Origin of the sequence: Nitratidesulfovibrio sp. D1, from assembly GCF_051133415.1 — a bacterium.
Classification (GTDB): domain Bacteria; phylum Desulfobacterota; class Desulfovibrionia; order Desulfovibrionales; family Desulfovibrionaceae; genus Cupidesulfovibrio.
The window spans coordinates 464,877-578,811 of sequence record NZ_JBPGNZ010000003.1 but is presented as its reverse complement, the minus strand read 5'-3'; the positions used below and the strand labels follow the sequence as shown (position 1 = coordinate 578,811).

At 69.1% G+C, this 113,935-nt stretch carries 97 protein-coding genes, 1 tRNA gene and 1 pseudogene (1 of these 99 running past the window's edge); 43 read left to right on the top strand and 56 right to left on the bottom strand.

Features of this window, described 5'->3' with window-relative positions; all coding sequences use genetic code 11:
- Together ACR4XJ_RS08105 and ACR4XJ_RS08100 are read left to right on the top strand one after the other, a co-directional pair.
- On the top strand, positions 1–351 hold the final stretch of the coding sequence (locus tag ACR4XJ_RS08105) for a DUF438 domain-containing protein (protein WP_434754747.1). It extends 1,248 nt beyond the left edge of the window; only the last 351 of its 1,599 coding nucleotides appear in the window; its start codon lies off the left edge, out of view; its stop codon occupies positions 349–351.
- Positions 352–529: 178 nt separating this feature from the next.
- Positions 530–2,551: a methyl-accepting chemotaxis protein gene (locus ACR4XJ_RS08100; protein ID WP_434754746.1), complete on the top strand. Its 2,022-nt coding sequence runs from the start codon at positions 530–532 to the stop codon at positions 2,549–2,551.
- Between the two features lie 64 nt (positions 2,552–2,615).
- Here the strand turns inward: ACR4XJ_RS08100 and ACR4XJ_RS08095 are convergent, their stop codons facing one another.
- The 13 genes from ACR4XJ_RS08095 to ACR4XJ_RS08035 all read right to left on the bottom strand — a co-directional run bounded on the left by ACR4XJ_RS08095 (position 2,616) and on the right by ACR4XJ_RS08035 (position 13,748).
- Positions 2,616–2,891, bottom strand: a complete 276-nt coding sequence (locus ACR4XJ_RS08095; protein WP_434754745.1) for a hypothetical protein — start codon at positions 2,889–2,891, stop codon at positions 2,616–2,618.
- Complete coding sequence (locus tag ACR4XJ_RS08090) at positions 2,891–4,828, bottom strand: tail fiber protein (RefSeq protein ID WP_434754744.1); 1,938 nt, start codon at positions 4,826–4,828, stop codon at positions 2,891–2,893. The genes ACR4XJ_RS08095 and ACR4XJ_RS08090 overlap by 1 nt, the downstream gene beginning before the upstream one ends.
- 73 nt (positions 4,829–4,901) lie before the next feature.
- Positions 4,902–5,414, bottom strand: coding sequence for a virion core protein, T7 gp14 family (locus tag ACR4XJ_RS08085; RefSeq protein WP_434754743.1), 513 nt, complete (start codon positions 5,412–5,414; stop codon positions 4,902–4,904).
- 2 nt (positions 5,415–5,416) lie between these two features.
- Positions 5,417–6,028 (bottom strand): hypothetical protein, encoded by a 612-nt coding sequence (locus ACR4XJ_RS08080; RefSeq protein ID WP_434754742.1) that lies wholly within the window; start codon positions 6,026–6,028, stop codon positions 5,417–5,419.
- Complete coding sequence (locus tag ACR4XJ_RS08075; protein ID WP_434754741.1) at positions 6,025–8,103, bottom strand: hypothetical protein; 2,079 nt, start codon at positions 8,101–8,103, stop codon at positions 6,025–6,027. Before ACR4XJ_RS08075 ends, ACR4XJ_RS08080 begins: the two co-directional genes overlap by 4 nt.
- Before the next feature lie 3 nt (positions 8,104–8,106).
- A complete protein-coding gene (locus ACR4XJ_RS08070) occupies positions 8,107–8,697 on the bottom strand; it encodes a hypothetical protein (protein ID WP_434754740.1) in 591 nt (196 codons plus the stop codon).
- Positions 8,694–9,158 (bottom strand): hypothetical protein, encoded by a 465-nt coding sequence (locus ACR4XJ_RS08065; RefSeq protein WP_434754739.1) that lies wholly within the window; start codon positions 9,156–9,158, stop codon positions 8,694–8,696. The genes ACR4XJ_RS08070 and ACR4XJ_RS08065 overlap by 4 nt, the downstream gene beginning before the upstream one ends.
- Before the next feature lie 74 nt (positions 9,159–9,232).
- On the bottom strand, positions 9,233–9,631 hold the full coding sequence (locus ACR4XJ_RS08060) for a hypothetical protein (RefSeq protein WP_434754738.1): 399 nt from the start codon (positions 9,629–9,631) through the stop codon (positions 9,233–9,235).
- A gap of 76 nt (positions 9,632–9,707) precedes the next feature.
- On the bottom strand, positions 9,708–10,622 hold the full coding sequence (locus ACR4XJ_RS08055) for a major capsid protein (RefSeq protein ID WP_434754737.1): 915 nt from the start codon (positions 10,620–10,622) through the stop codon (positions 9,708–9,710).
- A gap of 19 nt (positions 10,623–10,641) precedes the next feature.
- Complete coding sequence (locus ACR4XJ_RS08050) at positions 10,642–11,280, bottom strand: hypothetical protein (protein WP_434754736.1); 639 nt, start codon at positions 11,278–11,280, stop codon at positions 10,642–10,644.
- A gap of 65 nt (positions 11,281–11,345) precedes the next feature.
- Complete coding sequence (locus ACR4XJ_RS08045; RefSeq protein WP_434754735.1) at positions 11,346–11,831, bottom strand: hypothetical protein; 486 nt, start codon at positions 11,829–11,831, stop codon at positions 11,346–11,348.
- Positions 11,828–13,510: a portal protein gene (locus ACR4XJ_RS08040; protein WP_434754734.1), complete on the bottom strand. Its 1,683-nt coding sequence runs from the start codon at positions 13,508–13,510 to the stop codon at positions 11,828–11,830. The genes ACR4XJ_RS08045 and ACR4XJ_RS08040 overlap by 4 nt, the downstream gene beginning before the upstream one ends.
- Positions 13,511–13,520: 10 nt before the next feature.
- Complete coding sequence (locus ACR4XJ_RS08035) at positions 13,521–13,748, bottom strand: hypothetical protein (RefSeq protein WP_333506748.1); 228 nt, start codon at positions 13,746–13,748, stop codon at positions 13,521–13,523.
- Between the two features lie 545 nt (positions 13,749–14,293).
- On the opposite strand from ACR4XJ_RS08035, the gene ACR4XJ_RS08030 reads away from it, so the two are divergent.
- From ACR4XJ_RS08030 to ACR4XJ_RS08000, 7 genes are all read left to right on the top strand, one after another.
- A complete protein-coding gene (locus ACR4XJ_RS08030; RefSeq protein ID WP_434754733.1) occupies positions 14,294–15,133 on the top strand; it encodes a hypothetical protein in 840 nt (279 codons plus the stop codon).
- Positions 15,134–15,216: 83 nt separating this feature from the next.
- Complete coding sequence (locus tag ACR4XJ_RS08025) at positions 15,217–16,566, top strand: alpha/beta hydrolase family protein (protein ID WP_434754732.1); 1,350 nt, start codon at positions 15,217–15,219, stop codon at positions 16,564–16,566.
- A gap of 400 nt (positions 16,567–16,966) precedes the next feature.
- The gene (locus ACR4XJ_RS08020; protein WP_434754731.1) at positions 16,967–17,899 is read left to right on the top strand and encodes a hypothetical protein; all 933 of its coding nucleotides are present in this window, start codon (positions 16,967–16,969) and stop codon (positions 17,897–17,899) included.
- Positions 17,900–18,198: 299 nt separating this feature from the next.
- Positions 18,199–18,735, top strand: coding sequence for a hypothetical protein (locus ACR4XJ_RS08015; protein WP_434754730.1), 537 nt, complete (start codon positions 18,199–18,201; stop codon positions 18,733–18,735).
- A complete protein-coding gene (locus tag ACR4XJ_RS08010) occupies positions 18,732–19,073 on the top strand; it encodes a hypothetical protein (RefSeq protein ID WP_434754729.1) in 342 nt (113 codons plus the stop codon). Before ACR4XJ_RS08015 ends, ACR4XJ_RS08010 begins: the two co-directional genes overlap by 4 nt.
- The gene (locus ACR4XJ_RS08005; RefSeq protein ID WP_434754728.1) at positions 19,070–19,882 is read left to right on the top strand and encodes a terminase small subunit; all 813 of its coding nucleotides are present in this window, start codon (positions 19,070–19,072) and stop codon (positions 19,880–19,882) included. The genes ACR4XJ_RS08010 and ACR4XJ_RS08005 overlap by 4 nt, the downstream gene beginning before the upstream one ends.
- 308 nt (positions 19,883–20,190) lie before the next feature.
- A complete protein-coding gene (locus ACR4XJ_RS08000) occupies positions 20,191–20,394 on the top strand; it encodes a hypothetical protein (RefSeq protein ID WP_434754727.1) in 204 nt (67 codons plus the stop codon).
- 130 nt (positions 20,395–20,524) lie between these two features.
- Here ACR4XJ_RS08000 and ACR4XJ_RS07995 read toward each other — a convergent pair whose 3' ends face one another.
- The 5 genes from ACR4XJ_RS07995 to ACR4XJ_RS07975 form a co-directional block, all read right to left on the bottom strand.
- On the bottom strand, positions 20,525–20,884 hold the full coding sequence (locus tag ACR4XJ_RS07995) for a hypothetical protein (protein WP_434754726.1): 360 nt from the start codon (positions 20,882–20,884) through the stop codon (positions 20,525–20,527).
- A gap of 324 nt (positions 20,885–21,208) precedes the next feature.
- Complete coding sequence (locus ACR4XJ_RS07990) at positions 21,209–21,871, bottom strand: tetratricopeptide repeat protein (RefSeq protein WP_434754725.1); 663 nt, start codon at positions 21,869–21,871, stop codon at positions 21,209–21,211.
- Positions 21,872–22,092: 221 nt separating this feature from the next.
- Positions 22,093–22,818 (bottom strand): OmpA/MotB family protein, encoded by a 726-nt coding sequence (locus tag ACR4XJ_RS07985; protein WP_434754724.1) that lies wholly within the window; start codon positions 22,816–22,818, stop codon positions 22,093–22,095.
- Positions 22,819–22,885: 67 nt separating this feature from the next.
- On the bottom strand, positions 22,886–23,731 hold the full coding sequence (gene motA / locus ACR4XJ_RS07980; RefSeq protein WP_333506759.1) for a flagellar motor stator protein MotA: 846 nt from the start codon (positions 23,729–23,731) through the stop codon (positions 22,886–22,888).
- A 9-nt stretch (positions 23,732–23,740) separates the two neighbouring features.
- Positions 23,741–24,349, bottom strand: coding sequence for a hypothetical protein (locus ACR4XJ_RS07975; protein ID WP_434754723.1), 609 nt, complete (start codon positions 24,347–24,349; stop codon positions 23,741–23,743).
- 327 nt (positions 24,350–24,676) lie between these two features.
- On the opposite strand from ACR4XJ_RS07975, the gene ACR4XJ_RS07970 reads away from it, so the two are divergent.
- From ACR4XJ_RS07970 to ACR4XJ_RS07955, 4 genes are all read left to right on the top strand, one after another.
- Positions 24,677–25,255 carry a hypothetical protein gene (locus ACR4XJ_RS07970; protein ID WP_434754722.1) on the top strand — a complete coding sequence of 193 codons (579 nt, stop codon included), beginning with the start codon at positions 24,677–24,679 and terminating at the stop codon, positions 25,253–25,255.
- Positions 25,256–25,512: 257 nt separating this feature from the next.
- The gene (locus tag ACR4XJ_RS07965) at positions 25,513–27,987 is read left to right on the top strand and encodes an ATP-binding protein (RefSeq protein ID WP_434754721.1); all 2,475 of its coding nucleotides are present in this window, start codon (positions 25,513–25,515) and stop codon (positions 27,985–27,987) included.
- Positions 27,984–30,500, top strand: coding sequence for an ATP-binding protein (locus ACR4XJ_RS07960; RefSeq protein ID WP_434754720.1), 2,517 nt, complete (start codon positions 27,984–27,986; stop codon positions 30,498–30,500). The genes ACR4XJ_RS07965 and ACR4XJ_RS07960 overlap by 4 nt, the downstream gene beginning before the upstream one ends.
- Positions 30,501–30,697: 197 nt before the next feature.
- Positions 30,698–31,561, top strand: a complete 864-nt coding sequence (locus ACR4XJ_RS07955) for a hypothetical protein (RefSeq protein WP_434754719.1) — start codon at positions 30,698–30,700, stop codon at positions 31,559–31,561.
- Between the two features lie 122 nt (positions 31,562–31,683).
- On the opposite strand, the gene ACR4XJ_RS07950 is transcribed toward ACR4XJ_RS07955, so the two are convergent.
- The 4 genes from ACR4XJ_RS07950 to ACR4XJ_RS07935 form a co-directional block, all read right to left on the bottom strand.
- Entirely contained in the window at positions 31,684–31,980 is a 297-nt protein-coding gene (locus tag ACR4XJ_RS07950; RefSeq protein WP_434754718.1) for a hypothetical protein, read from the bottom strand.
- A 206-nt stretch (positions 31,981–32,186) separates the two neighbouring features.
- Positions 32,187–32,666, bottom strand: coding sequence for a single-stranded DNA-binding protein (locus ACR4XJ_RS07945; protein WP_434754717.1), 480 nt, complete (start codon positions 32,664–32,666; stop codon positions 32,187–32,189).
- Between the two features lie 163 nt (positions 32,667–32,829).
- Positions 32,830–33,261: a hypothetical protein gene (locus ACR4XJ_RS07940; RefSeq protein WP_333506768.1), complete on the bottom strand. Its 432-nt coding sequence runs from the start codon at positions 33,259–33,261 to the stop codon at positions 32,830–32,832.
- Positions 33,252–33,482: a hypothetical protein gene (locus ACR4XJ_RS07935; RefSeq protein WP_434754716.1), complete on the bottom strand. Its 231-nt coding sequence runs from the start codon at positions 33,480–33,482 to the stop codon at positions 33,252–33,254. Before ACR4XJ_RS07935 ends, ACR4XJ_RS07940 begins: the two co-directional genes overlap by 10 nt.
- 363 nt (positions 33,483–33,845) lie before the next feature.
- Here ACR4XJ_RS07935 and ACR4XJ_RS07930 point away from each other — a divergent pair, with 363 nt between their 5' ends.
- The 5 genes from ACR4XJ_RS07930 (at position 33,846) to ACR4XJ_RS07910 (ending at position 42,375) form a co-directional block, all read left to right on the top strand.
- A complete protein-coding gene (locus tag ACR4XJ_RS07930) occupies positions 33,846–34,610 on the top strand; it encodes a S24 family peptidase (RefSeq protein ID WP_434754715.1) in 765 nt (254 codons plus the stop codon).
- 122 nt (positions 34,611–34,732) lie between these two features.
- Complete coding sequence (locus ACR4XJ_RS07925) at positions 34,733–35,038, top strand: hypothetical protein (RefSeq protein ID WP_434754714.1); 306 nt, start codon at positions 34,733–34,735, stop codon at positions 35,036–35,038.
- Positions 35,039–35,242: 204 nt separating this feature from the next.
- Complete coding sequence (locus ACR4XJ_RS07920) at positions 35,243–39,619, top strand: response regulator (protein ID WP_434754713.1); 4,377 nt, start codon at positions 35,243–35,245, stop codon at positions 39,617–39,619.
- Between the two features lie 99 nt (positions 39,620–39,718).
- The gene (locus tag ACR4XJ_RS07915; protein WP_434754712.1) at positions 39,719–40,891 is read left to right on the top strand and encodes a response regulator; all 1,173 of its coding nucleotides are present in this window, start codon (positions 39,719–39,721) and stop codon (positions 40,889–40,891) included.
- 164 nt (positions 40,892–41,055) lie between these two features.
- A complete protein-coding gene (locus ACR4XJ_RS07910) occupies positions 41,056–42,375 on the top strand; it encodes a glycosyltransferase family 4 protein (RefSeq protein ID WP_434754711.1) in 1,320 nt (439 codons plus the stop codon).
- Between the two features lie 254 nt (positions 42,376–42,629).
- Here the strand turns inward: ACR4XJ_RS07910 and ACR4XJ_RS07905 are convergent, their stop codons facing one another.
- From ACR4XJ_RS07905 to ACR4XJ_RS07875, 7 genes are all read right to left on the bottom strand, one after another.
- Positions 42,630–44,189 carry a DHA2 family efflux MFS transporter permease subunit gene (locus ACR4XJ_RS07905; RefSeq protein WP_434754710.1) on the bottom strand — a complete coding sequence of 520 codons (1,560 nt, stop codon included), beginning with the start codon at positions 44,187–44,189 and terminating at the stop codon, positions 42,630–42,632.
- Positions 44,190–44,207: 18 nt separating this feature from the next.
- Positions 44,208–45,515 (bottom strand): HlyD family efflux transporter periplasmic adaptor subunit, encoded by a 1,308-nt coding sequence (locus ACR4XJ_RS07900; RefSeq protein ID WP_434754709.1) that lies wholly within the window; start codon positions 45,513–45,515, stop codon positions 44,208–44,210.
- 238 nt (positions 45,516–45,753) lie between these two features.
- Positions 45,754–46,845, bottom strand: a complete 1,092-nt coding sequence (locus ACR4XJ_RS07895) for a substrate-binding periplasmic protein (RefSeq protein ID WP_434754708.1) — start codon at positions 46,843–46,845, stop codon at positions 45,754–45,756.
- Positions 46,846–46,928: 83 nt separating this feature from the next.
- Positions 46,929–48,914: a cache domain-containing protein gene (locus ACR4XJ_RS07890; RefSeq protein WP_434754707.1), complete on the bottom strand. Its 1,986-nt coding sequence runs from the start codon at positions 48,912–48,914 to the stop codon at positions 46,929–46,931.
- Between the two features lie 214 nt (positions 48,915–49,128).
- Positions 49,129–49,674, bottom strand: a complete 546-nt coding sequence (locus ACR4XJ_RS07885) for a tetratricopeptide repeat protein (protein WP_434754706.1) — start codon at positions 49,672–49,674, stop codon at positions 49,129–49,131.
- Between the two features lie 23 nt (positions 49,675–49,697).
- Positions 49,698–50,402: a C39 family peptidase gene (locus ACR4XJ_RS07880; protein WP_434754705.1), complete on the bottom strand. Its 705-nt coding sequence runs from the start codon at positions 50,400–50,402 to the stop codon at positions 49,698–49,700.
- Positions 50,403–50,476: 74 nt separating this feature from the next.
- Positions 50,477–50,875, bottom strand: a complete 399-nt coding sequence (locus ACR4XJ_RS07875; protein ID WP_434754704.1) for a PA2779 family protein — start codon at positions 50,873–50,875, stop codon at positions 50,477–50,479.
- A gap of 505 nt (positions 50,876–51,380) precedes the next feature.
- Here ACR4XJ_RS07875 and ACR4XJ_RS07870 point away from each other — a divergent pair.
- The gene (locus ACR4XJ_RS07870; protein ID WP_434754703.1) at positions 51,381–53,060 is read left to right on the top strand and encodes a hypothetical protein; all 1,680 of its coding nucleotides are present in this window, start codon (positions 51,381–51,383) and stop codon (positions 53,058–53,060) included.
- Positions 53,061–53,115: 55 nt separating this feature from the next.
- Positions 53,116–53,748, top strand: a complete 633-nt coding sequence (locus tag ACR4XJ_RS07865; protein WP_434754702.1) for a hypothetical protein — start codon at positions 53,116–53,118, stop codon at positions 53,746–53,748.
- Positions 53,749–53,848: 100 nt separating this feature from the next.
- On the opposite strand, the gene ACR4XJ_RS07860 is transcribed toward ACR4XJ_RS07865, so the two are convergent.
- Positions 53,849–54,631, bottom strand: coding sequence for a DUF3298 domain-containing protein (locus tag ACR4XJ_RS07860; protein ID WP_434754701.1), 783 nt, complete (start codon positions 54,629–54,631; stop codon positions 53,849–53,851).
- Positions 54,632–54,726: 95 nt separating this feature from the next.
- On the bottom strand, positions 54,727–55,953 hold the full coding sequence (locus tag ACR4XJ_RS07855; protein WP_434754700.1) for a sodium:calcium antiporter: 1,227 nt from the start codon (positions 55,951–55,953) through the stop codon (positions 54,727–54,729).
- A gap of 347 nt (positions 55,954–56,300) precedes the next feature.
- On the opposite strand from ACR4XJ_RS07855, the gene ACR4XJ_RS07850 reads away from it, so the two are divergent.
- The 4 genes from ACR4XJ_RS07850 to ACR4XJ_RS07835 all read left to right on the top strand — a co-directional run bounded on the left by ACR4XJ_RS07850 (position 56,301) and on the right by ACR4XJ_RS07835 (position 58,942).
- Positions 56,301–56,609 carry a TIGR03905 family TSCPD domain-containing protein gene (locus tag ACR4XJ_RS07850; RefSeq protein WP_333506786.1) on the top strand — a complete coding sequence of 103 codons (309 nt, stop codon included), beginning with the start codon at positions 56,301–56,303 and terminating at the stop codon, positions 56,607–56,609.
- 136 nt (positions 56,610–56,745) lie between these two features.
- Positions 56,746–57,066: a DsrE family protein gene (locus ACR4XJ_RS07845; RefSeq protein ID WP_333506788.1), complete on the top strand. Its 321-nt coding sequence runs from the start codon at positions 56,746–56,748 to the stop codon at positions 57,064–57,066.
- 174 nt (positions 57,067–57,240) lie between these two features.
- A complete protein-coding gene (locus tag ACR4XJ_RS07840) occupies positions 57,241–58,086 on the top strand; it encodes a hypothetical protein (RefSeq protein WP_434754699.1) in 846 nt (281 codons plus the stop codon).
- A gap of 61 nt (positions 58,087–58,147) precedes the next feature.
- Positions 58,148–58,942 carry a hypothetical protein gene (locus ACR4XJ_RS07835; protein WP_434754698.1) on the top strand — a complete coding sequence of 265 codons (795 nt, stop codon included), beginning with the start codon at positions 58,148–58,150 and terminating at the stop codon, positions 58,940–58,942.
- 4 nt (positions 58,943–58,946) lie between these two features.
- On the opposite strand, the gene ACR4XJ_RS07830 is transcribed toward ACR4XJ_RS07835, so the two are convergent.
- The gene (locus tag ACR4XJ_RS07830) at positions 58,947–61,031 is read right to left on the bottom strand and encodes a methyl-accepting chemotaxis protein (protein ID WP_434754697.1); all 2,085 of its coding nucleotides are present in this window, start codon (positions 61,029–61,031) and stop codon (positions 58,947–58,949) included.
- Between ACR4XJ_RS07830 and ACR4XJ_RS07825 the strand changes: the two genes are divergently transcribed.
- A complete protein-coding gene (locus ACR4XJ_RS07825; protein WP_434754696.1) occupies positions 61,030–61,152 on the top strand; it encodes a hypothetical protein in 123 nt (40 codons plus the stop codon). The genes ACR4XJ_RS07830 and ACR4XJ_RS07825 overlap by 2 nt on opposite strands.
- 155 nt (positions 61,153–61,307) lie before the next feature.
- Here ACR4XJ_RS07825 and ACR4XJ_RS07820 read toward each other — a convergent pair whose 3' ends face one another.
- Complete coding sequence (locus ACR4XJ_RS07820; protein WP_434754695.1) at positions 61,308–61,724, bottom strand: PaaI family thioesterase; 417 nt, start codon at positions 61,722–61,724, stop codon at positions 61,308–61,310.
- Between the two features lie 199 nt (positions 61,725–61,923).
- Between ACR4XJ_RS07820 and ACR4XJ_RS07815 the strand changes: the two genes are divergently transcribed.
- The 3 genes from ACR4XJ_RS07815 (at position 61,924) to ACR4XJ_RS07805 (ending at position 67,875) form a co-directional block, all read left to right on the top strand.
- Entirely contained in the window at positions 61,924–62,400 is a 477-nt protein-coding gene (locus ACR4XJ_RS07815) for a hypothetical protein (RefSeq protein WP_434754694.1), read from the top strand.
- A gap of 131 nt (positions 62,401–62,531) precedes the next feature.
- On the top strand, positions 62,532–64,535 hold the full coding sequence (gene htpG / locus ACR4XJ_RS07810; RefSeq protein WP_434754693.1) for a molecular chaperone HtpG: 2,004 nt from the start codon (positions 62,532–62,534) through the stop codon (positions 64,533–64,535).
- 598 nt (positions 64,536–65,133) lie between these two features.
- Positions 65,134–67,875, top strand: coding sequence for a methyl-accepting chemotaxis protein (locus tag ACR4XJ_RS07805; protein WP_434754692.1), 2,742 nt, complete (start codon positions 65,134–65,136; stop codon positions 67,873–67,875).
- Between the two features lie 169 nt (positions 67,876–68,044).
- Here the strand turns inward: ACR4XJ_RS07805 and ACR4XJ_RS07800 are convergent, their stop codons facing one another.
- From ACR4XJ_RS07800 to ACR4XJ_RS07790, 3 genes are all read right to left on the bottom strand, one after another.
- On the bottom strand, positions 68,045–70,237 hold the full coding sequence (locus tag ACR4XJ_RS07800; protein ID WP_434754691.1) for a cation:proton antiporter domain-containing protein: 2,193 nt from the start codon (positions 70,235–70,237) through the stop codon (positions 68,045–68,047).
- Positions 70,238–70,533: 296 nt separating this feature from the next.
- Positions 70,534–71,085: a hypothetical protein gene (locus tag ACR4XJ_RS07795; protein ID WP_434754690.1), complete on the bottom strand. Its 552-nt coding sequence runs from the start codon at positions 71,083–71,085 to the stop codon at positions 70,534–70,536.
- A 926-nt stretch (positions 71,086–72,011) separates the two neighbouring features.
- The gene (locus ACR4XJ_RS07790) at positions 72,012–72,593 is read right to left on the bottom strand and encodes a hypothetical protein (RefSeq protein WP_434754689.1); all 582 of its coding nucleotides are present in this window, start codon (positions 72,591–72,593) and stop codon (positions 72,012–72,014) included.
- A 1,371-nt stretch (positions 72,594–73,964) separates the two neighbouring features.
- Here ACR4XJ_RS07790 and ACR4XJ_RS07785 point away from each other — a divergent pair.
- Positions 73,965–75,305 (top strand): D-alanyl-D-alanine carboxypeptidase family protein, encoded by a 1,341-nt coding sequence (locus ACR4XJ_RS07785; protein ID WP_434754688.1) that lies wholly within the window; start codon positions 73,965–73,967, stop codon positions 75,303–75,305.
- A 391-nt stretch (positions 75,306–75,696) separates the two neighbouring features.
- On the opposite strand, the gene queD is transcribed toward ACR4XJ_RS07785, so the two are convergent.
- The 3 genes from queD to queC form a co-directional block, all read right to left on the bottom strand.
- Positions 75,697–76,065, bottom strand: a complete 369-nt coding sequence (queD, locus tag ACR4XJ_RS07780; protein WP_333505366.1) for a 6-carboxytetrahydropterin synthase QueD — start codon at positions 76,063–76,065, stop codon at positions 75,697–75,699.
- 79 nt (positions 76,066–76,144) lie between these two features.
- Positions 76,145–76,804 carry a 7-carboxy-7-deazaguanine synthase gene (gene queE, locus ACR4XJ_RS07775; protein WP_434754687.1) on the bottom strand — a complete coding sequence of 220 codons (660 nt, stop codon included), beginning with the start codon at positions 76,802–76,804 and terminating at the stop codon, positions 76,145–76,147.
- Complete coding sequence (queC, locus tag ACR4XJ_RS07770; RefSeq protein ID WP_434754686.1) at positions 76,804–77,523, bottom strand: 7-cyano-7-deazaguanine synthase QueC; 720 nt, start codon at positions 77,521–77,523, stop codon at positions 76,804–76,806. Before queC ends, queE begins: the two co-directional genes overlap by 1 nt.
- A gap of 393 nt (positions 77,524–77,916) precedes the next feature.
- Here queC and ACR4XJ_RS07765 point away from each other — a divergent pair, with 393 nt between their 5' ends.
- Entirely contained in the window at positions 77,917–79,095 is a 1,179-nt protein-coding gene (locus ACR4XJ_RS07765; RefSeq protein WP_434754685.1) for an FAD-dependent oxidoreductase, read from the top strand.
- 4 nt (positions 79,096–79,099) lie between these two features.
- A complete protein-coding gene (locus tag ACR4XJ_RS07760) occupies positions 79,100–79,975 on the top strand; it encodes a 2Fe-2S iron-sulfur cluster-binding protein (protein ID WP_434754684.1) in 876 nt (291 codons plus the stop codon).
- 64 nt (positions 79,976–80,039) lie between these two features.
- Here the strand turns inward: ACR4XJ_RS07760 and ACR4XJ_RS07755 are convergent, their stop codons facing one another.
- Complete coding sequence (locus ACR4XJ_RS07755; RefSeq protein ID WP_434754683.1) at positions 80,040–80,735, bottom strand: LuxR C-terminal-related transcriptional regulator; 696 nt, start codon at positions 80,733–80,735, stop codon at positions 80,040–80,042.
- A gap of 413 nt (positions 80,736–81,148) precedes the next feature.
- Here ACR4XJ_RS07755 and ACR4XJ_RS07750 point away from each other — a divergent pair, with 413 nt between their 5' ends.
- The 3 genes from ACR4XJ_RS07750 to ACR4XJ_RS07740 all read left to right on the top strand — a co-directional run bounded on the left by ACR4XJ_RS07750 (position 81,149) and on the right by ACR4XJ_RS07740 (position 84,298).
- The gene (locus tag ACR4XJ_RS07750) at positions 81,149–81,415 is read left to right on the top strand and encodes a phage regulatory CII family protein (protein WP_434754682.1); all 267 of its coding nucleotides are present in this window, start codon (positions 81,149–81,151) and stop codon (positions 81,413–81,415) included.
- A gap of 215 nt (positions 81,416–81,630) precedes the next feature.
- Positions 81,631–83,133 (top strand): response regulator, encoded by a 1,503-nt coding sequence (locus ACR4XJ_RS07745; RefSeq protein ID WP_434754681.1) that lies wholly within the window; start codon positions 81,631–81,633, stop codon positions 83,131–83,133.
- 67 nt (positions 83,134–83,200) lie between these two features.
- Positions 83,201–84,298 (top strand): pseudouridine synthase family protein, encoded by a 1,098-nt coding sequence (locus ACR4XJ_RS07740; RefSeq protein WP_434754680.1) that lies wholly within the window; start codon positions 83,201–83,203, stop codon positions 84,296–84,298.
- A gap of 55 nt (positions 84,299–84,353) precedes the next feature.
- Here the strand turns inward: ACR4XJ_RS07740 and ACR4XJ_RS07735 are convergent, their stop codons facing one another.
- The 10 genes from ACR4XJ_RS07735 to ACR4XJ_RS07690 all read right to left on the bottom strand — a co-directional run bounded on the left by ACR4XJ_RS07735 (position 84,354) and on the right by ACR4XJ_RS07690 (position 96,232).
- A complete protein-coding gene (locus ACR4XJ_RS07735) occupies positions 84,354–85,055 on the bottom strand; it encodes a DUF2062 domain-containing protein (RefSeq protein WP_434754679.1) in 702 nt (233 codons plus the stop codon).
- Between the two features lie 122 nt (positions 85,056–85,177).
- Positions 85,178–86,893, bottom strand: a complete 1,716-nt coding sequence (gene recJ / locus ACR4XJ_RS07730) for a single-stranded-DNA-specific exonuclease RecJ (protein ID WP_434754678.1) — start codon at positions 86,891–86,893, stop codon at positions 85,178–85,180.
- Positions 86,894–87,148: 255 nt separating this feature from the next.
- Positions 87,149–88,177, bottom strand: coding sequence for an HDOD domain-containing protein (locus ACR4XJ_RS07725; protein WP_434754677.1), 1,029 nt, complete (start codon positions 88,175–88,177; stop codon positions 87,149–87,151).
- A complete protein-coding gene (locus ACR4XJ_RS07720; protein WP_434754676.1) occupies positions 88,174–89,082 on the bottom strand; it encodes a tetratricopeptide repeat protein in 909 nt (302 codons plus the stop codon). Before ACR4XJ_RS07720 ends, ACR4XJ_RS07725 begins: the two co-directional genes overlap by 4 nt.
- A 199-nt stretch (positions 89,083–89,281) precedes the next feature.
- Positions 89,282–90,055, bottom strand: coding sequence for an orotidine-5'-phosphate decarboxylase (gene pyrF, locus ACR4XJ_RS07715; RefSeq protein WP_434754675.1), 774 nt, complete (start codon positions 90,053–90,055; stop codon positions 89,282–89,284).
- Entirely contained in the window at positions 90,055–90,708 is a 654-nt protein-coding gene (gene gmk, locus ACR4XJ_RS07710) for a guanylate kinase (protein WP_434754674.1), read from the bottom strand. Before gmk ends, pyrF begins: the two co-directional genes overlap by 1 nt.
- The gene (locus ACR4XJ_RS07705) at positions 90,708–90,974 is read right to left on the bottom strand and encodes a DUF370 domain-containing protein (RefSeq protein WP_333505381.1); all 267 of its coding nucleotides are present in this window, start codon (positions 90,972–90,974) and stop codon (positions 90,708–90,710) included. The genes gmk and ACR4XJ_RS07705 overlap by 1 nt, the downstream gene beginning before the upstream one ends.
- Positions 90,975–91,075: 101 nt before the next feature.
- Positions 91,076–91,957, bottom strand: a complete 882-nt coding sequence (locus tag ACR4XJ_RS07700; protein ID WP_434754673.1) for a YicC/YloC family endoribonuclease — start codon at positions 91,955–91,957, stop codon at positions 91,076–91,078.
- A gap of 221 nt (positions 91,958–92,178) precedes the next feature.
- Entirely contained in the window at positions 92,179–95,346 is a 3,168-nt protein-coding gene (locus ACR4XJ_RS07695; protein WP_434754672.1) for a PAS domain-containing protein, read from the bottom strand.
- A 244-nt stretch (positions 95,347–95,590) separates the two neighbouring features.
- Positions 95,591–96,232: a DedA family protein gene (locus ACR4XJ_RS07690; RefSeq protein ID WP_434754764.1), complete on the bottom strand. Its 642-nt coding sequence runs from the start codon at positions 96,230–96,232 to the stop codon at positions 95,591–95,593.
- A gap of 473 nt (positions 96,233–96,705) precedes the next feature.
- On the opposite strand from ACR4XJ_RS07690, the gene ACR4XJ_RS07685 reads away from it, so the two are divergent.
- The 5 genes from ACR4XJ_RS07685 (at position 96,706) to ACR4XJ_RS07665 (ending at position 102,948) form a co-directional block, all read left to right on the top strand.
- Positions 96,706–97,152 carry a flavodoxin gene (locus tag ACR4XJ_RS07685; RefSeq protein ID WP_333505385.1) on the top strand — a complete coding sequence of 149 codons (447 nt, stop codon included), beginning with the start codon at positions 96,706–96,708 and terminating at the stop codon, positions 97,150–97,152.
- 194 nt (positions 97,153–97,346) lie between these two features.
- Entirely contained in the window at positions 97,347–97,553 is a 207-nt protein-coding gene (locus ACR4XJ_RS07680) for a hypothetical protein (RefSeq protein ID WP_434754671.1), read from the top strand.
- A 492-nt stretch (positions 97,554–98,045) separates the two neighbouring features.
- Positions 98,046–98,573, top strand: coding sequence for a hypothetical protein (locus tag ACR4XJ_RS07675; RefSeq protein ID WP_434754670.1), 528 nt, complete (start codon positions 98,046–98,048; stop codon positions 98,571–98,573).
- A gap of 854 nt (positions 98,574–99,427) precedes the next feature.
- Positions 99,428–100,984 (top strand): L-lactate permease, encoded by a 1,557-nt coding sequence (locus ACR4XJ_RS07670; RefSeq protein WP_434754669.1) that lies wholly within the window; start codon positions 99,428–99,430, stop codon positions 100,982–100,984.
- A 143-nt stretch (positions 100,985–101,127) separates the two neighbouring features.
- A complete protein-coding gene (locus ACR4XJ_RS07665; RefSeq protein WP_434754668.1) occupies positions 101,128–102,948 on the top strand; it encodes a potassium channel family protein in 1,821 nt (606 codons plus the stop codon).
- Between the two features lie 139 nt (positions 102,949–103,087).
- Here ACR4XJ_RS07665 and ACR4XJ_RS07660 read toward each other — a convergent pair whose 3' ends face one another.
- The gene (locus tag ACR4XJ_RS07660) at positions 103,088–104,539 is read right to left on the bottom strand and encodes a cytochrome c peroxidase (protein ID WP_434754667.1); all 1,452 of its coding nucleotides are present in this window, start codon (positions 104,537–104,539) and stop codon (positions 103,088–103,090) included.
- A gap of 1,338 nt (positions 104,540–105,877) precedes the next feature.
- Here ACR4XJ_RS07660 and ACR4XJ_RS07655 point away from each other — a divergent pair.
- The gene (locus tag ACR4XJ_RS07655) at positions 105,878–106,564 is read left to right on the top strand and encodes a recombinase family protein (protein ID WP_434754666.1); all 687 of its coding nucleotides are present in this window, start codon (positions 105,878–105,880) and stop codon (positions 106,562–106,564) included.
- Between the two features lie 251 nt (positions 106,565–106,815).
- Here the strand turns inward: ACR4XJ_RS07655 and ACR4XJ_RS07650 are convergent, their stop codons facing one another.
- Positions 106,816–107,148 carry a hypothetical protein gene (locus tag ACR4XJ_RS07650; protein ID WP_434754665.1) on the bottom strand — a complete coding sequence of 111 codons (333 nt, stop codon included), beginning with the start codon at positions 107,146–107,148 and terminating at the stop codon, positions 106,816–106,818.
- Between the two features lie 238 nt (positions 107,149–107,386).
- Between ACR4XJ_RS07650 and ACR4XJ_RS07645 the strand changes: the two genes are divergently transcribed.
- Positions 107,387–107,626, top strand: coding sequence for a BRO-N domain-containing protein (locus tag ACR4XJ_RS07645; RefSeq protein ID WP_434754664.1), 240 nt, complete (start codon positions 107,387–107,389; stop codon positions 107,624–107,626).
- A gap of 481 nt (positions 107,627–108,107) precedes the next feature.
- Here ACR4XJ_RS07645 and ACR4XJ_RS07640 read toward each other — a convergent pair whose 3' ends face one another.
- The 4 genes and pseudogenes from ACR4XJ_RS07640 to ACR4XJ_RS07625 all read right to left on the bottom strand — a co-directional run bounded on the left by ACR4XJ_RS07640 (position 108,108) and on the right by ACR4XJ_RS07625 (position 110,947).
- On the bottom strand, positions 108,108–108,881 hold the full coding sequence (locus tag ACR4XJ_RS07640) for a ParB N-terminal domain-containing protein (protein ID WP_434754663.1): 774 nt from the start codon (positions 108,879–108,881) through the stop codon (positions 108,108–108,110).
- Between the two features lie 5 nt (positions 108,882–108,886).
- Positions 108,887–110,530 carry a site-specific integrase gene (locus tag ACR4XJ_RS07635; protein ID WP_434754765.1) on the bottom strand — a complete coding sequence of 548 codons (1,644 nt, stop codon included), beginning with the start codon at positions 110,528–110,530 and terminating at the stop codon, positions 108,887–108,889.
- 48 nt (positions 110,531–110,578) lie between these two features.
- Positions 110,579–110,761: pseudogene (locus ACR4XJ_RS07630) on the bottom strand (DUF6538 domain-containing protein); the annotation flags it as partial.
- Positions 110,762–110,860: 99 nt separating this feature from the next.
- Positions 110,861–110,947: transfer RNA gene (locus ACR4XJ_RS07625), tRNA-Leu, on the bottom strand.
- A gap of 288 nt (positions 110,948–111,235) precedes the next feature.
- Between ACR4XJ_RS07625 and ACR4XJ_RS07620 the strand changes: the two genes are divergently transcribed.
- Both ACR4XJ_RS07620 and ACR4XJ_RS07615 read left to right on the top strand, forming a co-directional pair.
- A complete protein-coding gene (locus ACR4XJ_RS07620) occupies positions 111,236–112,369 on the top strand; it encodes a DUF1786 domain-containing protein (protein WP_434754662.1) in 1,134 nt (377 codons plus the stop codon).
- A 135-nt stretch (positions 112,370–112,504) separates the two neighbouring features.
- Entirely contained in the window at positions 112,505–113,809 is a 1,305-nt protein-coding gene (locus ACR4XJ_RS07615) for a phenylacetate--CoA ligase (RefSeq protein WP_434754661.1), read from the top strand.
- Positions 113,810–113,935: the final 126 nt, after the last annotated feature.

The window sequence follows — 113,935 nt, the reverse complement described above, 5'->3', positions numbered from 1 at the left end:
CGCAGCCTGCCGGTGGACCTCAGCTTCGTGGATGCCGACGACCGGGTGGCCTACTATTCCGACGTGCCGCACCGCATCTTTCCGCGCAGCGCGGCGGTGATCGGGCGCAACGTAAGCAACTGCCATCCGCCCAAGTCGGTGCACATGGTCGAGGAAATCCTGGCCCGGTTCAAGAGCGGCGAGCGGGATTCGGCCGAATTCTGGATCGAACTGGGCGGGCGGTTCCTGCACATCCGCTACTTCGCGGTGCGCGACACCGACGGAACCTACCTCGGCTGCCTGGAGGTATCGCAGGACGTCACGGACATCCGCGCCCTGACCGGGCAGCGCCGCCTGCTGGAATGGAGCTGAGCGGCGCGTCCCGTATCCGAAAGCCCGGCGGCCTCCGCCGGGCTTTTTCATTTTCCCGTACGAACCCTTGCGATTCACATAAAGTTATGTCCTAGTCGACCGAACAAGTCCCGTATGACCACGCGGCGCACCGCCGCCAACCATTCGTCAACATGCAGTCTTCCGGGGGGCACACTCGATGACCATACGCCAGAAACTCATCTACGGCCTTGGCGCGCTCACCCTGCTCAACCTGGTCATGGGCGTGGCCATGGTGCTGGCCCTCGGCAACATCAACACGCTGGTGGACGAACTGGTCTCCAAGCACGTGGAACTGGAGGAGACCGTGTACGCCATGCAACACGACGTGAGTCAGTTGCGCCGCTACGAAAAGGACGCCCTGCTCAACATCGCCAATGCGGAACGGCTGCGCGGCTACCTGCCCCGCCACGAAAAGGCCGCCGCGGACCTTGCCGCCCACACCGACGACGCCGAACGCAAGCTGCGCGCCATGCCGGAACTGGCCGACCTGCTGCGCCAGGTGGCCGCCATCCGCTCGCTGAGCGGGCCGTATCTTTCCGCCTTCTCCGGCCTGACCCGCGAGGCCCCGGCCGCCGGGCTCTCCGCCGAACAGGCCAACATCCGCTTCGACGCCGGGCGCGAACAGGCCCGCAAGCTGGAACAGGCCATCGACGAACTGACCAGGGCCACCACCGCGGCCACCCGCGAGCACGCGGAAGAAACCAACGACACCGGAACCATGCTGCGCACCGGCGCCGCCGTGGCCTTTGCCGTGGCCGTGCTGATGGGCGGCCTGCTGGCCGTGGGCCTGTACCGCACCATCCAGGCCCCGCTGGCGGCCCTGACCGACTTCGGCAGGCGCATCGCCGACGGCGACTTCGAGCACAGGACGTCGTTCCGCTTCACGGCGGAAATGGCCCAGCTGCACGAAACCATCACCCACATGGTGGACGCCATCCGCGAGCGGGTGGCCTACAACCGGGCCATCATCAACCGCGTGCCCGACCCCATCATCGTCACCGGCCCGCGCCGCAACATCCGCGCCCTGAACAGCGCGGCGTGCACCCTGCTGGGCCACGCCGAGGACGACCTGATCGGCAAGCCGCTGGGCAACTACCAGGGGGCCGAAATCTACGGCACCGAGCCTCCCATCGACCGCCTGGCCCGCACCAACGAGGCCGAGACGCAACTGGACTTCACCCGCCAGCTGGGCGGCGAGACGCGCCACTTCCATTCCCGCGCGGCCACGGTGCGCAAGCCCGACGGCACGCTGGTGGGGTACATGGAAATCCGGCAGGACATCACCGGCGTGAAGCGCGGCGAACTGGAGGCGCGGGAACGCAGCGAGCGCATCGCCGGGGTGGCCCGCGACGCCGACGCCATCGCCACCACCGTGGCCGAGGCGGCGGACCAGCTTTCCGACCGGGTGGGCGAGGCCGCGCGCGGCGCCGACAGGCAGTTGCAGCGCAGCACCGAATCGGCCACGGCCATGGACGAAATGGCCGCCACCGTGCGCGAGGTGGCCCGCAACGCCTCGGACACCAACAGGACCACCTCGGAAATGGCCGAGCGCGCCCGATCGGGCGCGGACATCGTGGAAAAGGTGGTTTCGGCCATCGAGGGATTGGGCAGCCATTCGCGCGAACTGCGCAGCGAAATGGAAAAGCTGGGCACCCAGGCCAGCGACATCGGCAACGTGCTGGGGGTCATCAGCGACATCGCCGACCAGACCAACCTGCTGGCCCTGAACGCGGCCATCGAGGCGGCCCGCGCCGGTGACGCCGGGCGCGGCTTCGCCGTCGTGGCCGACGAGGTGCGCAAGCTGGCCGAAAAGACCATGAACGCCACCCGCGAGGTGGAAACCGCCATCGGGGCCATCCAGCTTTCTGCCCGGCGCAGCGCCGAGGCCACGGACGTTGCCGTGCGCGGCGTGACCGACAGCCAGACCCTGGCCAACGAGGCGGGCGGCATGCTGCGGGAGATCGTGCAGGCGGTGCAGCAGGCCTCGGACCAGGTGAACTCCATCGCCACCGCCGCCGAGGAGCAGGCCGCCACCGGTGACGAGTTGAACCGCATCATCGCCGAGGTGAACGAAATCTCCGGCGCCACGGCCATGCGCATGTCCGAGGCGGAAACCGCCATCGCCGAGCTTTCGGCCCAGGCCGCCGCCCTGCGGCGGCTGATGGACGCCATGAAGTGACGCACAAAGGCCCCCGGCACACGCCGGGGGCCTTTCCGTTGCGGTGGCACGGCGGCCCCGCGCTTTACAGTCCCAGCACGTCCAGCACGGCCAGCCGCAAATCCTCCACGCTTGCGGCGCGGATGACGGCATCGGCCTGGGCGTAGCTGATCCCGTTCAGGTCCAGCGGTTCCGGCTGCGGCGGCTCGGGCGTCATCCGCCACGTGCCGTCCGGCTGCAATACCGCGCCCGGCGCGGGGCGTTCCTCGTCCACGGGCACCGCCCCGGCGGGCAGGACGTGTTCCAGCCCTGCCGCCACGGCGTACAGTTCCGACGTTCCGACAATGCCATAGTGTCGCATCAGAAGGCCCTCCTGCAGCGCATGCGCGAGTATGTCGTCGTGTAGGCCAGAGGGCTGCCGGCGACGTTCCACCAGAAACGATTGTTGGCGAAGGTCCGGAAAAGGATGACGTCGCCCGCGTGCGCCTGCCCGTAACACCCCACATCCTCGGAACTGGTCCGCGTGGTGCCCGTGGTGATCCACCTCCCGGCGGTGGCGTCGTGGATCTCCACCGCCGGAAAATCCGCCAGCGGAACCCCGAGCGGATTGTGGTGCGTGTACTGTGCCGCAGAGGCCAGATATCCGCCATTGTTGATGGGTATCACGGCCTCCACGCCGTGGTGGAACGGCACCGCCGCCGTCACCGCGCCGCCGCCCACCACGGCCTTGCCCACGTAGACACGCTGCGTCTGCGCGCCTTCGGCGCGGCGCATGATGTTCTCCGCCGGGCTGTACCAGTCGCCCACGCCAACGCGTCGCGCGTTGGCGTATTCGGGGGCATCGGCCGTACCGCCCAGCGCCAGCGCTCCGGTATCCGGATTACGGTCCACGTACAGCCAGTACGTCGCCGCCGCGCCCGGCAGGGTGACGGCAAGGTTGTCCGTGAGTTCCGACGCGACGCTGGTGCCGCCGTTGCCGAAGCACACCCCGAAGGGATTGGCCGGGTCGGCCAGCAGGGTCACCGTGAGCCCGGAGAACGACAGGAAGTCCGGCAGGGCCAGGTCGTGGAACGGCGCGGCCAGTGGCGCGCCCATGCGGCAGCGCAGGATGGTCTGGGGCTGCTTGGCCTCGGCCCCGGACACTTCGATGGCGTTCAGGCGGGCCAGCACGCCGGACAGGCCCACCGGCGCGGCGGCCATGGGCGCGTGGTACGCCTTGATGCACGGCACCACGGCCACGTTGCGGGGGCGGGTTTCGGTCCCGCCAGTGCTTCCAGTAACGCCACCGATAGCGGAATGTTGTACGGTATTGAGGCCGCTCCACCTTATGTTGGTGTTCGTGTTGGACGAGCCTGCTGTAATCGGGTACGGGCCAATAGTGTGCGAGTGAGAACCTAAGAGTGCGCTTTGCGCGCTGCCCGGCACGCGCCCGGCGTCCACGCCGCGCCCGAGGTCCGCCCCGCGCCGGAACTCGCCGCGCAGGTCGGGCAGGATGGCGGAAAGGGCCAGCGGATCGCCGGTCAGGTAGGCCACCAGGTCCGGGTACGCCTCGCGCGTCACGGTCTGCCCGGCGCAGGTCAGGAAGCCTGCGGGCACGGTGTGCACCGGAAAGTCCAGGATGGCCCCGATGGGCACGAAGGCGGCGGAGGCAACCACGTCCTCACGCGCCGAGGCCACGGCCTGCGCCGTCTCGTCGCGGGCTGCCTCGGCCTGGGCACGGGCCGTTTCCGCTCCGCTCCGGGCGGCTTCCGCCCCGTCACGGGCCGCCTCCGCCCGTCCGGCCCCGGCGTCGGCGTCCGCCGCCCGGCTCCCGGCGTTCAGGGCCGCCACCTCGGCACGGCCCACGTTGACGGTGATGCCCGCCAGCAGGGCGTCGGTGCGGGTGGTCTGGTCGGTCAGCGGCACCTTGACGCAGCGGCCCACCTCCTCGCGCAGCTGCTGGGCCATCAGGGTCAGCCGGTCGAAGCCGCGCTCCAGCATTTCCGCGTCCAGCACGCCGGTGTTGCGCAGGTCCATCTCCTGCGTGAAGGGCTGGTCCAGCCACAGCGTCAGCTGTTCGCCCGCGCCCACCATGCCGGGCGCGCCCGGCGTCCCCGGTATGGTGGTCACGCTGCCCCCGCCTCCGGGCAGCGCGGCGGCCGTGTAGTCCGTGCCGTAGGCCAGCACCCTGTCGCCGCCGGTGCCGCTCACCACGGCCCGCACGTCCTCGGGCCGCAGGAACGGAAAGGTCACCGGCCAGTCCGTCTGCACGCCGTCTCCGGCGTAATGCTCGACGGTGTTCGTCGATACGATGGTCATTGCCGTCTCCTTCGCTTGGACGCCGCCCGCGTTTCCACGGCGCGCCCGTCACATGCCTTGGGGGGCCTTCCGGTCATGCCAGCAGAACGCCGCGCGCGCCCTGCAAGGTGTTGCCGATGATCATGCCGCTGCGCCACCCCTGGCGCACCTGCGTCCACGGGTCGTTGGCCATGTCCAGCAGCAGCGAGGCGCGGCTGTCCGCCCCGGCGGCCTGGTACTCCAGGGCGCGCTGCCGCCGCTCCGACTGCCGCCGCACGTCCAGCACGTCCGCCTCGGCGGCGGTGGACTGGTCCTGCAACACGTCCAGGGCGCTGCCCGAGCCCGCATCCATGCCCGACGCCGCCAGCAGCGAGCGCACGCTGGCCTGCTGCGAACGCGCCTGGCGCTGCAACGCCCGTTCGGTGCGCTCGGCGTCGCGCTGCGTCTCCTCGATCTGGTAGCGGGCCTGCAACGCCGTGTTGCGTTGGGTGGTCGCCTGGTATTCCTGCTGGGCCTTGGCCGCGCGGGAATCCTGGTTCATGTCCATCAGGGTGTAACCGCCCTGCAGAATGGCCGCAGCCGCCAGGGCCTGAACGAGTCCGCACATGGTCATCCTCCTGTGTTGGTCGGTTGTTCCGGCGCGAAGCTGGCCGCAAGAAAAACGCCGGAGGTGAAAGGGTGAAACAGCGCGCCTCCGTGCCCCAGGGGCATGGCGCGCGCGGCCACGGAGAATCCGCACCGCGCCAGCCAGCGCGCCGTGGCCGGACGTTGCGCCAGGGCCGGGGCGTGGACCATGTTCAGCAGCCGGGGCCAGACGGCGCGCATGCGCGCGGCGAACAGCGGTCCCAGCCGGGCCAGCGCCCGGCCTTCCGCATCCAGCGCCGGGGTGCCGAACAGCCACGGCGCAGCCGTGCCCGGCATGCCGGGGAATGGCCGCGCGCCGAACAGGGCCACGCAGCGTCCGCCGCGCAGCACCGCCCAGCGCAGGGGCGACAGGGCGAAGGCCCGCGCCGCCTCGGCCACGGCCCCGCGCGGGCCAAGGGCATCCAATTCCGCCCGGTCGCGCGGGCGCAGGCGGGGCAGCACTTCATGCAGGTGTTCGCGGCGCGCCGGGACCACGCGCAGCCGGGCGGGCCCGTCCGCGCCGCGCCGGACGAACCCCGTGCGCAGGGGCGGCGGGCATGGGGATGCCCCCGTGGTGGAGGTCGGACGCGCGCTCATGCCTCGCCCACCTCCACCTCGCTAATCACCGCCAGCACCGTCAGCGGCAGGGGGTCGTCCTGCCGGACGTGCAGGCCGCCCTGGGTGCCCAGGCGGGCGTCCAGGGTCACCTCGCGGTCGCCGTCGAAGAGCGGCAGCGCCTGCCCCGGCGGGTCCTGCGCGGTGCGGAACAGCACTTCGCGCAGGTGGTCCGCGTCTGGCCCGGCCTTGAACCCGGTCGAACGGTACAGCCGCACCCGCGCCCGGCCCACCCGGCGCACCCGGCCCTGGGTGGGGCCGTCGCCCGCCACGAACTCCTGCGTCATCGGCGCAAGGTCGCTGGCATACGGCAGCCCGGCGTGGATCACCGAGGCCGGGCGGTCCAGTTCGATGCGTCCGCCGGTCACGGTGCGCGGCGGGTGCACCCAGCCGTCGGCCAGGATGGACACCTCGCGCCCCTCCAGATGTTCCAGCCCGCCCAGCACGGCCACGGGCGGCCCCTGGTACGACAGGCCAGAGTCCACAAAGAACGCCGCCGCCGGGGTGTCCGCCTCGAAGGCCGGGTCCAGCCGTTCGATGTACCGCCGCTGCGCGCCGTCCACATCGCGGCGCACCACCAGCCACAGTTCGTCACCCCCGGCGGGGTCGGACGGCGGTCCGGGCACCACGCACAGCGCTTCCACCGCGCCGCCGGTCTCGTGGCGGTGCCAGCCCGCCACCTGATGCTCGGCGATGAGGGTGAGCCCGGCCATGGAGCCGTCGTCCATGGCGCACCACACCACCGAATGGGGCGACTGCTGGTAGGCCCAGTCCACGATGTTGCGGCCGCGCAGCATGTGCTCGGCCAGAATGGTCTGGTCCGCGCCGGAATAGCCGTCCACGTCGAGACTGTAGCGGAAATCGCGCACGGCCCGGCCGCCGCGCTGCACGGCCAGCACCCCGTCTCCCACGGCCAGGGGCGGCAGTTCGGCCGAGCCGCGCGCCGACTGGAACTCCAGCAGGCAGGACAGGGGCGAGAACGGCTCTCTGCCCTGCCCGGAAAGGGTCCATTCGCCGCCGCCGGTACCCACCAGCAGCTTGCGGGCGGGCATCATCCAGCGCACGGCGCTGACCGTTTCCGAGGCGATGGTCACGGTGACCGCGTCGTCGGTCTGGAGCGGGCGCGAGACGTCCATGTTCTCGTAGCAGCCTGTGCGGCTGGCCCAGATGGTCTGCGGGTGGCTGCGCGACCCCGCGAAGCACAGCCGCTGCTGCCAGAACTGCACCGACGAGGGGTAGTCGTCCTCGCCTTCGAAGGGGTTGCGGTGCTCGGGCGGCCCTTCGGCGAAGTCGGGCGTGCGGCCGGTGTCGGCATAGGTCTCGCCCGTGGAGGCGGTGCCCAGCAGCCCGTACACGGAGGCCCCGCCCCCGGCCTTGTAGACGCGGTATTCGCTGGCCCCCTCCACCGCGTTCCAGGCCAGGTTCACGGGGGATCCGTCCGCCGGAGTCCCGGCGGCGACGCTCAGTTCCGCCGTGGGCAGGCTTTCCTCGCCGGTGTCCACGGACACGGCGGTGACCACGTAGCGGTGCTGGCGCGACCCGGACGGCGCGCCCGTGGAGCGCAGCCCCGTGGGCGTGGCCACGCGCGGGCCGAAGTCCACCGTCACCAGCCGCCAGTCGGCGTGGCCGTGGCGTTCCAGCTTGCGCGGGGCGGCATGGGGCGTGACCAGGTAGAGCACGTCGGCCGACTGGCACCAGCGCAGCGTGGGCAGGTGTTCCGCCGCGTAGGGGGTCTGCGCCTCCAGGGGCGCGCCCCCTTCGGCCAGCACCAGCCCGCCGCGCCACCACACCCGCAGCCGTTCCGGCGCGAATTCCAGCACGTAGGCCTGTTCCTCGTTGAACACGAAGGGGATGAGCCGGGGCGGCGCGGTTTCGTCGGCGCACGGCCCCATGAAGCGCAGCCCCGGCCGCCGGAAGGCAGGGCCGTGCGGGTGCAGCAGCATGTTGCGCAGCACGCGGCAGCCGCTGGAGTAGCGGGCCTGGTCGCCCCGCGCGGCCATGAGGGGCGACAGTTCGCCCGCGTTGAAGCTGTTCTGGATCAGGGTGGTGCGGGCCATGGGCTACCTCGCCGTCAGCCAGGGGTTGATCTCAACGGGGTCGGACGCGCCCTCGGCGGCGTCGGCCACGCGGGCCGCCTCCAGGGCGTCCCCGAAGCGCTGGAGCATGGACTGCTCCAGGCGCGAACTGTTCATCAGCGGCACGGCCAGCGCGGTGGCCAGACGGCGGGCCAGCGCTTCCACGAACAGCGCCGGGAAACGCGCCGGGTCGGTGACGCGCACGGTCAGCACCGCCTCGGCCGGGGCCGCGTCGGTGTACAGGGTGCGCGCCTCCACCACCTCGAAAGGCTGGTTGCCGCGCAGGCGGCGCACCCGCAGGCAGTCGCCCGGCAGCCGGTAGGCCCAGGCGAAGCCGAAGGGCGGCACCGCCGCCAGCGGGGCCAGCGAGGTGTAGCGGGTGGCGAAGTTCCAGTGGTGGTGTTCCAGCAGTTCGTCGCGCGCCTCGGCGTAGTAGCGGGAGCACAGGTCCGCCTCGCGCGAGGGCTGGTCCAGGGCCACGATCTCGGGCGCGCCCAGGTAGCGCAGGGCCTTGTTGCAGATGGACACCTCGCTGGTCTGGACGGCGCTGCCCGTGAAGCCGGTGGCGGCGCTCATGACCGCCCCCTGCCGCGCGGGCGGCCGCCCCTGTTCCCGGCGGCTACGGCGACTCCGGTGACTCCGGTGACTCCCGTATCTTGGGCCGCCACGCGCTGCCGCTCGCGCAGGCGGCGGGCCGTGGCCCGGCGCATGGCGGCGCTGGGCGGCACGGCGGGGTCTGCCGGTTCCGCCGCTTCGGCCGATGCGGTCGGTTCCCCCGAGCCGGGAGTTCCGGCCTCGCCGCCCTGCCCTTCGGCCGCGCGCAGCATGCGCCGCAGGGTGGCCTCGTCGGTGGACGGGTCGAAGGCCACCCCCAGCAGGGCCAGCCGGGCGCGCAGGGCCGCCAGGCGGAAGCGGCGCACCTCGTCCCGCGTGGGCGGCGCGGGCGGGGCGGCATCGCCCGCCCCGCCGGGTGCGCAATCCACGGGTTCCTCGCTGCCGCCGTGCGCCTTGCCTATGTCATGCCTGTCGTCGTTCATGGGGCACCTCCGTGCCGTGGCCCCCGCCCGCCGGCAATGCGCGGGCGGGCGGGGGGTTGCGGTCAGCGGCCGCGCTAGCGCGGCAGGTAGTCGAAGACGACGTCCACGGTGCCGGAGGCCCCGGCGTCGTCGGTGCCGATCACCACGCGCACGTGGCGGCGGCAGTCGGAGGGCAGGGGCAGGCGGCCCAGCACTTCGCCCCCGGCCCAGGTGCGCCCGCCGGGGGCGCTGCGCCGGAACGACACCGGCAGCGCGGCGAAGGCGACGCCATCGTCGCTGTCCTCCAGCATCAGGGTAAGACTCTTGCCGTCGCCCAGGGTGACCGGCGTGGCGGCCACGGCGGCCACCTCGGCCGCGCCCATCATCGAGCCCGCGCGCTGCGGGCCGCCGTTGCCCACGGCCTGGGCGTTCTTGGGCAGGGTCTGGCCCTTGGCCAGGTGTTCGCCGTGAATGCGCAGCATGTGTCCGTACATGCGTCTCTCCTTGTTCATCGGCACCGCCGGGCGGTGTCCGTCATGATGTTGCGTGAAAAGGCGCGGCCCCGCGCCGCTACAGGGCAAGCACCTGTTCGGTGCCGTCCTTGAAGTTGTAGGAAGTGACGATCTCGATGCCGTTCCAGTGGGTGATCTGGCGGTCCATGTCCTTGCCGCCGGGCACGATCTGCAACGCACCGGCCTTGTAGCGGTACAGCAGGTTGCGGGCGCGCTCGTGCATGAACAGGTAGGTGGAGCCGGAGGTGGCGCGCACCTGGGCCAGCATGTCGTCGATCATGGCTTCGGTGGGCACGTGGTCGCGGCTCACGTTGACGATGGCCGCCACGCTGTGGGGGTTGGCGATCTGGATGCCCAGGTACGACTTCAGCCGCAGGCCGAAGACCAGCACGCCCTGGTACTGCCCGCTGGTGGCCTTGTAGAGGTCGCCGCCGTTGATGGGCTGCACGTCCAGCACGGTGCCCTGCTTGAAGCATTCCGGGCTGTACAGGCCGCAGGTCTCGCCTTCCACGAAGCGCACGGCCAGCATGGAGTAGCAGCCGCCCGCCGTGGCCCCGGCGTCGGTGACCTTGCCGTGGTCCAGGGCGAAGGCGCGGAAGTTGTCGTAGATGATGCGCTGTTCGGCCGACATGCCCGAGCGGCGCAGCACCTTGGGCATCTTCTTGGAGAAGTACTTCTCCTTGCCGCCGAACATGCGGGCGGTGTCCTCGGGCACCTCGATCTCGCCGCCCAGGATGGACAGGTCCACCTTGCGCAGGTTGCTGGTCACCTCCACCGAGGGCAGCGGGGCGTTCATGTCCACCCAGCCCGCGCCCTGCACCTCTTCCACGTCCTCGTACATGTTCCACAGGCCGTGGCTGGCCTCTTCGAAGGGAACGATGCCCAGGATGGGGGCCTCCTCGGTCAGCCCGTCCACCTGCTGCGGCTGCGTGGATGCCTGCTCGTTGCTCAGATCCTTCAGCGTCTTGCCCATGCCGGATGCCTCCTGGCGGTTAACGTTTGGCGAACACGACGGTCCGCAGGAAATCCTCGGTGCTCATGGCCTCGCCGCGCGCGCCCGCCGGGCCGGAACCCGCGCCCAGCGAATCCTCGCCCATGCGGTCGCCCACCAGGGCCATCAGTTCGGCGAAGGTGGGGTGGTTGCCCAGCCCGGCGCGCACCAGCGGGGCCAGCCGCCCCTCCATGCGCGCGTCCAGGCTGCGCACGGCGCGGCGGGCGGCGTCGATGCGCTCGTCGTAGCGGCCCTTCCACAGGGTGCGCAGGCCCGCCTCGCAGCCGTCGGCGGCCAGGCCGCCCGCCGCCTCGTGCTCGGCCACGTAGAAGTCCACGGCGGCGCGGGCCTGTTCGGGGGTCAACCCCTGCGCGGCGCACAGCGCGCGGAAGCGGTCCGCCGCCTCCGTGTCCACGGTGAGGTGGTCCGGCAGGTCGAAGACGTAGTCGGCGGCGGCGCGGGCAGCGCCGGGGGGGCCGGACGGGGCGTCCGGCGGGTTGGGGATGGCGGGGACGGCGGCATCGGGCGCGCCCACATCGCCCGCCGGATGGGAAGGCGCGGCAAGGCCCGTGCCGGGGGCCGTACTGCCCGTGCTGTGAGCCGTACCGGCGGATGCCGCCGGGGCCAGTGTCTGTTCCATGGTGTCCTCCGTTGCAGGGTTGAAGGCGTGAGAGTTGAAGGCGTGTTTCTCCGGCGCAGACGGGGTCAGCCCCGCCGTCCGCCGGGGTTCAGTTGTTCCCCGGCCCAGCGCCGCGCCCCTTCCAGTTGGATGCGCAGCAGGCTGGCCGGGTCGGCCATGGCGATTTCCGCCGTGCGGTCGCGGGCGTAGTCGTAGAGGGCAGCGGCCCCGTGGATGGCGGGCTCGGGCCGGGACAGGCGGTCGTTGGCGCAGGCGGCGTCCAGCCAGTGGCGCAGCACGCGCACCCCGGCCCCGCCCTCGGCGTGCAGCACCGCCGCCAGATCGTCGAGGTAGGCGGCAAGCCGGGTGCGCTCCTCGCGCCGGGCTCGGCGGGCCTCTTCCACCTCGGGGCCGAGCAGGTCGGTGAGCAGCCCGTCCAGCCCTTCGGCGTCCAGCGCCAGCAGGTCGGCCAGTCCTTTGTCGGGATGCAGCGTGCCGTCGGCGTGGGGCGCGAAGCCCGTCGTGTCAGAACGGATGGCGTCCGAATGGATGAAGGCATCGGAACGGCTCATGGGCGCGCCTCCGTGGCCCGGTCGCCGTCCGCCTCGCCGCCCGCAGCATCCACCCCGGCAACCCCATCCGCGCCCAGCGCCCTGGCCAGCGCGCCCACGGCGTCCGCCGCCCCGCGCGCCACCGCCGCACCCTGCGCCGTCTGTCCGGCCTCGCGCGCCGCGCGCAACCGCAGCACCTCGGCGTCGGATCGCACCACCTTGGCGGGCACCCCGCCGATGGCGGCCAGCTCGTCCACGGCCTGCTCGAAGTCCACCTTGTCCAGCACGCCGGGCGCGGTGGCCGACAGGGCCGTGACCTCGGCCGCAAACTGGCGGATGGACTGCGCCGCGCCCATCCGCTGGGCCTGGGCCAGCGCCGAGACGTATTCCACGCGCATCTCCAGCCCTTCCAGTTCCGGCGGGTTGGGCGGCAGCGCCCCGGCCCGGCGCAGGATGCCGTAGGTGCGCGTCAGCAGCGGATCAAGCAGTTCCGTCTGGTGCCGCTCGATGACCGGGCCGAGCATGAGCAACTTTTCCTGCCCGCGCTCGGCCACCTCCGCCGCCGTGACGTTGGAGCGGCCGTCTGCCGTGAACATCAGGAACAGGTCGTTGAAGAACCCCTCGCGCACGGCCTTGCGCACGTCGTCGATCTTGCGCGTCACCGCCGCGATGTCCGGGTTGATCTGGTAGAGCGGGGCCACGGCCTCGGGCTGGCCCGGCGCCACGTAGTTCTGCGCGCCGGGAATCAGGTTGAGCCGTTGCTTGAAGCCGGTGGGCACGCGCATGGGCGGGTTGACCACCTTGTGGATGGCCAGCAGCTGGCTGCGGGCCATTTCCTGCAACATCTTCACGTCGGGCAGCACGTCCATGCCGGGCGAGCGGCCGTACACGTCGCCGCCGGTGACGTCCCAACGCGCGGTAAGGTGCGGGAACTCCTCGAAGCCGCCCTCGTGCAGCAGGTCGCCCGCCGCGCCGTCCGCCTCGAACACCAGCGACTCGAAGGGCATGTGCAGGTTGCCGTCGCGGCCGGGGGTGCGCACGGCGCGGGGCCGCACCAGGTGCACCACCTCCACGTGGCGGTTGGGGTCCTTGCGCAGCATGCGCCGCGTGCCGGTGGACAGCCGCGCCTCGCCGTAGCGTTCCGCCAGTTGGCGCACGGTCATCAGCATGCGGCGGGCCACGGTGTCCACGCGGCCCGCCGCGTCGCAGGCCCAGGCGAATTCGCCGCAGGTCAGCGCGGCGAACCGGGTCAGCCGTTCCGGGTCCACCTCCTGGTACAGGTCGGCGGAGCCGAAGGCGGCCAGTTCGGTGTAGAGCGCGTGCGACGCCTGGTAGAAGTTGCTGCGGGCCAGCGCCCAGTACAGGCGCTGCTCCACCGCATCCAGCCAGCGGCGCGCCGGGCCGGATTCCGCGTCGGCCCCGTCGGCCAGGCGCAGGCGGAACCACGGCCGCGCGGGCGAGGTGAGCCCGCCCTGCATGCCCGCCGCCAGGATGCGCACGGCGCGGGTGGCCGTGGCGTCGATGACCCGGCCGCCGCGCGTGTCGTCAGCCGGGGCGCGCAGCGGATCGCGCCCGTGCATGCGCCCGCGCCGGGGCAGGACGTAGGCGGCGATGTCGCGCCACGCCTCGTCCCAGGGCGAGCGCTGCCGCTCCAGAAAGTCCACCGCCTCGCGGGCGTCGCGCAGTCGTTGGCTGGTCATGCCCGCCTCCTCACAGTCCCAGCAGCGTCTTGCGCTGCGTCTCGGGCGTGCCGGGCACGCCCAGCGCCCCGGTCAGGATGGTTCCCTGCCTGCCCCGCGCACGCAGCGCGGCGCGGCGGGCGTCCTCGCGCGCGTCCTCCACGGCCTTGGCCTCCTGCTCGGCCACCTCGTCGGCGGCCGGGGGGGCCGGCGGGGCCGGGGGCTCGGGGGCCTTGTACGATTTGCCGCCACCACCCATGGCATTGTCTCCTTAGCTGGGGTGCGCGGACGTCTCGCGGGGCCGGACCACCCGGCCGCCACGGCCGCGCCGCGTGAGCAGGTGGTACACCCCGGTTTTCGGGCGGATGCGGCCGGAAGGGGGTTGGAAGGGGGCCGGAGCGGTGTACGAAGCATGCGCGCGCATGACGCGAAAAACGCGCGGCGGCCTTGGCGGATGGCAAAAGACGGGCAAGGGGAAGGAAAAGACGGCGGCGGACCGGTGCGGAGCGCCACGGCGAAAGGGGAGCGGGTGGAGGGTGTGCGGCGGAATGCTTCCGGCGGGTTAAGAAGAACCGGAAGAATACCGATATAGTTCATGCCGGAGCGGTTCCGGCCGTACGCGGCGTCACGCGCCACCGGAACACCGGGCGGACGTGGCCCACGGTAGGGGGAGGCACGGCCGGGAAGCACGCGCCATGCGGGTTGCCGCGCCCTGGTAGGGGGCTTTCCTACCTTGGCCGCGCTTCACCAATCCTGTTAGCTGTATTCGGTTCCCGTAGACATTCGCGCACTTCCGAGGCTGGAATGCCCATCCGCCACGTGGCCCTGGCCGCGCTTTTCGCCGTTCTCGCGCTGTCTGCGCTCTCCGTCCCGGCCATGGGCGCCGGTTCGCGGTACGAGCAGGCGGGCGAACACTACGACGTGTCCATCAGCTACCCGGTGCTGCGCCACCCCGCCGTGGACGCCGACATCGGGCGCATCGTCTGGAAGCTCACCGACGCCTTCCGCCGCATGGCCGGGCACGGCCTGCTCCCGCAGTCCGCCGCCGGTCACCGGAACGCTTCCTCCTCCGCGTCCGGCGGCAGCCCTCAGGCAGAGGCGGACATCTACGCCCCGGCCCGGCGCGACTGGCTTACCGCCACCCATCGCATTTCCCGCCCGTCCGCCAACGCCGTGTCGGTGATCTTCGAGGTGCAGACCGGCTTGTGGGGGCAGGATGGAGCCGCCGTGTCCTGCGACCTGCTGGCCGTGAGCTACGACCTTGCGGCGGGGCGGCGCATCGAACTCGACGACCTGTTCGGCGACGACGACTGCGCCGATGCCGTGCTGGCCGCCCACCTGCGGCAGCGGGAGGCCGCCACGGCCGACGGACAGCCCCCGGCCGACGGCCCGGTGCGTGCGACGCCGCCATCCAGCGGCGCGGAAACGCCGGTCACCTTCTGGCTGACCCCACGGGGGCTGATGCTGCTGGCCGGATCGTGCTGCTGGCAGAACGCCTCCACCGGCGGTTCATCCTGCGTGCCGGGCACCTACACAGTGGATGCGCGCAAGACCCCGGCCGATCCGCCTCCCGCCGTGGAGGTGCCCATCGAACCGCTGCTGCACTGCGCGCCGCACCTCTCCTACTGGGGCAGGGTGCGCTGACGCGGCGCGCGTTCGGTCGCACCGGGCCTTGCCGGGTGGGGACGCATGCGGTATCTCGCACGTGGACATACCGGAGGTCTCCCATGCCGCGCGGCCCCGCGCCCCGTACCCTGCCCCACGCCCGCACCCACGCGCCCGCCGCCGTCCGGAACGAACCCCGGCGCGCCTCCTGGCGCACGTTCCGGCATGCGCTCCGGCACGTGCTTGCCGCGTCGCTGGCCGTGTTCCTGCTGCTGCCCGTCCCGCAAGAGACCCGCGCCGACGAGCCCGCCTCGTACCACCCCGGCTTCCGCACCATGGGCATCTGGATTCCCGAAACCGGCGAACGGCTGGACGTGGCCGTGTGGTACCCCTCGGCCCGCGCCCCGTCCGAGATCCACCTGGGCGACTGGACGCTGGACGTGGCGCGCGGCGGCAAGGAAGTACCCGGCCGCTTCCCGCTGGTGGTCATCTCGCACTGCACGGCCGGTTCGCGCCTGGCCCACCACGACACGGCGGAGGCGCTGGCCCGCGCGGGCTTCGTGGTGGCCGCGCCCACCCACCCCGGCGACAACAGCAACGACACCTCGTCGCTGTTCCTGCCCGAACAGCTCACCGCACGCCCCCGGCACGTCAGCACCACCATCGGCAGGCTGTTGCGCGCCCCGGAAACCGCACCCATGATCGACCCCACCCGCATCGGGGTCATCGGCTTCGGCACCGGCGGAGCCACCGCCCTGCTGCTGGCGGGCGCCCGGCCCGACGGCAGCCGTTACGCGGGCTACTGCGAGCGCACCACCCCCGGCGACCCGTACTGCACCAAGTGGGCCTCCGAACGGCTGTCCCGCCTGCCGGAAGCCCTGCGCCCCCCGCCGCAAGGCGCCGCGGCCGACGCCCCCCCCGCCCTGGAGGACCCCAGGGTGCGCGCCGTGGCCCTGGTGGCGCCGGGTTACGGCATGCTCTTTCCCCGCGCGTCGCTGGCCCGGGTCACCGTTCCCGTGGCCATCCTGAAAGCCGACGACGACGAGGTGAACCGCGCCCCCCTGCACGCCGACGCCCTGCGCGCCGCCCTGCCCCGCCCGCCGGAATTCACCGTGCTGTCCGGCGCCGACCATTACGCGCTCATGGCCGCCTGCCCCCCCAACCTGCAACGCGACCTGCCGGAACTGTGCGGCGGGGTGGACGAGGACACCCGGCAGGCCATTCACCGGATCCTCAATGCCCGGCTGGTGCGCTTCTTCCTGGCCACCCTGGGCGAGGCCGGGCCTCCCCTGCCCGTCCCCGCGCCCGAGCCGGAATCCCAGGTGCAGCAGACGCAGCAGGCGCAACCCGGTGCGGCCCCGGCGGCCAACGCCACCTCGGCCAAAAACAAGTCCAAGGCCGACAAGGACGAGAAGAAAAAGAAGGAAAAGGACGCCAGGCCGCGCAAGCAGGACGGCACCCCGGCGCGCTGAGCCGCCAGGCGCGCCAAGGCCCCGCGCCGTGTTCCGGCCCGGCGGTGCCACGCCCTTCCCTTCCGTCCTCCTTCCACCCGTCCCTTTCCATCTGTCCGGCGGGGCCCCCGGCCTTGGCCAGGGGCCGATTCTCTAGAGTTCCATCATGCAATTAACAGTTTGAAATGATATGAAATATATACACATCGCGCAAGCCCTGGCCGCATGTCGCGCCACCGGCCTTCCTCCCGCATCGGGCATGCCCCGCACACACTTTGCAACACGCTGAAATACCACGCTTAAAAAAATATTTCTGCGTGCCATTCCGCACCCTTGACAGGGGCCGTCCGAATCAATAAAGCCTGCACACGTGGCGATGCGCCATACAACACCATCCTAAGGATTCACGGTAAACACCATCATGCGCGGCGACAACGTTCGGCGTGTACCCTGCCTCCCCATATATTTCCGCAATGTAACCACACTCCGGCTGCTGGCCTCGCTGCTGGCGCTGGTCCTGCTTGCCGTGCCCACCGTCACCGAGGCGGAGCGCGGCGACATGCGCGACACCCTGTCCGGCCACGGCCGGGCCGCGGTGAATGGCGCCGGCGACGCCCGCCGGGTGGCCCTGCGCTCCGCCGAGGCGCAGGCCCAGGCGGACGACGACGGCTGGATCGACATGCCCGGCGGCTCGCGCCCGGCCTACATCGGCATCCACGGCGGCACCGTGCCGGTCAGCCTGCTGGCCACGCGCGGTGGCAGCACCATGGTGGCCATGGTGGGCGAAACCGGCAGCGACTTCCTGTACGTGCTGCGCGGTGGGCGCAACCAGTCCGCCACCAACGACAGCGACCAGTCGGAGGCCGCCGCCGAACTGCTGGCCGCGTCCAGGGCAGCCGACGGCGGGCGCATCTCCACCGTGGCGCTGGACGCCTCGCGCCCGGACCAGATCCCCGGCGCCCGCACCGCCGCCATGCCGGAACCCGGCGCCAACGGCACCGTGCTGTTCGCCTCCACTCCGGAAGGCAGCGTGCCGGTCATCTACGCCTCCGGCCGCTCGTTCGAATCGCTGGACATCGCCCTGGCCGACTGGACCCCCTTCGGCCTGACCGAGGATCACGCGGTCACCGACGGCAAGGGCAAGATCGTGGCCGACAAGAAGAACGCCAAGAAGGCCAAGTCCAAGCAGGTGGCCCGCTCCGCCAAGCCCGAACAGGCCGACAAGGCCCGCGCGGGCAAGGCCAAGTCCGACAAGACCGATGCGGGCAAGGCCGACAAGGCCCCGCGCCTGCCCCGCAACGAAAAGGGTCCCGTGAGCATCCAGGACATCACAGACGCCCTGATCGCGGCCTGATCCTGATCGCGGCCTGCCCCCTCCATCCCCGGCTTTTCCCGACGCCCCCGCCCTGCGGGGGCGTCTTCGTTGGCGCGTACGCCCGCCGCAGGCCGTCCTTCCGCATTCCTCGGGGCCGCATTCCCCGGACCCGCATCCGCCGCGACGAGCATGGCCGCGCACCCTCGGGACGGCCGTGCGCCCCCGTTGCCACCCCGCTGCGGCCCGCCCCGCCCCGGAAGGCGGGTGTATGCACGTCCTCTCGCGCCATGGCGGGCCGGGCATGCCGCCCGGTGGTCCAGGCGCGGAAGGAGCATGGCATGGACTGGAAAGGTATCGGCACCACGGTGGCCCGCGTGGCCCCGCTGCTGGGCGCCGCGCTGGGTGGCCCCGTGGGCGCGGTGGCCGGGGCGGCGGGCGCGCTGCTGGGTTCGGCGCTGGGCGTCTCGCCGGAGCCCGCCGCCGTGGCGGCGGCACTGGGCGACCCGCAGACGCTGGCCACCCTGCGTGAACTGGAAGTGCGGGAACGGGCACGCCTGCTGGACTGGCAGACCGAGCAACTGCGCGCCGAACTGGACAACACCCGCGACGCCCGTTCGCGCGAGGTGGCCCTGGCCCGCGCCGGACACGGCGGGGCCTGGATAACCGGCATGGTGGCCCTGGTGGTGGTGGCGGGGTTCTTCGGCATGCTGCGGGTGGTGCTGGAGCAGCCCTCGGTGAACGAACCGGCCCTGCTGCTGCTCGGCTCGCTGGGCACGGCCTTCGGGGCGGTGGTCAACTACTACCTGGGCTCGTCGCTGGGGTCGTTCCGCAAGGACGAACTCCGGTCCCGACCCGGAGGGAGCGGGACGCGATGAACGGCCCGGACGACGCCGTGACGGGGGGCGGCAACCATGGGGAAAGCTGGCGGCTGGACCGCCGGGTGGGTGTCCAGGCCCTGGCCGCGGCAGCCACGGCCTTTGCCGGGGCGGTGATGCTGGCGGCCACGGTGCAGGCCCGGATGGACGCCATGGAGGCCCGAGCCGCCGCCCTGGACGGCGACGTGCGCGCCGCCCGCGAGACCGCCGTCTGCGTGGCCCGCATGGACGAACGGCTGGCAGCGGTGCAGCGCGCGCTGGAAGAGGTGCGCACCGACCTGCGCCACCTGCGCGCCGAGGCCCGCACGGCCTCCGCCACGGGAAAGGAGGCCCGATGAAGGCCATGGAAACCGGCGAAACGGGCGCCAGGGGGCGGACTTCCGGGGCGGCGGCATCCCGGAGGCGCGATGACGGCACGCCACGGCAAGGGGACGGACGCTCCCCCCGGCTGGGGGTTCGCCAGCGCCGCTTCGTGGAGGAATACCTTGTGGACATGTCGCCCGTACGGGCGGCGGAACGGGCGGGATACGCGCCGGAGCGCGCCGCGCGCACGGCCGCCCGGCTGCTGCGCACCCCCGCCGTGCTGAAAGCGGTGGAGCGGGCCATGGACAGCCGCGCCGCGCGCACCGGCGTGACCCAGGACCTCGTGGTGCACGAACTGGCCGCCGTGGGCTTCACGGTGATGACCGACCTGTGCCAGTGGTCCGACGAGGGGGTGCGGCTGCGCGATTCCACGGAACTGACGCGGGCGCAGGCCGCCGCCGTGGCCGAGGTGCGCGAGGGATCCACCACGCGTGCCGCAAGGCCCGCGCGCGGCGCGCAACAGGACGGACAGCCCGAAGCGCCGGTGCGCGGCGGGGTGCAGGTGAAGCTGCATTCCAAGCTCAAGGCCCTGGAAATGCTGGCCCGCCACCTCGGCATGTTCGGCGCGGCGGCGGGGGCCAAAGGGGATGCGCCCCCCGGAGGCGATGCGCCGCCGGAGCTTCCGGCGGAACTGCGCGCCCGCATCGAGGAGCTATATCCGGGCCACCCCGACACGGCGTGCTGCCGGGAAGCCCCGGACACCCAAGATGCGAAGGACGCCGGGGACGACGAAGACGGCGAGGAGGACGACGACTTCGACGGGGATGCCTGCCGGTACCCGTAGGCAAGCATTCCCCGCCACCCGGCCGCAACGACACGGCGGGCCGTCCCGTTTCCCCACGGGGCGGCCCGCCACGCATCCGGAACCGTTCACGTCCCTGCCGACCCCCTCCGAAACCCACGGTGAAGATTTCCGGAACGGGCAACCCGGCGTGACCATGCGCACCTTTTCCCCCGCGCCTCCGGCGCGCGGTTCCGATCACGGAAAAATAATGGAGGGTTGTCGGCACCGGCCGTACCAAAGGTATAGTCGGCCATGCGTCACCGGCGTTCCGCTGGGTGAATGCCGGGCGCAACCGCAAGGAGCGATCCATGAAGGAACCCATGCCCGACTCGGCGACCTGTACCTTCTGTGGGCGCAGCTTCGATGCGTCCCCCGAGCAGCACGAACGCGAACTGCGTACCCTCAGCCACGACCATTTCTGCCTCGACTGCGCCTGCCATGCCGACCCCGCCCTTCTGGCCGTGGTCGGTGAAGACCGCCTGCTGGACATCATCGAAAACTGGTACGGATAGCGGAACCGCCCGCGGGCCGGAGGCGTGCGGCAAGACCCCGTCCGCGCCGCGCGCGGACGGGGTCTTGCCGCACGCCCGTGGCCCGAATCCGGCCCGTGGGTTGGGGGAAGCGGCCGCCAGCCCTCGCGGATCAGCGGCGGGGTTCCAGACGCAGCCCCACGGGCTCGCCCACGCTGGCCAGCAGACAGGTTATCCGCACCGGCCGGGCCACCCCGTCCGGAGTGGTCAGCACGCCGTCCATGCGCAGGATGGTGGACACGTAGTGCCCGTCCATCATGCCGTCATGGCGTTCCATGGTGGCGCGCCCGTCGTTGATGAAGACCAGGCTGGAGGGCGAACCGTACTGGCTGGCCAGTTCGATCTGGGCATAGGCAAGGCAGACGTCCAGATCCTGCTCCGCAACCTCCGCGCGGGCGGCGGGCAGCGGCGCGCCCCACAGCACGGCGGCCAGCGCCATGCCCAGCAGCGCGCGCGGGGCACCCTTCAGCACGCCGGACGCAAGGCGCGCGAACCCACTGGGGCGGGATGCCCCGTTCCCTGTGCCGGATACGGCCAACGGTCTTGCAGCGGTGTCTCGCATGGCGGGCTCGCGTCGGGGAGGCGGCAACCACGGCCGGGGCTTCCGGCCGGGCCCCCGTTGGCCCCGCGCCGGAATGGACGCCGCCGGTCCCTGCATTCTGCCCGGAGCATGGACCATGATACTGCCCATGACCCGGCATGGCTCCATGCCCTGATGATGGGGCGGCGACGCCTCCGGGTCAACCCGCGCCTTCGGGAAAGGCGGGCCGGTCACGGCCGGAAACGCTGGCCGCCGCTACTTGCAGATGCCTTCGCGCCTGGCCGATTCCATGCCGGTGCAGTCGCCATTGGAGCAGCCCTTGGCGAAGTCGGCGCAGGCGGCGGAAATCTCGTCCTCCGCCAGCTCCACGGCCGCCCGGTAGTTCCACGCCCGGTGCTGCGCGGAATCCAGTTCGATGGACCGGGTCAGGTCCTTGCGCGCGCCCAGCCGGTTGCCCATGCGAAAGGCCACCAGCCCCCGCCAGGCATAATTCTCGGCCGAGGGGTTCTGCCGCACGGCGCGGGTCAGGTCGTCGAACGCTTCATCCCACAGCCCCATGTCGCTGTGGGCCAGCCCCCGCCGGGCAAAGGCCTGCCAGTAGTCGGGCTGCAACTCGATGGCCTTGTTCAGGTACGCCACGGCCTTTTCCGGCTCGGTGCAGGTTTCGCCGCCCTTCCACAGCACATGGGCCATGGCGAAGTACTTCTCCGCCTCGGGGCTGACCTTTCCGGAAACCCCCATGGGGTTGTAAGGCTTCAACGGTTCCTGCGAGGCGCAGCCGGACAGGGCCAGCAGCATCAGGGCCAGCAGCATCAGGGCCAGCAGAACCATCAGCAGCGCCAGCAGCCTTGCCGGGGCGCGCTTGCCCGGCCGGGAAGCTGCCGAAAGGCTGGCGGTGCGAAACAACGTGAACGGCATGTCCGTCTCCTGTATGGGTGCGGGCCGTGCGGCCCGGCGTGGCCGGGTGTTACGGGGTGTCGCGGGGTGTTGCCCGGTGCGGCCTGCCGGGGCAGACCGGAGCCGGCCGGAACCGGCGTCGGAAGCCGCGCCGTCTTCCCCTCGGGCCCCAAAGAGTGCGCGGGACGGGCCACCCGGCCCGTCCCGCGTGCAAGGACGATACATGGGCCAGCGCCGCGCCCCTAGTAGACCACGTTGTACGACATGACCTCCGGCCGGTGGAAATGGAACTCCACGCGCCGGTTCTTGCTGCGGCTTTCGGGGGTGGTGTTGGGTTCCAGGGGGCGCGTGTCGGCGTAGGCGATGCCCCGCAGCCTGGTGGGCTTGATGCCGCCGTGCTCGATGATGTAGCGCACGGCCGCCGCCGCGCGCGCGCCGGAAAGTTCCCAGTTCGAGGGGTACGGGCTGCCCGCGGCCACCTCGCCGCTGTCGCTGTGGCCGCGCACCATCAGGTACAGATTGTACTCGCGCAGGATCTTGACGACCTCGTCCAGCACCTTGCTGCCTTCCGGCACCAGTTCGGCCGAACCGGCCTTGAACATCACGTCGCTGTTCACCCGCAGCAGCACGCCCACGTCGTCGGCGCTGATGCCGCTGGCGTTCTGCGGAATGGCGTCGGCCATCAGCATCTGCTTCAGCTTCTGGGCGATGGCGTAGTGTGACTTTTCGGTTTCCGACACCTTGAAGTCGCGCGTGTCCAGCTTGTCCACCCCCTGCACGAAGGGGTTGTTGGCCACGGGCGAAACGTTGCTCGAATCGAACAATGACCGCTCGGTGGAGAAGTAGCCGGCCAGGGCCTCCTTGGTCTCCGGCGGGGTCATGTTCAGAATCCACATCAGCAGAAAGAAGGCCATCATCGCCGTCACGAAGTCGGCGTAGGCAACTTTCCATGATCCACTGCCAGCCATGGCGTTCCTCCCCGCAGGGCGCGCCGTGCCGGACGGGCGGAATTTCCGCCGCCGGGCGCACGGCGCGTCAGCCCTTCAGCTTTTCTTCCATCTCGATGAACGTAGGCCGGAACGTGTGCGGAATGGCACGGCGGCCGTACTCCACCGCGATGATCGGCGTGGAGCCCCGGATGGCGGCGGCCACCGCCTCCTTGATCACCGCGAAGTACATGTGCTGCTCGTGGTTGGCCTGTTCGATCTTGGCCCCCATGGGCCCGAACACGCCGTAACAGAACAGGATACCGATGAACGTGCCGATCAGCGCCGCGCCGATGTGGTGGCCCAGCACCTCGGGCGGCTCGTTGATCTTGCCCATGGTCAGCACGACGCCGAGCACCGCGGCCACGATACCCATGCCGGGCAGCGATTCGGCCATGCGGCCGATGGCGTGCGGGGCGATGGATTCCTCCTCGTGCATGGACTTCATGTCCACTTCCATCAGGCTGTCGATCTCGTTGGGGTCGCCGGTGGTCAGGTACACCCGCAGCGTGTCGCCGATGAAGTGCACGGTGTGCTTGTCCTTGGCGATGGAGGGGTACTTGTTGAAGATGGAACTGCCTTCCGGCTTTTCGATGTCCTGTTCGATGCTGATCACCCCTTCGCGGTGCATCTTGACGAACAGCGAGTTGAGCAGGCCCAGCACATCGAGGTACTTGGCCTTGCTCATGCCGGGGTCGCCCAGCACCAGCTTGAGGTTCTTCAGCACGAGGCCCAGCGAATACTTGGTGCTGGAGACGATGAACGCGCCGATGGCCGCCCCGAGGATGATGATCAGTTCCGCGGGCTGCCACAACACGTGCATGACGCCGTGCGCCATCAGGTAGCCGGTGATGATCGAGCCGAAAACGACAACGAGACCGAGTATGGCGAACATGGCGTAGCGTCAGTTCCTGTTGGCCTGCACGGCGCCGCACGCATGCGCGGCGTCGATTTCCGCAAGCAGATGCTCAAGGTCAAGGCCGGGCGAGGGGGCGGGCAGCAGGCCCCGGCCCATTCGGGCCACCTCGTCGCACCAGCGGGTCAGTTCCTTCACGCCGTAACGTCCCGTATCGAACATGCGGAAGGCCTTTTCGGCCCTTTCCGGCACGCCGCGCGACGTGATGTGCAGCCCCAGCAACACCGCGCCGGGCGCATGCTCCACATGCGTCACGCGGGTGCCAAGGAACAGCGTACAGTAGCGGGTCTCCGCGCCGGGCGCGGGGGACATCAGCTTGAGATACACGTACAGCACCCCGCCGGGCGGGCCGCTTTCCGGAACAAGGCGCAGGCAGTGCGCCGCCCCTTCATCAAGGCGCAGACGCAGGCCCCGCGTGCTCACGTCGGTCAGGGCGATGCCGCCCGCTCCTGCAAGCCCCAGCACGTCGGGCGCGCCCAGGTCCTCCAGCGTCAGGCGGCCACCGGCGCCATCGCGTCCGTACCACAGGGCCGCCTCGCGCAGGAAGCCTGCCGGTGCGTCCACCCTGTAGTTGTTCCTGCGCTCGCTCTCGTCCATCCGGTCACACTCGGCTGGTCACGCTCGGCTGGCACGCTCGACTGGTGTGCCCGGCTTGCCGGGCTCGGCCGGGCGTGTTCCGGCGCTGTCCGTTCCATGGCGCGTACAACACGGGCCGTGCGGCCCGCCAGCGGACCGTACCCGGTGCAGTCCCGCGATTGTAGCCGAGAAAACACCACAAGGAAAGTGGGGGAGGCCCCAATGACAACATGCTCCCTGGCCGGAGCGTCCCGTGCGCACGTGACCGGCATCATCCCGTGGTCCCAGGATTGCATGGATGCATATTAGTTGTTGCATTGTCATATATAAAAAACTATAACAGACGCCATGAAGACCCCTTCCACCCACTCCTTCGTCCGTCTGCGCGACGCCATGCGCGCATTGGCGGCGTGGCTGGACGTCCCGGCATCCGGGCAGTCCCCCGGCGCATCCGCCCCCGAAGCCCTGCGCGTCCTGTGCGCCGCCGGGTTGCGCTGCCTTGCCGACAACGCGGAAGAGTACGACCGGCTCATAGACCGGCCCAACGCCTTTGCCGCGCATTTCGCCGCCACCGTGGCCATGCTGTCCCCCACGGTCGCCCGCGCGGGCACGCCAGCCCCCCGGACGGACGGAGCGGAGCAGCCCGCCGCCGGTCCGTCGGGCGAACGGCTTGACGACACCGCGTTCATGCTGGTGGAAGACATGGCCGCCCTGTTCCGGGAACGCATCCTGCGCGAGCCAGAAGCCCCGCCGCGCGACGTCGAACAGGCCCTGCTGGCCCATTTCGAGCGGTGCGGCGAATGGCTGCCCGCCGACGGCACCACGGTCACCGACTGGTACTACGTACGCCTGCCCGCCCTGGTCCTGGCCCAGCTGCTGCGCCGGGCAGAGGCCGCCACCCGCGCCGCCCGTCCCCCCGGCAGCTAGACGCCCGAAGGGCTTGCCGCACAAGGCCCCTCCGCCCGCGTCCGGCGTTCACCCCGTCCCTCCCGGTCCCCCTCCCTTCACCCGTCCCGCCACGCCTCGTCCACCGTCCCCGGCACGCGGTCCAGCCGCTGCCCGGACGCGCGCCAGGACGCCGTGCAGCCACGCCCTCCGGCGGCTATACCCGTTGCGTTCGCCCGCGCGTTCTGCCAATACTGAAGGAAGTTCCACGTTCACCTCCTGCAGCACGAGTGCATCGCATGCCCGCTTCGCGCCAAGCTCAGACCGGGCGTTCCCAGACCCCCGGCTCCGCCGCCGGCACCGCCCCCTCGTCGGGCCGCGAGGCCGACCACGACCCGCTGACGGCGGGTGCGAAACCGGGGGCGGCGCCAAGCCGGGATCCGCTCCGCTCCCGGCCAAACGAATTCCGGACCGGGCCGTCACGCTGGCTGTTCCCCTCCCTGCTGCTTTCCGCCTGCGCCCTGCTGGCCGCCATCACCTTCGCCGACCCCTACGCCCTGCCCGCCACCCCGCCGGTGCAGGCCCTGCTCGTCAATTCCTACGACCAGCGCATGCACTGGGTGCGCAACATCACCGACACCCTGGAGGCCGAACTGGCCCCTCCGGGCGGCAAGGTGCTGCTGCGGGTGGAGAACATGGACACCAAGGCGGTGCACGACGACGCCTACTTCGCCGCCTACGCCGCCATGCTGCGCGCCAAGTACGCCACCGTGCGGCCTGCGCTGCTGCTGTGTTCCGACGACCACGCCCTGAACTTCCTGCGCCGCTACCGCGACACGCTGTTCCCTGGGGTGCCCGTGGTCTTCGGCGGCGCCAACAACTTCACGCCCGCCCGCATCCAGGGCCTGGCCGGAGCCACCGGCGTCACCGAGGAACACTACCCCTACGATACCGCGCAGTTCCTGCTGCGCGTCCATCCCGGCGTGGAAGAAATATTCGTCATCAACGACTACACCGAAAGCGGCCGTTCCACGGCGACGGAGCTTGCCGATGCGCTGCGCCCCCTGGAAGGCCGCGTGCGGCTGCGCTGGAATTCCGACGTGCCCCTGGACGATCTGCTGCGCCAGGTGGCCTCGCTGGGCCCGGAAACCGCCGTGCTGCTGGGCGTGTACTATTCGGACGCCTCCGGGCGCACCGTAACCTACGAAGAGGCGGGCCTGCGCATCGCCGCGGCGGCCCGGGTGCCGGTGTACTGCATCATGGGCTTCAACCTCGGCGGCAGCGTGGTGGGCGGCAAACTGGTCACGGGCGCGTCGCAGGGGCGCATCATGGCCGAGATGGGACGGCGCATCCTGGCGGGCGAAGACCCGGCGGCCATCCCCGTGCGGCGGGGACCGGGCGAATTCCTCTTCGACGACGCCCAGTTGCGGCGCTGGCGCATCAGCGAGGCCTCGCTGCCCCCCGGCAGCGAGGTGGTGGCGCGCCCCTTCTCGGTCTACCGCGCCTATTCACGGGAAATCCACGTCATCGCGGCCTTCGCGGCGGCCATGCTCGTCACCATCGCGGCCCTGGTGGCCGTCATGCGGCACAAGGCGCGCGCCGAGGCGGAACTGCGCAAGCTGCGCAACCTGCTCGGCAACATCCTGGATTCCATGCCCTCGGTGGTGGTGGGCGTCTCGCCCGAAGGGCGCATCATCCAGTGGAACCGCCAGGCGGTGCGCATGTCGGGCGTGGAACCCGCCGCCGCCATGGGCCGGAAGCTGGAGGAAGTCTTTCCGTACCTTGCCCCGCAGCTGCCGCGCGTGCGCGAAGCCCTGGACAGCCAGGAGCCCGTGCGCGGCGAACGGCTGATACGCACCGAGGACGGCGTGCCCCGCTACGAGGACGTCACCGTGTTCCCCCTGGCGGCAAACGGCATGGAGGGCGCGGTGATCCGACTGGACGACGTCACCGAGCGCGAGCGGGTGCGCGAGATGATGATCCAGACCGAGCGCATGCTCTCGGTGGGGGGCCTTGCGGCGGGCATGGCCCACGAGATCAACAACCCCCTCGGCGGCATCCTCCAGGCGGTACAGAACGTGCTGCGCCGCATCGAGCCGGGGCGCGCCGCCAACGACGAGGCAGCCCGCGCCATGGGCTGCACCGTGGAGCAGGTGCGCGACTACCTGGAACGGCGCGGCGTGCTGCGCATGGCCGCAGGCGTGCGCGAGGCGGGCCTGCGGGCCGCGCGCATCGTGGCCAACATGCTCAATTTCAGCCGCCGCAGCACCTCGTCGCACATGGAATGCGACATCGGCGGGCTGGTGGCCACCGCCGTGGATCTTGCCGCCAACGACTACAGCTTCCGCAAGAACCACGACTTCCGCAGGCTGCGGGTGAACGTCCTGGCGCCGCCGGACCTGCCAAGGCCGGCCTGCCTGCCCACCGAGGTGGAGCAGGTGCTGCTGAACCTGCTGCGCAACGCCGCGCAAGCCCTGGCCGGGTTCACCCCGGCCGACGGCGCGCCGCCCACCATCACCGTGCGCGCGGAGCACCGCCCGGAAGGGGTGGCCGTCTCCGTCGCCGACAACGGTCCCGGCATACCGCCGGAGGTGCGGGCCAGGGTCTTCGACCCGTTCTACACCACCCGCCCGCCCGGCGAAGGCACCGGCCTGGGGCTTTCGGTGGCGTTCTTCATCATCACCCAGAACCACAAGGGCACGTTCTCCGTGGTTTCGGAGCCCGGACAGGGCGCGACCTTCACGTTCACCCTGCCGCTGGGGGAGACGCCATGAGCACCGCACCCCGCTCCATCCGGCGCGGCGCGCGTGGCGGGCCGTCCCGGTTGCGCCTGCCTGCCCGGTTGCGCCTGACGCTGGCCTGCCTGTCCCTGTGCCTGGCGATGGCGATCTGCGGAACCGCAGCCCGCGCCGCCACCGGCACGGACTCGCCGCCCGGCGTGGCGAACGGCGCGCCGGGCGCGGTCGAGCCTCCCCACGCGGAAGTCAACGCCACGTCCGAGGCCGTGGCCCGCTCGGTGGCCGATTCCGTGGTCCAGACCCTGGCCGACTCCATCGCCGCGCGTGGCGGCCAGGCGCAGGATACCCGGCAACTGGTGCTGCTGCTGCATTCCTACGAGCAGGGCATGGGCCGGGTGCGCGAAATCACCGACACCGTGGAGCGCATGCTGGCCCCCATGACCAACAACATCGCCCTGCGCGTGGAAAACCTGGATTCCAAGCGCGTGCGCTCCCCGGAATACCTCGACGCCTTCGCCGCCGTGCTGGCCCTGAAATACGCGGGGCGCACCCCCGCCCTCATCCTGGCCAGCGACGACGACGCCCTCGATTTCCTGGCGGTGCGGCACGCCACGCTGTTCCCCGGCGTGCCCGTGCTGTTCTGCGGGGTGAACCATTACCATGACAGCCTGAAGGCGGCCATCCCGCCGCTTTCGGGCGTGCTGAGCACCTTTTCCCCCCGCGAGACCGTGCAGGCCATGCTGGAACTGCACCCCGGCACCCGCCACGTCTACCTGGTCAACGACCATACCGAGACCGGGCGGGCAGTGGCGCGGGACGCGCGGCGGCAACTGGCGGACCTGCCCGGCGGCGTGGAGGTGCACGAATTTCCCCCCCTGCCTTTCGACGATCTGCTGTCCCGGCTGGCCACCCTGCCGCAGGACGCAGCCGTGCTGCTGGGCGTGTATTTCGAGGACAGCGCGGGCTACGCCACCACCTTCGAGGACATGGGCGAACGCATCGCCGGCGCCGCGCGGGTGCCCGTGCACTGCCTGGTGGACTTCAACCTGCGCGGCGCCGTGGTGGGGGGCAAGGTGTCCGGGGCCTCGATGCAGGCAGAGGCCATGAGCCGCATGGCCCTGCGGGCGCTTTCCGGCACGCGCGTGGAGGACATGCCGACGCAGGCGGAAGGGGTGAACCGCTTCCTGTACCGCGCCCCCTCGCTGGAGCGGTGGGCCATCTCCGAACGCCGCCTGCCCGAGGGCAGCACCGTGGTGGACCGTCCCTTCTCGCTTTACCGGGCCTACCGCACCCACCTCAACGTGCTGGCCCTGTTCATGGTCTCGCTGGCGTCCACCATCGCGGTGCTGGTGTACATGATGCGCCGCCGGGCCGCCTCGGAGCGGCAGTTGCGGCGGCTGCGCAACCTGCTGGCCAACACCCTGGATTCCATGCCCTCGGTCATCGTCGGCGTGTCGCCGGAAGGCCGCGTCACCCACTGGAACCGCCACGCGGCCGCCGCCACCGGCCTGGACGCGGGCGAGGCCGTGGGGCACTCGCTGGGCCAGGTGTTCCCCCGGCTGGACCGGTTGAAGCCGCTGGTGTTCGAAGCGCTGGAGGACGGCCAGATACGCGACGGACAGCGCCTGCTGCACCCCGAGGGCGACATGGTGCGCTACGAGGACGTGACGGTCTTTCCGCTGGTGGCCAACGGGGCGCAGGGGGCCGTCATCCGCGTGGACGACGTGACCGAGCGCGAGCGCATCCGCGAAATGATGATCCAGACGGAAAAGATGCTTACCGTGGGCGGCCTTGCGGCGGGCATGGCCCACGAGATCAACAACCCCCTCGGCGGCATCCTGCAGGCGGTACAGAACATGCGCCGCCGTGTGGAGGCGGGGCGTCCCGGCAACGAGGCCGCCGCCCGCGAGGCCGGGCTGACCCTGGCCCAGGTGCGCGGCTACCTGGAGCGGCGCGAAATACTGCGCATGCTCGATGACATCGCCGCCTCCGGGGCGCGGGCCGCGCACATCGTGACCAACATGCTCGATTTCAGCCGCCGCGCCGATGGCTCGTTCGCGGAGCAGGACCTGCACCGGCTCATCGAGAACACCCTGGAACTGGCCGCCAACGACTACGACCTGAAGAAGCTGTACGACTTCCGCACCCTGCGCATCGTGCGCCAGTACGCGCCCATGCTGCCCGAGGTGCCCTGCCTGTCCACCGAAGTGGAGCAGGTGCTGCTGAACCTGTTCAAGAACGCCGCCCAGGCCCTGGCCGCCGTTCCCCCGGCCGACGGCGCCCCGCCCACCCTGACCATCCGCACCGAACGCCACCACGACCTGGTGGCGGTGACCGTGAGCGACAACGGTCCGGGCATGACGCCCGAGGTGCGGGCCCGCGTCTTCGACCCCTTCTACACCACCAAACCCCCCGGCGAAGGCACCGGGCTGGGGCTGTCGGTGTCGTATTTCCTGATCACCCACAATCACGGCGGCAGCTTCGCCCTGCACTCCGAGCCGGGCAAGGGCGCGCACTTCACGTTCACCCTGCCCCTGCGGCAACGCTAGGGGCCGGATCGAAACATGCCGTCCTGCGCCCTTCGGGCACACATGGACAGCCCCCTCCATCATGCGCATATTCTGGCAAGGCAGGCGGTTCACTTGACCGCAGGCAGCGCCGTGGCACAATGAGCCCGGCCCCGGAAACCATGCAACCCGTCGTTCCATCCGGCAGACTTGCCGATCGCATACGCAAAGGACATCACATGGACGCCCGCATCGCATGCGCCCCCCGCCTGCCGCATACCCTGCGCCTGCTGGCCTGCCTGCTCGCGCTGGCCGTGCTGCTGGCCACGGGGTGCGCCCCGCGCATGAAGGCCGACGTGCAGGCCGTTTCGGCCCCCGGCTACCGCAAGGCCGGGCAGAGCTACGTGCTGGTGCCCGGCGCCGCGCTGGCCACCCTGAACGCCGTCAACGCCGACGTGTTCCGCCAGTCCACCCAGCGGCTGCGGGCCGTGCTCACCGGGCACGGCTACCGCGAGGCCGCCACCCCCGAGGCGGCGGACATGGCCGTGGTGGTGGAATGGAAGGTGGACGGCCCGCACGAGGTGCCGGACCCTACGGCCTATTCCCGGCCGTCCGTGGGCATCGGCGTCGGCTACGGCTCGTGGCCGTGGTACGGCGGGGCCTACGGCAGCCGCTACGGCGGCTGGGGATACGGCGGCTATCGCGGCTTCGGCACCGGCTACGGCTACCCGCCGCCCATGACGGTGGTGCACACCCGCACCCTGTCCATCGAGGCGCGCGACCTGCGGCCCGGCACCCCCGGAACCTCCGGCGGAGATGCCACACGCCCCGCCCCGCCCGCCGGACAGGAGGCCAAGGAACTGCCCGACTACGCCAAGCCGCCCTACGGCACGCCCATCGGCACCGTGGAAGGCCTGCCCTCCCCGGCCGAACTGACCGGCCCCGTGCTGTGGAAGGTGGTGGTCTCCAGCACCGGCAGTTCGCGCGACATCCAGAACATCCTGCCCGCGCTCACCGTGGCCGCCTCGCGCTGGATAGGCCTCACGGCCAACGTCAAGGTGGCCGTGGACGACGAACTCAACGTGACCATTCAGGGCCAATAGGGGGCAGCGGCCCCGGCCCGCGAACTCCAATGGAATCAGGGCCGGACGGCATCAGCCGCCCGGCCCCTCTTGTTCCGGAAATTTCCGCGCCGCCGCGCCGGGTACGTCCTCATCCCCGGCGGCTAATGGCCGCGTTCCGGCCCCGCCCCCTCGTCGCCCCCGGCGGCGCGATGCCCACCCCAGAACCACCGCCGCACCGCGTCGGGATCGGCCCGGTAGGTGCCGTCCGAACACCTGCGGGCGGGAAACCCGTCCTCGCGGATCCAGCGCTTCACGGCCCCCTGTCCCGCGCCCACGGCGCGGCCGATGGCATCCAGGCCCACCAGCACGAACGGCTGGTCATGCGGCGGCCCCTGTACCGGACCACGGGCCGGAGCGTATCCCGCGCCCGCCCGGTGGCCACCGGGCCCATCCGCCATGATCCGGCGCCCATCGCACCCGCAGGGGCCATGGGCCGCCCAGGCGGAACCCTGCGCGGGAACGTGAAAGGGCCGTTGCTGCGGTTGCTGCGCGCCCTGCATGAATCCATCCTCCCTGTCTCGCGGCGCGCGGTGCGCCGCGGCTTGCGTTGCATCCAGGGCCGCCGTCCGGGCCGCCCCCCCTGCCTGTTCCGGTATGCCGTCCCCTAGTGCATGCGGCGCGACGACCTGCCCGGCACGTCTCCGGCCGCGTCCATGCCGTGCCCCCACGGCACCTCGGGCACGGCGGCCACGGGGCGGTCCTCGCGGCGCATGCGCCGCGCCCCGGACAGGGGTGCTTCAAGGCGGGCGGCCAAATGCGTTGCCGGATGCGCGGCCGCCCCGGAACGCCAGTCGTCGTCCACGGCCTGGACCAGCCACGCCGCCACGACGGCCCCGGCTTCTCCCCCGTGCGCGCAGGCCACCAACTCGCCTTCCACGTGCACCAGCATGCCGCGCCGCAGCCGCGCCAGGCACCATGCGGCCTGGTCGCCGGTGACGCGCACCCGGTGCCGCTGGCCCGCGTCGTCCTGTCCGGCGCCCTCGGTGCTGACGGAAAACAGCACGCAGCCACCGGCCGTACCGGCGCCGGGCCGTGGCGCGGCCACCACGCGCCCGAGCAGCATCACTCTGTTCACAGCCGCCATGCGGCATCCTCCTCTGCGACGGTCCACGTCGCGCCGCCCCGCGCCGCGCGCGGAGCCGACATATCCCGCATCGGCGCGGGGCGCGCCGGGCGGCGTCCTCGCCGTGTGGCGGCCGTCCGGCACAAGCCCCTCGCCGGTACGGCCGTTCGCCCTTCGGCGAGCCTCAGAATCCAAGCACCATGTCCGGCATGCGGAACAGGTCGCGGCCGTAGCAGTCCGGGGGGATGTCCCCCGAGGCCCACGGGTCCTCGAACAGTCCGTGATCCATGCCGTGCGCCAGGGCCTCGCAGCCGGGGCCGCAGAACCTGTCGCGCAGCGTGGCCGGGGTGAACCTGCGCCCGCACACGGCGCAGTCGCGCGGCTGCGGACGGGCCTGCCCGGCGGCGGCCAGGGCCACGCATTCCCGCGAGCAGTAGCGGCGATGGGCCCGGCCCGGCGGCATGGGGCCGCCGCACAGCTGGCAGCGCTCGGGCCGCTCCAGGGTACGCGCCGCGGCATGGCAGGCGCGGCTGCAGTACCGGCCCCGGCCATGCTGCAACCGGGCGGGGTTGACGGAAAACGGGGCGCCGCAATGCAGGCAGGTCACTATCGGCATGACGCACCTCCTTCATAGAAACGGTTGCACGCCTCCAGCGCGCGCATCCGGACGCGCGCCGTCTCGGGCGTGGAATGGCGGGCCTCGTCGTGGCTCGCATGGTACAGGCCCAGCAGACGGCGATGCTCGTCCACCTCGATGAACATCATGGGCAGCCGCCGGTCATGCAGGCTGCACCCTTCGGCGCAGGCCGGGCACAGCACCACCCCGGCCACGACCACCGCCCCCTCCTCTCCGGGCCCGCCTCCGCAGACGGCGCACCGGACGCCGCATGACATCGCGTGCATCTTCCCATCCCTCTCGTTGCGCCCGAACCGGAACAGCCCGCCGAGGCGGTCTTCCGGCCCGGTCGGCCTGTATATCGGTTGTTCTATGTGAACGACGCGGCAACATTTCCTCCGGCATGGTCCCACCGCACCGGCACGCCATCTGATGAAGCGTGGCGCGCGCCGCACAAGGGCATCAGGGGAAACGGCTGTCGTGCGCACAGATATTTCACACTTCGCACACAAACGTCAAGAGTATCGGTACGCCGATGACAGAATTTCATGGACATCCGCACAGAATGTGCTAACATCTCATGCATGAACGAGTACGATTCCACGGGAACCGACTGGGATGAACTTCGTGAGTTCGTCGTCGACGCGCTGCGCAGCGTGGGCGGCGTGAAGCGCCTTGCGGAAATCGCGGGGGTCAGCGAACGCACCGTCTACGCCTGGAAGAACGGCGAACGCTTTCCGAGCCGCACCAACCTCGCGCGGCTCACCGAGCACCTCGAACGCATCGCCAGCACCGGGGCGCCCAGCGCGCCCCAGCCGCACTGGCGGGGCCTGCATGAACGCATGCTGCGCCCCTACGGGGAATCCCCGCGCGACGCCCATGCCCCCGCCGGGCAGGACGTGCCGGAAGAGGCCCGGCGCCTGGCCGAGGAGTTCGTGCTGGTGGACAAGGCCGAGGCGCGCCCCAGCGCGGGGGGCGGCTCCCTGCAAACCGGGGGACGCCCGGAGGAGCAGCACGCCTTCCGGCTGGACTGGGTGCTGGGCCGGGCGCGGTCCACCACGGGCCTGTGCCTCATGGAGGTCATGGGCCGGTCCATGGAGCGCACCCTGCACGACGGCGACCTGGTGCTGGTGAACCAGCACGACCGCACCCTGGCGGAAGACCGGGTCTACGTGCTGCGCGTGCAGGACGAGATCTACATCAAGCGGTTCTCCCGCACGCCGGGGCGCTACCATTTCCGGGGCGACAACCCGGAACTGGCCTATCAGGACATCGAGATCGACCCGCGCGACGAAGCCCTGCAATGGGAGGTCATCGGCCGGGTGATCTGGGCGGGCAAGGAAATGTAGCCGCACGGCCCTGCCCCCCGCTCCCAGACGCCCCCTGCCCCCTCCGGCCCGAGTCGCGCGGCCTGCTGGACCATTCGCACTTTTTGTGCAAAACGGTTTCCCACACAGGAACCGGAGGTCCCATGCACGCCACGCCCACCCACGCCGCGCAGCCCCCTTTTGCAGCCCCGGCGCTTCCCGCCCCCGCCGAATCCGCCGTCCCCGCCCGTTTGCCCCGGCTCCGGGCCGACGCCCGCCCCGCATGGTGCGAGGGCCGGGGCCCCGACCCCGCGCCGCAGTTCCTGATACGCTGGCACCCGTCCGGCGACACCCCCCGCCATGACCCGGCAGCCACCGCCGCCGAGGCCCGCGCGCTGGCCCGCGACGCGCGCGAGGCCACATCGGCGGAGGCCGCCGTGTATCGGCTGTGGTCCGTCCTGCCCGACTGACCCCTTCCCTTGCCCCCATGGCCGCTGCGCCCCACCCGTACGGACCGGCCCGTCTCCCCCACCGTTCCCCACCCGCCCCGCAGCCATTCTACAGGCGTACTTCCCACAGTCTGGACAATAATCCCCGTGCGCGCCTATACTGCTCCGTGAATCCCTGCCCGGAAACACTGCGGGCGTCCCCCACCGGCCGGAAGGAACCCCGCCATGTCCACCATCCCGGGTCCCATGCTGTTCCGCCACCTTTCCGTCTTTCAGCGGCTGCTCATCGGCACGCTGCTCATCGTCGCCTTCAGCATCGCCCTCGGGTACGGCACCCTGAGGCTGATGCGCGGCATGGCCGAGGACGCCGACACCGTCTACCGGCATACCTTCATCGCCACCAGCAGGTTGCAGCAGGCCAAGGAAAGCGTGGAGCGCATGCGCGCGACCATGCGCGAGCAGATCATCGAGGTGGACGAAACTATCAAGGCCGAACAGGTGGCCACCCTGCGGCGAGAGGAACGCCTGTTCCACGACTGCATGGACGCGGTGCGCGCCAACTTCCGGGGCGATCCCGCCCTCGTCGACGCCATGGAAAGCCGCTACGACGATTTCCTGTCCATGCGCGACAGGGCCATGGTCCTGGCAGAAAACCGGGAGATACAGGAGGCGTGGCGGCTTACCGAATCCTCGCCCCGGAACCCGGCCGACCGGCTGCTGCTTTCCATGGACGAACTGATGCACGCGGCACGCGCCACGGCCGAACAGTTCTTCCAGACCTCGGTGGCGCAAAACCGCGCCATACTGGCCAGGGCCATGGCGGCCTACGCGCTGTTCTGCGCCATGGTCATCGCCATCACCTACTTGGTCAGCTGGACCATCCGTCGCCGCCTGCTGGCCCTCACCGGCTGCGTCCAGTCGCTGGCCGACGGCGACCTGGACGTGCGGGTGCCCTACGGCGAGGAACGCAACGAGATGGGCGCCATGGCCCGCTCGCTGGAGGTGCTGCGCGGCGTCTCGCGCCAGATGGAGCAGCAGCGCTGGATCAAGGCCCAGATGTCCGAGACGGCCACCGCCCTGCAACAGGCGGGCGACCTGTCCTCCTTCGGCCAGCGCCTGGCCGCCGTGGCCGCCCACGTGGCCGGTGCGCCCTACGCGGCCCTGTACGTGCCCGGCGAAGACGGCGCGCACCTCGACCTGGTGGCCTCGCTGGGCGGCATCGCAGGCGGCCCTCCGGCCAGCGCGCCCATGGACGGCAGCCTGGTCGGCCGTTGCGCCGCAACCCGCACCCCGGTGGACCTCACCCCCCCGGCAGGCGGGACGCTGCGCTTCTCCACCGGCCTCGGCGACATGGAGCCCGCCTCGTTGCGGGCCTATCCGCTGCTGCTGGGCGACAGATTGCTGAGCGTGCTGGAACTGGCCACCCTGGGCCCGCTGCCCCCCCGCGCCGCCACCCTGTTCGAGGACATCCTGCCCATGGCCGCCCTGTCGCAGGAAGTGCTGGAGCGCAACCTGCATACCCGCAGCCTGCTGGAGCAGACCCGCACCCAGGCCAACGAGCTGGAGGAAAGCCGCGAACTGCTGCGCCGCAGCGAGGCGTTCTTCCGCGCCGTGTTCGAAACGGCGGGCATCGGCATCGTCAGCGAAGGGCGGGGCCGTGGCATCGACCGGGCCAACCCGGCCTTCACCGACTTCATCGGCATCGGCGAGCCGGAATTGCTCGGGCGCGACCTGGAGGACTTCTTCCACCCCGACGACCGCGCGGCGGTGGAAGCCCTGCTCGGCCGCCTGACCTCCGACGGCCCGGCCCCCGCCGCCGTGCGCGCGGAACACCGCTACCTGCGCCCCGACGGCGAGGTGCGCTGGGCCGACGTGCGCTGCGCGCTCATCAGCGACAGGCACATCGACCCGCGCCGGGTCACCCTGATCAACGACATTACCGAACTCAAGGAACAGCAGACGGAACTCAAGGATACCGAGGCCTGGTACCGGGGCATCGTGCATTCGGCCCCGGACGCCATGGTGGTGATCGACAGCGCGGGGCGCATCGTGCTGTGCAACCCGCAGTTCGAACGGTTGCTGGGCTACGAGACGGGCGAGCTGGCCGGCCATCTGGTGGAGGAATTCCTGCCCGCGGAACTGCGCGACCACCACGTGGCCCTGCGCAACCGCTTCCTGGCCTCGCCGCTGAGGGTCATCGGCCACGAGCGCGAGGTGACGGGGGTGCGCAAGGACGGCGCCCGCCTACCGCTGGAAATCAGCCTCAGCAAGCTGCCCCCGTCCGAGCGGCACCCCGTGAGCGCCTGCGCCGCCCTGCGCGACATCTCCATCCGCAAGCGCACCGAGGCCGAACTGCGCCGGGCCAAGGAAATGGCCGAAGAGGCCACGCGGCTCAAGAGCGACTTCCTGGCCAACATGAGCCACGAGATCCGCACCCCCATGAACGCCATCATCGGCATGGCCCACCTGGCCCTGAAAACGGAACTGGACCCGCGCCAGGCGGGCTACGTGCGCAAGATACGCGCCGCGGGCCAGCATCTTCTGGGCATCCTCAACGACATCCTCGACTTCTCCAAGATCGAGGCGGGCAAGCTGACGGTGGAGAACACCGAGTTCGAACTGGAAACCGTGCTCGACACCGTGGCCAACCTGGTCTCGGAAAAGGCCACGGCCAAGGGCCTGGAATTCGTGCTCGACGTGGCGGCCGACGTGCCCCCCGTGCTGCGGGGCGACCCGCTGCGGCTGGGGCAGATTCTCATCAACTACGCCAACAACGCGGTGAAGTTCACCGAGCGCGGCGAAATCGTGGTCCACGTGGAAACCCTGGAACGGGGCGACGACGACGTGCTGCTGCGTTTCGCCGTGCGCGACACGGGCATCGGCCTCACCCCGGAGCAGAAGGCCCGGCTGTTCGTCTCGTTCCAGCAGGCGGACACCTCCACCACCCGCAAGTACGGCGGCACCGGCCTTGGCCTTGCCATCGCCAGGAAGCTGGCCGACCTGATGGGCGGCGACGTGGGCGTGGACAGCGCCCCCGGCCTGGGCAGCACCTTCTGGTTCACGGCCCGGCTGGGCCTGGGCGCCGGGCGGCGGCAGCTGGTGCCGCGCATCGACCTGCGCGGCCTGCGGGTGCTGGTGGTGGACGACAATCCCCAGGTCCGCACCGTCCTGGCCCAGATGCTGGAAGGCATGACCTTCCGCCCCGCCGAGGCGGACGGCGGCGAGGCCGCGCTGCGCCTGCTGCGCGAGGCGGAGGCGTCCAGCGCGCCCTTTGGCATGGTGTTCCTGGACTGGCAGATGCCCGGCATGGACGGGCTGGAGACCGCCCGCCAGATCCGCTCGCAGGCCCCGGACCTGCCCGTGGCCATCGTCACCGCCTACGGACGGGAAGAAATCTTCGCGGCGTCCGAAAGCGTGGGGGTGCAGGCCGTGCTGGTGAAGCCGGTGCAGCCCTCCCTGCTGTTCGACACGGCCATGCGCCTGCTGGGCGGGGCGCACGCATCGCCGCGCGCCGCCGCCCCGCCCCCCGGCGGGCGTCCCGCCATGCTCGCGGGCGTGCAGGGGGCGCGCGTGCTGTTGGCGGAGGACAACGAACTGAACCGGGAAGTGGCCCTGGGCCTGCTGGCCGAGGCGGGGCTGGCCGTGGACGCCGCCGAGGACGGGGCGCAGGCCGTGCGCATGGTCATGGAGGGGGGCTACGACCTGGTGCTGATGGACGTGCAGATGCCCGTCATGGACGGGTACGAGGCCACCCGCGCCATCCGCCGCACCCTGGACGCCGACCGGCTGCCCATCGTGGCCATGACCGCCAACGCCATGCAGGGCGACCGCGAGGCGTGCCTGGCGGCAGGCATGAACGACCACGTGGCCAAGCCCATCGACCCGGACGAACTGTTCGCCGCGCTGATCCGCTGGCTGCCCCGAAGAACCGGCGCCGCGCCGCCGGGCGACGCTCCGGCCGGGCAGGACGGCATCCGGGATATCCTCGACCCGGAGGCCGGCCTGCGCCGGGTGCTGGGCAAACAGGCAACCTACCGCGCGCTGCTGCGCCGCTTCGTTTCCCAGCATGCCGACGCGGCGGCGCGCATCGCCGGGCTCATGGAGTCCGGCGACGGCGCATCGGCCACGCGCGAGGCGCACACCCTGAAGGGCATGGCGGGCACCCTGGGCGCACGCGCGGTGCAGGCCCATGCGGAGGAGTTGGAATCCGCCCTGCGCCACGAGGCCCCGGCCGAACGCGCGGCCCAGGTGCTGGCGGCGCTGGGCGCCGCGCTGGACGAATCGGTGCGGGCCATGCAGCGCCTGCTGGATGACGCGCCGCCCGCCCCGGAGGGCGCGGAATCCGGCGCGGAGGCGGAGTCCACCGGCGACGCCGCGCCCGGCCAGCCCGCACAACTGGACGACACCCTGCTGGACCGTCTGGAAAACCTCATCGAGGAAGACGACAGCGAGGCCGTGGATCTTTTCAACGCCCATGCCGAAGCCCTGCGCGCCGCCCTGGGGCAGGCCACCGTGGCCCGCATGGGCGAGGCGTTGCGCGCCTTCGAATTCGAAACCGCGCTGGAGATGCTGCGCGCGGCCCGGCCCACCCGAGACGGCTAGGGACTGTTTCCCTCGCCATCGGCCCGTTCCCCGTCCCGTACCGCCGTCCGGCCACGCCGCGCGGCTGCCCCGCCCCCCTCCAGCCATCACGAGGCCGCCATGACCGACACCCCCCTCACCTCGGACGATGCCCGGCGCACCGTGCTGGTAGTGGACGACACCGTGGACAACCTGACCCTGCTCAGCGGCCTGCTGAAGGACACCTACCGGGTCAGGGTGGCCAACAGCGGTGAAAAGGCCCTGCGCATCCTGTCCTCCGGCAGCCCGCCGGACATCGTGCTGCTGGACATCATGATGCCCGGCATGGACGGCTACGAGGTGTTGCGCCGGCTGAAGGCCCTGCCCGGCACGGAGGACGTGCCGGTGATCTTCCTCACCGCCCTGTCGGAAGAGGACGACGAGCGCGTCGGCCTGGAACTGGGCGCCGTGGACTACATCACCAAGCCCGTCAGCCCCCCCATCATGCTGGCCCGCATGCGCACCCACCTTCAGGTGAAGGCCGCGCGCGACTTCCTGAAGGACAAGAACGCCTTCCTCGAGGACGAGGTGGCCCGCCGCATGCGCGAACTGGCGGCCGTGCAGGACGTGACCATCATGGCCATGGCCTCGCTGGCCGAAACGCGCGACAACGAAACCGGCAACCACATCCGGCGCACCCAGCACTACGTGCAGGTGCTGGCCCAACACCTGTCGTCGCACCCGCGTTTTTCCGCCGCGCTGACGCCGGAAGACATCCCCCTGCTGTTCAAGTCCGCCCCGCTGCACGACATCGGCAAGGTGGGCATCGCCGACCGCATCCTGCTGAAACCCGGCAAGCTGACGCCCGAGGAGTTCGAGGACATGAAGCGCCACCCGGCCCTTGGGCGCGACGCCATCATCGCGGCGGAAAGGCAACTGGACACGCCGGTCTCGTTCCTGCGCCACGCCCGCGAAATCGCCTACTGCCACCACGAGAAATGGGACGGCAGCGGTTACCCGCGCGGCCTTTCCGGCGACGATATCCCGGTGTCGGCGCGGCTCATGGCCCTGGCCGACGTGTTCGACGCACTGATCAGCCGCCGGGTGTACAAGCCCCCGTTCGACATGGACAAATCCGTGGGGATCATCCGCCAGGGGCGCGGCGCGCACTTCGACCCGGACGTGGTGGACGCCTTCCTGGCCAACCTGCAAACCTTCCGCGCCATTGCCGACCGCTACGCCGACTCGGAAGAAACGCTGGAGGAAACCAGGTCGCGCACCGAGAAGGACTATCCGCCAAAGGCGCAGGACTGAGGACGTCCCGCCCAGCCCGCCCAACTCCGCCCAACTCCGTCCGGCTCCGTCCGGCTCCGTCCGGTTATGTCACGGCCTTGCGCCTGCCGGGGCCGTTTGCTAGACCGGACGGGCGTTCCGGCCCCCCTGCGCGCCCCGGCGCCTACCTTCACCCCCCTTTCGCCATGCCCGACACTTCCACGGATACCCTGCCCCGGCCCGACGATACGGAAACCGCGCAGGCAGACACCCCTGCCCCCGCCGCCCGGCCGGAAACCTCCCGCCCGGAAGTGGCGCTGTTCATCCGCACCTATTCCCGCTACGGCGGCGTGGAGCATTTCTGCCACCGCTTCCATGAATACCTGCGCGCCCAGGGCGTACCCGTGCGCGTGCTGTGCGGCGAAGTGGCCCCGGAAATGCTGGCGGGAACGAGCGGGAAAACCGCCCGGCGGCGCGGCGATGACGAACGTCCCGTGGACCCGGATGCCGCCCCCCCGGCCGTGGACATCCACGAACTGGGGCTGTGGCGGCCGGGCCGGTTCATGAAGAACCTGGGCCTGTATTTTGCCGCCGCCCGCGCCCTGCGCGAACTGCCGCCAACCACCATCAGCGTCGGCTTCGGCAACATGGCGGGCTGCCACATCCACCGCTCCGGCGGGCCGCACCTCGACTTCCTGCGCAACAGTCTGGCGGCGCAGCGCTCGCCCCTGCGGCGCCTCGCCAAGGCGTTCACCCGCCTGCTGAACCCCAACAACCTGCTGATGGCCGTGCTGGACAAGCGCATCTACAACCACCCGGCCACCCGGCGCGTCATCGCCATCTCGCAGAACGTGCGGGCCGCCGTGGCGCGCCAGTTTCCCCATTCCCCGGCCACGGTGGTGGTCATCCCCAACGGGGTGGACACCCGGCGCTTCAACACCCGGCGCTTCGACGACCTGCGCGGCGAGGCCCGGCGGCTGGTGGGCCTGCGGGAGCGCCACCGGGCCATCGGGTTCTGCTCCAGCAACTTCGAACTCAAGGGGCTGGACCGGCTCGTCGCCGCGCTGGCCCATCTGCCCGAGGAATACGTGCTGGTGGTGGCGGGGGGGCGGCGCAGCCGCAAATACGCCGACTACGCAAGGTCGCTGGGGGTGGAGAAGCGGGTGGTGTTCCTGGGCAAGGTCAAGGCCGCCGACATGCCGCGCTTCTACGCCGGGCTCGACGTGTTCTGCCACCCCTCGTTCTACGACACCTTCGGCAACGTGGTGGCCGAGGCGCAGGCCATGGGCCTGCCCACGGTGACCACCCGGGCCACCGGCGCGTGCGACGTCATCGACGACGGCCGCACCGGGCGGGTGCTGGACCAGCCGGAACCGTGGGCGCTGGCCACGGCCATCTTCGACCTGCGCGACGTGGAGCCCGGCACCGTCTTCGGCACCGTGGAGGACGACGAGCAGGTCTTCGCCCGGTATCTGGAAGTGATCGAGGACGTGCGCCGGGAACTGGCGGCCGACGCCGAAAGCTGACCCCCCGCCCCACGAAAGAGGTTCGGCAGCACCGACTGGAAGGGGCGCCCCCCGCCTTAGGGACTGTTTCTAAATTAGGATTTCCGTTCGTTGGCTAGGAAAACGAACCTGCCATGAGGGAGTGCGGCAGCCGTTATGCGAGTCTTCGAGCATTACGGATGGCGACCGCAGAGCATACTCTTCTCGTATTCGACCGATATGGCAGGCGAAGTTTGACGAAGCCAACGGGCGGAAGGATAATTTAAAAACAGTCCCTACTCCACGAAGCCCTCATGCTTGCCGCGCGGCGGCCTGCGCATGAACCAGACGCAGAAGAACAGCGCCAGGAAAATGGCTCCCTGCGAGAGAAAGGCGTCGTTGAAGGCCAGGGCCGATGCCTCGCGCTGAAGCATCTGGTAGATCAGTGCGCGGGTGCGCTCGGCAAGGTCGGCGACCTCGCCCAACTGCATGGCCAGCCCGGCGCGGATCTGCTCGAAGCTCAACTGGTAGGCGGGCGAGAGGGGCGTCATGTCCTCGGCCAGCACGCTGTGGTGGTACTGGGTGCGCCGGGCCAGCAGCGTGGTGACGAAGGCCACCCCGAACGAGCCGCCCAGGTTGCGCAGCAAGTTGTACAGGGGCGATGCCGTGTTCATGGCCTCGCGCGGGACGTGGGCGAAGGTGACCACCGACAGCGACACGAAGAAGAACGGCATGGCTATGCCCTGCAACACGCGGGCGAAGGCCGCCGTGCCGAAGTCGATGTACAGGTTGAACCCGGCCATGACGTGCAGCGAATACGCGCACACCAGCATGCCGAAGGCCAGCAGCCAGCGGGCGTCGAGGCGCTCCGTCAGCTTGCCCGCCACGGGCATGAACACCAGGGCCAGCATGCCCCCCGGCCCCAGCACCAGCCCGGCGAGGTAGGCGGTGTAGCCCATCAGCCCCTGCAGGAACAGCGGCAGCAGCACGATGGACCCGAAGAAGGCGAAGAAGCCGAAGAACATCACCGCGTTGCCGATGGCGAAGCTGCGGTTTTTCAGGATGCGGAGGTCCAGCACCGGCCGGGGGTGGCGCAGTTCCCAGAACACCAGGGCCACCAGCGACACGGCGGCGACCACGGCCAGGGTGGTGATGAACGGCGAGCTGAACCAGTCGTCCTGCTGGCCCTTGTCCAGCACGATCTGCAATGCGCCGATGCCCGTGGTCAGCAGGGCCAGCCCCAGGTAGTCCACCACCTCGCCGCGCTGGCGGCGCTCCATGTACGGGGGATCGTGCAGGAAGGCCCCGGCCAGATACAGCGCCAGCAGGCCCACCGGCAGGTTGATGTAGAAGATCCACCGCCAGGTGAAATTGTCCGTCAGGTAGCCGCCCAACAGCGGCCCCAGGATGGGCCCCAGCACCACCCCCACGCCGAAGATGCCCATGGCCATGCCCCGCTGGTGGGGCGGAAAGGTCTCCATCAGGATGGCCTGCGACATGGGTTGCAGCCCGCCGCCGCCCAGCCCCTGAAAGATGCGGAACAGGATGATCTGGGCCAGGGTGGTGGCCGCCCCGCACAGCAGCGAACTGGCGGTGAACACGGTGATGGACAGCATCAGGAAGCGCTTGCGCCCCATGAGCCGGGCCAGCCAGCCGCTCATGGGGATGACGATGGCGTTGGCCACCAGGTACGAGGTGAGCACCCAGGTCACCTCTTCCTCGCCCGCGGCCAGGCTGCCCTGGATGTGCTTCAGGGCCACGTTGGCCACGCTGGTGTCCAGGATTTCGATGAGCGTGGGCACCATCACCGCCAGGGTGACGAGCCAGCGGTTGACCGATTCGGATTCGCTCGACATGCGGCCCTGCCGTTCCGGCTACTGCTTGCGGGCCGGGGCGGCCGGTCCGGCCGGGGCGGCGGCCGGAACCGTGCCGTTTCCGGCGGGCTTCACGGCCTGCGTGGCGTTGGGGCCAGCCCCCTGTCCGCCGCCCGCATCCGTGCCCCGCAGCACGGGGGCATCAGACCCGGCGGCGCGCTGCGGCACCTCGGAAACGCCCCGGTTGGTGAAGATCACCGGCACCACGCTCATGCCCACGCGCAGGGGCGGCATGGCGGCGGGGTCGTAATCGGTCAGGCGCAGCCGCACGGGGATGCGCTGCACCACCTTCACGAAATTGCCGGAGGCGTTCTGGGGCGGAAACAGCGAAAAGGCCGCGCCCGTGCCCGCCATGATCGATTCCACCTGCCCTTGCAGCACCAGGCCCGGATAGGTGTCCACGCGAATTTCGCAGGGCTGGCCGGGCTTCACGTCGGTGAGTTCGGTTTCCTTGAAGTTGGCCGTCACCCACAGGTGGTCGGGCGACATGGGCACCACGGCCATGACCGGCTGCCCGCGCGTGACCATGCGGCCGGGCTCCACGTTCTTCTTGGTCACGTAGCCGTCCACGGGGGCGCGCACGGTGGTCCATTCCAGATTCAGTTCCGCCTGGCGCACCTTGGCCTGCTGGGCCTCCACCTGGCGGGCGCGGATTTCCGCCACCACCTGCCCGGTGCCTGCCAGGTCCACCTCGGCGCGCACGCGGCGCATTTCCGCCTCTGCCGCCGCGCGGGCCTTGCTGGAGGCCTCCAGCTTGGCGCGGGACGATTCCAGCCGGGCCTTGGCCGCGTCGTCGGCGGAACGGGCTCGGTCCACCGCCTCGCGCGAGACGGCCCCCTGCCCCACCAGCGCCTCCAGGCGGCGCCGGTCCAGGGTGGTCTGGGCCTGTTCGGTGGACAAACGCTCCATCTCGTAGCGGGCGGCGTCCTCTTCGTCGCGGGCCTGGGCGGCGCGGCGCTTGGTGGCCTCTTCCACGGCCTGTGCGCCGGTCACCCGGTGCACGGTCTGGGAAAGCTCCAGCGGCACGCCGCGTTGCAGCGCGGCAAGCTGGGCGCGCGCCTCGGCCACGGCCACCTCGTACTCGGTGGGGTCCAGCCGGGCCAGCACGTCGCCTTCCCGGACGAACTGGTTGTCCTCCACGGGCACGTCCACCACGTAGCCCGCCACGCGCGGCGAAACCATGAAGATGCGGCCGTCCACCTGCGCGTCGTCGGTCTCCACCTTGCCGAGGCCGTGCCAGTACCAGATGCCCGCCGCCAGAACCATGACGCCGAGCAGTATGCCGAGGATGCGCTTCTTGCTGTTCATGCCGTATCGCCGTGTGGGCACGCGCGGACGCGTGGTGTGCGGGTGGGAAAACCGGTCATGGCCGGAACGGGGCACGCCGGGCCGCCCGGGGTCCCTTCCGCGAACGGAAGGCCCCTTGCGGGAGGCGTCGGAATTGCCGCTTTCGGGAACCGGCAATGCATAGCGCATGCCGTGCCGGGCACGCAACCGGACAATGGAGGGTCCCCCCGCCGGGGGATCTCCGTGCCGGTTACGCGGATCAGTCGGTCAGCATGCCGGACGCCGGGTCACCCGCGAAATCCGCCATCGGGACGAAAGCGGGCGACATCCCGCCCTGGGGCCTGCCGCGCCTCCGGTCGCCGTCCGCCTCGGGATAGGCGGACTGCAACCCGTACCGGGCAAGGCAGCGTTGCAGCTCCCCTTCCCGGTGCAGGTCGCGCAGCGCCGCCTCGAAGGCGGCCACCGCCTCCGGCGCGGCATGGCGCGAAAACGCGATGGTGTAGTCGAGCCGGTTGTGCCAGCCCGCATAGCGCAGGTTGGCGATGCGCAACTGGGCGATGATGGCGAGGCCGTTTTCCCTGTTGGAAAACACCGCGTCGATGCGCCCCTGGGCCAGCTTGAGGAACCCGGAATCGTTGTCCGGCGCGGCGTCCACGGTCATGGGCACCTGCCGGGCCAGCTGGTTCAGGATGTCCGCCGTCAGCGAGGGGCCGTAGACGCCCACCCGGTAGCCCGCCACGTCGCGGGGGGTCACGTAGCGCAACGGGTTCTCCATGCGCACGAAGAAGCCGTATTCCGCCCGCACCAGCGGCGGGCAGAAATGCAGCCACGTTTCGCGCTCCGGCACGTGCCCGATGGTGAAGATGCCGTCGGCCGCGCCGTTGCGCACCTCCTGCTGGGCACGGGCCCACGGCAGCAGGCGGAAGGCGCAGCCCACGCCCATGCGCCGGCAGGCCATGCCGATGATCTCCGGCATGGGACCGGCCAGTTGTTCGCCGGTGTCCGTGCGCTCCATGTAGTTGAACGGCGGGTACTGCTGGGCCACGAAGACGAGCCCCGTGGGTCCGGGCCGTACGCCCCGGACGGGGACCGGCTGGACCTGTTCCGCCTGGATTTGGTCCGGCTGGGGCTGGACCTGCTGCGTCTGGTCCGGCTGCGTCTGGTCCGGCTGGGCGGCCACCGGCATGGCCTGCGCCATCATGAGCACCCACGCGGCAACGCAGGCCAGCAGGCAGGCCCAACCGCGCGGCAGGACACACGGCAGGACACGCGCCACCGGCCGAACCGGAATGCGGTCCCGGCCGGGCGCTTCGTTCCCGGCCCGCGCCGTGCTCCATCCATGTCGCTGCACGCCCTTGCTCCTTTGTCCCTGTCCGCTCCTCGACAACATGGCCACCGGCGGCGCGTGGCCGCCGGTTCCACCAGTCCCCCCGGTCACTCCGGCACATTCATGGCGCACGCGAAGTGGGTCACCACGCCCGCGCCGTCGCGCAGGGGGGTCAGGCGGCATTCCGCCTCCAACGCCGTGCCGTCGCCGCGCCGCAGCCGGGCACGGCCACTCCAGGCTTCGCCGTGCTCGCGGGCCGCCAGCAGCGCGGCGAACCCGGCGTCCCCGTTGCCGCCCGCACCCCCGCCTGCCCCCAGATCCGCCAGGCGGCGGTCCAGCATGTCGGCGCGCGGCCAGCCGGTGATGGCGGCAAAGGCGGGGTTGGCGTAGCGGATGGAGCCTTCGCCATCCAGGATCAGCAGGGCCCCGGCGGAATTCTCCACGGCCTGCTCCAGCAGGCGACGCGCCTCCTCGGCCCGGCGGCGCGCCGTGAGGTCGGTGAGCACGCCGATGGTGCCCCCCTCGCCCGCCGCGCCGCCGCCGAACACGGTCCTGACCGTGCCGAAGTGGCGCACCACGCCGTCGGCGCAGCGCAGCGTCTGCTCGCCGTGGCGGGTGCCGCCCACCTGGCGCAGTTCGTCGTCGTCGCGCAGCACGGCGGCGGCCACGTCCGGCGGGTACACGTCGGGAAAGTCGCCCGGCGGGCGGCCGCGCACGTCCTCGCGCGGGCAGCCCAGCACCATCCGCGCGAAACTGTCGTTGCAGTCCACGAAGCGGCCCGTGAAGGCGCGGTAGTAGATGGGGTTGGGGATGGCGTTCATCAGCGCGCGCAGGAAGGCCAGCCGGGTGCGCGCCTCTTCCTCGGTGGCGGCCCGGCGCTCCAGTTCGCCCAGATAGTCGGCGTTGAGGCGGGTCAGTTCCGCCGTGCGCGCCTCCACCAGTTGCCCCATGCGCAGGCTGTGCCCCTCCAGGTTGCCCATCAGCCTGTTGAAATAGTTGGCGAGGTCTCCGATTTCATCGTGGGTTTCCGGCACCACGCGCACGGAAAGGTCGCCCCCGGCCCCCACGCGCACCCGGTCGGCCAGCCGCCGCAGCGGCCCGGTGATGCCCGCGCTGGCGTACAGGCTGGCCAGCGCCACCACCCCGGTGGCGGCCAGCAGCCACAGCACGGCCAGACGGCGCATGCGGTCGAGCGGGGCGTATATCTCGTCGGTATAGCCGGACGCGGCCACGATCCAGTCGTAGTCCGCGAGGTAGGCGTAGACCACGACCTTCTCGCGGTAGACGTTCTCGCCGGGGTTGCGCCACGAATAGACGATGCGGCCGGAACGCTTCTGCAGCATCTCGCGCACGAAGCGGCGGCCGGTGTCGTCGCGCGCGTCGGCGATGTCGCCCGGCTCCATCACCGGGTGCACCAGCAGTTCGCCCGAACCGGTCATGATGTAGGCGTAGCCGGTTTCGCCCACGCGGTGCGAAAGCACCGCGTCGCGCAGCATGGTCACGTCCAGCAGGTTGCGGAATTCCTCGCGGTAGGCGGAGGCGGAGATGATCCAGTCCCACGGCTGGAACCAGGTCATGTGCAGCGCCTTGGGCCGGGCGTGCGTTTCGCCGGGGTTGCGCCATTCGTACTGCATGAACCCTTCGTGCAGGCGCGACTGGTCCCGCACGAACTCGAACTCGGAAAGGTCGCGCCCCAGCAGCGAGGGCACAGGATGCACGGCCAGGGTGGCGTTGGAGGTCAGGCAGTAGATGTAGCCGGAGCGGCCGATGCTCATGCGCAGCAGGATGGCGGCGGCGTTGGCCTTGGCCTGCGCCTCGGTGATGGCCCCGGAGCGATGGCGCTCGTATTCCAGCGCCACCACGTCGCGGGCCTTTTCCGAGGCCGCGCGCAGGTAGTTGCCCACCGCCAGGTCCGCGCCCACGCGCACGGTGCCCAGGATGGACTGGGTGGCCGCGTGCAACCGCTCCTCCACGGCCTGCTCCACGGCCCGCCGGGCATAGATGTACGCACCGGCGCCACCGCACAGAAGCAGCACGAGGAACACCAGCATGTAGCTGGCCAGCAGCTTTCCCCGAATGCCCAGACCCGTCATGCATCCTCCAAGAGTGTCCTGATGCCCCATCTTGCCAGATGAAACGCGCTCGGAAAAGCCCGGCCCGCCGACATTGCGAAAAAACAGGCTCCATCGGCCGGAACGTGGCGGCGGGGTGGCGCGTCCCTGACGCAAAGACGCGAGAACGGCGCGGCCCGCCGCATCCGTGGGGGACGCGGCGGGCCGATGCGGAAACGGGAACGTCGGCGCGGGGCTACCTGTTCCGCGCGGCCTCGATCTGCTTCAGGGTATCCTCGAAGCTGGCGCGGTGGGCGTCGTCGGCCAGGCGCACGGCATCCTCCGCCAACTGTCGCGCCTCGTCCAGCCGCTGGCCGCGCGTCAGCAGCAGCCAGGCCAGGTTGTTGCGCGCCGGGGCGGATTCCGCCTCGGGCAGGGCGCGGATGGCGCTGCGGTAGTGGCTTTCCGCCTCGTCCAGGTCGCCCTTCTGGAACAGCACGTTGGCCAGGTACAGATGGGCCTGGGGCAGGCCGTCGCGCACGGCCTCGGCGTATTCGCGCCGGGCCAGGTCCAGCTCGCCCTTCTGCTCGTAGGCGCGGCCCAGTTCCAGGTGTTCCGGCCCGGACAGCGGGTCCTGATAGATGCCGATGCGGGGCACGGCGCACCCGGCCAGCAGCAGGCACGACAGCGCGGCGAGGCACACGGCGCGCGCGACTGCGGAACCGGAGCAGCGCGCGGGTGCGCCCGCATGGCGGCCGGAGGCGGCAAGAAGGACGGAAGCGGACGGCGTGGTGTCCGGCATGGAACCTCCCGTGGCGGTTCGGGCTACGGGGCGGGCGCGGGGGCCGCATCCTGCCGCCGGACTTCCAGCGTCCAGCGGTCGGTGCGGTCCCAGGTGCGCAGGAACGATGCCCACGGCAGCCGTTGCAGGGGGGTGCGGTCCGAATTCACGATGACCGCGTCGGGCGCGTAGCCCACCACCACCATGAAATGATAGGTGCTCACCGGCCCGTAGCCGTGGTCCACCATGACGATGCGCGGCCGGCCGGCGTCCACGGCGGCCATCAGGTCGGCCACCGAGCCGTCGTACCAGCGGCTGGCAAGGCCCAGGGTGCGCGGGTGCAGGGCAAGATCCAGCGACAGGGTGCCGTGCATGCCGGGGCGGAAGATGGCTTCGGCGATGCCCTCGGGGGTGGCCTGCGCGCCGGTCAGCCCCATATGACGCAGCACCCCGGCCAGCGAGGCGGGGCCGCACTGGTACTGCTCCTGCGCGAAGAAGGGCACGTCGGGGATGATGCGTTCGGCGGCGGGGCGGACGGGGTCCGGCGCCAGGGTGCCGGGACCGCGCACGCAGCCCGCGCAGGCCAGCGCCGCCAGAAGCAGCAAAACGCACGACCACGGCCGGACGAACCACAGCGACCGGGCCAGCCACGGCAGCCGGACAGGCGGCCGCGAGAGGGCACGGTGCGCAGGGACCGGGCAGACTGCCGGGCGGGCTGCCCGGCGCGAGGGCGGAAACGGCATGGGCATGGCGGAAAAGGCGTCCTCCACGCGCCGGGCAACCCCTGGCTGCCCGGCGCGACGGAGAAAAACGGGACGCGCGGCTACTGGATGACCACGCGGCGGTCGGCGAAGTGCAGGATCAGCACCACCAGCAGGATGACCACCAGAATGGCGATGACGAAGCCGAAGCCGTCGCCGCCGTGGGTCAGGTTGTCGATCTTCTTGGCCAGGTCGTGCAGTTCGGCGTCGGACAGCATGGACAGGCGCTGCTCCACTTCGGCCTGGGAGTAGCCAAGGGCTTGCAGGCGTTCGGAAACCATCTTGTTTTCCAGGGCCTTCTGCACCGAGGTCAGATCGCTGGCGCGCTGTTCCCCGGCCATGACGCCGGCGTTGGGAACGAAGGCGGCCTCCACGCGGGGCACGAAGCTGAGCAGGCCCATGACGGCCACCATGACCATGGCGATGTGACGCAGGGCGCGCCAGTTCAGAAGCATGTACATGTGTTCCTCCTTCTTGGGGGTCGTCGTCACCGGCACCCCGGAACCGCACCGATCCGGGTCCGGCGTGCGCCGCGCGCACGGCATTCGTGAATTTTTCTAGATTTGCCTAGCAGACTTGGATGGCGATTACAAGACACCGCATCGTCATGGGCATGACGTGGGCACGACGTGGGCACGACCTCGGCACGACGAAGCCGGATTGCCGCGCGATGCCTGCGCGTTGCCGGGGCATTGCCGGGTTGCGCCGTCCCGTCCGGTGATGCGTGCGCGTGCGCACGGTGTCCGGCAGTTTCCCGGCTGACGCCACGCCCATGGCATGCTTGCGTCATGATCGTAGCATGATCGCATCATGATGGCAGCATGGCCGGGCCCCCTCCGGACGCCCCGCCAACCCCGCTGCGCCCCCCTTGCGGTCGTTTCCTCCCGTTTTCCCCCGTGTACGGTGTCCGCCTTCGGTCCGGATGCATCCGCACCCGACGCAACGCCACCACGGAGGATTCACGCCATGACGGCCACCACCCGGCGCCAGGCCGCCGCGCTGTACGCCGACCTTGCCGCCGACGCCACCCGGCGCGGCCCCGCCGCCCTTGCCGCCATGCAGGCGGAACTGGGCCGCCGCGACCTGTTCTACCTGCTCACCCGGCTCATGGGCCGCGCGGACATGGACCGCGACTGGCTGTTCGAGCGCTGCCGCGAGGTGCAGGCCGCGCCCGACGGCCACCTGGACCTGTGGGCGCGCGAACACTACAAATCCACCATCATCACCTTCGGCCAGACCGTGCGCGACATCCTGAACGACCCGGAAATCACGGTGGGCGTCTTTTCCCACTCGCGGCCGGTGGCCAAGGACTTCCTGGGCCAGATCAAGCACGAGTTCGAGCACAACGACCTGCTGCAACGCCTGTACCCCGACGTGCTGTGGGCAGCGCCCCGGCGGCAGGCCCCGGTGTGGTCGCTGGACAAGGGCATCGTGGTGCGCCGCCGGGGCAACCCCAAGGAGGCCACCGTGGAGGCATGGGGGCTGGTGGACGGCCAGCCCACGGGCAAGCACTTCCGCCTGCTGGTCTACGACGACGTGGTCACCCGCGAATCGGTGACCACCCCGGAAATGATCGCCAAGGTCACGGAATGCTGGGCGCTGTCGCTCAATCTGGGGGCCAGCGGGGGAACCGGCGGCGACGCCGGGAACGGGCCGGATGGCGGCGGCAACGGCGCGGGCCGCCGCCGCTACATCGGCACCCGCTACCATTTCAACGACACCTGGCGCGCCATCATCGAGCGCGGGGCGGCCGTGCCGCGCATCCACCCCGCCACGGCCGACGGCGCGCCCGACGGCCCTCCGGTGCTGCTCTCCCCGGCGGCGCTGGCCGAAAAGCGCCGCCAGATGGGACCCTACGTGTTCGGCTGCCAGATGCTGCTGAACCCCGCCGCCGACACGGCGCAAGGCTTCCGCGCCGAATGGCTGCGCCGCTACGTGCCCGGTCCCGCCAGTCCCGCCAGTCCCGCCGGTTCCGCCGGTCCGGTTGGGGTACGGCCCGCGTCCCCCGCCGCATCCCGCCTTGCCCAATGGGGCCACTGCAACCGCTACCTGCTGGTGGACCCGGCGGGCGAACGCAAGAAGGGCAGCGACTACACGGTGATGCTGGTGGTGGGCCTGGCCCCGGACGGCAACCGCTACCTGCTGGACGGGGTGCGCGACCGCCTGAACCTTACCGGGCGCGCCGCCGCGTTGTTCCGCCTGCACCGGGCGTGGCGGCCGCTGGCCACGGGCTACGAAAAATACGGCATGCAGGCGGACATCGAGCACGTGCGCGCCGAGCAGGAACGCCGCAACTACCGATTCGACATCCTTCCCCTGGGCGGCCCCATGCCCAAGAAGGACCGCATCCGCAGGCTGGTGCCGGAGTTCGAACAGGGGCGCATGCTGCTGCCCCACCGCCTGCCCTTCATGGATGCCGAGGGCAAACGGCGCGACCTGGCGCGGGAATTCGTGGACGAGGAGTACCTGGCCTTTCCCGTGTCGCGGCACGACGACATGCTGGACTGCCTGGCGCGCATTCTGGACCCGGACCTGGGTGCGGAATTCCCGGCCCCGGATGGCGCGGAGTCCGGCGGCATGGGTGACCTTGGGAACATGGGCGACATAGGAAGCATGGGGAACATGGAGTACCCCCTGTATGGCTAGCGCCGCATCCCACCATGCCGCACGGTCCCGCCCGGCGGCGCAGCCCGGAGCCTCCATGCAGGCCGGACGCCCCCTGCCGCCGCTGGTGCTGCGCTCGCGCCACCCGTCCCATCCCGCTCCGGTCACCGACGCGGAACTGGACCGGCTGTGGACCACCCTGCGCGAGGAAGGGCTGGCTCCGGTGGTGTTCCACGACGGCGGCGTGCGCAGCGCCGCCGGCCTGCGCGGCCTGCTGTCTCCCCGGCGGGCATGGTGCTACCTGGTGCAGGCGGCGGACGCCCCGCTGGCCCTGTGCTGGCTGGACGGCTTTTGCGGCCGCGCGGCGCGCATCCACTTCTGCGTGCTGCGGGCCGGGCTGCCCCGCGCGGATGAGATCGGACGCACGGTGGTGCGCTTCCTGCTCACCGCGCCCGCGTGCCCGGACGCAGGGGGGCCTTCTCCATCCCCCGGCCGACCGGCCCCGTACCTGCTGGACACCCTGGTGGGACTCACCCCCGCGCCGTATCGCCACGCGCTGGCCTTCGTGACGCGGCTGGGCTTCCGCCGCGCGGCGGTGGTTCCCGGCGGCGCGGTGCTGGCCCGGCCCGGCGGCGCCCGCGTCTGCGACGCGGTGCTCACCCTGTGCACCCGCGCCGACGTGGCGGGCCTGCCCGGTCTGGCCGGTCCGCCCTATCTGACGGATTGCTGAAGCTCCCGGCCGGATGCCGAAGCCATGACGTGCAAAGGGCCGGAACGCATGACGCGTTCCGGCCCTTGATTCCTTTCCTTCCTTCTCTCGCTCTTCCCGCCTACCGGGTGACACCCCAGATATCCAGCCTCGGCCCGGCGTCGAGCAACGCCGTCAGGGGCACGTCCACCTGCTGCGGCCCGGCCGACCACGGCGCAACCTGATACGGGGGAAAATGCACCCGCACCCCTTCCGGCGTCAGCGCGAGACTCGCGTAGTTGTCCGCGTCCGGGCTGGTGCCGCCGCGCAGCATGTCCTCGGCCCGGTCTTCGCCAAGCGTCTCGACCAGCGCGTCGTAACAGTACGAGGCCAGCAGGGCCAGCGCGCCCCCGGTATCCGCGAACATGTCCTCCAGGGCCAGACGCGCTCCCGTGGCCATGTCGTAGCTCAGGGTGATGATGTCCAGGTTGCCGTGCGCGCCGCCGGTGTACGTCCAGATGCTGAAGGTGACCGTGGCCGCCCGTGCCGAGGCGCGGGTCACCGCGTAGGTCACCTTCAGTTCGTTGACGAAGCGGTGCACGTTGGGGTCGGGCGTGCCGGTGGCGGGCTGGGCTCCGCCCTCGGGCTCGGCCAGCCCCTGCCGGAACGCGGCCACGACGTGCGCGGCCCAGCGGGCCAGGTCGTCGTCCACGGCGGCCTGCCCAAGGCGGGGATAGCGCACGTCGATGTCGAAATCGTCCTCGCGCAGGGTGATGGAAGCCTCGTCGTCGCGCGGCGCGCCGGGCTCGGCCGCGCCCGCGGGCGCGGCACACAGCAGCGCAGCCAGCAGTGCGGCCGTCAGCAGCACACGTGCCGGAACGGCACGCCATCCCTCAACCACAGCACATCGTTTGCCGTCACTCATGGTTCCTCCCTAACACGGGCCGCCCGCCGCGCCAAGGGCGCGACGGGCGGCAGGGGGATCATGTCATTTCCGATACCGCTCCGGCGGCGCGCACGCTACACGCGGAGGCCGTAGCGCAGGTCCAGGAAGCTGCGCGGACGCAGCAACAACAGGCCGGAGGCCAGCGCCACGTAGATCAGGCTGAACCAGATGTGCAGCCGGTCGGGCACGTGGGGCAGGCCCATGGCCGCTTCCACCGGGGCCTGGATGAACGGCGACAGGAACTGGATCAGGAACAGGCCGAACAGCGCCATGGCCCCCGGCATGCCGATGCGCATGCGCAGCAGCAGGCAGATGGCGAACAGCGACTGCGCCGCCGTCAGCAGGATTTCGTTCATCTGGTGCGAATCCATGGGAATGGGCGGATTCACCGAGCCGGACGACACCGCGTACACGCCGGGAATCATGCCCACCAGCAGGGTCCACTGGTTCAGCTTGGACGAGATCAGGCTGCCCAGCGCGATGCTGGCATGCCCCCGCATGGCGAACATCAGCGACACGATGAACTCGGGCGCTTCCGAGGCGATGGGCGCAAGCCACTGCACCAGCAGGAATTCGTTGATGCCCAGCACCTTGCCCGAGGCCACCAGGCTTTCGCTGAACAGTTCCGCATCCGCCAGGATGACCACGGCGGCATACAGGAACAGCGAAAAGGTCGCCAGGCGGCGGCGGTCCTTGGACAGCCGGGCCAGCTTCTCGGCCGGGCCTTCGGCCTCGAACTCGGTGCAGGGCCTGCGCGAGACGATCCAGATGTACCACCCGTACATCGAGACCAGGATCACGCCGTCGTACCACGCCAGCGAACCCTTGATGGGAATGAAGAACGCGTACGCCGTGGCCATGGCCAGGAAGAGCAGGTCGGTGCGGCGCTCGTTCTCCACCTCCACCGTGCGGCGGTAGCGCATCCAGCACACCAGCACGATGGCGCTCCAGCCCACGCCGATGAGCAGGCGGTTGGCCCCGGTCATGTTGGCGATGGCGTAGTGCGCGTACTCGCTTTCGGGGTACTGCCCGGCCATCCACGTGAAGTACATGTCCACGGCGTACTCGGGCAGCACGGCGATGAGCGCCACCACCGCCAGGGCCAAGGTCTGGGGAATGTCCAGCTGCGCCACCTCGCAGGCCCACATCAGCATGAACGATGCGGCCAGGATGGCGCCGCCGGTCACTCCCGCCATGACCAGCGGGCTGATTTCCGGGTGCAGGGCCCGCATGGCAAGGCCCGGCAGCGTGGCCAGCACGGCCAGCAGAAAGGGGTACCAGTCTCGGAACGCGTTCTTCACGTGCAACCTCTCGGATAGATTGAGCTTTTTTGATTTTCCGGAGGTCGAATACAAAAAGGCGAGACCCCCGGCATCACTGCCGTGAAGGTCTCGCCAATTGGTCCGGTTTGCGGGTCCGTCCCAACGGCAACGCCAGGCGCTTGCGCCATGCTGTTGACGTTGCCCTTGCTGGCTACTCCCCTTACTGCGCCTGAACATACACAGCGTCGACCCGCCCGTCAATCCCCTCCGTGGCTTGTACCCATGCGGCCGCCATGCGGGCCGCGCCCTCCCCGCGCACCCCTTTACAGCGCGGCGCGCCGGGCCTATGTCTGGCCCCGAGCCAAACCGGCAAACGGAGTTTCGCCATGCATGTTCATGTTCCCAGCGGTGTGTGCAGCAAGCAGATCCAGTTCGACGTGCGCGACGGCATGCTGCACGACGTGCGCTTTGCCGGGGGCTGCCCCGGCAATCTTGAAGCCCTCGGCCGCCTGCTGGACGGCATGCCGGTGCAGGACGCCATCGACAAACTGATCGGCATCACCTGCGGCAACAAATCCACCTCCTGCCCCGACCAGTTGGCCAAGGCCCTGGCCGACCTGCTGGACGGCCGCCCGCTGGCCGCCCCGATGCAGGCCGTGGGCTTCGGCCTGAAGCCGCTGAACCCCTTCGGCTAGGCGCACGGGCGGCGGCTCCCTCCCCGCCCGTTGTCCCCCCCTCCCACCAGGCACCTCGCCATTCCACAGCTTGCATCAATGCCATGCTCCGCCTATGATAGATTTTATCTATCAATCAACAGGCGGAGCATTGACAATGCAAATACTGATCATCCTCTCCAGCGCGGACCCGGAAATCCGCTGGAACACCTTCCGCTTCGGCAACTTCCTGCTCGAAAAGGGCGAGGACGTGACCATCTTCCTCAACGGCCCGGCGGCAAACTACGCCGCGGGCGACGGTCCCTCGTTCCCCATCCGCGAACAGGCCCGGCTGTTCGCCCTCAGCGAGGGCGTGCTGGCCGCCTGAGGCAAGTGCCAGGACATCCACGGCGTGGATGCTGACGACACGGTGGCCCGCGGCAACCAGCAGTTCCTGTACGACGAGATGCTCAAGGCGGACAGGGTGCTGAACTTCTGACGCCGACGGGGGGCCGGGGCGGCCAGCCGCCTTGGCCCCCGTTCCTTTCGCGGCTCCTTCGGGGCTCCGCCATGCGGCCCGCCAGCGCCGCGCGGAAATGCCCGTTGACAGCCGCACGGGGCGGTCATAAGACGCGGGTGCGGCCGCCCGGAGCGGCCATATCCGGAGGATTCCATGCCCGTCCGCACCCCGGCCCGGCCCGCCCATTGCACCGTGCGCCCCGCAAGACCCGCCGCCCCGCGCCGTTTCCGCGCCCCGCTGGCACCGGGCCTGCTCGGCCTGCTGGCCGTCCTGCTGCTGGCCGCCTGCGCGCCGCGCATCACCGACGACGGCGCCCAGCCCTACGCCAGCCCCCAGCCCGAACGCATCTACCCCGGCCCCGTGCCGGTGCAGGTGCTGGACCGCTTCCTGCTGGCGTCCTTCGTCCAGCATCACCCCGACGCCGCGCAGCGCGCGGGCCTCGTGGTGCTGCCCGACGGCCGGGCCGAGCCTTCCGGCGACATCGTTCCGCAGGACTACCAGCCGGAATCCTACGGCCTGGAACTGGCCCTGCGCCTGAACCTGCGCTCGTTCCCCTCGCTGCTGCCCGGCTTCACCGACGATTCGCGGCGCACCTTCGCCTCGCCCAGGCAGTGGACCGTCAGCGCGCTGGACCGCACTTCGCTCAACGTCTTCTCGCCCGACCTCGTGAACACGCTGGTGGTCTTCGCCACCCTGGACTGGAACTCCAACGGCGTGCGCGACTGGTTGGCGCTGCTCACCCAGAAGACCCCGCACGACGAGGGCTTCTACCTGGGCTACTGGCTGGTGGTGGAAGACCCCGCGCCCAAGGGGCTGTTGCAGGCCCGGCTGCTGTCGGTGGACGAATACCGGGGCATCGGCCAGCCGGTCACCCGCACCGGCGAAGAGGCGCGCGCCTTCCTCGACAGGCTGCTGTGCGAGCAGGTGCTGCCCGCCTCGCAGGAGGCGGCGCGCAAGGCCGCCGACGAGGCCGCCATCAAGGCTATCCTGAAGAAATAACCGGAAGGCGCGGCGCAGGCCGCGCCGGACACCCCAAAACGCCCGCCGGGCACCATTCGCCATGCACCGCACCCGCTCCCATGCCGCCCAGCGTTCCGCCGCCCCGCGCGGCCTTGCCGCCCTTGCCCCGCTGCTGCTGTTGCTGGCCCTTGCTTCGGGCTGCGCCCTGCAACCGGTGGAGGTGGTGCGGCCCGACTCGTTCCGCAACTACGCCATCTACCTGCGCGACGAGATGGTGCGCCGCAACATCCTGGACGCCGAGGGCAACTACATGGAGGCGGCCATCCGCGACAACCGCGAATACCGCCCCGCCTCGTACGGCGAGGAACTGTACCACCGCCTGTCCACGCGCTTCCGCTCGGCAGAGGCGCGCAACGGCCTTGCGGGCGAGACCTTCGCGGATTCCACAGCGCCCGACGACAACGTGCGCATCGGCAGGGTGGGGTTTGCCCTGGGCCAGGGCATGGACGTGATTTCCGTGTCGCTCACGGCCATCACCGACTGGAACGGCGACGGCGTCAACGACTGGCTGGTGACCTGCACGGTCACCCCGCTGTTCGGCACCGGCCCGCGCGAATACTACATGGCGGTGGAAAACGTGGCCCCCACGGGCGTGCTGAAGCCCACCCTGCTGGCCATCCGCGACTGCGCCAACAACGAATGCACCGTGCTGGTGGGCAAAGCGCGCACCAAGGCGCTGGGCTTCGACCCCGACCGCAGCACCGACAGGGCGCCCTCCAACTTCGTGGAATCGCAGCCGGGCCAGCAGATCGTGGCGCCGCCCAACGCCCCGGCCCCGGCGGGCGCGCCCGGCGCGGGCGGCCCGCGCGTGCAGGAACAGCCCCTCTCGAAGTAGCCCTCTAGGCCCGCCCCTCCGCAGCCATCTCGGCCACCAGCTGTTGCAGCGACCTTGCGAGCGACGCAAGCTCCTCCACGGCCGAAGCCGAATGCTCCATCCCCCTGGCGGTTTCGTTGGCGATGGCGTTGATGTCCGCCAGGGAACCGCTGATCTCGCGGCTTGCGGCGGATTGCTGCTCCGCGGCGGCGGCAATGGACCGGATCTGGTCGCTGGTGTGCGCCACCATGTCCACGATCCGCTCCAGCGACCGCACCGATTCCTCGGCCATGTTCGTGGCGTTCTCTATGCTGCCCACGGTCTGCGAAACGCTTTCGGCATTGGTCCGCGTGGCCTTCTGTATGCCCAGCACGGCCTCGGCCACTTCCTTCGTGGCGGACATGGTCTTTTCCGCCAGCTTGCGCACCTCGTCGGCGACCACGGCAAAGCCGCGCCCCGCGTCGCCCGCGCGGGCGGCCTCGATGGCCGCGTTCAGCGCCAGCAGGTTCGTCTGGTCCGCGATATCGTTGATGACCCCCAGCACCTGCCCGATGTTGGCGGCGTTGGAGCCGAGGATTTCCATATCGTCCTTGAGCTGCAACGCCTGCGTGCGCACTTCGCCCACCATGCCCACCATGCGGCGGACCACGGCGGCGCCGTCGCTGGCCAGTTGCCGGGCGTCGTGCGATATTTCCGAAGCCCGTCCGGCGCTGCGGGCCACATCCATGACGGAGTCGTTGGTCTGCTCCATGGCCAGCGCCGTTCCGGTAACGCGGTCCTTCTGCGCCTGGGCGCCCTTGCTGGACTGCACCACCTGGGCCGCGATGCCCTCCGAGGTGCCGGTGAGCTTGCGCACCATGTCTTCCATGCGCACCGACGCCTGCAACATGCCGTTCCGGCGTGCGCGCTCCGCCTCGGCCCGCGCCTCGTCCGCTTCGGCCTGCGCCCTGCGCGCGTGTTCCGTCTCCTGGGCCGCAAGCTGCGTCTGCGTCTGCGCTTCCGCGATCTTGAGCTTCAGGTTTCCGACCATGTTCCCCATGGCGCTGCACAGCGTGCCTATCTCATCCGTCTGCCGCACATCCAGGGGGTGGTCCAGATTGCCCTTGCCCACGGCTTCGGCAAAGGCCACGGCCCGGCGCAAGGGCGTGTTGATGGAGACGAAGACCAGCAGACCCACGGCCAGCGTGGCGGCCAGGGCCATGCCGGACACCCCGGCGTAGACGAACATGTCCGTCCGCGCGTCCCGGCCGAGACGGTTCGTGAGCTGCATGAGGGAATCGGCCAGCCCCACCTCTACCTGACGCAAAAGATCTATGCGCGCCGTGGACGCCTTGAACCACTCGGCGGCATCGCCGCCGGACGGCTCGCCCGGGGTCCTGGGCATGACCAGTTCCCGCATCCGGGCCACCTCGGCCACGGCGGGGCCGGTCAGCCTGGTTTCGAGCAGGGCGGCGTCTTCCGGACCGGCAAGCGCCCTGAACGAGGCAAGCCGCTCGTTCTGCGCGGCAAGCACCGCCAGCCACGCGCGGTACAGGTCGCCCGAAAGCGTTCCCTGCGCGAACACGCCGTTGAGCGTGGCCCGTTCGCGCCCCGCGTACTCCTTGGCCCACAACAGCGCATCGTAGGCCACGATGCGTCCGAGAACGCGCGGTTCGGTGCTGGCGCGCGAAATGACGGCGTTCACCTCCAGCAGCACGCCTATGGTCGCGGAGTACGACGCGATGATCCCGGCCGGCTTCTGGGACAGCGAGTCCACTTCGCGGCGCATCCCGACGATGCCGCCGAGTTCGCCCTCCACCTTGCCGAGGGCGGTTCTTACCTCCGGAAGAAAGTTCCCCGCCGGGAACGCGCCAAGCCGCGCGCGCAGCTTGTCCAGCGGATCGTCCGAACCGCGCCGCTGGGCGGCCAGTTCCGGGCCGAACCGTTCGCCCCGGCTGGCGACGAACCCCGACGACAGGCCACGCTCCTTCTGAAGTTCATGGACGGCGTCGCCGATGGCCACGGAAAGGGCGGCAAGACTCGCCACATTCTGCATTTCGACCACGATGGCGCGCTTGCCCATGACGTGCGCGCCGGAAAACGCCAGTAACGCCACAAGCGGAAGCAGCATGATGACGAATATCTTCATCCGCATCGGCAATGACGCAAAAAATGAACGCATGACAATCCTTTGGTATGGCACAGACGTTCAGAAAACGGGACAGGCGCGCCGTCCATGGACGGCGCGGTGACTTGCCGTTCCCCCCGGAACGGAAAGCAGATTGGGAAATACCGCCAAGCGCTACACGAAAACAATTACAACATGGCTCAATACTTGCTGTTATTCAAAATCCGGCCTGTTGTCCAGCCAGGCCCGGCCGGGCCGGGCGGGCAGGCGAAAGCGCCGTTATCCCCTTCTGATGTTGTACACCCCCCGCCCCTCGGCCACGTGTCTGTCCGGCCGGTCGGCGGACCAGATGGCCACCTGCGCGTTGCCCACCCGGTTCCCCAGCAGCTTCACCGTGGCCTCGGCGTACAGGTCGCTGGCCGAGGCGGGCCGCAGGTAGTCGATGACCAGGTCGATGGTGGCGATGCGGTCCTCGATGCGGCATTTGGTCCACACCGCGAACCCCGCGCACACGTCGGCCAGCGACGAGATGACCCCGCCGTGCAGGGCGGGCCGCCGCGTATCGCCCACAAGTTCCTGGCGATAGGGAATGTACAGCTTCACCCGGCCCGCTTCCATCTCCGCCACCTTGATGCCCAGCAGCTTCTGGAACGGCAGCCCGTTCTCCACCAGGTCGGCCAGCGCCTTGAAATCCATGCACCCTCTCCTGTATCCTTGCCCGGCGCGGCGGCCGGTCCATGGGAATGTACCGCTGGGGGGAACCTACCGTTGGGGGAACGTACCGTTGCGGGAGCGGCTGCCACCGCCGCCGCAAGCACGCCACACACCTACCCCATGCCCGGCCCGAACGCCACCCGCGCGAACGCCAGCCAGCCACAATACCCCGGAGGCAGCCATGAGCAAGGACGAAGCCCCCCGCATGCACACCGCCGAACACGTCCTGAACGGCGTGATGGTGGCCCGCTACGGGTGCGGACGCTGCTTCAGCGCCCACGTCAACCCGAAAAAATCCAAGTGCGACTACCACTTCGACCACCAACTGGACGACGCGGAGGCCCGCGCCATCGAGGCCGAAGTGAACCGCGTGCTGTCCGGCAACCTTCCGGTCACCGCCGTGGACATGGACCGCGCCGAGGCGGCCGCCCGCTTCGACCTGGGCCGCCTGCCGGACGAGGCGGGCGACACCCTGCGCATCGTGCGCGTGGGCGGGTTCGACGCCTGCCCGTGCAGCGGCGTCCATGTACGGAACACGGCGGAAGTGGGCACGTTCCGGATCATCTCGCACGACTTCGAGAACGGCGTGCTGCGCGTGCGCTTCAAGCTGGACGCCCCGGCGGCGCAGTCCGCCTCGGGGAGTGGCGCGCCGTCTTGACACGCGCCGCTCCGGCACTATCTGCACAGGGAAATTTTCCGGCCGCAACGGCACGGAACAATTGCACAACATCCGGGCACGCGCGCCGTGCCCCTTCCGTTCACCAGATCACGCCTTCACAGGAGGAGACCATGACCGCCGCCGCGCACGAGACCCACGAATTCCGCACCGAGGTGCAGAAGCTGCTGCACATCATCACCCACTCGCTGTACACCAACCGCGAGATTTTCCTGCGCGAACTGGTCTCCAACGCGTCCGACGCCCTGGACAAGCTGCGCTTCTTCCAGAGCCGGGGCGACACCGTGGCCGCGCCCGACCTGCCGCTGGACATCGCCATCACCGTGGACAAGGACGCGCGCGTCCTGCGCATCGCCGACACGGGCGTGGGCATGACCCGGCAGGAACTCATCGACAACCTGGGCACCATCGCCCGTTCCGGCTCGGAACGGTTCATGGCCGAACATGGGATCGGGCAGGGCCTGAACGGCGCCCCCCGGCCCGACGCCGCCACTAACGACAGCGCCGCCGACGGCGAGGCCGCGTCCGCCGCTTCCGCCGCGCCGCAGGACGCCGCATCCATCATCGGCCGCTTCGGCGTGGGCTTCTATTCGGTGTTCATGGTGGCGGACAAGGTGCGCGTCACCTCACGCTCGTGCCAGCCCGGCGCGCCCGCCCACGTCTGGGAATCGGACGGTTCCGGCTCGTTCAGCGTGGCCGAGGCGGATGGCGAAAACGGGACCAGCGCCCCGGCGCGCGGCACGGTCATCGAGGCGCACATCAAGGACGACGCCTCGGAATTCCTGGAACGCCACCGTCTGGAATCCATAGTGCGCAAGCACTCAAACTTCCTGCCCTTCCCCATCATGGTCGAGGGCGACCGGGTGAACACCACCCCGGCCCTGTGGCGCGAACCCAAGTTCTCCGTCACCCCGCAGCAGTACGAAGACTTCTACAAGTACCTCACCTTCGATGCCGCCGCCCCCCTGGAGACCATCCACGTTTCCGTGGACGCCCCGGTGCAGTTCACCGCGCTGCTGTTCGTGCCGCCGCACGGGCAGGAGCTGTTCGGCATGGGCCGCGACCGCTGGGGGCTCGACCTGTACGTGCGCCGGGTGCTCATCCAGCGCGAGAACAAGGACCTGCTGCCGGAATACCTCGGCTTCGTGAAGGGCGTGGTGGATACGGAAGACCTGCCCCTGAACATCTCGCGCGAGACGTTGCAGGAGAACGTGGTCATCCGCAAGATCGACCAGACGGTGACGAAGCAGGTGCTCGGCCACCTGGAAAAGCTGGCCGCCGCGGATGCGGACAAGTACGCGGAATTCTGGCGCAGCCACGGCAAGGTGTTCAAGCTGGGGCACACCGACTGGGCCAACCGCGAGAAGTTCGCGGGCCTGCTGCGCTGCAACACCTCGCACCACGACGACGCCAGGGGGCTGTCCTCGCTGGACGACTACATCGGCCGCGCCCGCGAGGGCCAGAAGGACATCTGGTACATTTCCGCGCCCAACCGCGAGGCCGCGCGGCTGAACCCGCACCTGGAAATCTTCCGCAAGAAGGGACTGGAAGTGCTGTTCCTGTACGAGCCCATCGACGAATTCGTCATGGACGCGCTGGGCAGCTACAAGGACTTCGCCCTCAAGGCCGTGGAGCACGCCGACGCGGCCACCCTGGACGCCTTCCCCACCGTGGAGGACCGCAAGGAGGCGGAACCGCTGGCCGAATCCGACGCCGCCGCCTTCGACGCGCTGCTGGCCCGCATGAAGGAATTGCTGGGCGACAAGGTGACCGAGGTGCGCGTGTCACACCGCCTGTCCGACAGCCCGGCCTGCCTGGTCAGCCCCGATGGCACGGTGACCTCGTCCATGGAAAAGCTGCTCAAGGTCATGCAGCGCGACGAGTCCATCCCCAAGAAGGTACTGGAAGTGAACCGCGACCACCCCATCCTGCGCAACCTGCTGCGCATCCACAAGGCGGACCCGGCGGACCCCATGGTGGAAAGCGCCACCCTGCAACTGTTCGAGGCCAGCCTGCTGCTGGAAGGCTACCTGGCCGACCCGCACGCGCTGGTGGGCCGCCTGTACGGCCTGCTGGAACAGGCGGGCGGCTGGTACGCCGAAGTGAAGAAGCTGTAAGGCCGGAACGCCGCGCTGCGTTACGCCGCCAGATTCCTGCATGCACACGCTCCGGGCGGGTGGGCGAAAGCCTGCCCGCCCTTCGTGTTGCCCCTGCCGCCACACGCCTGTCCAGCGAAGTCCCTCCGCGAAGGCCGCGGCATGTCCCCGCGCCCCACACATCCCGCGCGCCCCACGCGCGACGCCGCCATGAACCCGGTGTCGCGCACCTTGCGGTGCTGCTCCCCGTTCGGCATCCAACAGCCCGCCACTTCCGGCTGTTTTACAACTTTCCGTCACTCCCGTTCGCCGTATTTGACAATATTCGCATTACGCCACCCCTTTCCTGCTTTGACATCACCCCCAAAAATGGGAACGGTGCTCCTGTGGGCGGCACCCCGGACTTCAGGACGAACACACCGCGCCGCCCGCTCCGTACGCCCGGCACCGCCGGGCGTACGTGGCGCAAGGGGCCGCAACCCGGCGGTGCTGCGCCAGCCGCCGCGCCGGATCGATGGGGAACCGCGCGCGGTCGCCGGACAAGGGTCACCATGCCTGCATCCGGGGCCTGTCTCACTGTCCAGCGTCAGGTATGACGGTAAGGGAGCAAGGTACGGTCATGACCCTCAAACGGCAATTGCTTCTGGGGTTTCTTTCAGTATTGGCGGCAAGCGGCTTCGGCATCGCGGCCACCCTGTGGTGGGTGGGCGCGGGCGGCATGCACGAGGTGGGACGCACCAGCGCCGCCGCCCTGCAGGAACGGGCTCAGGGCCAACTGGCCACCCTGCGCGGCGTGAAGTCGGCCCAGGTGGCCGACCTGATGGAACTAGTGGCCGACCAGCTTGCCGTGTACGCCGGTGACCGCACGGCCATCGACGCCAGCCTTGCCTTTGCCTACGACGTGGATCTGGTGCGCCACGAATCGGAAACCCCGCAGGACGCGCTGGCCGCCCTGCGCCCGGCCCTGACCGAGGCCGTGGCCGGTCCCGCCTTTCTGGGCTGGAACGCCTTTTCCCGCCACGCCGCCGCCGCGCCCGGCTATGCCCCGCGCCCCGCCGCCGACTACGTACCCGCCGATCCCAACGCCCAACTGCTGTGGGAACACTACATCCGCCGCAACCCCGCAGCCCCCGGAGAGCGCCATAAGCTGGACGAACCGGCGGACCTTGTCTGCGGCTACGTGGACAACCACCTGAAATTCCACCCCGCCTTCCGCGACTTTGCCGAGCGTTTCGGCTATGCCGACGTGCTGCTGCTGGCCCCGGATACCGGGCGGGTGCTCTATTCGGTGCGCAAGAACCTTGATTTCGCCCGGCGCATCACCGACGGCCCCTTCGCAAAGACCGGCCTTGCCGCCGTGTTCCGGGCCGCGGACGCATCGGGCAAGGCGGGCCGCGCGGGCGAGGTGGCCCACAGCGACTTTGCCCCGTACGAACCTGCAGGCAACGCCCCGCGCGCCTTCCTGGCCACGCCGGTGTTCGATGGCGGCAAGGGCGGCAAGTACGTTGCAGTGCTGGCCTTCAGCCTGCCCGCCGCCAAGCTGAACAGCCTGATGCTGTCCGGCGGGCGGTTCGAGGCGTTCGGCCTTGGCAAGACCGGCGAAACCTATCTGGTAGGGCCGGACGGGCTGCTGCGCACCTCGTTGCGCAGTTCGCCCGATGAACTGGACGTGCTGCGCGACAGGGTGAACACCGATGCCGTGCGCGCCGCGCTGGAGGGCAATACCGGGCAGGCCCTGACCACTGACCCGCGCGGCCGTGCCGTGCTGGCCGCATGGCAGCCGGTGCAGGTGCTGGGCACCCGCTGGGCGCTGGTGGCCCAGATGGAATCGGCCGAGGCGCTGGCCGCCAGTGCTGAGGTGGAGCGCATGACCTCCGCCACCGGCACCCGCATGGCCGGGGCCGCCGTCATCGCGCTGGGGGTGTTCCTGGCCGCCGCCTGCGCCGTGACCTTCCGCATCGTGGCCCGCATCATGACCCCCATAGACCGTCTTGGGGCCTATGCAGAGTCCGTGGCCAGGGGCGACTTCAACGCGGCCATCGACGGCAGCTTCCCGGCGGAACTGGACGCCCTGCGCGGCTCCATCCGCAACATGGTCGCCCGGCTCAAGGACCGTCTGGGCTTTGCGCAGGGCATTCTGGACGCCATTTCGCGCACCTTCCCGTGCATGACCCTGGACAACGCGGGCCGCATCACCTTCGTGGGGCAGATCCTGCTGGACCTTGCGGGCAAACCGGGCAAGCCCGCCGACTACCACGGCCAGCGGGTGGGCGAATTCTTCTTTGGCGACGCAAACCGCCGCACCCGCTCGGACGAGGCGCTGGAAACCCGCACCCGCGTGGAAGGCGAAATGACCGTGGCCGGCGACGGCGGCGAGCATATCCTGCAGGTGAACGCCAACCCGGTGTTCGACCTGGACAACAACCAGACCGGGGCCTTCACCCTGTACTTCGACCTGACCACCATCCGGCGGCAGGAGGCGAACATCCGCGCCAAGAACGAGAAGATCGCCGCCGTTGCCGCACAGGCCGTGGGCATTGCGCGAGAGGTGGCGGCGTCCGCCGGGGTGCTGGCCACCCAGGTGGAGGATGCTGCCAATGGCGCGCGCATGCAGTCGGCCCGCGCCACCGAAACCGCCGCCGCCATGGACGAGATGAACGCCGCCTCCGCCGACGTGGCCCGCAACGCGTCGGAAGCCGCCGACAGCGCGGCAGAGGCGCGCACCCGCGCCACCGAAGGGGCCGGGTCGGTGACGCGGCTGGTGGACGCCATCGGCGCCATCCGGGGCCGCACCGAGGAACTGGAATCGTTCATGGGCGACCTTGGCCAACGCACCGACGCGGTGGGCAACGTGCTGGGCGTCATCAGCGACATTGCCGACCAGACCAACCTGCTGGCGCTGAACGCGGCCATCGAGGCGGCGCGCGCCGGTGACGCCGGGCGGGGCTTTGCCGTGGTGGCCGACGAGGTGCGCAAGCTGGCCGAAAAAACCATGCAGGCCACCCATGAGGTGGGCAACGCCATCCGGGCCATTCAGGACGGGGCGGCGCGGTCCATCGACGGCGCGCGCCAGGCGGGCGAGGCGGTGCGCGAATCGGTGGGGCTGGCGCGCGAATCGGGCGATACGCTGGACCGCATCGTGACCATCGTCACCGGCACCGCCGACCGGGTGGGGTCCATTGCCACCGCAGCCGAGCAGCAGTCCGCCGCCAGCGAGCAGGTGGGCCGCGCCGTGGGCGAGGTGAATCAGGTGGCCGCCCGCACCGCCGACGGCATGGAGCGGGCCGAGGCCGCCATTTCCGATCTGGCCGCACAGGCCGAGGAATTGCAACGGCTTATCTCCGCCCTGCGCGAGGGATAGACGCCAACGAGCCTTCTTGCCCGTTGCGGCCCCGCCTGCGCCCTGCCTTTCCACCCTGCTCTGCAAAACAACAGCCCCCGCGAAGGACCACTTCGCGGGGGCTGTAATGTTCAGGAATGGCGCCTGACCTGCGCTATTCGATGGGGGCAGGCGCAGTGGATGCAGAGGACTATCGGGCCTTGTCGCCGGGAGTGGCCTCGCCCGCAGCGGCAACGGCATCTCCACCCGAAGCGGCGGCCCCACCGTCTGCCCCGCTGTCTGCCGCACCTTCCATCGGGTTCGTAGCCGGGGCGGAACCATCGGCCAGCGTGGCCTCCAGGCCGGAGCCGTTTGCGTCATTTCCCGTGTCCCATGCCCGCCGCCGAGCCGCGAACAGCCCGGCCTTGGCCGCGATGTCCGCGTGCGGGCCGAACACGTAGGCCACGTCGCCCGCTATCAGCCGCAGGGTGCCGTCGGGGTTGGGCAGCACGTCCTCGCCGCGCTTCACCGCCACCAGGGTCAGCCCGTGCAGGCGGCGCAGGTCGGCCTGTTGCAGGGTCATGCCGTCCAGCATGCACCCCGCATCCACGGTCATGGCGCTGAGGTCGAAGTCGGTGAAATAGGTGGACAGGGCGGCCAGCGGCTCGGTGCGGATGTCCACCTGGCGCAGCATGTCGTAGCTTTCGGTGCGCACTTCCTCGACAAAGCGCTCTATCTCGGCGCGCGGCACAAGGTAGCGGCTCATGACCCGGGTGAAGATTTCCACCGAGGTCTCGAACTCCTCGGGGATCACGTCATTGGCCCCCAGGTCGCGCAGGGCCGCTATCTCGCTGATGAACCGGGTGCGCACCACGATGTGCAGCGAAGGGTTCAGCTTGCGGGCCGTGTCGGTGATGCTGCGCACGGCGGCCGGGTCGGAGATGACGATGGCCAGCACCCGCGCCGCGCGCGCCCCCGCGCTCTGCAATACGGCGATGTGCGAGGCGTCGCCGTAGGCGATGGGCTCGCCCTTGGCGGCAAAGGTGCGCACCGTGTCGGGATTCATTTCCAGGACGGTATAGTCGATGCCCGCCGCCTTGGCCGCCCGGGCCAGGTGCCGCCCCCCGATGCCGAAGCCCACGATGATCAGATGGTTGGTCAGGTCAACGGCGCAGTGCGCGCCGCCCGCCTCTTCGGCCGCCGCATCCTCCATGCGCCGGGCCAGCCGGGCTCCGGCCGGCAGCAGCCGCACGGCGGCGTCGGCCATGCGCGGCGCTCCGGCGATGAGAAACGGCGTGAGCGCCATGGTCATGATGCTGGCGGCCAGGAACAGCTGATACTGGTCGCGGTCGAACAGTTCGAACCTCACGCCCGCCTTGGCCAGCACGAACGAGAATTCCCCCACCTGACACAGGGCCAGGCCCACCATCAGCGCGGGCCGCAGCGGATAGCCCAGCATCAGGGTGGCCCCGCCGCCCAGCAGGCACTTCACGGCCAGCACGGAAAGGGTCACGCCTATCACCAGCGGCAGGTGGTCGAGCACGAAGTTGAAGTCCAGCAACATCCCGACGGAAATGAAGAACATGCTGGTGAACACGTCCCGGAAGGGCATGATGCCCTCCAGCGCGCTGTGGCTGTACTCCGATTCGGCCATGATCAGCCCGGCCAGAAACGCGCCCAGCGACAGCGAAAGCCCCATGGACGAGGTAAGCAGGGCGATGGCTAGGCAGAAACCCAGCGTGGAGACCAGGAACACCTCGCGGTTGCGGGTGCGCACGATGCGGTACAGCAGCGCGGGCACCATCTTGCGCGAGAGCAGGAACACCAGAAGGATGATGCCCGCCCCCTTGGCCATGGTGAACAACAGCGACGGCCCGGTCTCGCCGCCCTTGCCCGCCAGGAACGGCACCAGCAGCATCATGGGCACGATGACCAGGTCCTGGAAGATCAGGATGGACAACGAAATGCGCCCGTGCGGGCTGTCCATCTGGGCGCGCTCCTGCAACAGCTTGAGCACGATGGCCGTGGACGACAGCGCGGCCAGAAAGCCGATGAACGCCGCCGTGCCGTGGGGCAGCCCCAGCAGTTCCGCCCCGCCCGCGAAGGCGAGGATGGTCAGCGCCACCTGCGCCAGCCCCCCCAGGAACACCGGCTTGCGCAGCCGCATCAGTTCGCCCAGCGAAAGTTCCAGCCCGATGGTGAACAGCAGCAGCACCACGCCCACCTCGGCCATGATCTCGACCTCGTGCGCGGCCTTGACCAGCCCCAGGCCGTGCGGCCCGGCCACCACGCCGGTCAGCAGAAAGCCGACGATGGCGGGCACCTTCACGTAGTGGCAAAGGTAGATGACGGCCACCGAAAGGCCGAAGATGACCACGAATTCCTTGAGCAGGGGCAGTTCCATCGTACCTTCCGTGCAATGCGGGATGTTCCGGCCGCCGGGGGTCTGATGCGCGCCGTGCCGGGCGGCCTGCGCACGACGGGGCCGCGCTCGGCCGGGTGCTCATAGTGGCATGTCCGGGATGCGCCTTGCAAGCCCGGCCGCGCGCATTGCCGCCCTGAAACACGCTGTTTCCCGCATGTACCGGGCAATACAGTGCCGGGCCGCCGATGCGTGCCTGCCGCACGTAAAAAGGGGGAGCCTGCGGCTCCCCCCTGATGGTCACTGTGCGCCCGTGGGCGGCGGTGGCGCGCTGCGCGCTAGGCGGCGCGGGCCACGCGGCGAAGCTGGTCGAGGTCCAGCACCACCGGATCGATGAGGCTGAAGCCGCCGGGGTTGCCCCATGCGAAGTCGTCGGCACACAGGGTGTCGTAGCGCACTTCGTCGATGGCGCGCATGGTGCTGCCCAGCACCGGGCCGAAGTCGGTGATGCAGGTCATGAAGCGGACGGCATCGAAGGCTTCCACGTTCTTCCAGGTCCAGGTGTAGCTGCACACCTCTTCGGCAAAGCCCATCACCGCGAGGTACTTGGCCTTGCTGTCAAGGTACAGGTTGCTCATGCTGGTGGAGACGTTGCCGAGCAGCGCGCCCATGTCGAAGGTCTGTTCCGCGCCGTCGATGAAGAGCTGCACCTGGGTGTCGGCTTCGATGCGCATGCCGAAATTGCGGGTGTTGCCGCGCCGCCAGAAGTCCATGTACTTCTCGGCGTAGATCTTGCGCCCCTTGGCGCGGATGGCCAGCGCCGTGCGCGGCGAGACAGGGTGCAAGGCCAGGTCGCAGCTTCTGCCGGTGATGGTAAGGGTAACGTTCATGATCCAACTCCATTTCGTTGCCGATGCGCCCTCTCGGTTTCCGGCTGCATCCGGTGCGGCCGCCCGGATGCCGTGCGATCCCTCCGTGAGATCGCATGTGGGGTGGGCCCGTCCGCCGTCCCGTGGGACGGCGCGCCGCCTGTGCCCCGCGCCGCTCTCGCGCATCGCGCCGACGCCGTGCCCGAACACCTTCCGCCACCCGCATCCCTTCCGGTCCACCCCGGCTTCGCCCGGCCCGGCACTCCGTACATGGATGCATGCCGCGTACCGCGTTCCGTCGGGGGGCTTTCCGGCCTCCCCCAGGCGCGGCATGGCCGTCTGCCGGGGGGCGTTGCCTTCATCGTGATGAACGGGCAGGTTCCGATGGAGGCACAGGGCGGGGTCGCTTGTACTGGTTGTTCACACAGCATCGACAGCCCGACACTGCCCCTTAGCGGGTTGTTTGTCAACTCAACCTATCGCAAAACTTCGTGCTCACGCTATCGGCACGAGCGCGCGCCTCATTTTTTAAAAGTGCATTAACATGCTTGATTACAAAAGATTTTAAAAACACCCTCCTGACGCATCCGGCATTCTCCCGGCATCATTCCAAATTGGGCACACAATCCATTTTATGCGGAACCATGCGACTTCCCGGCAGTTTTCCGTCCCTATTGTGATTTTTTTCATTTATTAAGAAAACAGGTGAGCGCTCACTTTTTATACCGCGCCGGTAAAGGGGGCCATTCGCCATGGCATCAGACGGCGCCCCGGATTGAAGAAAAGGCGGGGCCCGCCGCTTACGGACGGCGGGCCCTGGGGGAGGGGGAGAGCGGAGGGTGTGGGGACCTCCGCTCTCGGGCAGGGAGGGGTAGGGCTACTACGGGTGCGGGTCTGACGAACGGTCGGGCGGGAACCCCAACCGGGAGTGCCTGTGTGCGGCGCGGTTACGCCGCCTTCTTGCTGCCGCCGGCCTGTTCGGCCTCTACCTCGCGGCGCACGTCCGCAAGGTCGATGATCATCGGATCGATGAGGGTGAACCCGCTGGGGTTGCACCACGAATCGTCATCAGCCAGGTGGCCGTCGTAGAACACGTTGTCCACCACGTTGTACCCCTGCGTCTTCATCACGCGGTCCCAGTTCAGCACCTGGAAACTGAACTTGGCGGGGTCGAAATTCTTCACGTCGTGCCATATCCACTTGAAGGCGCACCACTCGTCGTCATAGCCGAGCACGGCAAGATACTTGGCCTTGCTGTTCAGGTACATGCGGCGGCGGATGGTGGTCACGTCGCGGTACAACAGGCTTTCGTCCAGTTCGGTCTGGCGGCCGTCCACGAAGAGACGGGCCAGGCTGTCAGGCCCAAGGCGCATGCCGAAGGTGCGGGTGTTCCCCTTGCGCCACCAATTCATGTACTTTTCGGCGTATATTTCGCGCCCCTTGGTGCGGATGGCCTCGGCCGTCTGCGGAGAAACGGGGTGCAGTGCGAGGTCGCAGCTCTGTCCGATGATTTCGAAGGTGATGTTCATGACGGTCCTCTCCGTTGGAGGTTTGCGCTCCGTGTCCACGCTCTTTCAAGGCATCTTCTCGGGCCGGTTCGCCGGCCTGACGCGACGTCCTTGCCCCCTTCCTGAGCACAGCCCGTGCCATTGCGCGACAGCCAACCGCGATGCCCCCACGAAAATCACCTACAACATGCTAAAATATAAAATAAATATTTTTATCACAATCTCCAGCGAAAAATCGGCCCCTTCGCGCAACCTTGCGCGGATTGACCGCTCAATCTTGCATGATTGCGCGATTAGTTGCTCAACCCGCGCGATATGGGCATAAGCGACCGCTTACTTGCGCAACCGGAAGTTTCCACGCCATTTCCACGTATCCATACTTAAAGAAAGACTTTTCTGACAACTCCCAGGGCCGCCTGAAATTGTCGTCTGCCGTGCCCACCTCAGCCGCCGACCGTTTGCACCACACTGCCACCCTCTCCTGACCATTCTTCACCTCCGCTGCCATGTCGCAGCCCCCCCATGCCGCCCATCGACAGCCGACCACGGACAACCGGCACACTGCAAGACGGCAGGACCTGGATGCACCGCTTCGCACAACAACTGCGACACGGCAAGTACATTCCTTCCATCTGTCACAGGGAGACCAGCCCCCCCTCCCCCACCCGGAAGTCCAGCACCAGAGCGGGTTACCGGACCACACCCCGCGCACGGCAAACTCTAGAAAATATTCAACATGCCGGAATTCCGTTTACCCGTGCGGCGGCGAAACGCCCATGCAACAATGCCCACCGGCGTGCAACGCCGGCCTGCAAGCGCGCGTAACACACGTTGCGGGGCACCTTGCAATGCCGCCCTTCACGTCACCCGGCCTGTCCGGCCATTTCTCCACACGCCAGACACGTGCAATTTTCTGCGCAATCATCAGAGAATGCTTGTCATGGGCCGCCCTCTACAGTAATGCTTGTCGCGGACACCGGCGCGCGGCCATTCCGGACGGAATGCGGCGGCCCTGCCCCGCGCGCCACGGGCGACGCACATTGCAACCAGCGGGATGTACCGGCCCGGCACAGGACGAGGACGTCCGAACCGATCGCTGCCGCACAGTCCCACAAGGCCGGACAGACCTCCGCCCCGGGCCGGACGCGCCCGCCGGGCGCACTGCATTCCCTGACCCGCCGCGGCAGGGCATTCCGGCAACGCATCGCGAAGGGGCGCGCACCGCGCGCGGCCTGAAACACCGGTTTCCCGGCCCGGAGCGGCCGGCTCGGAAAGGCGAGACAGCGCATGCGCATGCACACCACCGTCCCTGGTCACACGGCCCGTCGCCCGCACTCCGCATCCCCCCGCCCGGCGGCACGTACCGCCCGATTCACCGCCCCCGTCTGCACGATGGCCCTGGCATTCGCCGCGCTGGCGCTGGCCGCGCTGCTCGCCGCGCCCGTGGCGCGCGCCTCCGGCCACGAGACACTCAACGTGCGCTCCGCCCTGCTGCTGGACATGAGCACCGGGCGCATCCTCTATGAACAGAACGCCGACGAGCCCATCCCCCCCGCGTCGCTGACCAAGGTGCTGTCTATGTACGTGGCGCTGGACCAGGTGCGCGCGGGCAAGGCTTCCTTGAAGGACACCGTCAAGGTCAGCCGCCGCGCCTTCTCCACCGGCGGTTCGCGCATGTTCCTGAAGCAGGGCGAAACCCTGCCCCTGAACGAACTGCTGGAAGGCATGGCCGTTTCCTCCGGCAACGACGCCAGCGTGGCCACAGCCGAGCACATCGGCGGCAGCGTGGACAACTTCGTGCAGATGATGAACGCCAAGGCCAAGGCGCTGGGCATGAAGAACAGCGTGTTCCGCAACCCGCACGGCCTGCCCGCCGCCGGTCAGCACACCACCGCCCGCGACATGCTGACCCTTTCCCGCGCCTACCTTGCCCAGTACCCAGAAGCCCTGCGCTACCACTCCACCCGGTACATCAAGCACAACAAGGTCATCACCACCAACAAGAACCCCCTGCTCGGCAACTGCGAGGGGGCCGACGGCCTCAAGACGGGCTGGGTGTTCGCCTCCGGCTACAATCTCATCTCCACGGTGAAGCGCGGCAAGACCCGCCTGCTGGCCGTGGTGCTGGGCGCGGAAACCACCCAGGCCCGCGCCCAGGAAGTGAACCGGCTGGTGGAGGCGGGCTTCCGCTCCGCCTCCGGCGGCGGCAAGAGCGTCGCTTCGCTGCTGGCGGACATGAAGCCCGCGGACTACGCCCTGAACCTGCACAAGACCAACAGCGAGGCCTACGCGGAACTGCGCAAGTCCGCCAAGACGGGCAAGGCGCGCAAGACGGCGGTGGCCGCCGCCAAGACCACGGCCACGGCGGAAAAGGCCGCCCCGGCGCAGAAGAAGTCCTCGTCCAAAAAGAAGAAGACCACGGTCACGGCGGAAAAGGCCGCCCCCGCCAAGGCCGCGCAAAAGACGGCCCAGGCCCCCGGCAAGGACAAAGCCGCGACCAAGGCCAAGACCACGGCGTCCAAGGCCGCCAAGACCACCAAGGCCACCGCGCAGGCCACCCCGGCCCTCCCGGTCAAGCAGGCCGACCGCAAGGCCGTGGTCAGGGCGGAAGAGCAGGAACCGGCCCCCAAGGCCGTCAGGAAGAAGTCCTCCGCCACCAGATCCACGGCGGACAAGACGCCCGTGCCCGGCAAGAAGGCCGCCCCGCGCGAGGTGGCCGACAAGCAGGGCTGATGCCCCGGCGAAACCGGCTACACCGGCTGACACGGCACGGCACGCGAAAAGGGGCACCCCGTACGGGGTGCCCCTTTTCGCGTGCCGTGCCTCGAATCCAGCACGTTCCACGGCCCTGTCGGGTCTGACGGGATTAGCGATGTCAGGGACTGTTTCTAACTTAGGATTTTCGTTCGTTGGCAAGGAAAACAAGCTTGCCATGAGGGAGTATGCCTCTCTCGTTAGGTGAGCCTGCGAACCTTACGGGAGAGGACCGCAGCGCGCTCTTATCGTATTCGACCGAGCCTTAGCCGTTGGTGAGCGAAGCGAACCTTACGGATAGGGACAGCAGAGCCATGACAGGCGAAGTTTGACGACGCCAACGGGCGAAAGGACAAGTTAGAAACAGTCCCTAGGCCGCCCCGCCCTCCCCTTCGTACACCGCGCCGGAGGTGGGACTCTCGCGCACCACCAGACGGCACAGCTGCGGCAGGCCGGGCTTCAGTTCGCGCCACAGCCAGCGGGCGATGCATTCGCTGGTGGGGTTCTCCAGTCCGGGAATGTCGTTGAGGTAGGCATGGTCCAGCCGGTCGATGACCGGTTTGGCCAGCCGCTTCAGGTCGCCGAAATCCATCACCCAGCCGGTATCGTTGCCCACGGGGCCGCGCGCGTGCACCTCCACGGTGAAGGTGTGGCCGTGCAGGTTGCCGCACTTGTGCCCCTGCGGCACGCACGGCAGCCGGTGCGCCGCGTCGAAGTTCAGTGTCACGAAGATGTCCATTGCCGTCCTGCCTGTGTGTCGGCCGTGCGGGCACGGCGTGGTGTCTGTCATGTGAATGCGGCCCGGCGCGCGCGGCGCCCTAGCGGATGCCCAGAAACTTGTGCGTCTGCAACCCCAGCCGCCAGCGCGGATGGGCCAGACAGTAGCGCACGCAGGCGGCCACGTGGGCGGCGTTGCCTTCCGTATCCGCCCCCGCCTCGTCGCGCGGTTGCAGGATGAAATGCCCGAAGTCCAGCCCCGCGAAACCGGCGGGGTCCAGCCCTTCCTGAGGCCAGACCAGCTTCAGTTCGTCGCCCCGCGTCACGGCAAGGCGCGTGCCCGCCTTGGGGCTTACCGTCACCCAGTCCAGCCCGCCGGGCAGGGGCAGGGTGCCGTTGGTCTCCACGCCGCACTGGCAGCCGCGCGCGTGCAGGGCGTCCAGCAGTTCCGTGGTCAGTTGCAGGGCGGGTTCGCCGCCGGTGAACACCACATAGGGCAGCCAGCCGTCCCCGTCCAGTGCATACGGAAAGGCGGCAAGGATGGCCGAGGCCAGTTGCCCGGCACCCTCGAACACGCCCCCGCCGGGGCCGTCGGTGCCCGTGAAGTCGGTATCGCAGAAGCGGCACGCGGCGTCCTGTCGGTCCCGCTCGCGTCCGGTCCACAGGTTGCAGCCGGAAAAACGGCAGAACACGGCGGCCCGCCCGGCGTGCACGCCCTCGCCCTGCAACGAGTGAAAGATTTCCTTGATCCGGTAGGCCATCAGCACCCGCCGCCGGAACAGCTGCGCAGGTAGTCGGCCCAGCCCTGGCGGCGCAGGTCGCAGGCCGGGCAGTCGCCGCAGCCATAGCCCCACGGATGGCGGGTGGCGCGCACGCCCTTGTAGCAGGTGTGGGTGTGCTCCAGCACCACCTCGACGAAGGCGTCGCCGCCCACCTGCCGGGCCAGTTCCCACGTGGCGCCCTTGGTCAGCCACATCAGCGGGGTGTGCAGCACGAAGCGCGATTCCATGCCCAGGTTCAGGGCCACCTGCATGGCCTTGATGGTGTCGTCGCGGCAATCGGGGTAGCCGGAATAGTCGGTCTCGCACACGCCGATGATGATGTGCCGGATGCCCTGCCGGTAGGCATGCGCGGCCGCCGCCGTCAGGAACACCAGGTTGCGGCCCGGCACGAAGGTGGTGGGCAAACCGTTGCGGCCCATCTCTATGGCCACGTCGTGGGTCAGCGCGGTGCTGCCCAGTTCGCGGAACAGGGCCAGTTCCACGGTGGTGTCGTCGGCAAGGCGCTCGCTCCAGCCGGGGGAAAGGCGGCGCACCTCGTCCATGAGGCGCAGGCGGCAGTCCATTTCCACGGTGTGGCGCTGGCCGTAGTGAAAGCCGATGGTGGACACCCGGCCGAAACGCTCCAGCGCCCAGCCCAGGCACGTTGCGGAGTCCTGCCCGCCGGACAGGACCACAAGGGCGGTTTCTTTGCTATGCATGGCGGCTCCTTGCGAAAGACGGGCAACCGGTTGCGCGGAAAACGGGCGACGGGCGGGGCGCGTGGCGCACGTCCCGGCCAGACAGGCCGGGCAGGCCGCCCGCCACGCCGAATCCGGACCGTCGCGTGGGGAGAACTCTGGCTACCCCGCCCGCCCCCGCTTGTAAAGCGCCGGGACGGCCACGGCCTGGAAACGGCCCCTGATCTGCGCCCCGTCTGGGTTCCGCCCCGTTTTTCCGCTCCGGGGCCAGATTTTTTCACCAATCATGCCCGTGCACTGTACCATCGCCCCGCATCCATGCTAGGGAGGTACATGGTCCGGCGTCCACGGCCCGACCTCAGGAACGCGGAGGGGGCCCGGCCGGGGCGACAGCACACTCACAGCGGAGCACGCATGGAACACATCGCCATCATCGGCGGAGGCGGCACGGCCGCGGCTCTCGCGCACGACCTGATCCTGCGCGGCTTTTCCGTCGCCATCTACGAGCGGGGCGAATTCTTCAGCGGGGCCACCGGCCGCCACCACGGCCTGCTGCACAGCGGCGCCCGCTACGCGGTGCACGATCCCGAGGCCGCGCGCGAATGCATCGAGGAAAACATGATCCTGCGCCGCCTGGCGCCGCAGGCCATGGAACAGAACGAAGGGCTGTTCGTGGCCCTGGACGACGAGGACATGGCCTACCGCCAGCGGCTGAAGGACGCCTGCGCCGCCGCGTCCATCCCCACGCGCGACTACACGCCGGAGCAGGCCCGCAGGCTGGAGCCCGGCCTGACCGACAGGGTGCTGGCGGCCATGCAGGTGCCGGACGCCACCTTCGACGCATGGCGGCTGGCCCTGCCCTTCCTGGCCACGGCCCGCGCGGGCGGGGCCACGGCCCACAATTTCACGGAAGTGGTCGGCATCGACGTGCGGGACGGCGCGGTGCGCGGCCTGCGCCTGCGCAGCCTGACCGAGGACGCCGACGGCGCGCGCGGCCACGAATGGTCGGCCCCGGCCGACCTGGTGGTCAACGCCGCCGGGGCGTGGGCTGGCAAGGTGGCGGCGCTGGCGGGCGTGCACGTGCCCATCCAGCCGGGGCCGGGGGTGCTGGTGGCCATCGAGGGCCGGGTGACCAACATGGTGGTCAACCGCATGCGCAAGGCCAGCGAGGGCGACATCATCGTGCCGCAGCGCCGCCTTTCGGTGCTGGGCACCTCCATGTGGCTCACCGACGACCCGGACCATCTGGACATCCCCCCCGACCACGTGGAGCGCATGGTGCGCCTGTGCTCGGAAATGGTGCCCGCCTGCGCCGGGGCTCCCATCCGCTCGGCGTGGTCCGCCGCGCGGCCGCTCATCGGCAACGCCGGCGCCGCGCGGCCGCAGGAGATCAGCCGCACCTTCGACTGCTACGACCACGGCGAGCGCGACAACGTGTCCGGCCTCCTGTCCATCATCGGCGGCAAGGGCATGACCCTGCGCGCCATGGCCGAAAAGACCGCCGACATCATCTGCCGCCTCACCGGGCGCGACGCGCCGTGCCGCACGCGCGAAACGCCCCTGCTGCCCGCGCGGGCCTTCTACAGGAGCTGACCCCATGAGCGACGCCGCAAAGACCGCGCCCGAAACCCCGGCCGCAACGCCCGAATCCGCCCCCGCCCCGCGGCAGCCGCGCACGCTCACGGTGCGGGTGCAGCGCAGCGGCCCCGGCGGCAGCAACGCCCGCTTCGACGACTTCCGGCTGCCGGTGCGGCCCGAGGATTCCGTGCTGGACGTGCTGGACCGCATCCGCGTGGAGACCGACCCCACGCTGGTCTACCGCCACTCGTGCCACCATTCCAGTTGCGGCACCTGCGCCATGCGCATCAACGGGCGCGAACGGCTGGCCTGCATCACCCCCATGCTGGCCCTGGACGCCGACGTGGTGACCCTGGAACCGCTGCGCTCGCTGCCCGTGCTGGGCGACCTGATGGTGGACATGCGCCCCATGTTCGCCCACATCGACCCGGACTGGGGCTACGTGCGCCCCGTGGAAAGGGCCTCCACCGGGGTGCCGCACGGGGTGGCCCGCTACACCCGGCTGGAGAACTGTATCGAATGCGGGGCGTGCATGTCCGCCTGCCCGGTGAGCAACGGCACCGACGACACGCCCCCGCCGGAACCCCGGCGCGGCGGGCAGGACGGCGCGCATCCGGCGGCATCGCAGGCGGCCGGTCAGCCCGCGCGGGACCAGGAAGCCCCCGCCGCCCCGCACGGGAGCGGGTTCATGGGCCCCGCCCCGCTGGCCGCCCTGAACCGCGAACTGGCCCGCCAGCCCGAACGGCGCGAAGAACTGCTGCACATCGGCAAGGGACCGCACGGCGAGCGCCACTGCCGCCGCCACCTGGCATGCAGCCGGGCCTGCCCCAGCGGCGTCTACCCGGCCAAGGACATCATGGACATCCGCATGATGCACGGGGGCGGCAAGGACTGACGCCCCCGCCCAGCCCCGCCCGGCCCAATTCAGTCCGGTCCAGCCCGGCTCAGCCCAACCCGTCTCAGCCCAGTCCCGGCCGTTCGCCGCGCGGCCTCGGCCGCAGCGCGAAACCGCGCGCCTCGGCCCATGCCCTGGCATCGGACTGCGAATGCAGCGACAGCTTGCGGAACAGGTTGGCCCGATGCTTTTCCACGGTCCTGTCGCTGACCACCAGCAACCCGGCAATCTCGCGGTTGCGGTAGCCTTCGGCCACCAGATGCAGCACCTCGCGCTCGCGCGGGGTCAGCAGGGTCAGCGCATCGCGCTCCCGTCCCGCCGGTTCGGCCCCGGCGGCGTCGCGCCTGTCGCGCAGCACCTCGCGCGCGGCCCACGGCGAAAGCCACCCCCCGCCCGCCAGCACGGCGCGCACCGCAAGCCGCACTTCCTCCGCGCTCGCTTCCGGCAGCAGGTAGCCGTCGGCCCCCGCGTCCAGCGCGGGGCGCAGCATGGCCGGGTCGTCCCCGCCGATGGCCAGCACCCGCCGGGCCGGATGGCGGCGCTTCAGCAGGCGCATCACGCACACCCCGTCCAGCAGGGGCAGCCCGCACTCGATGACGGCCAGGTCCGCCCCCAGGCGTTCACACCCTTCCAGCGCGGCGCGCCCGTCCGGCGCCTCGCCGCACACGCGCACCCCGTCCACCCCGCGCAGCAGCACCTTCAGCCCTTCGCGCATCAGCGGCTGATGCGCGGCAATGAACACCTTCCGCCCGTTGTCCATGCTTCCACCCCATGCCCCGCCGCCGTGCGCAGTGGCGCCGACGGCCTGCCCGATGTTTGCGCCGGGCCTTGCCCGCCGCCCGTACCCGCCCGGCATGCCTGGCGATCCGCCCTTCCGCGCCCCGGTTCCGGCGGCCTTGCCGCTCCGGCATGCGGGGCCGACGCGGCCCACACCCGCGCCATGCAGTGACATCCTGCCAGACAGGCGCACAACCCCCACCTGATGAAGTATCACCCTACATCAATTTGCGGGTACACTACCACGAAAATACTGTCACGCTCAACGCCCAAAATACCGTATCACCACGTTTACAACCCTGCCTCTTCATGGTTTCTGCGATATCATGGTCCAGTGCCCTCCGCGCGCCGCAACGGCGCGCCGGTTCCCAGACACCGCAGGCAGGAGGTACGCCCATGCGCAGAAGCGTGACCAGCATCACCCAGAGCGCCGTCCTTGGGGCGCGGCGGTCCAAGTGGGTCGCCCAGCAGATCGGCAAGCCCTATCCCACCATGATGCGGGAACTGAATCCGCACGACCACAGCGCCAAGCTGGGCGCGGACACCCTGCTGGAGATCATGCGGGTGACGCGCGACGTGGCCGCGCTGGAATACATGGCCCACGAGATGGGGTACCAGCTCACGCCGCACCCGGAGGAGACCGGCGGCAAAGGCGGTTCATGAAGGACCGGCGGTCGCCGCGCGCGGCGGCACCGCCGGACAGCACGCGGGGCGCAGGGACGCGCCCCCCCCTCCGACCATGCCGTCCAGACCATGCCGTCCGGACCATGCCGTCCGGCCCTTCCCTGGATGCTTGCAAATCCGTGTGAAATGGCGCACCCTTCCCTGGCCGTTCCCGTCCGCGGGACCGGCAAGCCAGCACGCCCGCACGGAGCAACATGACGCATCCGCTCATCCTCATCGTCGAGGACAGCCGCGCCAGCGCGGACGAACTGCGCACGCGCATCGCCGAACGCCTCGGATTTTCCGTGGTCACGGCGGGCACGTGCGCGGAGGCCGTCCGCATCATGGACGAACAGGGCCCCAACCTGTTCCTTGCCATTCTCGACCTTACCCTGCCCGATGCCCCCGACGGCGAAGTGGTGGACCATGCGCGCACCCGCAAGGTGCCCTCGCTGGTGTTCACCTCGCGCCTGGACGACACCACGCGCCGCTACATCCTTTCCAAGGACGTCATCGACTACATCATCAAGGACGAGCGCGCCGTGGACAACGTGGTGCGCGCCGTGGCCCGGCTGCACCGCAACCGCTCGGCCAAGATCCTGGTGGTGGACGATTCGCCCTCCATGCGCACCTTCATGAAAGAAGAGCTGCGCCGCTACATGTTCCAGGTGTACGAGGCGTCCGGCGGCCCCACGGCCCTGCGCGTGCTGGAGCGCAACCCCGACGTGATGCTGGTAATCACCGACTTCATGATGCCCGACATGGACGGGCTGGAACTGACCCGCCGCATCCGCGAACGCTACCCGCGCGAGACCTTGTCGATCATGGGCGTTTCCGTGCACGCCGAACGCCCGCTTACCGTCGAATTCATCAAGAACGGCGCCGACGACTTCATCACCAAGCCCTTCCTGCGCGAGGAGTTGTACTGCCGCGTGCTCCAGAACGTGGAGACGGTGGAACGCGCGCGCACCCTGGTGGAACTGAACGACGTCAAGAACCGCTTCCTGGGCATGGCCGCGCACGACCTGCGCAACCCCATCAACGGCATCCGGGGGTTCAGCCGCCTGTTGCTGGACGGGGTGCTGGGCCCGCTGACCGAGGACCAGCACAGCGTGCTGGGCACCATGCACCAGGCCAGCAACGAAATGCTCCAACTGGTCAACGACCTGCTGGACGTCACCGTCATCGAGAGCGGCCGGCTGGACCTGGTGCTGCAACCCGGCGACCTGGCCGTGCTGGCGGCGGAACGGCTGTCCTTCGCCTCTCTGGCGGCGGGCGCCAAGAACATCCGCATCGACAAGCACTTCGAGCACGCACAGTGCATGTTCGACCCGCGCCGCATGGCCCAGGTGTTCGACAACCTGCTGAGCAACGCGGTGAAGTTCACCCCGCCGCAGACGTGCATCACCGTGGCCGTGCGCGTGGACGGCGCAGAGGCGGTGTTCGAGGTGGCGGACGAAGGCCCCGGCATCCTGCCCGAGGAGCGCGAGCGCATGTTCCTCTCGTTCGAAAAGCTGAGCGCCAGGCCCACGGCGGGCGAGGCCAGCACTGGCCTTGGGCTGACCATCGTCAAGCGCATCGTCACCGCGCACGGCGGCCGGGTGTGGGTGGAAAGCGAGCCCGGCAGCGGCGCCGCCTTCCGGGTGGCCGTGCCCCTGCGCGTGGGCGCCATGTCCACGGCGGAACGGGCTTTGGCGGAGTCCGCCGCCCAACGCTGAACGCCACGCGGAGGCGGCGGATGCGGCGAAGGCCCACGCCCCTCCCCCCCCTTGCAGGCTGCCGAGCATGAGCGCCCCACCAGTTCCCCCTTCCCACGCCTCTCCCCACATCGCGCCCCCGCATGCCGCGCCTCATGCCGCGTCGGCCCGCATCCTGCCCGAAGACCACGGCGCGCGGCTGGATGCCGCCCTGGCCCGGCTGCTGCCCCTGCTGGATCTGCCGCCGGGCATGCCCGCCCCCCTTCCCCCTGACGCGGGGCTGCGTGCACGCCGCCGCCTGTGGCAGACCCACGCCGTACTGCTGGACGGCCGCCCCGCCCCGCCGGGCGCATGCGTGCAGGCCGGACAGCTGGTGGAGCTGCGCCCGCTGATTGCGACGCCGGGCCAAGCGCATGACACGGCGCGAAACCTCACCCCGACGGCCCCCGCCGACGCACCGCGCGTGCTGGCCGAGGCCCATGGCCTCGTGGCGCTGTACAAACCCGGCGGGCTGCATTCCGCCGCCATCGCGGGCAGCGCCGCCCCCAGCGTGGAAGCGCTGCTGCCCGGCCTTATCGGCGCACCCGGCCCGCAGGACGCCACCGGCGTTCCGCGCCTGCTCAACCGGCTGGACGGTCCCACCTCGGGCATCCTGCTGGCCGCGCGCACCCCGCAGGCCGCCGGCCACTTCCACGCGGCCGAAAATTCCGGGCGGGCGGCCAAGACCTACCTTGCCCTGGCGCACGGGGTGCTGGAGCACCCGGTGACGGTGCGCCGCGCGCTGGACACGGCCAACCGGGCCACCACCCGCGTCCTGCCCGGCGACACCCCCGACCCGTTGCGCCATACCGAGGTCACGCCGCTGGGGGTCATGACCGCCACGGGCGCACCCTGCACGCTGGTGCGCTGCGTCATCCGCAAGGGCGCGCGGCACCAGATTCGCGCCCACCTCGCCGCGCTGGGGCACCCCATCGTGGGGGATGCGCGCTACGGCGGTCCCGATGCCGCCGGGCCGCAGCTCCCCGGAGCGAAACCGGAACAACAGCCCGCCGAATCCACGCTGTTCCTGCACCACGCCCGCATCGAACTGCCGGACTTCGACGCGTCCTGCCCCCCGCCGTGGCTGTACCTGCTGCCCCCGGAACTGCAAGAGGCGGCACGCACCGCGTACCGCCCCGATTCCTGAGCCCATCCGCCCGCCTTTCGCCGTGCCCGCCACCAACGGCGGCACCGCCACAGCGTTACCTGCGCGCGTCCCGTGGCCCGGATGCCCCGTGCCCGGCATCCGGCCGTCCGGCGCCATTCACGATGCCATCCGGTTCGCACCCGTCGCCCCCTTCGGACGGCGCGCAGCCCGTCACCACGGGCGGGGCGTTCCTGGCCCCGGTGCGCCAGCGCACCCGCCGCTGCTGGTAGGCGGCCACCATGCGCAGGGTGACCACATAGGCCGCCACCCCGGCCACCGCCCCGAACACCATCCCGCCCGCGCACAGCACAAGGTATACGTCCCAGCCCATGGACAGCAGCGAGGTGAGATTGGCGAGGTCGTCGGGCAGGGCCACGTGCATGCCGGGCAGCAGGAACGACCCGATGGCGAAGAAGATGGCGTACAGCGGCCCGAAGGTGACCGGATTGGAATACAGCGTGGCGATGACCGCCGCCGCGGGGCTGGCCCGCAGCAGCCAGGCCACCACGCCCGCCAGCAGCATCTGCGAGGGAATCAACGGAATGGACCCGATGAGCATGCCCAGGCCCACGCCCAGCGCGATGCGGTGCGGCGTGGACGGCAGCCGCACCAGCCGCAGCCGGTACAGCCGCACTGTCCGCCACAGGCGATCCAGGGGGGAGCGGCCGTTGCAACGCGCACCGGCCGCGCCGTTTCCGGTGCGGCCTGCGTCCGGTGGCGGCGTTCCGCCGTCCTGTGGGTGTGGGTTCTCGTCCATGCATGGCTCCAGCGAAAAGCGGCGGCAGGGAAATCCCGTGCCGCACGAAGACGATAGCCACGCGCGGGAAGAAGGGCAACGGGGCGGACCGCCGCGCGGGCGGCATGAAGCGCCGCCGTCTCCTATTCCGCCTTCCAGTCCTTGATGCGCAGGTCCACCGACGCCGCGCCGTTGTAACGGTCGATGCGCGGGGTGTAGGCCAGGCGCAGCCGCGTGCCGCGCAGACTGTCCGGAAACTGGCCCGACTGCCGCCACGCCTTGGCGCGCAGGGTGATGCCGCAACTCTCGTCGGTCAGTTGCAGTTCCACGTGGTCGCGCGCGGGGCCGAAGCGGCGCAGGTCGCGCACCAGCACCGGCGGCGAGGCGAACACCGGCTCGGCGTTGCCCATGCCGAACGGCTGGAGCATTTCCAGTTCCTTGAGCAGGGTGAAATCCCCGGCCAGGGCGAAGCCCAGCTCGCCGTCCAGCTTCAGGCGCGGGGTCAGCGGCGTGTCGCCCAGTTCCGCGCGCACCACGGCGTCGAACCGTTCGCGCAGGGTTTCCACGTGGCTGGCGGCCATGCTCATGCCCGCCGCCTGATGGTGCCCGCCGAAATTGGTAAACAGGTCGGCGCAGCGGGTCAGCCCGGCGTGCAGGTCGAATTCCGCCACCGAGCGGCCGGAGCCCTTCATGGATTCGCCGTCGCGGCTCAGGATCAGCGTGGGCCGGTAGAACTCGTCCACCATGCGCGAGGCCACGATGCCGATGACGCCGGGATGCCAGTCGTCGCCGTGCAGCACAAGGCCCACGCGGTGCAACTGCCCTTCGGCCTGCTTCTTGGCGGCGTCGAGGATGCGGTCTTCCTCGGCCCGGCGCCGGGCGTTCTCCGCGTCCAGTTCCTGGGCCAGCCGGGCCGCCTCGGCGTGGTCGCCGGTCAGCAGCAGTTGCAGGGCCAGTTCCGCCTTGCCCATGCGCCCCGCCGCGTTGATGCGCGGCGCAAGGCCGAACACCACCTGCCCCGCCCCGATGGCGGCCGAGGGGTTGTATCCGCTCACCGTCTTCAGCGCGGCCATGCCGGGCCGCCGGGCCTCGGCGATTTTCAGCAGGCCGTTCTTGACCAGGATGCGGTTCTGCCCGTGCAGGCTCACCACGTCGGCCAGCGTGCCCAGCGCCACCAGGTCGAGGAAGTCGCGCATGTCGGCCTTTTTGCCGGTGCGTTCGGCCAGGGCCGCGTTCACCGCCGCCATGACCAGAAAGCTCACCCCCACCCCGGCCAGGGCCGGACACGGGCATTCCGCCAGACGCGGATTGCAGATGGCGTCAGCCTCGGGCAAGCCCTCGGGCGGCATGTGGTGGTCGGACACCACCACCGTCATGCCCAGTTCGCGCGCCCGGCGCACCGGCTCCACGTCCGAGATGCCGCAATCCACGGTCAGCAGCAGGCGCACGCCCTGCGCCGCCAGCCGTTCCACCCACGCCACGTTCAGGCCGTAGCCTTCCTCGCGCCGGTCCGGGATGTGGTGCGCCGTCTCGATGCCGTGGTGGGCCAGCACGCCCTTGACCAGCGCCGTGGAGGTCACCCCGTCCACGTCATAGTCGCCCCACACGGAGAACGGCAGCCCGGCCAGCAACCCGTCGGTCAGGGTGCGGGCCGCCTGCTCCAGCCCCGGCCATTCGGCCAGCGGAGCCAGATGCCGCAGGTTGGGCGAAAGGTACAGGGCCATGTCGTCCACGGACCCCACCCCGCGCCGCCACAGCAGGCGCACGATGAATTCCGACACTTCCAGCCGTTCTGCCCACGCCGCGAACGGCGGCGATGCCGCCTCCGGCTCCGGGCGGAATATCCAGTTGCGGGTCACGCATGCTCCGGGAAAAGGTCAGCAAAACAGAGAGAGAGCAACGGGGAGGGGACCCTTTGCGCGTTGCGGTCCTCATCCGTAAGGCTCGCAAGCTCGCCTAACGGCTGAGGCAAAGGGTCTCCCTCCCCGAACCCCTCCCCCCCCAAACTTTTCATTTGGGGTTAGGCCATGCTTCGGGCGGGGGAAACCATTTGTCGCAGTCGCAACACGAGGAGCATCACTGCAAAGGTAACAGGTAAACGCGGCTCAGCCGTGTTATGCCAACTGGGAAACGAACTGCCCGATCCGCTCGCCTTCGAGCAAGGTTTCGATTTCCGCCATGAAGGCCGGCACGTCAACCCCCAGCGTGCGGGCCGCGTCGTCCAGACCCTGCGGGATCAGCAAGTCATCGGGCAGGTCAGGGGACATACGGGGGGACAGGCCGCCGGGCAGGCCGTCCGCATTCCGCCCCGCCAGCCGTTCGCGCAGGCGCAGCGCGGCGTCGGCCACGTGCACCACCAGCGCGGCGCGTTCGTGTTCGCCCGCCAGGTGCGGGGCATGGTGCCAGTTGATGGGCTCGGTAAGGGCCATGGGCAGATCCCAGAACGACAGCAGGCGCGCCCCCACCACCCCGTGGTCCAGCCCCAGCAACCGTTCTTCCGCCTCGGAATCCATGAGGTTCTCGTCCCTGGCCAACTGGCGGATGGCCGTCCAGTCGTCCGGCCGGTAGGCGGCGATGAGCAGCTTGCCAAGGTCGTGCAGCAGCCCGGCGGTATAGCAGGTTTCCGCGTCGCAGCCGGGCAGGCGGCGGGCCAGCAGACGGCATCCGGCGGCCACGGAAAGCTGGTGCGCCCAGTAGTCGCGCAGGTCGAAGGCGGCGGGCAGGCGCGAGCGGTCGATCATGCGCGAAACGCCCAGGGCCAGCACCAGCGCGCGGATTTCGGCCATGCCCAGGACGGCCACGGCCCGCTGGACGGAGGTCACCTCCGACTGCAAGCCGTAGTAGGCGGAATTGGCAAGGGACAGCACGCGGGTGGCAAGCCCCTGCGCCTTGTTGACCACCCCGGCCACGACGGACAGGGGGGCCATGGAATTGTCGCGGGTGGATTCGAACAGTTCGCGCAGCAGGCCGGGATCGTAGGGCAGTTCCGGCGGGCGGCGCAGCAGATCGTCCAGCAGCGCCTGGGCCGCGTCCAGACCGCCCGCTCCGGCCTGTCTGGCCTGTCTGGCCTGTCCGGCCTGTCCGGCCCGTCCAGTTGATCCGGCAGGCCGGGCGGGGTCGGGGGGGACGCCGGCCGGGCTCATGACCCGCCTCCGCCCGCGCCGGCCTGCGCCGGGGCCTTGCCGCCCCCGGCGGCGATGCGGGCCAGCATGTCGCGCACGGCGTCCTGCTGTTCGGCGGGCACCAGCTTCTTGGCCTGCATCCATTGCAGGAACTTGATGCCCGCGTCGATGGCGGGATTGATTTCCAGCGCCTTCAGGATGTGCTCCACCGTGCCGGTGAAATTCTTCTTCTCCAGCATGGCGCGGGCCATGTTCAGGTGCAGGTTCTCGTCCTTGCGGGTCAGTTCCAGGGCGCGCGTGTAGTAGGTCACGGCCTGGTCGAACATATGGTTCTTGCGCAGATTGATGCCGAAATCATTGAAGAGGTGCTTGTGCTCCTCGTCGAAGGCGGCCTCCAGCTTCACCAGCCGTTCGAAGATGTCGTCGGCCTTGCCCGTTTCGCCGCGCGAAAGGTAGGTGAGCCCCAGCCCGAAGTTGGCGCGCACGTTCTCCTCGTCCACTTGCAGGGCGTTGCCGTACTCGTATTCGGCGCTGAAGGTCTCGCCCTTCTGGCGGTGGCGGTCGGCGCGGGCCACGGTCTTGTTCAGCTCGCGCATGCGCGGAAAGACGGTCTGGACGTAGAACTCCGGCTCGGGGGCGAACTTTTCCAGCAGTTCGTCGATGGTGATGCGCCGCTTGGGGCCCGAGGGAACGTAGTTGTTGTTCAGGGGCTGGACCTCTATGTCGCCCGTCTCGGTCTCTTCGGCGTACCAGAACCCCTTCTGGATGGTCTTGCGGGTGGTGGTGCCGGTGCCCACCTTCTTCACGTCCTGCGTCGAGAACACGCCCTTGATGCGTTCCCTGCCGCGCGGGCCGCCCTGTTGGGGCCCTTGTTGGGTCCCTTGTCGGGCGGCGGGCACGGGGTCGTCGCGGGTCACGTCGGTCATCTGAAGCCTCCAGCCGGGGGCGCGTATCGGCATCCGGCCCGGTTTTCCGGAACAGGTTACGCCGGGCGCGACAGACCGGACGCGCCGCGCGCGACCGTGCCTGCCTTCACCCTTCCCCCTTTTCTCACATATCGGCAGCAACCGCCATGCCTTGAGAGAGACGCGCCGCCATGCGGCATCAGGCCCCCGCCCGCGCCGCTCAGGCCCGCTGCCCCGCTGCCTCCCGCATCTCGGCCAGAATGCGCCGCGCGGCATCGGCGGGACCATTGGGGCCTGGCGCACCGGTCACCGGGCGGCCCACCACCAGGTAGTCCGAACCGGCCCGCACGGCCTCGGCCGGGGTCATCACCCGGCGCTGGTCGTCGCCGCCGGAACCGGCCCCATCGCGGGCGGCAGGCCGGATGCCCGGCGTCAGGCAGATGAAGTCCCGCCCGCACCGCCGCTTGATGCCCTCCGCTTCATACCCCGAACAGACGACGCCGCTCAAGCCCCACTCCCGGCCGCACGCGGCCAGCCGGGCCGCCTCGGCGGAAGGATCCGCGCCGCCGGGCAGTTCGCCCGGCCCCACGCTGGTCAGCACGGTGACGCCCAGCAGCATCGGGACCGCCCCGCCGCCGCGCGCCGCCGCGCCCTCGGCCAGACCTTCCACCGCCGCGCGGCACATGCGCTCGCCGCCCGAAAGGTGGATGTTGCACATGTCCGCCCCGGTGGCCACGGCGGAACGCACCGCCCCGCGCACCGTGTTGGGAATGTCGTGGAACTTCAGGTCCAGGAACACGGGGAAGCCCAGGTCCTTCAGGCGGGTGACCACTTCCGGCCCGGAAGCGGTGAACAGTTCCAGCCCCACCTTCATCCACAGGCGGCCGCCCGCCGCATCCGCTGCCGCGGCCTCTGCCGCGCCGCGCAGTGCGCGGGCCGTGCCCAGGGCGGCGTCCATGGCCGGGTAGTCCAGCGCGACGACCAGTTCGGCCATTACCCCCGCCCCCCTTCCGGCGCCTGTCCCTCGGCACGCCAGCCGGACATGATGTCCCCCACCAGGTCCGGGCTGCACGCGGGCGACAGCGTGGCCGCGATGTACGCGGCGCGCAGCTCGTCGTAGGCGGTCTCCAGGTCTTCGTTGACGATCCAGGCGTTGAACCAGTGGGCCTGGTCCAGTTCCTTGGCCGCGTTGGCAAGGCGACGCTGGATGGTGTGCTCGTCGTCGGTGCCGCGCGCCCGCAGGCGGCGTTCCAGTTCCGCCCGCGAGGGCGGCAGGATGAACACGTAGCACCCCTGGCGCAGGCTGCCGCGCAGCTGGCCCGCGCCCTGCACGTCGATGTCGAAGATCACGTCGCGCCCGTCGCGCAGCATGTCCAGGGTGGCCTGCAACGGGGTGCCGTAGAAGTTGCCGTGCACCTCGGCCCATTCGGCGAAGAAGCCTTCGTCGCGCAGGCGGGTGAATTCCTCCACCGTGGCGAAATGGTAGTCGCGGCCGTGCACCTCGCCCGCGCGCGGCTGGCGGGTGGTGTAGGAAATGGAGTAGGCGAAGCGCGGAAACTCCGCGAGCAGGCGTTTGGTCAAGGTGGTCTTGCCGGTGCCCGAGGGGGCGCACAGCACGAGCACGATGCCGGAGCGTTGGCGGGCCATCAGTCGGCGTCCTCCTGCGTGTAGCGTTGGCCCACGGTTTCGGCCTGGATGGCCGAAAGGATGACGTGGTTCGAATCGGTGACGATGATGGAGCGGGTCTTGCGGCCCTGGGTGGCGTCCACCAGCCGCCCCTCCTGCCGCGCGTCCTCGCGCAGGCGGCGCATGGGCGACGACGAGGGGTTGACGATGGCCACGACGCGCGAGGCCACCACGAAGTTGCCGAAGCCGACGTTGATGAGCTTTTGCGATGACGGTTTCTGCTGCATGGCGTTCCGGCGTGTCCCGTTGCCCGCATGCCCGGCGCGCCGTCCCGCGCATGCGGGCGGGACGGCCAGGCACGGGCGGATACGGGCGGGCACGGGCGGGGTTATTCGATGTTCTGCACCTGCTCGCGGCACTTTTCCAGTTCGTTCTTGAAATCCACCACCAGACGCGAAATCTGCGCGTCCTGGATCTTGTTGCCGCAGGTGTTGATCTCGCGGAAGCATTCCTGAAGCGTGAAGTCCAGGCGCTTGCCCGCGTCGCCGCCCTGGGCCATCAGTTCGCGCAGCCGGTCCAGGTGGGCGCGCAGGCGGGTCAATTCTTCGCTCACGTCCAGCTTGTCCGCCAGCAGGGTGATCTCCTGCAGAAAGCGCCCTTCGTCCAGTTCGCTCCCGGCGCGTTCCAGCAGTTCGGACAACCGGTCGCGCACGTTCTGGAAGCGCTCTTCCTTGATGTCCGGGGCGCGTTCCTCGATGCGGGCCACCCACTCGTCCATGCGGATGATGCGCGAGGTCATGTCCATGGCCAGAGCCTTGGCCTCGCGGGCGCGCGCTTCGTTCCAGTCCGCCAGCGCGGCGGCAAGGCCCGACTCCAGCCCGGCCAGAAGTTCCTCGTCCGGTTCCGCGCCCGCGTCCTCCCACAAAAAGGACAGGCCGAGCATGCGGTTGTAGTCGGGGCTGTAGGCGTCGCCGCGCGCGGCGGCGAAGGCGGCCAGGGTGTCCAGCATGGCCGTGGCCTGACTCTCGTTGAAGCCCACCACGCCCAGGTCGCCCCGGCGCAGTTGCAGCCCCAGGGTGATGTCCACCCGGCCCCGGGTGGCGAACTTGCGCACCACCTTTTCGAAGCGCGGTTCCAGGTTGCGCACGAAAACGGGAAGCCGCCACTTCATGTCGAGGTGGCGGCCGTTCACGCTGCGCACTTCCCAGGTCTGCGTCCAGTCGGCGTCTTCAAGGAAGCTGCGTCCGAAACCGGTCATGCTTCTGAGCATACAAGTCTCCTGCTGTTGCGCCCCGCGCGGCGGACCGTGGCCCAAGGGGGCGGCAGGCGCGTGGGCGGACGGGAAGGCCCGGACGCGGCGTGCGCCCGGCGTGGCCCCGAAGTACGCGAAAGCGCGGCTTGGCGCAACCGCGCGCGGACGGCCGGGACAGCCGGGCCAGCCAGTCAACGGACCAGCCGGTCAACGGGCCAACGGGGCAGCGGGCCAGCACATCAGCGGACCGGCGGGCTCAGGCTGCCCAGCACCCGGCGCAACGCCTCGCGCTCCAGGGGCTTGGCGATGTAGTCGTCCATGCCCGCCGCCAGGAACCGCTCGCGGTCGCCGCGCAGAGCGTGGGCGGTCAGGGCCACGATGGTCGGGCGCGTCCGGCCCGTGCTGCGCGCCAGGTCGTTGATGCGCCGCGCCGCCTCGGTGCCGTCCATGCCGGGCATCTGGATGTCCATGAAAATGATGTCGTAGTCGGCCTCGCCCACGGCGCGCACGGCATCAGCGCCGTTTTCCACGCACACCGCCCGGTGGCCTTCGCGCTCCAGCATGCGCTGCACGGTAAGCCGGTTGATCTGGTCGTCCTCCGCCACCAGCACGCGCAGCGCCGTGGATGCGGCCTCATGCGCCGCGCGGCTGGCCGCGCGCGATTGCGGGGACGCGGACGGCGCACCGTCGGCCGCCCCGGCGGGACCGGCCAAAGCCGCCGCCCCGTTCCGCCCTTCGGGCATGCCCGCCCCGCTGCCGTTGGCCGCGTGCGCGCCGTTCACCCCGGACAGGCCGTTGGCGGCCTCCTCCACCGCGGGCAGCGGCAGGCAGACGTGCACCGACGTGCCGACGCCCTCCTCGCTTTCCATGATCATGGTGCCTCCCATGCGCGTCACCAGGCGGCGCACGATGCCCAGGCCCAGCCCCGCGCCCTGGTAGCGCCGGGTGGAGGAACCGTCCACCTGCGCGAAGGGCTCGCAGACCACGGCCAGCTTTTCCTGCGGAATACCGATGCCCGTGTCGCGCACGGAGAACAGCAGCTTGCCGCCGCCCACCGGGCAGGCCAGGATGTCCACCCCGCCCTGGTGGGTGAACTTCACCCCGTTGGCCGCCAGGTTGTACAGCACCTGGCGCAGCCGCGCCGCGTCGCCGCGCACCCGGCCGGGCAACGCATCGGCGATGAGTCCCAGCGCCAGCCCGCGCCGCCGCGCCGCCACGTCCACCATGTCGGCCACCTGGCGCAGCACGGCGGCCGGGTCGAACGGTTCTTCGCGCAGGCCGGATTCGCCCGCGCCCAGCGCGGAAAGGTCCAGCAGGTCGTCGATGATGCGCAAAAGGGCATGGCCCGATTCCACGGCCGTGCGCAGGTAGCCGCGCCGCTCGTCGTCCAGGTCCGGGCCGTCCAGCAGTTGCAGCATGCCCAGCACGCCGTTGAGCGGGGTGCGCAGTTCGTGGCTCATGTTGGCCAGGAATTCGTCCTTGGTGCGGCTGGCCGCCTCGGCCGCGTCCTTGGCCCGCCGCAGCGAAACCATGGAGCGCCGCCGGGCGATGTGCTCCCACATGCCGTGCATGAACAGGTCCAGCTGGCGCCGGTCGGCCCGCTCGTAGGGCTGGTCCTTGTTGGCCACGCCCGCCACGGCCACCAGCCTGCCCTCCTCCAGCACGGGCACGGCCAGGTGCCGCCACAGCGAGATGCCGTTCACGCGGTGGGCAGGCTGCGGCCCCGGCGCGCCGGGCGGGGGCGGGCCTGGCTGGCCTGACTGGACTGTCGGGCCAGTCGGGCCGGGTTCATTCCCGTTACGGATTTCCGGCTGGCCCGTGCGCGCCACCTCGCACCACGGCCCCTCCACCGGGCTTTTGCCGGGCGTGGCGGCGGCCGCTCCCGCCGTCGCCGGTTCCGCCATCAGGTGAGACCACAGCACGCCGTCCGCCGTCACCCGGCCCCCGTCCACCAGCGCAAGGTAGCCCAGTTCGCTGCCGGTCAACCGCACGGCCTGTTCCAGGGCAAAACGCATGATGGACCGTTCCGGCGCGGTGTCCATGCGCGACAGGCGGTGCAGGGCCGCCAGACGCGCCGCGCTCAGCCTGCGTTCGCGCCGGGCGTTGCGGCGTTCGCTGATGTCCGCGGCGATGACGGCGAACTGCCGTTCGCGCACCCGGTACACCGCCATTTCCAGCCATTTCCCCATGTTGCGGGAATAGTGCTCCAAGTGCAGCGGCTTGCCGGTCAGGGCCACCCGCCCCAACTGCTCGACCCACGCCGGATCCTGCGGGCCGAACAGTTCGCTGGCCGTGCGGCCCAGCACGTCCTCTGCCCGGCGGCCGGAAATCGTCTCGAAGGCGGGATTCACCGCCAGAAAGCGGTAATCCACGGGGCATCCCGCCTCGTTCAGCAGCACTTCGTGCACCGCGAAACTGGTTATCAGCTTGCGGAACAGGGTGCGGAAGTCATGCTCGGTGGACCGATGGCGGGTCACGTCGCGCAGCAGGCTGAGCACCGACGCCACGCCGCCGTCGGCGCCGCGTTCCGGCACCAGCCGCCAGTCGAACAGCACCCGGCCGGAGGGGCCGTGAAAGACATAGTCGGTCTGCACCGCCCGGCCCGACTCCAGCACCCCGCGCAGCTGCCGCGCCCAGAATTCCGCCACCTGCGGCGCAAGGCCCAGTTCCGTCAGCTCGCGCCCCATGAGCGCTTCCGGCAGCCCCAGGTAGGGAATGACGGCGGGGTTGACGTAGGTCAGGCGCAGGTCGCCGCCGAAGCGCATGACGATGTCCGGGGTGTTTTCCACCAGGGCGCGGTATTTCTCTTCTCCGGCGGCCAGGTTGGCCAGGGCGGTATAGCGTTCGGTGACGTCCTCGTAGATCAGCAGCAGGTCGCCCGAATCGGCGCGGCTGATGAAGTAGTGACGCCAGCAGCCGCGTATCTCGTCGCTGTAGAGGAAGGAGGGAAGGTGTTCGGCGATGCCGCTGCGCCACGCGCGGGCCAGGGCTTCGCGCAGGGTGGCGGCCACCGGGGCGGGCAGCAGCGCGGACAGGGGCTTGCCGATGGACGTCTCGCGCGGCAGGCGGCTCAGCCGTTCGCCCGCCGGATTGATGTCCAGCAGGACGAAGTCCGGGCACTCTTCGGGGGGCGCGTCAGGCGGCGCCCCGGAAGCGGCCTCCGGGACAACGGTAATGACGCCGGGACAATCCCGCACGGGACGCAGCACGGCCACGCCCGCGTTCATGTTGCGAAACAGGCCCCGGAACAGTTCGGCCTCGCGGCGCAACGGCCTGGCCCCGTCGGCTGCCCCGCGCCGCCCGTCACCCCCCTCCGGCCCGTCACATCCGTCAGGTTGATCGCGCAAGTCCGGCAATTCCCCACCTTCCGGACGCACGCGGTCGTCAACGTCGTATCCATCCTGCATTGCAGCGGCCCCTTGCGTCCTGCCGCACGCGGTTCCCCCCGGAACCGGCGCAGCCACATCCGACGATGTCACACTACTCCAAAGCAGCGCGACGTCAAAGAGGAAACCCGCAACGGACGGTGTGGAAACGCATCGGCTCCGTGGAGCGCGACGCGGAAAACGGCGCGCGCCGCACCCGCCCCAGGGAGCGGAATGCGGCGCGGCAATGGAAGAAAACGGTTGTCGCTCCGCTTCGTCGCCGTGGCTACCGTTCGCGGCGCAGCATCGCGCGGGCGTATTCCACCACGATGGGCAGCACCGACACAACGATGATGCCGTAGATGACCACGCTGAAATTGCGCTGCACCACCGGAATGTTGCCCAGGAAGTAGCCCGCCGTCACCAGCAGGCCCACCCACAGCAGGGCTCCGCCGGCGTTGAACAGCAGGAAGCGCCGGGCGTCCATGGCCGCCACCCCCGCCACGAAGGGGGCGAAGGTGCGCACCACCGGCACGAAGCGGGCCAGCACGATGGCCTTGCCGCCGTGGCGCTCGTAGAACTCGTGCGCGCGGTACAGGTGCTGGCGGTTGAGCAGGCGGTAGTTCTTCTCGAACACCGGCGGTCCGATGTACCGGCCGATGCGGTAGTTCACCGCGTCGCCGATGATGGCGGCGGCCAGCAGCGTGAACGCCAGGGGAAAGTATTCCAGGTGCCCGGCCCCGGCGATGGTGCCCGCCGCGAACAGCAGCGAATCGCCGGGCAGGAACGGCGTGACCACCAGCCCGGTCTCGCAGAACACGATCAGGAACAGGATGGCGTAGGTGTAGGCGCCCCAGTTCGAGACCAGTTCGAACAGGTGCCTGTCCACGTGCAGCAGAAAGGAGACGAAGGTCGAAAAAACGCCCATGATGTCCAAGGGAAGGCTCCGGTGCCGGTGCTGCCGGCGCATCTGCGGGTATGGCGACGGACCGCGGGAGTGCGGCCCTGCCTCTGTACGCCACGCCGCACCGCCGCGCAAGGACGAGCCCGCCCCAGGCAGCCGGACCAGCCGCGCCCCCCGCCCCCACGCACACGGCCCAGCCGGTCTTTTTCACCGGGGCGTGCGCTTTTTACTTGAAAAGGATTTTCATTTTCACTATGGTCACCACAACGAACAACCACAACGACTCCCTACGCATGCCCACACGACTCCCACGCCTTCCAGCCTCCGGTCCTTCCCGCCCGTCCCGGCCTTGCACCCCGGGGCGGGCGGGAGGGGCCACCTCCGCCGCACGCGCCGCGCATCCCGCATGCCGCGGCCGCCTTGGGGACCAGTGTAGTCGGGCTGCCTGACGGGCGGCCGCGACACGAACACCGACACCATCCATTCGGAGGATTCCCATGGCCAACGTGCTCATCGTCTACGGTTCCACCACCGGCAACACCGCCTGGGTCGCCGAAACCGTCGGCCGCGACATCGCCGAGGCGGGCCACGCCGTCGAAATCCGCGACGCGGGCCAGGTCGAGGCGGAAGGTCTGTGCGAGGGCCGCGACCTCGTGCTGTTCGGTTGCTCCACCTGGGGCGACGACGAGATCGAACTGCAGGACGACTTCATCCACCTGTACGAATCGCTGGACGCCACGGGCGCGGGCAAGGGCCGGGCGGCCTGCTTCGGCTGCGGCGACAGCAGCTACACCTACTTCTGCGGCGCGGTGGACGCCATCGAGGAGCGCCTGTCGAACCTCGGCGCGGACATCGTGGCCGATTCGCTGAAGATCGACGGCGACCCGCGCACCATGCGCGACGACATCTCGGCCTGGGCCGGACGCGTGGCGGCCGCCCTGTAGGGGCTGTTTCCAAATTAGGATTTTCGTTCGTTGGCAAGAAAAACAAGCCTGCCATGAGGGAGTATACTCTTCTTGTATTCGACTGAAATGGCAGGCGAAGTTTGACGCAGCCAACGGGCGAAGGGACAATTTAGAAACAGCCCCTAGCGCCCCTCGCACGCCCACACCACCGCAACCCCACGGAGGACCATGCCATGACCCTTGCCTGCTCCATCGGTTCCGGCCGCGTGGTGGCCCGGCGCTTCGCCGGTTCGCTGCGGCGCCTCATCACCAGTGACGACCGCAGGGAACACGATCTCGCCCTGGCGGCGCGGCCCGGTCTTGACGGCGCCTGCCCCGCCGATGGCGCGGGCGCGGCGCCCCGGTCCTCCGTTCCCGCCACGGGCCGCACCGGCGCGTGACGCCAGGGGGCGCGGCGGCAGGAGACGCCCCGCGCGCCCGCAACGGCATCAGCCAACTACCGAGCCGGGCGGACGCATCAGCCGTGCCGCCCGGCGCAGGAGTCCTTCCATGAAAGACCTCGCCCTGCTCATCACCGCCGCGCTGCTGCTGGAAATCACTGTGGCCACCCTGCTGATGCGCTGATCCGCATCTACCCCCCTCCCCGCCCGTTCCTTCCTTCTTCGCTGCCCGGCTTCCCTCCCCCTGCCTTCCCGCTGACGGGTCGCCCTGCCCCGCGCCCCGGAACCGCCTGAACATGCAGCAGGCGAACCGGAACGGTGCGCCCGGCACAGGGCGTTAATCTCTTTACATTTCTTAACCGAATCACGGGTTGAGCCACATCGGAAACGGACGATAGCATTCCCATGCACCGGCCATGCACGTCACGGGGCGCAGCGGCGATCCGCGCATGCCGACGCCCCTTGGCGCGGCCGGTTATCCAGGAGATGGAAATGCTGCCAGCCACCGTCCGTACCGGGACCTGCGTGGCCCTGCTGCTGGCGGGCATGGCCCTTGCCGCCATGACCGCCCGTGCCGTGGGGCCGCTGCATGCCGGTCCCCGGCCCGACTTCGGACCGCCGCCCCTGCCCCCCTTCGCCATGGGGCTTCCCCCGTCGCCCCCCGACATCCCGTACGACGCACCGCCGCCGCCCACGCCGCCCACGGCGGAACAGCACTCGGCCATCCGGAGCATCCGCGACGGATTCGCGGCGCGCTTCGCCGCGCTGCGCCAGGAACAGTACGCCGCGTGGGTGGCCCTGGAAGCCGCGTTGACCCGCGCCACCCCCGACCCGGAGGAAACCGCCCGCAGCGCCCGCGCCCTGCGCGAGGTGACCGCTAGGCAGCAGGACTTGGCCATCGAGATGCGCCAGCGCATCATCAGGGAGACCGGCATCCTCACTCCCCTTCCCGGTCCGCCGCACCCACCGCCGGGCCTGCCGGGCCACGTCCATGCGGATTTGCCGTCCGGCACCTCGTGACCCCACCGTGCGGGGCCATGACGCCGGATACGGCCAAGGCGCGGCGTCCCGACGGTCGGGGCGCCGCGCCCCATGTTCCGCCCGCCTGCCCGCCCGGCACCCCGCCCGCCCCGTTCCGTGCCGTCCCGCACGGTGATCACGTTTTTGTGATTCCGGAACTTTTCCGCTTGCCTTCTCACGCGGCCCCGCCTATTCTCGCCTCCATCCCGCCGGGTGGCGCTTTCTCTGCCTATAGCGCCACTCTCGGGCACCGCCGCAACCGCCCCGCGCACCGCGCCCGGAAAGCGCGAACAAATGCCCACGGAGCGGGCGGCGGCACGGAAGGCATGGCCACGCCATGCTCCTGGCCCCCACGACGTACGCAGGTACCGCATGACCGCCAGCACCGAACACCGCCCCGCAACGCGGCCCACCATGGCCGCCGCGCTCCACGCCCCCCTTCGTCCGGCGCAGGACCCCGCCGACGCGGGCAGGGGACCGGTTTCGGCTTCCGTGGCCCTTTCCGCCCCGTGTGCCAAACGCACCGTGGCCGTTCCGTCCCGCCAGCCCCTGGCCGCCACTTCTGAAGTATTCCCGGCGCCCCATTCCAACGGGGCGTTTTTTTACTTCTATTACTTTTGCCGGACAGCGTAGGCGGGCGTCTCGCATGGCATGCATGGCCGGGCGCACCGCTGGTGCACCCGGCTTTTTTTCATGCCGCGCGGCGGCCATGAACGATAGACGGAGGAAAGGGACATGATCACGAGGATACGGCCACCCCGGCCCGCAACGGCATGCCGCACCCGGTGCATCCCGGCCGCGGCTCTCCGCCGCCGGGACCGGTGAGAACATTTCACGAGGAGGTCCAGCACCCCATGTATGCCCTGTCCGTTCTGCTCGCCTTCATGCCCGTCATCGCCATCTTCGTGCTGCTGCTCGTGTACCGGGTGGCGGCCGACACCGCCGGGTACATCGGCTGGGCGGTGGCCGCCGCCATCGCCTGGCTGTTCTTCGACACCGCGCCCTCGGTCATCCTGCTGTCCAGCGTGGCGGGGCTGGTGGCCTCGCTGCCCATCGCCCTGGTCATGTCCGCCAGCATCCTGCAGATCACCGTCATGCAGGAAACCGGGGCCGTGGCCCGCGTGGTGGCGCTGATGAAAAGCGTGGCCCCCGGCCAGCAGGCGGTGCAGATCATGCTGATCAACGTGGGCTTCGGCATCCTGCTCACCTCGCTGGGCGCGGTGACGGTGTCCATCCTGCCGCCCATCATGCTGGCGCTGGGCTATTCCACCTTCGCGGCCATCATCCTGCCCGCGCTGGGCTACGACGCGCTGTGCACCTACGCCCTGCTGGGCATCCCCGCCGTGGTCTACGCCAACTTCGTGGGCCTGCCGGTAACCGAAGTGGGCGGCTACTTCGCCCGGTTCATGCCCGCCATTTCCACCTGCATCGCGCTGGGCATGCTGCACCTTACCGGCGGCATGAAAATGGTGCGCCAGGGCCTCATGCCCGCGCTCATCGCGGGCATCACCGCCGGGGTGGTGGCCATCTTCATGGCCAGGCTGGGCCTTGTGACCATCACCGGCATCGCCGCCGGGCTCGCGGTCATCGTGGCGCTGATGCTGTACATCCGCCTGACCGGCCGCCCCCTGCGCGACCGCACCCTGCTGAACGAGAACGACCTGGCGGCGGAACGCCAGCACTCGCTGGCCGCCGCCTGCTCGCCGTGGATCATCCTGACCGTGGTCTCGCTGGTGCTCAACGCGCCGTTCCTGCCGTTCTTCGACCTGACCTTCAAGCAGTGGTCCATGCCGCTGGAGATCATCCCCAAGTCTCCGGAACGGCTGCGCATCTTCTGGCAGGCCTACTTCTGGGTGCTGGTGTGCACGGCGGCCGCCCTGCCCTTCCTGAAGGCCACCCGCCAACAGGTGGCCACCTCGCTGGTCAAGGCGGGCAAGCGCGCCGGGCGTCCGTTCATGTCGGCCTCGGTCTTCTTCGCCATCGCCTACGTCATGAACCATTCCGGCAAGGCCGCGGACTGGAGCCTGGCCCAGCCGCTGCACAACATGGTCTACGTCATGGCCGACGCATCCGCCGCGCTGTTCGGCAAGATGTACCCCTTCGTGGCCCCGTACCTGGGCCTGCTGGGCGGGTTCATCAGCGGCTCGGAGTCGTCGTCCATCGCCATGCTGACCAAGCTGCACCTGTCCACGGCCGAGAAGATCGGCGCGTCGGGCCTGGTCATCGCGGCGGCCAGCGGCATCGGCGGCGGGCTGGCCAGCGTCATCTCGCCCGCCAAGCTGCAGAACGCGGCGGCCAGCATCGACCGCATCCGCGAGGCGTCGCAGGCCATCCGGCCCGCGTTCGTCATCTCGGTGCTCATCACCACCGTGTGCGCCGTCATGACCCTGTTCTGGGCATTTCCGAAGTAGCCACGCCTCCCGACCCCGAAACCGAAGGCCGGAAACGCCCCCGCTTCCGGCCTTTTCCATTTCCGTAGCTGGCGTCCCGCCGCCTGCGCTGGTAGCATGGGCGCACCGCCGCACTCCGTTTCCAACACCGCAGGGGATGCCCGATGAAGTTCCTGCCCTCGCAGATCGCCTTCTTCATGCAGAGCCGCTCGGCCCAGCGCAACATGCGGTTCCTGTTCCGGTTCGTGCTGCTGCTGGTGGTGGTCATCACCCTGTACAGCGTGCTGTTCCACGTCATCATGAACCACGAGGGACGCGAGTACTCGTGGGCCACGGGCTTCTATTGGACGCTCACGGTCATGTCCACGCTGGGTTTCGGCGACATCACCTTTCTCAGCGACACGGGCAAGCTGTTCACCCTCGTGGTGCTGCTGTCGGGCATCATCTTCCTGCTGGTGATGCTGCCGTTCACGTTCATCCAGTTCTTCTACGCGCCGTGGCTGGAGGCGCAGACCCGCCTGCGCGCCCCGCGCGAACTGCCCGCCGAGACCGGCGGCCACGTGATCATCGTGGGCGGCGACGCCACCGCCCAGGCCCTGGGCCATGACCTTGCCCAGTATTCGCACCCCTACGTGCTGCTGTGCACAGAGGCCCAGACCGCCCTGGACCTGCAGGACCAGGGCCATACCGTGGCCGTGGGCGACTACGACGACCCGGAAACCTACCGGCGGCTGCGCGTGGGGCAGGCGGCCATGGTGGTGGCCCTGGACGGCGACGTGCGCAACACCAACGTGGCCTTCACCGCGCGCGAGGCCAGCCCCGACATCCCCGTGGTCTGCGGGGCCGACCAGGACGAGGCCGTGGACATCCTGTCCCTGGCGGGCAGCACCCACGTGTTCAAGTTTTCCAGCATGCTGGGACAGGGCCTTGCCCGGCGCACCCTGGCCGGGCACATGCGCACCGGCGTGGTGGGCCGCTTCGACGACCTGACCGTGGCCGAGGCCCCGGTGATGCGCACCGGACTGGTGGGCCACTCCCTGCGCGACAGCGACCTGCGCAAGGTCACCGGGGTCAACGTGGTGGGGGTGTGGGAACGCGGCCGCTTCCAGTTGCCGCGCCCCGACGCGCCGCTGGAGGCCAGCACCGTGCTGGTGCTGGCGGGCACACGGGAACAGATGGACGCCTTCGACAGGTACATCGGGGGACGGCAGGACGACGGAGCCGCCTCCGGCGCGGCGGCCGGGCAGGCCGGACAGGCCGGACAGGGCGGACAAAGAGAACAGGGCGAACAGGGCGAAACGGGCAGGCCGGACGCCACCGCGCAATCCACCGCGCCGGTGCTCATCCTGGGCGGGGGGCGCGTGGGGCTGGCGGCGGCGCGGCAGTTCGCCCGCTCCGGCATCGAGTATCGCGTCGTGGAAAAGAATCCCCGTCTGGTGCACGACCAGGAGCACACCGTCACCGGCAGCGCCGCCGACCTCGACGTGCTGGAGCGCGCGGGCATCCGCGAGGCCCCGGCCGTGCTGGTCACCACCCACGACGACGACCTGAACATCTACCTGACCATCTACTGCCGCAGGCTGCGGCCGGACATCCAGATCATCAGCCGCGCCACGCTGGACCGCAACATCGGCATCCTGCACAAGGCCGGGGCGGACCTGGTCATGTCGTACGCCTCGCTGGTGTCCAACACGGTGATCAACCTGCTGAGCCCCGGCAAGGTGCTGATGCTCAGCGAAGGGCTGAACATCTTCCGCGCCCCGGTGGGCGTGGGCCTTGCCGGGCGCACCCTGCAGGACAGCGGCATCCGCGACGGGACGGGATGCAGCGTGGTGGCCCTGCGCGGGCCGGACGGCCTTTCCGTCAACCCGGAGCCCACCCTGTTGCTGCGCGCCTGCGACGAACTGATCCTGATCGGCGACTCGGAGGCCGAGCGGCGTTTTCTGGAGCGCTATCCCGACGATGGAGAATGCGAGGAGGCGTAGCCGCGCGCGCGACAAGGAAGGCAGGCAGGAAAGAAAGAAAGAAAGAAGGAAGGAAGGGCGGAACGGGACACTGCCCGTTCCGCCCTCATGCGTCATGCGGCCGTCATGCGGCGTTGCCGCTTCGCGGGGCTGCGCCGCGCTACTTCGCCACGGCCACGCCGGTCAGCGGCTTGCCCTTGTATTCGCCGGTCAACGTGCGCAGGAAGGACACGATGAGCGCGCGGTCGCCCTCGGGAACGGGCATGCCGGACAGGTAGGTGCCCATGATGCGCACGGCGTCGTCCAGGGTGGCCACGGTGCCGTCATGCAGGTAGGGCGCGGTCAGTTCCACGTTGCGCAGGGTGGGCACCTTGAAGCGGTGCTGGTCTTCGGGCTTCTTGGTGAAGCCCTTGAGCCCCACGTCGGAGTTCAGCGGATTGCCCCGGTCCTTGAAGTAGTCGGCCTTGAGGTCCATGTATTCGAACGACTGGCCGCCCACGGCCTGGCCCACGTGGCAGCTGGAGCAGCGGTACGCCTTGAAGCGCTGATAGCCGTCCAGTTCCGCCTGGGTCAGGGCCTTGTCGTCGCCCTTCAACCACTTGTCGAAGCGGCTGTTGGGGGTGATCAGCGTCTTTTCGTATTCGGCGATGGCGTCGGTGATGCCCGCGGCGGTCCAGCCGCCGGGGTACAGCGCGGCGTAGGCCGCCGTCAGGTCCGGATCGGCCGCCAGCTTGGCGATGATCTCGTTCCAGTCCTTGGAGCCCATCTCGATGGGGTTCAGCGGCGGGCCGCCCGCCTGTTCCTGCAGGTTGGCCGCGCGGCCGTCCCAGAACTGGCGGGTGTTGAACACGGCGTTGAAGGTGGTGGGGGCGTTGATGTCGCCGAACTGCTTGCGGATGCCCTCGGCGAAGCGGCGGTTGTCGGTGCCCGCCTTGTCCTCGGCGTGGCAGCCGGAACAGGCCAGGGTGTTGTCCGCCGACAGGCGCTTGTCGTTGAACAGCCGCTCGCCCAGCGCCACCTTGCGGGCGTCGGTGGGCAGCGATTCGGGCAGGGGCTGCAACGGTTCGTTGGCGCGGCTGGAGGCGGCGCCGGTGGCGTAATGGGCCGCGCGCGTGGACGCCGTCCATTCCATGATGGCCTTGCGGTCTTCGGCGTTCAGGCGGCTGCCCCAGTGCACTGCCGTGAACTTGGCCGGGGGCATGGTTTCGTTCAGCACCACCCATTCCATCTTGGCGATGGTGGCCTCGCCCACCGGCGCGTCTTTGACGGCGTCAACCAGTTCCACGTTCAGGTCCATGGCGCGCAGACCGTCGCGGAAGTCCTTCTCGATCATCTGCCTGATGCCGGGCACCTTGGCGTAGAAGGGCAGGTCATAGTCGCGGCTGTGACAGGCCATGCACTTGTCGCGCACCACTTCCGACACCTGCTTGAACTTGGCCATCTGCGGCACGCCCTTCACCGGCTGCTTGACCTCCGGTCCCTTTTCGGCGGCTGCCGCGCGGGCCTCCGTCACACCGGGCAGGCCCGGTACGCCGGACAGGCCGGGCAGGCCAAGCCCGATGACCGCCGCCACGGCCCAGCCCGCCATCATCCATGCTGCTCCCTTTCGCATCATCGCCTCCTTGCGCGGGCGGCTCCGCACCCGCGGTCTGTGCGAAACCTCACGAGCGTCGCCATCTTCCAGGCCTGTGCCGCAGGTTCGCCGGGTTCGATAACACCCTGGATCGTTTGACGACCCCAATCGTTGTAGCAACTATATCGGAAAATATGGATTTAGCAATGGTAATTATTACTATTAAATGATTTGCCTAAACACGACTAACATACTTACATGATAAAGTAATTTCAAAATCAACGCCAGACGCTTGTTCATATTTTCCCGCATCGGATTCCGCCGGGCGCAAACGAAGACGCCGCAGCGTTTCCACTGCGGCGTCTTCGAAAAATGGTGCCGAGGAAGGGATACGAAGGGCAGACGTTCCCGACTCTCGAAATACCTGAAATTCTGCGTTATTCCTTTCGAGGTGTTGCCTCGTTTTGGATACACAGAAGGTAGCCCAAAATCTAGCGAATGCCTAGCCCGAAGCCAGTGTGAAGCCTTGCGGAGAGCACCACAATACCGCAATACCTTTACATAAAACATGTTTTTATGTAGACACAAACACGCTAGCCCTAACCCCTACCAGTGAGCGCCGCATGTTCCAACTACTTACAGCACTAGCAGTTATAGCGTCCTGTATCATGTCATTTTACACCAATCCGACCTACACTTCCCTCCTCCCAATCTTTGTTGTCGATGTCTTTTTCGTTGCTACATTCATAGGAACACGCATTAAATTCAGCAACATGCACATTGAAGGACTATCCCAACCAGCTACCCAGTTTTTTAGTAAATACTCCCACTTCTACAGTCACCCACACTTGTGTAGTGCAATCTCTTTAAGCATTGCCAATATCCAGGTTGGAGGACTTGTCGTAGCAATCATCCATTCATACTATGGGAATTGGTATAGCTGGATACCTACCGTAGCGAATTTTGTTGCAATGCAGTATCTTGGCATGGCGTACTGTCCCAAGTTTGCCGTCGAAAGCAAGCCTAGTGCGATGAGACTTCATGAAGAAATTCTTGGGCGATTATTGGAACAGCGTGACGCAGACATGGCAGCATAGCCACCTTACAATGACCGGTGAAATTTATGCGCCGTGTCTGTGAGGCCACATACACATTCTCGCCTGTGCTCGTTCCCCCCGTGTGGGTTGCCCGCATCACCACAGAAAAGGAACCCTAGGCCCACCGCATCCCCTCATAGAAGCTGGCCGGTTCCGCCTACCTACCCACACCGCTACCCCGTCAATCGTCCAGGCAAATTCTCCCTTGACCTACCTTGCCCACATCTGTACACATTCTTCCTAACCTTCGTAAGGGAATTTGCAACAGGAGGGTAGCAGCATGGCCGAAGGGCGTTTCATCTCCTACTTGCGGGTCAGCACCAAGCGGCAGGGCCAAAGCGGCCTTGGCCTGGAGGCACAGCGGAAGGCCGTTGAAGACTTCCTGAACGGTGGCCGATGGGAACACCTTGCCGAATACGTTGAGGTCGAGAGCGGCAAGAAGACCGACAGGCCAGAACTTGAGAAAGCCCTGAACCACTGCAAGGTAACAGGGGCTACCTTGGTCATTGCCAAACTGGACCGCCTCTCTCGTGACGCTCATTTCCTCATTGGCCTACAGAAGGCGGGGGCGAAGTTCAGGGCAGTGGACATGCCCGAAGCGGATGAAACGGTAGTGGGCATCATGGCCCTCTTTGCCGAGAGGGAAAGGAAGCTAATCTCTGCCCGCACGAAGGACGCCCTTGCAGCAACCAAGGCGCGAGGGGTCAAGCTAGGGTGCCCTGTTGGGGCTACTCACCTTCGCCAGTATGGGAACGCGGCAGGGGTAGCCAAGGTGAAGGAACAGGCACAGGACCGGGCGCATGAACTTGCACCCATCATTGAGGGCATCAAGGAAAAGGGCACCACCTCTGTCCGGGGCATCGCTGATGAACTGAACCGCATGGGCGTCATCACGGCGAGGGGCGGAAAGTGGCACCCTACGTCTGTAGCGAGACTGCTCACAAGACTCGGAATTTCCAAGGAATGATAGCAGGGGGCACTATTGAGAAAATACCTTGGGCAGCGCAGTTCAGCCACCACAGCCGACACTACCTCCCGTGCAAGCCTCCCCTACGTGCAAGCCATGTGGGGGAGGCTAGCTTATCACGCTGGCGATACTTCATTTGCCGCAACCGCGACCAGCAAGCAGCGCACCTCTGCGACAGCAAGCAACGACCATAACGCCTTACCGCCACCGCCACCATCCAGCTATCTCAATTGCATGATTAACCCGACACTCTACGCGCAATCAATTTCTGCAATGACGTTCTTTCTAAAATCATACTTCGTACCGCCTGATTTCACATCTACAAATGTTGATACCGAGATTTCAATGCTTAGCAATTTCCCCTTTTGCCTAAACCTGCCCTTGCACAATGTCCCGCTAGGGATTCTCAGGACGTAAAGAACACCATCACCATGCAAGAGAAACCATCTTTCGGATTCCTCGTTAGGGGTTGGGTCAATCCACCAAACAGGCTTGGCCGCATTGATATTCGCGAAATTGCTATTTTGCATCGTAATTGAGCAATACTTTTGGCTGGCTATCGAAACCGCTTCACTCTTGTTCACAGTGACCTCCCGGCGTTCCGGTAAATAGTGACGCGAAGATGCCTACTGATAGCACGAGGCAAAGACAGGTCAATGGTTTTTTCTTTAATGTTATCAGAGCACTATTGACAATATCAAACACGATTTATAACATTGGACACTCCGACTCCCTGCCCCATCAGCATGCTGCCCATCACCACCCAACTACGCCACCCCTAGATGAAGATGGAGAGAGCTGCCTGCCGAAACCGATGTAGGAATGAATCCAAGCAAACTGGATAAAGATGAAAAGGGGGCGATGAATCATCACGCCCTTAGCGGAAACCAACAGGTATCCATCATCAACGAATCCGGCTTGTGCCCCCTCATCCTCCGCACCCTTAAGCCCGAAGCGAAAGCGTTCAAGAAGTGGGTCATAGGGACAGCGCTGCCCGCTATCAGGAAGAACGGCGGGTACATCATGGGTGAGGACGAGGTAGCCAATTGGGATGGGAATTGAGTGGCGGTTTATGCTCACGCTTGTGGCCATCTGTTCTTTGTTAACATGTTAACTGGCCTGCGATTCTTGGACAGCCCTGCCACGGGTCAGGCCGGGGCGCTTTCGGGCCGGAGAAGCCATTCTCGCGCGTCGTGTGATTGGACCAGGCGGAAAGGGGGTTCATACTGTGAACGGCCCTTGACGGGCGACAGTGAGGGCCGAAGGACGCGCCCCGTGGTAGCCCTCCTGTGGCGGAGGACGTGTCAGAGGGTAGCCGGGGGAATCCTTCGGGTGGACTCTGTTTGGGAGGGGGCTATCATCGCCCCCTTTCCCTTTAACGAGACGAAGGGGCACCTCCACCGTGATGGCTGCGCCATCCCGTTGAGAGGCGCGGGCAGGCCCTTCGGGGGAGCTGAAGGGCCTTTGACGAAGTTCAATAATTTCTTTGAGATACCTCAAGGGTTGTTCAAAATGAACAACCGAGGGGAAGCCGGTGGCCTGTTCAGAAGTCCGGATGCTCTAGGGCCGGGAAGGTGCGGGCCATGTGGTCGGCTAGTTCATTCCGAAGTGTGTCAAGCTCTTGGACAGCTTCCGCCGCTGCGTCCACGGTCTTGAGTTCCGTGAACTTGGCACGGATGTGACTAAGGTAGCTCTTGAGCACGGCCAAGCTCTTACCATCCGGGTTCGGTGGTGGGGGAGTGTAGTTACTATCATCGTCTATATCTGTGTCAGACGGCTTGGGATAGGGCCTACCGTGCCTGATTGCTGCCGCTCTGGATATTTCCTCTGCAATCTTCGGGTAGTCGCTCTTCATCCATGACGTAATAGTGGTGTGCGGCCTAGAGAATTTCTCGCCAATCTCCCTGTATGTCAGGAACTTCTTCTTGCCAAACCCCGAAACTACGTGCCCTTGGTTGTCTATGAATGCACGAAAAGCACGGCGTGCTTCTACCGTACGTGATGACTTTCCGTGGTCATGGTTCACGATTGCGGCTTCTATGATGGCCTCTCTGAACGATGCACACGACACAACCTCTGCTTCGATGTCGTCAAACCCCCATAGCTCATGTGCTCTAATGCGGTGCCACCCATCGACAAGGTAGTACACCCCGTTTATGTCGGCCACCCTGATTGCAGGAAGTATCTTTCCGGCCTTCAGTGCCCCGGCGTATTGTTCGACTCGTGTTTTGATGACTTTATCTCGAAACTGTAGTCGTTCATCCCTGATGATGTTCGCAATGGGGAGTAGTACAGTTTGTTCTTCTTGACCTTGCATGTGAACTAGCCCTTCTGCGCCCAAGGATTCGCCTTCAAGGGATGAAGCGGGATGAGGTCATGGAATGTGTAGCGAGAAATCACCTCATCATATAACGTAGCGACAGACAACTGGTCCTCATATCGCGCTGTCATGTCACTACGCTGATGCCCCGCTACTATCTGCACATATTCTCTATTCGCATTAAACTTACCTGTAAAACGCGCTGAAATGAACGTATTACGTAGGGTATGAAACACAACCTCACTCTTCTCATCCACCATCCCCCCCACACCACATAAGCGCCTATAATCTGTCCACCATGAACCTACAGCGTGCCCCGGCTGTTCTCCAGGCACCACACGAAGGTTGGGGAATATAAAGCCTGACGGGTCACTTAGTGCCTCCACGTAGTGAAGCAATCCAAGTTCAACCAAGAAAGGATGAACCGGGACATAACGGGCCGTGCTACCTCTCTTGAGCCGCTTCCCGTCTTTAGCGTTCACATCGAATATCAACACATCGCGCGACGCTCCCTCTTCCACACCCTCGCAATGCTCTATCCTAATATCAACAGGCCTCAACTGACATATTTCCCCAAGGCGCATACCTGTGAACAACCCAATCAGGGGACACCAGAACCGCTCCGGCTTATCCCCGCCACGGGTTTCACTCCAAACATTCAGGAAATTGTCAGCAGAAAAAAGGGTCCGCAATTCCGCAAGGGTAAACCCTCGCCTGTCGCCTTCCATATGATGCGGTCCTTTCGGGAGTGGCTTGACTTTGGGAAGCTCATCGACAAGGCCACTACTATCAAACCCATACTCCTTCCCCGCCCATCTCAAAAAAGTACGAATCGCGTCATATACCCACGCCTTACGTTTAACAGAAAGCACCTTCCCCTTATTTCCATCGGCAATTTGCTTATACGTCGCCCCCTTGCCATGCTTATCAGATGCACGAGGGGGGAGTTTATCAACTACTTTCGCATAGCTTCTTATCAGCTCACGAGTGATGGAGGCCACCCGCACGTCAGCAGCGGCGCTCTCACGGCATATTGCGGTAAACATACTTAGGGCAGTAGTGTTATCATCAACCGTGCTCTTGACCGTCCAATCAATCCCTTCCTTTGCCTTGATGAAAGCCGCAATAGCATCAGGCAGCGGCGGAGTGTTCTTGACCATAGCGGGGACGGTTGAGGAGAGAACCACCCCATTTGACGGGGCTACCTCCTGCACCGTAGCCACCGCATCCACCCCCACTAGTTCCTCATACAACGCCCTCTGCCCCCGATTCAGTCTACCCGTGAAGACGGTAGCCTGCGCCGCTACGTTTATAACGTGGTCTACTGCGGCTAAGGCATGGCACAGCTTCAAGAACTGCGTACCCGCTTCGTCAACCTCCGACATACCGCACTCACCAAGCAAGCCAAGGGCCATCCCCTTGTAGCGGTCAAGCCCAAAGCCCGGCTCGTTGACTGCCATTGAGAACAGAGAGTCACTTGCCAAGAGTTCATGCGCGTCCAACTGTGCAAGCAAGCGCCCTTCCGAACGCACCCCTTTAAGGCGCTGTTCCCGTGTAGCCTTCAATCCATCGTCCAAGGCACGGTCAGCAAGCTCACGTATCTTGGCGTCAGTAAGGAACTCGTCCGGGTTGGTTGGGTCAGACATGCGCCCTCCTCTGGCGGTGATGGCTAGATAGGTGTCGGCAAGCTCGAAGACTTGAAACAAAGACGACGCGAGAGCAAGCGCGATGGGCTTGGCTATCCGGATATAGGGCGTGTCGAGAGAGCGCCGGTACTCCTTGCGGCCTAGACAGGCTTGGAGACGGACGGGCACCCTCATGCGAAAGTACAGTAGGGTCCGATGCTGGACTATGTATGGGGTAGCAGAAACAGGCATGGCCAGCCTCCATCTGTGCCCTACGGTTGTGTATCCGCAGAATCCGACGAGAGCTGGCCAACCAAAAATCGCAGCAAGTTCAGCGACTTAATATGCCAATGGTGCCGAGGAAGGGACTCGAACCCTTACAGGATTTCTCCCACTACCCCCTCAAGATAGCGTGTCTACCAATTCCACCACCTCGGCGCGGGAACGACCGTATAGCCTTGGACAACCCGGCTTGGCAAGCGTTTTCTGCCGTCTTTCCGCGCCCCGGCGACAACCGCGCGCGGCCCGTCCATGCCCCTCGGCGGCTTGCGGTGGTTGCGGGTTTGCATGTACTGTCGTGCCCTGCCTTCACCGCCGCCGCACCGGTTCCCTTCCGGTGGCCGCTCCCCGTGCCGGGACACCGCGCTCCGCGCTTTCCTGCGGCCCGCCGCGGCCAGCCGGACGCTCGGCAGCCACACCGAACCCCTACGCGAACCACACTGACGCATGAACATACCGAATTTCCGCCCCGCCCCGCAGGCCCCGGCCGCTTCCCCGGCCCCCGCCCCCCTGCCCGGCACCCAACCCGGCCCCGGCAGCATCCTGTGTCTGGACATCGGCAGCGGCACCCAGGACGTGCTGTTGACCATGCCCGGCCTGAACCCGGAAAACTGGCCGCGCTTCGTGCTGCCTACGCCCGCGCGCCGGGTGGCCCGGCGCATCGCCGAACTCACCGCCGAAGGCCGCCACATCTGGCTGCACGGCGAGAACATGGGCGGCGGCTTCTTCGGCGCGGTGAAGGCCCACGTGGCCGCCGGGCTGCGCATGGCCGCCCACCCCGACGCCGCCCTGGCCCTGCACGACAACCCGGAGCGGGTGCGCGCCCTGGGCGTGGACATCGCCGACGCCTGCCCGGCCGGATTCGCCCCCGTGCGCCTGGCCGACTACGAGCCCGGCTTCTGGCGCGCCCTGCTGGACACCTGCGGCCTGCCGCAGCCGCACCTGGTGGTGGCCGCCGCGCAGGACCACGGGCACCATCCGCAGGGGTCCAACACCGTGGGACGCTTCGAGCTGTGGCGCGGCTTCCTGAATCATTCCGGCGACGGCCAGCCCGGCGCCAGCCCCGCCAGCCTGATCTACGACGCGCCGCCTGCCCAGTTCACCCGGCTGTCCACCTTGCAGCGGGCCATCGGCGGCGGCCCCGTGGCCGACACCGGCGCGGCCGCCGTGCTGGGCGCGCTGGCCCTGCCCGAGGTGCAGGCCCGTAGCGCCCGCGAGGGGGTGCTGGTGGTCAACGCGGGCAACAGCCACACCATCGCCTTCCTGGTCTTCCGCCAGCGGGTGTGGGGCGTGTACGAGCACCACACCGGCATGCTGACCACCGAAACCCTGCTGCGCGACCTGAACGAATTCCGCCTGTGCTGGCTGCCCGACGAGCAGGTGCGGGCCGCCGGGGGCCACGGCAGCGCCTTTGCCCCGGACATCCCGCCGGAGACCGAGGGCTTCCGCCCCGCCTTCGTGCTGGGGCCGCGCCGCGAAATGCTGCGCGGGCACGGCCAGTTCATCGCACCGCACGGCGACATGATGCTGGCGGGCTGCCACGGGCTGCTGCACGGGCTGGCCCTGCGCCACGGCGCATAGCCCGCCGCCACGGGCCCGCCCGGCCCGTTACGGATACGCGCGGGCGCACGCATCCGTGTTCGCAACACCCGGCAATCACGCGCATTTTCCGGCCAACACGGCCCGCCACGCGGGCAACCATAAAAGAGGGGTGCCATGGAGTTCTTCGACATCGCCGAAACCTGGAGCCGCGAGGCCATCACCGCCGCCCAGATCGTCCGCCTGCGCAACACCGTGGAGCAGGCCATGAAGTCGCCCTTCTACGGCAAACGGCTGAAGGAGGCGGGCGTCACCCCGGGCTCCATCCGCTCGCTGGACGACGTGCGGCGCATCCCGCTCACCAGCAAGGACGACCTGCGCTCGCAGTACCCCGACGGGCTGCTCTGCGTGCCCAAGTCCGAACTGGTGCGCATGCACGCCTCCAGCGGCACCACCGGCACCCCCACCGTGGTCTACCACACCCAGTCCGACCTCAATTCCTGGGCCGACCTCATGGCCCGCTGCATGTACATGGTGGGCATCCGCCGCGAGGACGTGTTCCAGAACATGGCCGGGTACGGCCTGTTCACCGGCGGCCTCGGCATCCACTACGGCGCCGAACGCCTGGGCTGCCTGACCATCCCCGCCGGGGCGGGCAACACCCGCCGCCAGGTCAAGCTGGTGCGCGACTTCAGGACCACCGTGGCCCATATCATCCCCTCGTACGCGCTGTACCTGGGCGCGGCCCTGCGCGACGAGGGCGACGACCCCGCCGGACTGCCCCTGCGCATCGCGCTCATCGGCGCGGAGCCGCATACCGAGGAAGCCCGCCGCCGCATCGAGGACATGCTGGGCCTGAAAGCCTACAACTCCTACGGCCTGTCCGAAATGAACGGCCCCGGCGTGGCCTTCGAGTGCGTGCACCAGAACGGCCTGCACGTCTGGGAAGACGCTTACATCGCCGAAATCATCGACCCCGCCACCGGCGAAGCCGTGCCCGACGGCGAGGTGGGCGAACTGGTCATGACCACCCTGTGCCGCCAGGGCATGCCCGTCCTGCGCTACCGCACCCGCGACCTGACCCGGTTCCTGCCCGGCGAATGCGCCTGCGGCCGCGTGCACCGCCGCCTGGACCGCATCCTGGGCCGCGCCGACGACATGCTCATCGTCAAGGGCGTAAACATCTACCCCATGCAGGTGGAGCAGGTGCTCATGGGCTTCCCCGAAGTGGGCCAGAACTACCTCATCGTGCTGGAACGCGACGATTTCCGCGACGTGCTGCGCGTGAAGGTGGAAATCCGCGACGAATACTTCGAGGAAGACATGCGCAAACTGCACGGCCTGCGCGAACGCATCACCCGCCGCATCCACGACGAAATCCTGGTCACCCCCAAGGTGGACCTGGTCCAGCACAACAGCCTGCCCAAAAGCGAAGGCAAGGCCCAGCGCGTGCAGGACCTGCGCGAACGCCCCGCGTTGTAAGGCGGAACTCCTGCTGAAATCCATGGGGGGGGGGGGGGGGGGGGGGGGGGGGGGGGGGGGGGGGGGGGGGGGGGGGGGGGGGGGGGGGGGGGGGGGGGGGGGGGGGGGGGGGGGGGGGGGGGGCGG

Excerpts from the sequence above, each read along its gene's own strand:
- ACR4XJ_RS08055 (WP_434754737.1), bottom strand. The coding sequence starts at position 10,622 with ATGGGCAAGACGCTGAAGGATCTGAGCAACGAGCAGGCATCCACGCAG.
- ACR4XJ_RS07805 (WP_434754692.1), top strand. The coding sequence starts at position 65,134 with ATGACCCTCAAACGGCAATTGCTTCTGGGGTTTCTTTCAGTATTGGCG.
- ACR4XJ_RS07800 (WP_434754691.1), bottom strand. The coding sequence starts at position 70,237 with ATGGAACTGCCCCTGCTCAAGGAATTCGTGGTCATCTTCGGCCTTTCG.
- ACR4XJ_RS07700 (WP_434754673.1), bottom strand. The coding sequence starts at position 91,957 with ATGCTCAGAAGCATGACCGGTTTCGGACGCAGCTTCCTTGAAGACGCC.
- ACR4XJ_RS08005 (WP_434754728.1), top strand. The coding sequence starts at position 19,070 with ATGAAGGCCATGGAAACCGGCGAAACGGGCGCCAGGGGGCGGACTTCC.
- ACR4XJ_RS07835 (WP_434754698.1), top strand. The coding sequence starts at position 58,148 with ATGCACCGCACCCGCTCCCATGCCGCCCAGCGTTCCGCCGCCCCGCGC.
- ACR4XJ_RS08065 (WP_434754739.1), bottom strand. The coding sequence starts at position 9,158 with ATGAACGACGACAGGCATGACATAGGCAAGGCGCACGGCGGCAGCGAG.
- ACR4XJ_RS07670 (WP_434754669.1), top strand. The coding sequence starts at position 99,428 with ATGTATGCCCTGTCCGTTCTGCTCGCCTTCATGCCCGTCATCGCCATC.
- ACR4XJ_RS07910 (WP_434754711.1), top strand. The coding sequence starts at position 41,056 with ATGCCCGACACTTCCACGGATACCCTGCCCCGGCCCGACGATACGGAA.
- ACR4XJ_RS07990 (WP_434754725.1), bottom strand. The coding sequence starts at position 21,871 with ATGCCGTTCACGTTGTTTCGCACCGCCAGCCTTTCGGCAGCTTCCCGG.
- ACR4XJ_RS07725 (WP_434754677.1), bottom strand. The coding sequence starts at position 88,177 with ATGAGCCCGGCCGGCGTCCCCCCCGACCCCGCCCGGCCTGCCGGATCA.
- motA (WP_333506759.1), bottom strand. The coding sequence starts at position 23,731 with ATGTTCGCCATACTCGGTCTCGTTGTCGTTTTCGGCTCGATCATCACC.
- ACR4XJ_RS07675 (WP_434754670.1), top strand. The coding sequence starts at position 98,046 with ATGCTGCCAGCCACCGTCCGTACCGGGACCTGCGTGGCCCTGCTGCTG.
- ACR4XJ_RS07920 (WP_434754713.1), top strand. The coding sequence starts at position 35,243 with ATGTCCACCATCCCGGGTCCCATGCTGTTCCGCCACCTTTCCGTCTTT.
- gmk (WP_434754674.1), bottom strand. The coding sequence starts at position 90,708 with ATGGCCCGCCAACGCTCCGGCATCGTGCTCGTGCTGTGCGCCCCCTCG.
- queC (WP_434754686.1), bottom strand. The coding sequence starts at position 77,523 with ATGCATAGCAAAGAAACCGCCCTTGTGGTCCTGTCCGGCGGGCAGGAC.
- ACR4XJ_RS07975 (WP_434754723.1), bottom strand. The coding sequence starts at position 24,349 with ATGGACGAGAGCGAGCGCAGGAACAACTACAGGGTGGACGCACCGGCA.
- ACR4XJ_RS07860 (WP_434754701.1), bottom strand. The coding sequence starts at position 54,631 with ATGAGTGACGGCAAACGATGTGCTGTGGTTGAGGGATGGCGTGCCGTT.
- ACR4XJ_RS08100 (WP_434754746.1), top strand. The coding sequence starts at position 530 with ATGACCATACGCCAGAAACTCATCTACGGCCTTGGCGCGCTCACCCTG.
- ACR4XJ_RS08025 (WP_434754732.1), top strand. The coding sequence starts at position 15,217 with ATGCCGCGCGGCCCCGCGCCCCGTACCCTGCCCCACGCCCGCACCCAC.
- ACR4XJ_RS07865 (WP_434754702.1), top strand. The coding sequence starts at position 53,116 with ATGCAGGCCGGACGCCCCCTGCCGCCGCTGGTGCTGCGCTCGCGCCAC.
- ACR4XJ_RS07830 (WP_434754697.1), bottom strand. The coding sequence starts at position 61,031 with ATGCTGCTTCCGCTTGTGGCGTTACTGGCGTTTTCCGGCGCGCACGTC.
- htpG (WP_434754693.1), top strand. The coding sequence starts at position 62,532 with ATGACCGCCGCCGCGCACGAGACCCACGAATTCCGCACCGAGGTGCAG.
- ACR4XJ_RS07740 (WP_434754680.1), top strand. The coding sequence starts at position 83,201 with ATGAGCGCCCCACCAGTTCCCCCTTCCCACGCCTCTCCCCACATCGCG.
- ACR4XJ_RS08020 (WP_434754731.1), top strand. The coding sequence starts at position 16,967 with ATGCGCGGCGACAACGTTCGGCGTGTACCCTGCCTCCCCATATATTTC.
- ACR4XJ_RS07945 (WP_434754717.1), bottom strand. The coding sequence starts at position 32,666 with ATGGCGGCTGTGAACAGAGTGATGCTGCTCGGGCGCGTGGTGGCCGCG.
- ACR4XJ_RS07615 (WP_434754661.1), top strand. The coding sequence starts at position 112,505 with ATGGAGTTCTTCGACATCGCCGAAACCTGGAGCCGCGAGGCCATCACC.
- ACR4XJ_RS07745 (WP_434754681.1), top strand. The coding sequence starts at position 81,631 with ATGACGCATCCGCTCATCCTCATCGTCGAGGACAGCCGCGCCAGCGCG.
- ACR4XJ_RS07760 (WP_434754684.1), top strand. The coding sequence starts at position 79,100 with ATGAGCGACGCCGCAAAGACCGCGCCCGAAACCCCGGCCGCAACGCCC.
- ACR4XJ_RS07875 (WP_434754704.1), bottom strand. The coding sequence starts at position 50,875 with ATGTACATGCTTCTGAACTGGCGCGCCCTGCGTCACATCGCCATGGTC.
- ACR4XJ_RS08075 (WP_434754741.1), bottom strand. The coding sequence starts at position 8,103 with ATGGCCCGCACCACCCTGATCCAGAACAGCTTCAACGCGGGCGAACTG.
- ACR4XJ_RS07965 (WP_434754721.1), top strand. The coding sequence starts at position 25,513 with ATGCCCGCTTCGCGCCAAGCTCAGACCGGGCGTTCCCAGACCCCCGGC.
- ACR4XJ_RS07985 (WP_434754724.1), bottom strand. The coding sequence starts at position 22,818 with ATGGCTGGCAGTGGATCATGGAAAGTTGCCTACGCCGACTTCGTGACG.
- ACR4XJ_RS08030 (WP_434754733.1), top strand. The coding sequence starts at position 14,294 with ATGCCCATCCGCCACGTGGCCCTGGCCGCGCTTTTCGCCGTTCTCGCG.
- ACR4XJ_RS07960 (WP_434754720.1), top strand. The coding sequence starts at position 27,984 with ATGAGCACCGCACCCCGCTCCATCCGGCGCGGCGCGCGTGGCGGGCCG.
- queE (WP_434754687.1), bottom strand. The coding sequence starts at position 76,804 with ATGGCCTACCGGATCAAGGAAATCTTTCACTCGTTGCAGGGCGAGGGC.
- ACR4XJ_RS07905 (WP_434754710.1), bottom strand. The coding sequence starts at position 44,189 with ATGTCGAGCGAATCCGAATCGGTCAACCGCTGGCTCGTCACCCTGGCG.
- ACR4XJ_RS07645 (WP_434754664.1), top strand. The coding sequence starts at position 107,387 with ATGAATCCAAGCAAACTGGATAAAGATGAAAAGGGGGCGATGAATCAT.
- ACR4XJ_RS08080 (WP_434754742.1), bottom strand. The coding sequence starts at position 6,028 with ATGAGCGCGCGTCCGACCTCCACCACGGGGGCATCCCCATGCCCGCCG.
- ACR4XJ_RS07735 (WP_434754679.1), bottom strand. The coding sequence starts at position 85,055 with ATGGACGAGAACCCACACCCACAGGACGGCGGAACGCCGCCACCGGAC.
- ACR4XJ_RS07970 (WP_434754722.1), top strand. The coding sequence starts at position 24,677 with ATGAAGACCCCTTCCACCCACTCCTTCGTCCGTCTGCGCGACGCCATG.
- ACR4XJ_RS08035 (WP_333506748.1), bottom strand. The coding sequence starts at position 13,748 with ATGGGTGGTGGCGGCAAATCGTACAAGGCCCCCGAGCCCCCGGCCCCG.
- ACR4XJ_RS07815 (WP_434754694.1), top strand. The coding sequence starts at position 61,924 with ATGAGCAAGGACGAAGCCCCCCGCATGCACACCGCCGAACACGTCCTG.
- ACR4XJ_RS07870 (WP_434754703.1), top strand. The coding sequence starts at position 51,381 with ATGACGGCCACCACCCGGCGCCAGGCCGCCGCGCTGTACGCCGACCTT.
- ACR4XJ_RS07720 (WP_434754676.1), bottom strand. The coding sequence starts at position 89,082 with ATGACCGACGTGACCCGCGACGACCCCGTGCCCGCCGCCCGACAAGGG.
- ACR4XJ_RS07635 (WP_434754765.1), bottom strand. The coding sequence starts at position 110,530 with ATGTCTGACCCAACCAACCCGGACGAGTTCCTTACTGACGCCAAGATA.
- ACR4XJ_RS07695 (WP_434754672.1), bottom strand. The coding sequence starts at position 95,346 with ATGCAGGATGGATACGACGTTGACGACCGCGTGCGTCCGGAAGGTGGG.
- ACR4XJ_RS08070 (WP_434754740.1), bottom strand. The coding sequence starts at position 8,697 with ATGAGCGCCGCCACCGGCTTCACGGGCAGCGCCGTCCAGACCAGCGAG.
- ACR4XJ_RS07840 (WP_434754699.1), top strand. The coding sequence starts at position 57,241 with ATGCCCGTCCGCACCCCGGCCCGGCCCGCCCATTGCACCGTGCGCCCC.
- ACR4XJ_RS07755 (WP_434754683.1), bottom strand. The coding sequence starts at position 80,735 with ATGGACAACGGGCGGAAGGTGTTCATTGCCGCGCATCAGCCGCTGATG.
- queD (WP_333505366.1), bottom strand. The coding sequence starts at position 76,065 with ATGGACATCTTCGTGACACTGAACTTCGACGCGGCGCACCGGCTGCCG.
- ACR4XJ_RS07790 (WP_434754689.1), bottom strand. The coding sequence starts at position 72,593 with ATGAACATCACCTTCGAAATCATCGGACAGAGCTGCGACCTCGCACTG.
- ACR4XJ_RS07890 (WP_434754707.1), bottom strand. The coding sequence starts at position 48,914 with ATGACGGGTCTGGGCATTCGGGGAAAGCTGCTGGCCAGCTACATGCTG.
- ACR4XJ_RS07925 (WP_434754714.1), top strand. The coding sequence starts at position 34,733 with ATGCACGCCACGCCCACCCACGCCGCGCAGCCCCCTTTTGCAGCCCCG.
- ACR4XJ_RS08090 (WP_434754744.1), bottom strand. The coding sequence starts at position 4,828 with ATGACCATCGTATCGACGAACACCGTCGAGCATTACGCCGGAGACGGC.
- ACR4XJ_RS07690 (WP_434754764.1), bottom strand. The coding sequence starts at position 96,232 with ATGGGCGTTTTTTCGACCTTCGTCTCCTTTCTGCTGCACGTGGACAGG.
- ACR4XJ_RS08045 (WP_434754735.1), bottom strand. The coding sequence starts at position 11,831 with ATGAGCCGTTCCGATGCCTTCATCCATTCGGACGCCATCCGTTCTGAC.
- ACR4XJ_RS07825 (WP_434754696.1), top strand. The coding sequence starts at position 61,030 with ATGATGACGAATATCTTCATCCGCATCGGCAATGACGCAAAAAATGAA.
- ACR4XJ_RS07665 (WP_434754668.1), top strand. The coding sequence starts at position 101,128 with ATGAAGTTCCTGCCCTCGCAGATCGCCTTCTTCATGCAGAGCCGCTCG.
- ACR4XJ_RS07705 (WP_333505381.1), bottom strand. The coding sequence starts at position 90,974 with ATGCAGCAGAAACCGTCATCGCAAAAGCTCATCAACGTCGGCTTCGGC.
- ACR4XJ_RS07640 (WP_434754663.1), bottom strand. The coding sequence starts at position 108,881 with ATGCAAGGTCAAGAAGAACAAACTGTACTACTCCCCATTGCGAACATC.
- ACR4XJ_RS07915 (WP_434754712.1), top strand. The coding sequence starts at position 39,719 with ATGACCGACACCCCCCTCACCTCGGACGATGCCCGGCGCACCGTGCTG.
- ACR4XJ_RS07850 (WP_333506786.1), top strand. The coding sequence starts at position 56,301 with ATGCATGTTCATGTTCCCAGCGGTGTGTGCAGCAAGCAGATCCAGTTC.
- ACR4XJ_RS07655 (WP_434754666.1), top strand. The coding sequence starts at position 105,878 with ATGGCCGAAGGGCGTTTCATCTCCTACTTGCGGGTCAGCACCAAGCGG.
- ACR4XJ_RS08050 (WP_434754736.1), bottom strand. The coding sequence starts at position 11,280 with ATGGAACAGACACTGGCCCCGGCGGCATCCGCCGGTACGGCTCACAGC.
- ACR4XJ_RS07750 (WP_434754682.1), top strand. The coding sequence starts at position 81,149 with ATGCGCAGAAGCGTGACCAGCATCACCCAGAGCGCCGTCCTTGGGGCG.
- ACR4XJ_RS07930 (WP_434754715.1), top strand. The coding sequence starts at position 33,846 with ATGAACGAGTACGATTCCACGGGAACCGACTGGGATGAACTTCGTGAG.
- ACR4XJ_RS07880 (WP_434754705.1), bottom strand. The coding sequence starts at position 50,402 with ATGCCCATGCCGTTTCCGCCCTCGCGCCGGGCAGCCCGCCCGGCAGTC.
- ACR4XJ_RS08010 (WP_434754729.1), top strand. The coding sequence starts at position 18,732 with ATGAACGGCCCGGACGACGCCGTGACGGGGGGCGGCAACCATGGGGAA.
- ACR4XJ_RS07820 (WP_434754695.1), bottom strand. The coding sequence starts at position 61,724 with ATGGATTTCAAGGCGCTGGCCGACCTGGTGGAGAACGGGCTGCCGTTC.
- ACR4XJ_RS08000 (WP_434754727.1), top strand. The coding sequence starts at position 20,191 with ATGAAGGAACCCATGCCCGACTCGGCGACCTGTACCTTCTGTGGGCGC.
- ACR4XJ_RS08015 (WP_434754730.1), top strand. The coding sequence starts at position 18,199 with ATGGACTGGAAAGGTATCGGCACCACGGTGGCCCGCGTGGCCCCGCTG.
- pyrF (WP_434754675.1), bottom strand. The coding sequence starts at position 90,055 with ATGGCCGAACTGGTCGTCGCGCTGGACTACCCGGCCATGGACGCCGCC.
- ACR4XJ_RS07765 (WP_434754685.1), top strand. The coding sequence starts at position 77,917 with ATGGAACACATCGCCATCATCGGCGGAGGCGGCACGGCCGCGGCTCTC.
- ACR4XJ_RS07660 (WP_434754667.1), bottom strand. The coding sequence starts at position 104,539 with ATGCGAAAGGGAGCAGCATGGATGATGGCGGGCTGGGCCGTGGCGGCG.
- ACR4XJ_RS07685 (WP_333505385.1), top strand. The coding sequence starts at position 96,706 with ATGGCCAACGTGCTCATCGTCTACGGTTCCACCACCGGCAACACCGCC.
- ACR4XJ_RS07950 (WP_434754718.1), bottom strand. The coding sequence starts at position 31,980 with ATGGCGGATGGGCCCGGTGGCCACCGGGCGGGCGCGGGATACGCTCCG.
- ACR4XJ_RS07680 (WP_434754671.1), top strand. The coding sequence starts at position 97,347 with ATGACCCTTGCCTGCTCCATCGGTTCCGGCCGCGTGGTGGCCCGGCGC.
- ACR4XJ_RS08040 (WP_434754734.1), bottom strand. The coding sequence starts at position 13,510 with ATGACCAGCCAACGACTGCGCGACGCCCGCGAGGCGGTGGACTTTCTG.
- ACR4XJ_RS07955 (WP_434754719.1), top strand. The coding sequence starts at position 30,698 with ATGGACGCCCGCATCGCATGCGCCCCCCGCCTGCCGCATACCCTGCGC.
- ACR4XJ_RS07900 (WP_434754709.1), bottom strand. The coding sequence starts at position 45,515 with ATGAACAGCAAGAAGCGCATCCTCGGCATACTGCTCGGCGTCATGGTT.
- ACR4XJ_RS07940 (WP_333506768.1), bottom strand. The coding sequence starts at position 33,261 with ATGCCGATAGTGACCTGCCTGCATTGCGGCGCCCCGTTTTCCGTCAAC.
- ACR4XJ_RS08095 (WP_434754745.1), bottom strand. The coding sequence starts at position 2,891 with ATGCGACACTATGGCATTGTCGGAACGTCGGAACTGTACGCCGTGGCG.
- ACR4XJ_RS08085 (WP_434754743.1), bottom strand. The coding sequence starts at position 5,414 with ATGTGCGGACTCGTTCAGGCCCTGGCGGCTGCGGCCATTCTGCAGGGC.
- ACR4XJ_RS07620 (WP_434754662.1), top strand. The coding sequence starts at position 111,236 with ATGAACATACCGAATTTCCGCCCCGCCCCGCAGGCCCCGGCCGCTTCC.
- ACR4XJ_RS07785 (WP_434754688.1), top strand. The coding sequence starts at position 73,965 with ATGGCCCTGGCATTCGCCGCGCTGGCGCTGGCCGCGCTGCTCGCCGCG.
- ACR4XJ_RS07795 (WP_434754690.1), bottom strand. The coding sequence starts at position 71,085 with ATGAACGTTACCCTTACCATCACCGGCAGAAGCTGCGACCTGGCCTTG.
- ACR4XJ_RS07885 (WP_434754706.1), bottom strand. The coding sequence starts at position 49,674 with ATGCCGGACACCACGCCGTCCGCTTCCGTCCTTCTTGCCGCCTCCGGC.
- ACR4XJ_RS08060 (WP_434754738.1), bottom strand. The coding sequence starts at position 9,631 with ATGTACGGACACATGCTGCGCATTCACGGCGAACACCTGGCCAAGGGC.